Origin of the sequence: Ketobacter sp. GenoA1, assembly GCF_003671475.1 — a bacterium.
Lineage (GTDB): Bacteria > Pseudomonadota > Gammaproteobacteria > Pseudomonadales > Ketobacteraceae > Ketobacter.
The window spans coordinates 288,192-403,083 of the sequence record NZ_RCHM01000009.1 but is presented as its reverse complement, the minus strand read 5'-3'; the positions used below and the strand labels follow the sequence as shown (position 1 = coordinate 403,083).

General features: G+C 54.9%; 117 protein-coding genes, 2 tRNA genes and 1 other RNA gene (2 of these 120 only partly in view). 59 read left to right on the top strand and 61 right to left on the bottom strand.

Going from position 1 to position 114,892, the window contains the following annotated elements; translation table 11 throughout:
• The 5 genes from ftsL to rsmI all read right to left on the bottom strand — a co-directional run.
• Positions 1–198, bottom strand: partial view of a cell division protein FtsL gene (ftsL, locus tag D9N13_RS03255; RefSeq protein WP_290585764.1) — the 5' portion only. Its footprint begins 93 nt before the window's first position; the window shows 198 of its 291 coding nt (coding positions 1–198); its start codon is at positions 196–198; the stop codon falls past the left edge of the window.
• Complete coding sequence (gene rsmH, locus D9N13_RS03250) at positions 195–1,130, bottom strand: 16S rRNA (cytosine(1402)-N(4))-methyltransferase RsmH (protein WP_290585762.1); 936 nt, start codon at positions 1,128–1,130, stop codon at positions 195–197. The genes ftsL and rsmH overlap by 4 nt, the downstream gene beginning before the upstream one ends.
• 2 nt (positions 1,131–1,132) lie before the next feature.
• Positions 1,133–1,591, bottom strand: a complete 459-nt coding sequence (gene mraZ, locus D9N13_RS03245; RefSeq protein WP_290585759.1) for a division/cell wall cluster transcriptional repressor MraZ — start codon at positions 1,589–1,591, stop codon at positions 1,133–1,135.
• A 394-nt stretch (positions 1,592–1,985) separates the two neighbouring features.
• Positions 1,986–2,353, bottom strand: an RNA gene (gene rnpB, locus D9N13_RS03240) — RNase P RNA component class A.
• Between the two features lie 33 nt (positions 2,354–2,386).
• A complete protein-coding gene (gene rsmI, locus D9N13_RS03235) occupies positions 2,387–3,229 on the bottom strand; it encodes a 16S rRNA (cytidine(1402)-2'-O)-methyltransferase (protein ID WP_290585757.1) in 843 nt (280 codons plus the stop codon).
• A gap of 24 nt (positions 3,230–3,253) precedes the next feature.
• Here rsmI and D9N13_RS03230 point away from each other — a divergent pair, with 24 nt between their 5' ends.
• From D9N13_RS03230 to D9N13_RS03220, 3 genes are all read left to right on the top strand, one after another.
• Positions 3,254–5,215 carry a penicillin-binding protein activator gene (locus tag D9N13_RS03230; protein ID WP_290585755.1) on the top strand — a complete coding sequence of 654 codons (1,962 nt, stop codon included), beginning with the start codon at positions 3,254–3,256 and terminating at the stop codon, positions 5,213–5,215.
• Positions 5,151–5,543 carry a YraN family protein gene (locus tag D9N13_RS03225; protein WP_290585753.1) on the top strand — a complete coding sequence of 131 codons (393 nt, stop codon included), beginning with the start codon at positions 5,151–5,153 and terminating at the stop codon, positions 5,541–5,543. Before D9N13_RS03230 ends, D9N13_RS03225 begins: the two co-directional genes overlap by 65 nt.
• A gap of 73 nt (positions 5,544–5,616) precedes the next feature.
• Positions 5,617–6,204 carry a phosphoheptose isomerase gene (locus D9N13_RS03220; protein ID WP_411268126.1) on the top strand — a complete coding sequence of 196 codons (588 nt, stop codon included), beginning with the start codon at positions 5,617–5,619 and terminating at the stop codon, positions 6,202–6,204.
• A 3-nt stretch (positions 6,205–6,207) separates the two neighbouring features.
• Here D9N13_RS03220 and D9N13_RS03215 read toward each other — a convergent pair whose 3' ends face one another.
• The 9 genes from D9N13_RS03215 to D9N13_RS03175 form a co-directional block, all read right to left on the bottom strand.
• The gene (locus D9N13_RS03215; protein ID WP_290585749.1) at positions 6,208–6,600 is read right to left on the bottom strand and encodes a ClpXP protease specificity-enhancing factor; all 393 of its coding nucleotides are present in this window, start codon (positions 6,598–6,600) and stop codon (positions 6,208–6,210) included.
• 53 nt (positions 6,601–6,653) lie between these two features.
• The gene (locus D9N13_RS03210) at positions 6,654–7,286 is read right to left on the bottom strand and encodes a glutathione S-transferase N-terminal domain-containing protein (protein WP_290585747.1); all 633 of its coding nucleotides are present in this window, start codon (positions 7,284–7,286) and stop codon (positions 6,654–6,656) included.
• A gap of 111 nt (positions 7,287–7,397) precedes the next feature.
• Positions 7,398–8,057, bottom strand: a complete 660-nt coding sequence (locus D9N13_RS03205; RefSeq protein WP_290585745.1) for a cytochrome c1 — start codon at positions 8,055–8,057, stop codon at positions 7,398–7,400.
• Entirely contained in the window at positions 8,057–9,307 is a 1,251-nt protein-coding gene (locus tag D9N13_RS03200; RefSeq protein WP_290586624.1) for a cytochrome b, read from the bottom strand. Before D9N13_RS03200 ends, D9N13_RS03205 begins: the two co-directional genes overlap by 1 nt.
• Before the next feature lie 5 nt (positions 9,308–9,312).
• Positions 9,313–9,912, bottom strand: a complete 600-nt coding sequence (gene petA / locus D9N13_RS03195) for a ubiquinol-cytochrome c reductase iron-sulfur subunit (RefSeq protein WP_290585743.1) — start codon at positions 9,910–9,912, stop codon at positions 9,313–9,315.
• A gap of 211 nt (positions 9,913–10,123) precedes the next feature.
• Positions 10,124–10,510: a 30S ribosomal protein S9 gene (gene rpsI, locus D9N13_RS03190; RefSeq protein ID WP_290594764.1), complete on the bottom strand. Its 387-nt coding sequence runs from the start codon at positions 10,508–10,510 to the stop codon at positions 10,124–10,126.
• Positions 10,511–10,522: 12 nt separating this feature from the next.
• On the bottom strand, positions 10,523–10,951 hold the full coding sequence (rplM, locus tag D9N13_RS03185) for a 50S ribosomal protein L13 (protein ID WP_290585739.1): 429 nt from the start codon (positions 10,949–10,951) through the stop codon (positions 10,523–10,525).
• A 439-nt stretch (positions 10,952–11,390) separates the two neighbouring features.
• Complete coding sequence (gene zapE / locus D9N13_RS03180; RefSeq protein WP_290585737.1) at positions 11,391–12,491, bottom strand: cell division protein ZapE; 1,101 nt, start codon at positions 12,489–12,491, stop codon at positions 11,391–11,393.
• Between the two features lie 90 nt (positions 12,492–12,581).
• Entirely contained in the window at positions 12,582–13,085 is a 504-nt protein-coding gene (locus D9N13_RS03175; RefSeq protein ID WP_290585735.1) for an alpha/beta hydrolase, read from the bottom strand.
• A 289-nt stretch (positions 13,086–13,374) separates the two neighbouring features.
• Between D9N13_RS03175 and D9N13_RS03170 the strand changes: the two genes are divergently transcribed.
• On the top strand, positions 13,375–13,854 hold the full coding sequence (locus D9N13_RS03170) for a YhcB family protein (RefSeq protein ID WP_290585734.1): 480 nt from the start codon (positions 13,375–13,377) through the stop codon (positions 13,852–13,854).
• Positions 13,855–14,040: 186 nt separating this feature from the next.
• Complete coding sequence (locus D9N13_RS03165; protein ID WP_290585731.1) at positions 14,041–14,445, top strand: Hsp20/alpha crystallin family protein; 405 nt, start codon at positions 14,041–14,043, stop codon at positions 14,443–14,445.
• A gap of 70 nt (positions 14,446–14,515) precedes the next feature.
• On the opposite strand, the gene sat is transcribed toward D9N13_RS03165, so the two are convergent.
• Positions 14,516–15,733 carry a sulfate adenylyltransferase gene (gene sat, locus D9N13_RS03160; RefSeq protein ID WP_290585729.1) on the bottom strand — a complete coding sequence of 406 codons (1,218 nt, stop codon included), beginning with the start codon at positions 15,731–15,733 and terminating at the stop codon, positions 14,516–14,518.
• 72 nt (positions 15,734–15,805) lie between these two features.
• Positions 15,806–16,564 carry a Nif3-like dinuclear metal center hexameric protein gene (locus D9N13_RS03155; RefSeq protein ID WP_290585727.1) on the bottom strand — a complete coding sequence of 253 codons (759 nt, stop codon included), beginning with the start codon at positions 16,562–16,564 and terminating at the stop codon, positions 15,806–15,808.
• A 120-nt stretch (positions 16,565–16,684) separates the two neighbouring features.
• Here D9N13_RS03155 and D9N13_RS03150 point away from each other — a divergent pair, with 120 nt between their 5' ends.
• Entirely contained in the window at positions 16,685–17,845 is a 1,161-nt protein-coding gene (locus tag D9N13_RS03150; protein WP_290585725.1) for a trypsin-like peptidase domain-containing protein, read from the top strand.
• 41 nt (positions 17,846–17,886) lie between these two features.
• Positions 17,887–18,324, top strand: coding sequence for a TerB family tellurite resistance protein (locus D9N13_RS03145; RefSeq protein ID WP_290585723.1), 438 nt, complete (start codon positions 17,887–17,889; stop codon positions 18,322–18,324).
• A gap of 1 nt (position 18,325) precedes the next feature.
• Here the strand turns inward: D9N13_RS03145 and hisC are convergent, their stop codons facing one another.
• The 9 genes from hisC to D9N13_RS03100 all read right to left on the bottom strand — a co-directional run bounded on the left by hisC (position 18,326) and on the right by D9N13_RS03100 (position 25,436).
• The gene (gene hisC / locus D9N13_RS03140; RefSeq protein WP_290585720.1) at positions 18,326–19,414 is read right to left on the bottom strand and encodes a histidinol-phosphate transaminase; all 1,089 of its coding nucleotides are present in this window, start codon (positions 19,412–19,414) and stop codon (positions 18,326–18,328) included.
• A gap of 14 nt (positions 19,415–19,428) precedes the next feature.
• On the bottom strand, positions 19,429–20,733 hold the full coding sequence (gene hisD, locus D9N13_RS03135) for a histidinol dehydrogenase (RefSeq protein WP_290585717.1): 1,305 nt from the start codon (positions 20,731–20,733) through the stop codon (positions 19,429–19,431).
• A gap of 26 nt (positions 20,734–20,759) precedes the next feature.
• Complete coding sequence (hisG, locus tag D9N13_RS03130; RefSeq protein ID WP_290585714.1) at positions 20,760–21,398, bottom strand: ATP phosphoribosyltransferase; 639 nt, start codon at positions 21,396–21,398, stop codon at positions 20,760–20,762.
• 27 nt (positions 21,399–21,425) lie between these two features.
• Positions 21,426–22,688 carry a UDP-N-acetylglucosamine 1-carboxyvinyltransferase gene (murA, locus tag D9N13_RS03125; RefSeq protein ID WP_290585712.1) on the bottom strand — a complete coding sequence of 421 codons (1,263 nt, stop codon included), beginning with the start codon at positions 22,686–22,688 and terminating at the stop codon, positions 21,426–21,428.
• 18 nt (positions 22,689–22,706) lie between these two features.
• Positions 22,707–22,970, bottom strand: coding sequence for a BolA family protein (locus D9N13_RS03120; protein ID WP_290585710.1), 264 nt, complete (start codon positions 22,968–22,970; stop codon positions 22,707–22,709).
• Positions 22,971–23,032: 62 nt separating this feature from the next.
• A complete protein-coding gene (locus tag D9N13_RS03115; RefSeq protein ID WP_290585708.1) occupies positions 23,033–23,371 on the bottom strand; it encodes a lipid asymmetry maintenance protein MlaB in 339 nt (112 codons plus the stop codon).
• On the bottom strand, positions 23,361–23,825 hold the full coding sequence (gene mlaD, locus D9N13_RS03110; RefSeq protein WP_290585706.1) for an outer membrane lipid asymmetry maintenance protein MlaD: 465 nt from the start codon (positions 23,823–23,825) through the stop codon (positions 23,361–23,363). The genes D9N13_RS03115 and mlaD overlap by 11 nt, the downstream gene beginning before the upstream one ends.
• Before the next feature lies 1 nt (position 23,826).
• On the bottom strand, positions 23,827–24,609 hold the full coding sequence (mlaE, locus tag D9N13_RS03105) for a lipid asymmetry maintenance ABC transporter permease subunit MlaE (protein WP_290585704.1): 783 nt from the start codon (positions 24,607–24,609) through the stop codon (positions 23,827–23,829).
• A complete protein-coding gene (locus tag D9N13_RS03100) occupies positions 24,606–25,436 on the bottom strand; it encodes an ATP-binding cassette domain-containing protein (protein ID WP_290585702.1) in 831 nt (276 codons plus the stop codon). The genes mlaE and D9N13_RS03100 overlap by 4 nt, the downstream gene beginning before the upstream one ends.
• A gap of 196 nt (positions 25,437–25,632) precedes the next feature.
• Between D9N13_RS03100 and D9N13_RS03095 the strand changes: the two genes are divergently transcribed.
• From D9N13_RS03095 to D9N13_RS03025, 15 genes are all read left to right on the top strand, one after another.
• Positions 25,633–26,598, top strand: a complete 966-nt coding sequence (locus tag D9N13_RS03095) for a calcium/sodium antiporter (RefSeq protein WP_290585699.1) — start codon at positions 25,633–25,635, stop codon at positions 26,596–26,598.
• Positions 26,599–26,682: 84 nt separating this feature from the next.
• Complete coding sequence (locus D9N13_RS03090) at positions 26,683–27,666, top strand: KpsF/GutQ family sugar-phosphate isomerase (protein WP_290585697.1); 984 nt, start codon at positions 26,683–26,685, stop codon at positions 27,664–27,666.
• A 6-nt stretch (positions 27,667–27,672) separates the two neighbouring features.
• On the top strand, positions 27,673–28,203 hold the full coding sequence (locus tag D9N13_RS03085) for a KdsC family phosphatase (RefSeq protein WP_290585695.1): 531 nt from the start codon (positions 27,673–27,675) through the stop codon (positions 28,201–28,203).
• Positions 28,200–28,772, top strand: a complete 573-nt coding sequence (gene lptC, locus D9N13_RS03080) for an LPS export ABC transporter periplasmic protein LptC (RefSeq protein ID WP_290585693.1) — start codon at positions 28,200–28,202, stop codon at positions 28,770–28,772. Before D9N13_RS03085 ends, lptC begins: the two co-directional genes overlap by 4 nt.
• Complete coding sequence (gene lptA / locus D9N13_RS03075; RefSeq protein ID WP_290585690.1) at positions 28,753–29,325, top strand: lipopolysaccharide transport periplasmic protein LptA; 573 nt, start codon at positions 28,753–28,755, stop codon at positions 29,323–29,325. Before lptC ends, lptA begins: the two co-directional genes overlap by 20 nt.
• The gene (lptB, locus tag D9N13_RS03070; protein WP_290585688.1) at positions 29,322–30,047 is read left to right on the top strand and encodes an LPS export ABC transporter ATP-binding protein; all 726 of its coding nucleotides are present in this window, start codon (positions 29,322–29,324) and stop codon (positions 30,045–30,047) included. The genes lptA and lptB overlap by 4 nt, the downstream gene beginning before the upstream one ends.
• 186 nt (positions 30,048–30,233) lie before the next feature.
• Positions 30,234–31,856, top strand: a complete 1,623-nt coding sequence (locus D9N13_RS03065; protein WP_290585686.1) for an RNA polymerase factor sigma-54 — start codon at positions 30,234–30,236, stop codon at positions 31,854–31,856.
• Positions 31,857–31,951: 95 nt separating this feature from the next.
• Positions 31,952–32,239 carry a ribosome hibernation-promoting factor, HPF/YfiA family gene (gene hpf, locus D9N13_RS03060; protein WP_290585684.1) on the top strand — a complete coding sequence of 96 codons (288 nt, stop codon included), beginning with the start codon at positions 31,952–31,954 and terminating at the stop codon, positions 32,237–32,239.
• Between the two features lie 20 nt (positions 32,240–32,259).
• Positions 32,260–32,712 carry a PTS IIA-like nitrogen regulatory protein PtsN gene (gene ptsN, locus D9N13_RS03055; protein ID WP_290585682.1) on the top strand — a complete coding sequence of 151 codons (453 nt, stop codon included), beginning with the start codon at positions 32,260–32,262 and terminating at the stop codon, positions 32,710–32,712.
• The gene (gene rapZ, locus D9N13_RS03050; RefSeq protein WP_290585679.1) at positions 32,709–33,560 is read left to right on the top strand and encodes an RNase adapter RapZ; all 852 of its coding nucleotides are present in this window, start codon (positions 32,709–32,711) and stop codon (positions 33,558–33,560) included. The genes ptsN and rapZ overlap by 4 nt, the downstream gene beginning before the upstream one ends.
• Before the next feature lie 39 nt (positions 33,561–33,599).
• A complete protein-coding gene (locus tag D9N13_RS03045) occupies positions 33,600–33,872 on the top strand; it encodes an HPr family phosphocarrier protein (RefSeq protein ID WP_290585677.1) in 273 nt (90 codons plus the stop codon).
• Between the two features lie 97 nt (positions 33,873–33,969).
• Positions 33,970–35,325, top strand: a complete 1,356-nt coding sequence (gene mgtE, locus D9N13_RS03040; protein WP_290585675.1) for a magnesium transporter — start codon at positions 33,970–33,972, stop codon at positions 35,323–35,325.
• A gap of 172 nt (positions 35,326–35,497) precedes the next feature.
• Complete coding sequence (gene sodB, locus D9N13_RS03035; protein WP_290585673.1) at positions 35,498–36,082, top strand: superoxide dismutase [Fe]; 585 nt, start codon at positions 35,498–35,500, stop codon at positions 36,080–36,082.
• A 132-nt stretch (positions 36,083–36,214) separates the two neighbouring features.
• On the top strand, positions 36,215–37,432 hold the full coding sequence (locus D9N13_RS03030; RefSeq protein WP_290585670.1) for a porin: 1,218 nt from the start codon (positions 36,215–36,217) through the stop codon (positions 37,430–37,432).
• A gap of 15 nt (positions 37,433–37,447) precedes the next feature.
• The gene (locus tag D9N13_RS03025; RefSeq protein ID WP_290585668.1) at positions 37,448–37,882 is read left to right on the top strand and encodes a phosphate ABC transporter substrate-binding protein; all 435 of its coding nucleotides are present in this window, start codon (positions 37,448–37,450) and stop codon (positions 37,880–37,882) included.
• Positions 37,883–37,992: 110 nt separating this feature from the next.
• Here D9N13_RS03025 and pmbA read toward each other — a convergent pair whose 3' ends face one another.
• Positions 37,993–39,327, bottom strand: a complete 1,335-nt coding sequence (gene pmbA / locus D9N13_RS03020; protein WP_290585666.1) for a metalloprotease PmbA — start codon at positions 39,325–39,327, stop codon at positions 37,993–37,995.
• Positions 39,328–39,411: 84 nt separating this feature from the next.
• Here pmbA and yjgA point away from each other — a divergent pair, with 84 nt between their 5' ends.
• Positions 39,412–39,948 (top strand): ribosome biogenesis factor YjgA, encoded by a 537-nt coding sequence (gene yjgA / locus D9N13_RS03015; protein WP_290585664.1) that lies wholly within the window; start codon positions 39,412–39,414, stop codon positions 39,946–39,948.
• A 3-nt stretch (positions 39,949–39,951) separates the two neighbouring features.
• Here yjgA and tldD read toward each other — a convergent pair whose 3' ends face one another.
• The 8 genes from tldD to D9N13_RS02975 all read right to left on the bottom strand — a co-directional run bounded on the left by tldD (position 39,952) and on the right by D9N13_RS02975 (position 50,975).
• Positions 39,952–41,391, bottom strand: a complete 1,440-nt coding sequence (tldD, locus tag D9N13_RS03010; RefSeq protein WP_290585661.1) for a metalloprotease TldD — start codon at positions 41,389–41,391, stop codon at positions 39,952–39,954.
• Positions 41,388–42,236, bottom strand: a complete 849-nt coding sequence (locus tag D9N13_RS03005; RefSeq protein WP_290585659.1) for a carbon-nitrogen hydrolase family protein — start codon at positions 42,234–42,236, stop codon at positions 41,388–41,390. Before D9N13_RS03005 ends, tldD begins: the two co-directional genes overlap by 4 nt.
• Entirely contained in the window at positions 42,233–46,282 is a 4,050-nt protein-coding gene (locus D9N13_RS03000) for a YhdP family protein (protein WP_290585657.1), read from the bottom strand. Before D9N13_RS03000 ends, D9N13_RS03005 begins: the two co-directional genes overlap by 4 nt.
• A gap of 12 nt (positions 46,283–46,294) precedes the next feature.
• On the bottom strand, positions 46,295–47,767 hold the full coding sequence (rng, locus tag D9N13_RS02995; protein ID WP_290585655.1) for a ribonuclease G: 1,473 nt from the start codon (positions 47,765–47,767) through the stop codon (positions 46,295–46,297).
• Positions 47,767–48,378, bottom strand: a complete 612-nt coding sequence (locus D9N13_RS02990) for a Maf family protein (protein WP_290585651.1) — start codon at positions 48,376–48,378, stop codon at positions 47,767–47,769. Before D9N13_RS02990 ends, rng begins: the two co-directional genes overlap by 1 nt.
• The gene (gene mreD / locus D9N13_RS02985) at positions 48,368–48,856 is read right to left on the bottom strand and encodes a rod shape-determining protein MreD (RefSeq protein ID WP_290585649.1); all 489 of its coding nucleotides are present in this window, start codon (positions 48,854–48,856) and stop codon (positions 48,368–48,370) included. The genes D9N13_RS02990 and mreD overlap by 11 nt, the downstream gene beginning before the upstream one ends.
• Positions 48,846–49,802, bottom strand: coding sequence for a rod shape-determining protein MreC (gene mreC / locus D9N13_RS02980; protein WP_290586619.1), 957 nt, complete (start codon positions 49,800–49,802; stop codon positions 48,846–48,848). The genes mreD and mreC overlap by 11 nt, the downstream gene beginning before the upstream one ends.
• Positions 49,803–49,937: 135 nt before the next feature.
• Entirely contained in the window at positions 49,938–50,975 is a 1,038-nt protein-coding gene (locus tag D9N13_RS02975; RefSeq protein ID WP_290585647.1) for a rod shape-determining protein, read from the bottom strand.
• Positions 50,976–51,222: 247 nt separating this feature from the next.
• Between D9N13_RS02975 and gatC the strand changes: the two genes are divergently transcribed.
• From gatC to D9N13_RS02955, 4 genes are all read left to right on the top strand, one after another.
• Positions 51,223–51,510, top strand: a complete 288-nt coding sequence (gatC, locus tag D9N13_RS02970) for an Asp-tRNA(Asn)/Glu-tRNA(Gln) amidotransferase subunit GatC (RefSeq protein ID WP_290585644.1) — start codon at positions 51,223–51,225, stop codon at positions 51,508–51,510.
• A gap of 30 nt (positions 51,511–51,540) precedes the next feature.
• Positions 51,541–52,995, top strand: coding sequence for an Asp-tRNA(Asn)/Glu-tRNA(Gln) amidotransferase subunit GatA (gatA, locus tag D9N13_RS02965; RefSeq protein WP_290585642.1), 1,455 nt, complete (start codon positions 51,541–51,543; stop codon positions 52,993–52,995).
• Positions 52,996–53,006: 11 nt separating this feature from the next.
• The gene (gatB, locus tag D9N13_RS02960; RefSeq protein WP_290585640.1) at positions 53,007–54,452 is read left to right on the top strand and encodes an Asp-tRNA(Asn)/Glu-tRNA(Gln) amidotransferase subunit GatB; all 1,446 of its coding nucleotides are present in this window, start codon (positions 53,007–53,009) and stop codon (positions 54,450–54,452) included.
• Positions 54,453–54,675: 223 nt separating this feature from the next.
• Entirely contained in the window at positions 54,676–56,535 is a 1,860-nt protein-coding gene (locus tag D9N13_RS02955) for a M48 family metallopeptidase (RefSeq protein WP_290585638.1), read from the top strand.
• A 17-nt stretch (positions 56,536–56,552) separates the two neighbouring features.
• Here the strand turns inward: D9N13_RS02955 and fghA are convergent, their stop codons facing one another.
• From fghA to hemA, 6 genes are all read right to left on the bottom strand, one after another.
• Complete coding sequence (gene fghA, locus D9N13_RS02950; protein WP_290585634.1) at positions 56,553–57,389, bottom strand: S-formylglutathione hydrolase; 837 nt, start codon at positions 57,387–57,389, stop codon at positions 56,553–56,555.
• Between the two features lie 12 nt (positions 57,390–57,401).
• Complete coding sequence (locus D9N13_RS02945) at positions 57,402–58,514, bottom strand: S-(hydroxymethyl)glutathione dehydrogenase/class III alcohol dehydrogenase (RefSeq protein ID WP_317622455.1); 1,113 nt, start codon at positions 58,512–58,514, stop codon at positions 57,402–57,404.
• 138 nt (positions 58,515–58,652) lie between these two features.
• Positions 58,653–59,396 (bottom strand): HesA/MoeB/ThiF family protein, encoded by a 744-nt coding sequence (locus tag D9N13_RS02940; RefSeq protein ID WP_290585628.1) that lies wholly within the window; start codon positions 59,394–59,396, stop codon positions 58,653–58,655.
• On the bottom strand, positions 59,383–60,270 hold the full coding sequence (gene prmC / locus D9N13_RS02935; RefSeq protein WP_290585626.1) for a peptide chain release factor N(5)-glutamine methyltransferase: 888 nt from the start codon (positions 60,268–60,270) through the stop codon (positions 59,383–59,385). Before prmC ends, D9N13_RS02940 begins: the two co-directional genes overlap by 14 nt.
• Positions 60,270–61,352 (bottom strand): peptide chain release factor 1, encoded by a 1,083-nt coding sequence (gene prfA, locus D9N13_RS02930; RefSeq protein WP_290585623.1) that lies wholly within the window; start codon positions 61,350–61,352, stop codon positions 60,270–60,272. Before prfA ends, prmC begins: the two co-directional genes overlap by 1 nt.
• A 74-nt stretch (positions 61,353–61,426) precedes the next feature.
• Entirely contained in the window at positions 61,427–62,695 is a 1,269-nt protein-coding gene (gene hemA, locus D9N13_RS02925; protein ID WP_290585621.1) for a glutamyl-tRNA reductase, read from the bottom strand.
• Positions 62,696–62,989: 294 nt separating this feature from the next.
• On the opposite strand from hemA, the gene D9N13_RS02920 reads away from it, so the two are divergent.
• The 9 genes from D9N13_RS02920 (at position 62,990) to D9N13_RS02880 (ending at position 69,960) form a co-directional block, all read left to right on the top strand.
• Positions 62,990–64,675, top strand: a complete 1,686-nt coding sequence (locus D9N13_RS02920; protein ID WP_290585618.1) for a tetratricopeptide repeat protein — start codon at positions 62,990–62,992, stop codon at positions 64,673–64,675.
• Positions 64,676–64,693: 18 nt separating this feature from the next.
• On the top strand, positions 64,694–65,353 hold the full coding sequence (lolB, locus tag D9N13_RS02915; RefSeq protein ID WP_290585615.1) for a lipoprotein insertase outer membrane protein LolB: 660 nt from the start codon (positions 64,694–64,696) through the stop codon (positions 65,351–65,353).
• Positions 65,350–66,225 carry a 4-(cytidine 5'-diphospho)-2-C-methyl-D-erythritol kinase gene (gene ispE, locus D9N13_RS02910; protein WP_290585612.1) on the top strand — a complete coding sequence of 292 codons (876 nt, stop codon included), beginning with the start codon at positions 65,350–65,352 and terminating at the stop codon, positions 66,223–66,225. Before lolB ends, ispE begins: the two co-directional genes overlap by 4 nt.
• A gap of 84 nt (positions 66,226–66,309) precedes the next feature.
• Positions 66,310–66,384 (top strand) — tRNA-Gln (locus D9N13_RS02905).
• Between the two features lie 56 nt (positions 66,385–66,440).
• Positions 66,441–67,385 (top strand): ribose-phosphate pyrophosphokinase, encoded by a 945-nt coding sequence (locus D9N13_RS02900; RefSeq protein WP_411268125.1) that lies wholly within the window; start codon positions 66,441–66,443, stop codon positions 67,383–67,385.
• 79 nt (positions 67,386–67,464) lie between these two features.
• Positions 67,465–68,097, top strand: coding sequence for a 50S ribosomal protein L25/general stress protein Ctc (locus D9N13_RS02895; RefSeq protein ID WP_290585607.1), 633 nt, complete (start codon positions 67,465–67,467; stop codon positions 68,095–68,097).
• 17 nt (positions 68,098–68,114) lie between these two features.
• Positions 68,115–68,708 (top strand): aminoacyl-tRNA hydrolase, encoded by a 594-nt coding sequence (gene pth, locus D9N13_RS02890; protein ID WP_290585605.1) that lies wholly within the window; start codon positions 68,115–68,117, stop codon positions 68,706–68,708.
• A 24-nt stretch (positions 68,709–68,732) separates the two neighbouring features.
• Positions 68,733–69,824 (top strand): redox-regulated ATPase YchF, encoded by a 1,092-nt coding sequence (gene ychF, locus D9N13_RS02885; RefSeq protein ID WP_290585603.1) that lies wholly within the window; start codon positions 68,733–68,735, stop codon positions 69,822–69,824.
• Positions 69,825–69,883: 59 nt separating this feature from the next.
• Positions 69,884–69,960, top strand: a tRNA-Met gene (locus D9N13_RS02880).
• A 64-nt stretch (positions 69,961–70,024) separates the two neighbouring features.
• Here the strand turns inward: D9N13_RS02880 and D9N13_RS02875 are convergent.
• Together D9N13_RS02875 and D9N13_RS02870 are read right to left on the bottom strand one after the other, a co-directional pair.
• Entirely contained in the window at positions 70,025–70,252 is a 228-nt protein-coding gene (locus D9N13_RS02875; protein ID WP_290585602.1) for a hypothetical protein, read from the bottom strand.
• Between the two features lie 184 nt (positions 70,253–70,436).
• Positions 70,437–70,778: a DUF1820 family protein gene (locus D9N13_RS02870; protein ID WP_290585599.1), complete on the bottom strand. Its 342-nt coding sequence runs from the start codon at positions 70,776–70,778 to the stop codon at positions 70,437–70,439.
• A 593-nt stretch (positions 70,779–71,371) separates the two neighbouring features.
• On the opposite strand from D9N13_RS02870, the gene coxB reads away from it, so the two are divergent.
• From coxB to D9N13_RS02850, 4 genes are read left to right on the top strand one after another with little or no spacing between them, the layout of a single operon-like run.
• On the top strand, positions 71,372–72,592 hold the full coding sequence (coxB, locus tag D9N13_RS02865) for a cytochrome c oxidase subunit II (RefSeq protein ID WP_290585597.1): 1,221 nt from the start codon (positions 71,372–71,374) through the stop codon (positions 72,590–72,592).
• A gap of 17 nt (positions 72,593–72,609) precedes the next feature.
• Complete coding sequence (gene ctaD / locus D9N13_RS02860; RefSeq protein WP_290585594.1) at positions 72,610–74,184, top strand: cytochrome c oxidase subunit I; 1,575 nt, start codon at positions 72,610–72,612, stop codon at positions 74,182–74,184.
• A gap of 31 nt (positions 74,185–74,215) precedes the next feature.
• Entirely contained in the window at positions 74,216–74,788 is a 573-nt protein-coding gene (locus D9N13_RS02855; RefSeq protein WP_290585592.1) for a cytochrome c oxidase assembly protein, read from the top strand.
• A 30-nt stretch (positions 74,789–74,818) separates the two neighbouring features.
• Positions 74,819–75,712, top strand: a complete 894-nt coding sequence (locus D9N13_RS02850; protein ID WP_290585590.1) for a cytochrome c oxidase subunit 3 — start codon at positions 74,819–74,821, stop codon at positions 75,710–75,712.
• A gap of 27 nt (positions 75,713–75,739) precedes the next feature.
• On the opposite strand, the gene D9N13_RS02845 is transcribed toward D9N13_RS02850, so the two are convergent.
• A complete protein-coding gene (locus tag D9N13_RS02845) occupies positions 75,740–75,952 on the bottom strand; it encodes a twin transmembrane helix small protein (RefSeq protein ID WP_290585588.1) in 213 nt (70 codons plus the stop codon).
• A gap of 78 nt (positions 75,953–76,030) precedes the next feature.
• On the opposite strand from D9N13_RS02845, the gene D9N13_RS02840 reads away from it, so the two are divergent.
• From D9N13_RS02840 to D9N13_RS02815, 6 genes are all read left to right on the top strand, one after another.
• Positions 76,031–76,759, top strand: coding sequence for an SURF1 family protein (locus D9N13_RS02840; RefSeq protein WP_290585586.1), 729 nt, complete (start codon positions 76,031–76,033; stop codon positions 76,757–76,759).
• Positions 76,760–76,776: 17 nt separating this feature from the next.
• A complete protein-coding gene (locus D9N13_RS02835; protein ID WP_290585583.1) occupies positions 76,777–77,415 on the top strand; it encodes an SCO family protein in 639 nt (212 codons plus the stop codon).
• An 8-nt stretch (positions 77,416–77,423) separates the two neighbouring features.
• On the top strand, positions 77,424–78,464 hold the full coding sequence (locus D9N13_RS02830) for a COX15/CtaA family protein (protein ID WP_290585581.1): 1,041 nt from the start codon (positions 77,424–77,426) through the stop codon (positions 78,462–78,464).
• Positions 78,461–79,369, top strand: coding sequence for a heme o synthase (gene cyoE, locus D9N13_RS02825; protein ID WP_290585578.1), 909 nt, complete (start codon positions 78,461–78,463; stop codon positions 79,367–79,369). The genes D9N13_RS02830 and cyoE overlap by 4 nt, the downstream gene beginning before the upstream one ends.
• A 140-nt stretch (positions 79,370–79,509) precedes the next feature.
• Complete coding sequence (locus tag D9N13_RS02820) at positions 79,510–80,718, top strand: autotransporter outer membrane beta-barrel domain-containing protein (RefSeq protein ID WP_290585576.1); 1,209 nt, start codon at positions 79,510–79,512, stop codon at positions 80,716–80,718.
• 136 nt (positions 80,719–80,854) lie between these two features.
• On the top strand, positions 80,855–81,175 hold the full coding sequence (locus D9N13_RS02815; protein ID WP_290585574.1) for a hypothetical protein: 321 nt from the start codon (positions 80,855–80,857) through the stop codon (positions 81,173–81,175).
• Between the two features lie 63 nt (positions 81,176–81,238).
• On the opposite strand, the gene D9N13_RS02810 is transcribed toward D9N13_RS02815, so the two are convergent.
• The 4 genes from D9N13_RS02810 to D9N13_RS02795 all read right to left on the bottom strand — a co-directional run bounded on the left by D9N13_RS02810 (position 81,239) and on the right by D9N13_RS02795 (position 85,021).
• A complete protein-coding gene (locus tag D9N13_RS02810) occupies positions 81,239–82,360 on the bottom strand; it encodes an acyl-CoA dehydrogenase family protein (RefSeq protein WP_290585572.1) in 1,122 nt (373 codons plus the stop codon).
• 23 nt (positions 82,361–82,383) lie between these two features.
• A complete protein-coding gene (locus D9N13_RS02805; protein WP_290585569.1) occupies positions 82,384–83,589 on the bottom strand; it encodes an acyl-CoA dehydrogenase family protein in 1,206 nt (401 codons plus the stop codon).
• A 128-nt stretch (positions 83,590–83,717) separates the two neighbouring features.
• A complete protein-coding gene (locus tag D9N13_RS02800; protein ID WP_290585566.1) occupies positions 83,718–84,566 on the bottom strand; it encodes a hypothetical protein in 849 nt (282 codons plus the stop codon).
• A gap of 95 nt (positions 84,567–84,661) precedes the next feature.
• Positions 84,662–85,021, bottom strand: coding sequence for a PilZ domain-containing protein (locus D9N13_RS02795; RefSeq protein ID WP_290585563.1), 360 nt, complete (start codon positions 85,019–85,021; stop codon positions 84,662–84,664).
• A gap of 268 nt (positions 85,022–85,289) precedes the next feature.
• On the opposite strand from D9N13_RS02795, the gene D9N13_RS02790 reads away from it, so the two are divergent.
• On the top strand, positions 85,290–87,413 hold the full coding sequence (locus D9N13_RS02790) for a transglycosylase SLT domain-containing protein (protein ID WP_290585561.1): 2,124 nt from the start codon (positions 85,290–85,292) through the stop codon (positions 87,411–87,413).
• A 158-nt stretch (positions 87,414–87,571) separates the two neighbouring features.
• The gene (locus D9N13_RS02785; RefSeq protein WP_290585558.1) at positions 87,572–88,567 is read left to right on the top strand and encodes a leucine-rich repeat domain-containing protein; all 996 of its coding nucleotides are present in this window, start codon (positions 87,572–87,574) and stop codon (positions 88,565–88,567) included.
• On the opposite strand, the gene D9N13_RS02780 is transcribed toward D9N13_RS02785, so the two are convergent.
• Both D9N13_RS02780 and D9N13_RS02775 read right to left on the bottom strand, forming a co-directional pair.
• Positions 88,568–89,464, bottom strand: coding sequence for a haloalkane dehalogenase (locus D9N13_RS02780; RefSeq protein WP_290585556.1), 897 nt, complete (start codon positions 89,462–89,464; stop codon positions 88,568–88,570).
• Positions 89,465–89,507: 43 nt separating this feature from the next.
• The gene (locus tag D9N13_RS02775) at positions 89,508–90,773 is read right to left on the bottom strand and encodes a serine hydrolase domain-containing protein (RefSeq protein ID WP_290585553.1); all 1,266 of its coding nucleotides are present in this window, start codon (positions 90,771–90,773) and stop codon (positions 89,508–89,510) included.
• A gap of 304 nt (positions 90,774–91,077) precedes the next feature.
• On the opposite strand from D9N13_RS02775, the gene D9N13_RS02770 reads away from it, so the two are divergent.
• A complete protein-coding gene (locus tag D9N13_RS02770) occupies positions 91,078–92,403 on the top strand; it encodes an ABC1 kinase family protein (RefSeq protein ID WP_290585551.1) in 1,326 nt (441 codons plus the stop codon).
• Positions 92,404–92,482: 79 nt separating this feature from the next.
• Here the strand turns inward: D9N13_RS02770 and D9N13_RS02765 are convergent, their stop codons facing one another.
• Complete coding sequence (locus D9N13_RS02765) at positions 92,483–93,436, bottom strand: SDR family oxidoreductase (RefSeq protein WP_290585548.1); 954 nt, start codon at positions 93,434–93,436, stop codon at positions 92,483–92,485.
• The gene (locus D9N13_RS02760) at positions 93,433–94,251 is read right to left on the bottom strand and encodes a lysophospholipid acyltransferase family protein (RefSeq protein ID WP_290585545.1); all 819 of its coding nucleotides are present in this window, start codon (positions 94,249–94,251) and stop codon (positions 93,433–93,435) included. The genes D9N13_RS02765 and D9N13_RS02760 overlap by 4 nt, the downstream gene beginning before the upstream one ends.
• A gap of 460 nt (positions 94,252–94,711) precedes the next feature.
• On the opposite strand from D9N13_RS02760, the gene D9N13_RS02755 reads away from it, so the two are divergent.
• Complete coding sequence (locus D9N13_RS02755) at positions 94,712–96,052, top strand: ABC1 kinase family protein (protein WP_290585543.1); 1,341 nt, start codon at positions 94,712–94,714, stop codon at positions 96,050–96,052.
• 19 nt (positions 96,053–96,071) lie between these two features.
• Here the strand turns inward: D9N13_RS02755 and D9N13_RS02750 are convergent, their stop codons facing one another.
• The 3 genes from D9N13_RS02750 to D9N13_RS02740 form a co-directional block, all read right to left on the bottom strand.
• A complete protein-coding gene (locus D9N13_RS02750; RefSeq protein WP_290585540.1) occupies positions 96,072–96,509 on the bottom strand; it encodes a hypothetical protein in 438 nt (145 codons plus the stop codon).
• A gap of 41 nt (positions 96,510–96,550) precedes the next feature.
• Positions 96,551–97,816 carry a transglycosylase SLT domain-containing protein gene (locus D9N13_RS02745; protein WP_290585538.1) on the bottom strand — a complete coding sequence of 422 codons (1,266 nt, stop codon included), beginning with the start codon at positions 97,814–97,816 and terminating at the stop codon, positions 96,551–96,553.
• Between the two features lie 290 nt (positions 97,817–98,106).
• Positions 98,107–98,364: a hypothetical protein gene (locus tag D9N13_RS02740; protein WP_290585536.1), complete on the bottom strand. Its 258-nt coding sequence runs from the start codon at positions 98,362–98,364 to the stop codon at positions 98,107–98,109.
• A 223-nt stretch (positions 98,365–98,587) separates the two neighbouring features.
• Here D9N13_RS02740 and D9N13_RS02735 point away from each other — a divergent pair, with 223 nt between their 5' ends.
• Positions 98,588–100,144, top strand: coding sequence for a DUF6252 family protein (locus D9N13_RS02735; protein ID WP_290585533.1), 1,557 nt, complete (start codon positions 98,588–98,590; stop codon positions 100,142–100,144).
• A gap of 75 nt (positions 100,145–100,219) precedes the next feature.
• On the opposite strand, the gene D9N13_RS02730 is transcribed toward D9N13_RS02735, so the two are convergent.
• Positions 100,220–102,211, bottom strand: a complete 1,992-nt coding sequence (locus D9N13_RS02730) for an SDR family oxidoreductase (RefSeq protein WP_290585532.1) — start codon at positions 102,209–102,211, stop codon at positions 100,220–100,222.
• A gap of 93 nt (positions 102,212–102,304) precedes the next feature.
• Positions 102,305–103,675, bottom strand: coding sequence for a wax ester/triacylglycerol synthase family O-acyltransferase (locus tag D9N13_RS02725; protein ID WP_290585530.1), 1,371 nt, complete (start codon positions 103,673–103,675; stop codon positions 102,305–102,307).
• 338 nt (positions 103,676–104,013) lie between these two features.
• Here D9N13_RS02725 and fabR point away from each other — a divergent pair, with 338 nt between their 5' ends.
• The gene (gene fabR, locus D9N13_RS02720; protein WP_290585528.1) at positions 104,014–104,664 is read left to right on the top strand and encodes an HTH-type transcriptional repressor FabR; all 651 of its coding nucleotides are present in this window, start codon (positions 104,014–104,016) and stop codon (positions 104,662–104,664) included.
• On the opposite strand, the gene D9N13_RS02715 is transcribed toward fabR, so the two are convergent.
• Together D9N13_RS02715 and D9N13_RS02710 are read right to left on the bottom strand one after the other, a co-directional pair.
• Positions 104,665–105,279 carry a class I SAM-dependent methyltransferase gene (locus tag D9N13_RS02715; RefSeq protein WP_290585525.1) on the bottom strand — a complete coding sequence of 205 codons (615 nt, stop codon included), beginning with the start codon at positions 105,277–105,279 and terminating at the stop codon, positions 104,665–104,667.
• A gap of 91 nt (positions 105,280–105,370) precedes the next feature.
• Positions 105,371–106,270 (bottom strand): DMT family transporter, encoded by a 900-nt coding sequence (locus D9N13_RS02710; RefSeq protein ID WP_290585522.1) that lies wholly within the window; start codon positions 106,268–106,270, stop codon positions 105,371–105,373.
• A gap of 377 nt (positions 106,271–106,647) precedes the next feature.
• On the opposite strand from D9N13_RS02710, the gene D9N13_RS02705 reads away from it, so the two are divergent.
• Positions 106,648–107,949 (top strand): multifunctional CCA addition/repair protein, encoded by a 1,302-nt coding sequence (locus D9N13_RS02705; protein WP_290585521.1) that lies wholly within the window; start codon positions 106,648–106,650, stop codon positions 107,947–107,949.
• Between the two features lie 68 nt (positions 107,950–108,017).
• Entirely contained in the window at positions 108,018–108,779 is a 762-nt protein-coding gene (locus tag D9N13_RS02700; RefSeq protein ID WP_290585519.1) for a pteridine reductase, read from the top strand.
• On the opposite strand, the gene folK is transcribed toward D9N13_RS02700, so the two are convergent.
• Both folK and folB read right to left on the bottom strand, forming a co-directional pair.
• Positions 108,756–109,241 carry a 2-amino-4-hydroxy-6-hydroxymethyldihydropteridine diphosphokinase gene (gene folK / locus D9N13_RS02695; protein ID WP_290585517.1) on the bottom strand — a complete coding sequence of 162 codons (486 nt, stop codon included), beginning with the start codon at positions 109,239–109,241 and terminating at the stop codon, positions 108,756–108,758. The two genes, D9N13_RS02700 and folK, sit on opposite strands and share 24 nt — an antisense overlap.
• Positions 109,241–109,597, bottom strand: coding sequence for a dihydroneopterin aldolase (gene folB / locus D9N13_RS02690; protein WP_290585515.1), 357 nt, complete (start codon positions 109,595–109,597; stop codon positions 109,241–109,243). The genes folK and folB overlap by 1 nt, the downstream gene beginning before the upstream one ends.
• Before the next feature lie 97 nt (positions 109,598–109,694).
• Between folB and plsY the strand changes: the two genes are divergently transcribed.
• A complete protein-coding gene (gene plsY / locus D9N13_RS02685; RefSeq protein ID WP_317622454.1) occupies positions 109,695–110,315 on the top strand; it encodes a glycerol-3-phosphate 1-O-acyltransferase PlsY in 621 nt (206 codons plus the stop codon).
• On the opposite strand, the gene tsaD is transcribed toward plsY, so the two are convergent.
• Positions 110,312–111,337: a tRNA (adenosine(37)-N6)-threonylcarbamoyltransferase complex transferase subunit TsaD gene (tsaD, locus tag D9N13_RS02680; RefSeq protein ID WP_290585511.1), complete on the bottom strand. Its 1,026-nt coding sequence runs from the start codon at positions 111,335–111,337 to the stop codon at positions 110,312–110,314. The two genes, plsY and tsaD, sit on opposite strands and share 4 nt — an antisense overlap.
• 180 nt (positions 111,338–111,517) lie before the next feature.
• On the opposite strand from tsaD, the gene rpsU reads away from it, so the two are divergent.
• The 4 genes from rpsU to rpoD form a co-directional block, all read left to right on the top strand.
• On the top strand, positions 111,518–111,733 hold the full coding sequence (gene rpsU, locus D9N13_RS02675) for a 30S ribosomal protein S21 (protein ID WP_290582128.1): 216 nt from the start codon (positions 111,518–111,520) through the stop codon (positions 111,731–111,733).
• Between the two features lie 105 nt (positions 111,734–111,838).
• Complete coding sequence (locus D9N13_RS02670) at positions 111,839–112,285, top strand: GatB/YqeY domain-containing protein (protein WP_290585508.1); 447 nt, start codon at positions 111,839–111,841, stop codon at positions 112,283–112,285.
• 11 nt (positions 112,286–112,296) lie between these two features.
• Positions 112,297–114,165: a DNA primase gene (gene dnaG, locus D9N13_RS02665; RefSeq protein ID WP_290585506.1), complete on the top strand. Its 1,869-nt coding sequence runs from the start codon at positions 112,297–112,299 to the stop codon at positions 114,163–114,165.
• A gap of 144 nt (positions 114,166–114,309) precedes the next feature.
• A protein-coding gene (gene rpoD, locus D9N13_RS02660) for an RNA polymerase sigma factor RpoD (RefSeq protein ID WP_290585504.1) crosses the window boundary here: on the top strand, positions 114,310–114,892 show its start. The gene runs 1,307 nt beyond the window's last position; the window shows 583 of its 1,890 coding nt (coding positions 1–583); its start codon is at positions 114,310–114,312; its stop codon lies beyond the right edge, outside the window.

The window sequence follows — 114,892 nt, the reverse complement described above, 5'->3', positions numbered from 1 at the left end:
GGTACTTTGCTCCAACAGCAACTGCCCCCACTCGACCTGCATTGCATTGTTTTCCTGCTGCAGACGCTGATGGGAAGCGACCAGGCGGCGCGTTTCATAACTGGAATACACAACCGCCACGCTAGAGACCATCACCAACACCAACGCCACCAACACAAACAGCCAGGAACGCAGTACAGGGCTCGGAGAAAGCGTCATACCAGCTTCTCCGCAACTCGCATAATGGCGCTACGGGCACGCACGTTACGCTCCACTTCCTCTGCTGATGCCTTCACAGCCTTGCCAATTGTTTTCATCTCACGTTTGAGCATGTCATCGCGTATCGGCAAATGACGCGGAACCGGTTCACCCTTCTCCTTACGCTGAATAAACTGCTTAACCATACGGTCTTCCAACGAGTGGAAGCTGATTACTACCAGGCGCCCACCAGGTTTCAATACCTTCAGGCTCTGGGCCAGCACATCGGCCAGGTCGTCAAGCTCACGATTAATGAAGATTCGAATCGCCTGGAAAGACCGGGTTGCAGGATGCTTGCCTTTCTCTTTGGAAGGGTTGGCCCTGGCGATGACAGCAGCCAATTCAGAGGTAGTCGAAAATGGATGTTCTTCTCTTGCGGAAACGATCGCACGGGCAATACGCCTGGCAAAACGCTCTTCACCGTATTCTTTCAGCACGACAGCGATGTCATCCGCCGCTGCGGCATTCAACCATTGGGCTGCGGTTTGCCCGGCCAGGTTGTTCATGCGCATATCCAGCGGACCATCTGCCATAAAGCTGAATCCACGACTGGCATCATCAAGTTGTGGTGATGATACGCCCAAGTCCAAGAGCACACCGTCAACCTGACCAACCAAACCCCGGGCAGAGACATGGCTCTCCAGGGCGGCAAAGGAATCATGTATCACGCTAAACCGGGAATCGGCTCTGGCCAACGCCGCCCCTACTTCAAGTGCAGCCGGATCTTTATCGAAAGCAAGCAAGGTTCCCGCGGGCGAAAGGCGCTCCAGAATCAAGCGGCTATGGCCTGCCCGACCCAAGGTTCCATCTATATAGACACCCGCTTCGTTCGTCACCAGTGCATCCACCGCTTCGTTTAGTAATACGGTTTCGTGTTTTAACTCCGGTGTCATGATCAAAACACCAGATTTTGTACAGCTTCGGGAAGCTCGTCTGCCTTAACCGGGCCTTCATCCACCCACTGCTGAAAACTGTCTGACCAGGCATCTTCCGGCCAGATTTCCAGCTTCTTACCCATGCCCACCAACATGATCTTCTTTTCCAACTTCACTTTTTCTCTTAACAATGCGGGCAAACTGACACGGCCGTTGCTGTCCATTTCCACTTCACTGGCATAGCCCAGCAACATGCGTTGCAGGCGGCGTGTTTGAGGGTTAAGAGTGGGCATGGCCAGTAATTTTTGCTCTATGGCTTGCCAGTCGGGCAGGGGATGCATGGTCAAACAGTGTCCTTCGAAATCCACGGTTACGATCATCTTGCCATCGCAACTGGCAGACAGCGCATCACGAAAACGGCTGGGCATTACCATCCGTCCTTTCGCATCGAGACTGAGCGCGCTGGGTCCTCTGAACACTTGATTACCTATTGTGAAAGCCGGTTGACACTGGTTGGCGCACCGCCGGCTTCATTTACCCATCAAACTGTGGCCTAATGACTCGACCACCTATCCCACTTTTTCCCACTTGAAACCACAATAAACCACTTCGTGACACCTATGGCACACTATAGGGAGCGCCCTGCTCTATTGTCAAGCTGAAAACCCAGGCAAAAATGTGAATTTGATACGGAAAAACAAAGACTTACGTGACCCAGCTCACGTCTTGACGGGGAATTGACGCTTAAAAACACAATACAAAACAGGAGGATAGAAATGGCTCTTAAAGCCACTTCTAGGGTTAGATAATATTTCGCGATATAAACAGATTGTTTTTAGAACAATACTCAGAACAACGAGTATTGGGAAGGAAATGTAAAGTCAGCCGATAAGCCGGGTTCTGTCGTGGACAGTCATTCCTCTGGGACGCATGTCACCACACGCCTCTAGCAACCTACCCGGATCCAGCGCGGGTCACGCCAATGGATCCCTATTTGGTCTTGCTCCAGGTGGGGTTTTCCATCGCCACGAGCTGTTACCAGTCGCGCGGTGCGCTCTTACCGCACCATTTCACCCTTACCGGCCAGTGAACTGGCTTAGGCGGTTTACTTTCTGCTGCACTTTCCGTCGGCTCGCGCCGCCCAGGTGTTACCTGGCACCTTACCCTGTGGAGCCCGGACTTTCCTCCCAATTTGCAGCTGGAAAAACCAACTGAAAAAGAGCGACTGTCTGGCTGACTTCAGGGTGCAAAATTACCCCTAAAAGCCTAAGGAATCAACCTTTGTTTTGCGCCAGAGACGCCTCATAGAGTGCGTTCTTGGGTAAGCCGGTCAATTCAGAAACCAGGGCACAGGCTTTTTTCAGTGGCATATATTCACTGGCCAGCCCCAACGCCCGCAGGGTGGAGGCATCAATCACCGCGCCACTGTGGGCTGGCGCACCCTGCACCAATAAAACAAATTCACCCCGTCGATGGCGCTCATCTTCGGCCAGCCAGGCAAGCGCCTCCTGCACCGATCCCGTCTTCACTGTTTCAAATGCCTTGGTAATCTCCTTAACTACCGACACCACTCGCACCTCACCCAGCACCAAAGCCACATCTTCCAACGCGGACACGATCCGCTTTGGCGACTCATAAAACACCAGGGTGCCCTGCTCAGCAGAGAGCGCCTCCAGCGCCACCTGGCGGGCTTTCTGTTTGGCCGGCAAAAAACCGACAAACAGAAACCGGTCAGTGGGAAGCCCGGCGATGGACAGGGCCGCGATGGCAGCACAGGGGCCGGGAATCGCCACCACCTCTATGCCCGCCTGCTGCATGGCGCGTACCACACGAAACCCCGGATCACTGATCAAGGGGGTGCCGGCGTCAGAAATCAACGCAACCGACGCACCGCCCTGCAATACCCCCAACAGTGACTGAATACGATCATTTTCGTTGTGATCGTGTACCGCCATCAATCGCGTATCAATGCCATAATGCTCCAATAGCTTTTTACTGTGGCGAGTATCCTCTGCGGCAATCACATCGACCTGCTTCAACACTTCGATGGCACGCAGTGTAATATCATTGAGATTACCGATGGGTGTTGCCACAATATAGAGAATTCCAGTTGTCATAAAAACCGCAGGCCACATTCCAGAATGAAGTTACTTCAACGCCAACAGCTTATCACAGTTGCCGCCCTACTCTTGACTCTCGCGCTTGGCGCCTGCGAGCAACCGGGCGATCCGGGCACCCGTTCGCCGCAGGCGGACTTGTCACAAGCCGCTGCCATCAGCAATCTGATCGAGCAGGCCCAACACGCCAGCAGCCCTCAATCAGAGCAGCTGCTGATTAAAGCAGCCAACCTGCTGCTGGAGCAGGATAAACCGGCAGATGCCCAACGTCTGCTGGACACGGTAAACCCCACCAGCCTGGACAGTGACACCCTGGCCGCGCTGGTATTGACCCTCTCCAACGTTAACCTGGCACTGGACAAACCACAGCAGGCAGAAGAATTACTCACCACCGACCGCATGGGGCTGCTGACTGCATCCAATCAGCTGAGCGCGGACCGGCTCAATGAAATAAGCCTGCAGCGGGCACGAATCTGGGAATTGAACAATAACTATTTGGCTGCGGCCAGGGAACGGATCTTTGTTGCCCCAATGCTGGAGAGCGAATCGGCAGACAGCAATCAGCAGATGATCTGGAACGACCTGATCGCCATACCCAACGACACCCTGGAACAGCTTTCAAACACCATTGCGGTACCGGAGATCCAGGGCTGGCTGGAATTGGCCTGGATCTATAAAGGTTACCAGGACAACCTGGACCAACAGTTAAAACAACTGGACCAGTGGCAGACCCGCTACCCAGGTCACCCGGCGGCCCTGAAGCTACCGGAAGCCCTGCGCCTGGTGAGGGAGCTCAGCACCAACCAGCCCCAACAGATTGCCCTGCTGTTACCCACCCAGGGCAAGTACCGGCCGGCCGCACAGGCCATCCTGAACGGTTTCATGGGGGCTTATTACGCCGCCAATGGCAACCAAGACCAAAGCGGAACATCCATTCGGGTCTATGACACCAGTGATGTAACGAGATTTCAGACCACATACGACCTGGCAGTTGCCGAAGGCGCCGAAGTCATCATAGGCCCGCTGCAGAAAGAAAACCTGCGCAAGTTGCTCACCACCACCGACAATCTACCGGTGACCACCATCGCGCTGAACCAGGAGCAGGGCCAGTATGAATCTCCTGCCAATCTGTACCAGTTCGGACTGTCACCGGAGGATGACGCCACCGAAGTTGCCAAACATGCCATGCACAAACAATATGAGCGCGCCGCTGTCTTGTTCCAGAACAACCCTTGGTGGGAGCGAGCCTATCTGGCGTTCGCACAGGATTGGCAGGCCGACAAACGCCAGGTAACCGGCATTGCCAGTTATGACGACCAGAACAAGATGGCCAATGCCATCAAGGACATGCTGCTGGTGCAGCATAGCGAGTTTCGGGCCAGGCAATTACGCAATATTCTCGGCAAACCTGTGGAGTTCCAGCCCAGAAGACGTCAGGACATCGACTTTATCTATCTGATCTCCACGCCGGAGCAGGCACGCCAGATACGGCCATTGCTGGACTTTTACTACGCCGAAGACATCCCCGTAATTGCGGGCTCACAGATATACAGCGGCAAAGCCAGCCCCAAGAACGATCGCGACCTGAACGGTATCGAGTTCTGCGATATCCCCTGGCTGCTGGAAAAACCGGACACCATTCAACAGGCAATGCGCAAAGCCTGGCCCAAGGCGGATCACCGTTACTTCCGCCTCAACGCCATGGGCGTAGATGCCTATCGCCTGCAATCCCGCCTGCAACTGTTAACACAAATCCCCGACGCCGGCCTGTTTGGCGCCACAGGAAATCTCAGCATTGGCATCGACAACCAGGTTCACCGGGAACTCAGCTGGGCTGTAATGAAAAACGGCCAGCCACAACTGCTGCCGAAAATCACCGAGACTGAAATCAAGGAAGACGCACTCTCTCCGCTGCAAACCAATGAACACACCAACCAAACCATACAAACCACTGACCGCCAACAAGCAGACCGGCAACCAGGCTGAAGCGCTGGCGAGGGACTTTCTCAGCGCCAAAGGCTTAAGCTACTGCGATAGCAACTTTCAGTGCAAGACCGGCGAAATTGATCTGATCATGAAGGATCAGGATATGCTGGTGTTTGTGGAGGTACGATATCGTGCCGATTCAGACCATGGCTCTCCCCTGGCGACCGTCACTCATGCCAAGCAACGAAAACTGATTCGAACCGCCAGCTTTTTTCTGCAGCAGCAGTTCGGGGACCGCTGGCCAGCCTGCCGGTTTGATGTGGTGGGCATCAGCGGCGATCTGCAGCAGAGCCCGACAATCCAGTGGATTCCGGCTGCTTTTTACTGACTTCGGAAAACCGCGCCATTTGCCGTATACTATGTAACCTTTAGCGCCGAATCAAAGGAAGGGATACATGACATTGCATGACCGAGTCACCGAAATTTTTGACGACCACCTGGTGACGCTCCATCGATGTCAGGAGGAGCTTCCCAGTTTGATATGTGCTGCCAGCGAAAAGATGGTGCAGTGCCTGCTGACTGACAGAAAAGTGCTTGCCTGCGGCAACGGTGGTTCCGCCAATCTAGCCCAACAGCTATCCAGCAAGATGCTCAACCGTTTTGAACGGGAGCGCCCTTCGCTGCCGGCCATCGCCCTCTCTACCGACTCCTCCACCATCACCTCAATCTCCAACGATTACAGCTACAACGAAATCTTCTCCAAACAGATACGGGCGATCGGCCATGAAGGCGACATACTGCTGGTGATCTCCAGCAGCGGGAACTCGGCCAGTATCCTGCAGGCCGTACAGGCCGCCCACGACAGAGACATGCAGGTGATCGCGCTGACAGGAAAAGATGGTGGGGATTGCGCAAGACTCATGCAGAGTGAAGACGTTGAAATTCGGGTGCCTTCAACGTCCACTCCCCGGGTACAGGAGAGTCATTTGGCCATCATCCACATATTGTGCGATCTGATTGACCGCCAAATTTTCGGAGTGGAGGTTTGAGGGTTACTTCACGACCTTGAGCGAGGGTTTTCCGGACGGCTTCGGTGGAGAATCATCACTGCCGCCGCCGTCTTCGGGGGGTGGCATTTCATCCTCGTCAAAGAACATGCCTTTGCCATTCTCCTTGGCATAGATGGCCAGTATCGCACCCACAGGCACATGCAGATTGCGCGGCTTACCACCAAAGCGGGCAGAGAACTCCACCTCATCGTTTCCCATATGCAGATTGCGTATGGCCGACGGAGCCAGGTTCAAAATAATTTTGCCTTCGCTGACAAACTCATTGGGCACCTGCACCATAGGATAAGATGCTTTCACCAGCAAGTAGGGCGTAAGCTGGTTATCCAGTATCCACTCATAAACGGCTCGAATGAAATAAGGTCGGCTTGGGGTCATCAACACTCTCGCAGGAGCTGCCCCGAAGCGCAGGGCAGCAATTCAATAATGTGTTAGAGCCGCAGCTCACGCTCAGCGTCTGACAAACTGGCCTGGAATGATTCACGGGCAAACAGTCGGTCTGCGTAAGCCAGCAAATTTCCCGATTTGGATTTCTGCAACTCAATTCCCATCGCCGGGAGCCGCCATAAAATGGGAGCCACCACGCAGTCAACCAAAGTGAAATCGTCACTCATAAAAAAGGGTTTTTCCGAGAAGATCGGGTCGATCGCCACCAGGTTCTCGGTGAAATCCTTACGGTGCTTGTTCAACACCGCGTCTTTCTCGGTGCCGGCCATCAGGGCATCAACAGCATCACACCAGTCACGGTGAATACGGTGCATCAACAGTCGGCTGCGGGCGCGCTCAACCGGGTACACCGGGAGCAATGGAGGGTGCGGAAACCGCTCATCCAAATACTCCATCATGATATTGGGCTCATAGAGTGTCAGTTCACGATCCACCAAAGTCGGCAACTCGTTGTAGGGATTCAACGTTGCTAAATCTTCAGGCTTTTCGGCCGGATCCACATCCAGCACATCAACCGCCACCCCCTTTTCCGCAAGCACGATGCGGACCCGATGGCTGTAATGATCATTACCATCGGAAAAAAAAGTCATCGAAGAACGTTTAGCAATGACACCCATGAAAGTTCACTCCAGAGCAATTTTCAAAATAACGTTGCAAACAGCGGCAACACAAACGGCGAAGGGGCGGAGGCCAACAGCCCACCGCCCCACGCCGGGTTTTATTCCTGATTAATGAATATCTTTCCAGTACTCCCGATTGAGGAAGTAAACCGGGATAAAGAGTATCGCCAGGAATATCAACACATATACGCCAATTCGCTCCCGTTCAGCGCGGATCGGCTCAGCCATGTAGACCATGTAGTTGGTCAAATCAGCCATCGCCGTCTCGAACTTATCCTCGCCCAGCTCCTGCTCCATATTCGAAAGCACGTGCGGCATACCAACATCGGGGAAGATATGATTGTTCACACCCCAGGGGCGGGAGTCGTCTTCATAGAAGTTGGTCAGATAGGAATACACCCAGTCTGCGCCTCTAATACGTGCCACCAGAGTAAGATCCGGCGGTACGGTGCCAAACCATTTCTTGGCCAGATCACGGGGAATGGCTGATTGAATGGTTTCACCGATCTTGTCGGTGGTGAACATCAGGTTCTCTTTCATGATTTCAGGCGGGATCTCCAGATCCGTGGCTGCACGCTCATAACGCATGTATTGCGCAGAGTGACAGCCGATGCAATTGTTCATAAACAACTGCATACCGCGCTGCAGAGAGACCTTGTCATCCATATTAATGGGAGCAGGCACAAGATACTCATTGTGACCGCCGCCTGCGGCCTGGGCAAACACCGGCAGGCACAGCAATACTAGTACAGAGATAAACTTATTCATCAGTGTGCCATCCTTACTCGCTCAGGAACGGGTTTGCAGGTTTCTTTTGACGTCCAGAACGGCATCAGTATGAAATAGGCAAAATAGAATGCCGTACCAATCTGCCCCAGCGCCCGGTAGGTCAACTCAAAGGGCAGGAACTCCACGTGCACGTCTGGAGATTTAACACCACAAACACCCAGAATGATGAAGAACACCACAAACAGCGCCAACATGATTTTGCTGATCCAGCCTTTGTAGCGGATTGACTTCACAGGGCTGCGATCCAGCCATGGCAGGACAAAGAGCACCGCAATGGACGCTCCCATTGCTACCACACCCAGCAACTTATCGGGAATTGCCCGCAGGATTGCGTAGAAGGGGGTGAAATACCACACCGGTGCAATGTGATCCGGAGTTTTCAACGGGTTGGCCGGTTCAAAATTTGGTTTCTCGAGGAAGTATCCACCCCCATCAGGGAAGAAGAACACCACGGTCAGGAACACAAACAGGAACACAACCACACCCACCAGGTCATGCACGCTGTAATAAGGGTGGAAAGGAATACCATCCAGGGGCACACCATTTTCATCCTTCAGTTTCTTGATCTCGATACCATCGGGATTATTGGAGCCCACTTCGTGCAGAGCAATGATATGCAGAACCACCAGTGCCAGAATCACAATGGGCAATGCCACCACATGCAGGGCGAAGAATCGATTGAGGGTAATACCGGAAATCAGGTAGTCACCACGAATCCATTCGGTCAGCGCATCACCTACCACCGGTATTGCACCAAACAACGAAATGATCACCTGCGCCCCCCAGTAGGACATTTGCCCCCAGGGCAACAGGTAACCCATGAAACCTTCCGCCATCAACGCCAGATAGATGGTCATACCGAAGATCCACACCAATTCACGGGGTGCACGATAAGACCCATACATCATACCCCGGAACATATGCAGATAAACCACCACAAAGAATGCCGAGGCGCCGGTGGAGTGGAGATACCGCAGAAGCCAGCCGTATTCCACGTCACGCATCATGTTCAGTTCTACCGACATGAAAGCCCCTTCACCGGAAGGGTTGTAGAGCATGGTCAACCAGATACCCGTCAGCAACTGGTTAACCAGCACCAACATGGCAAGCGAACCAAAGAAATACCACACATTGAAGTTCTTAGGAGCATAATATTTGCTCATGTGTTCTTCGAACATCTTGGTGGCAGGGAAGCGGGCATCAACCCAGCCCATCAGGTTTTGGAACATACTCATCAGGCAGCCTCCCCGTCTTCACCAATCTTGATAAGCGTGTCGCTCATGTAATAGTAGGGCGGCACTTCCAGGTTCAAGGGAGCAGGCACCGATTTGAACACACGCCCGGAGAAATCAAACTTGGAGCCATGGCACGGGCAGAAAAAGCCACCCATCCAGTCTGCGCCCAGGTCAGCAGGGGCCACTTCCGGCCGATACAGGGGAGAACACCCCAAATGGGTACATAAACCTATTAAAACCACAATTTCCTCATGCCCATCGCGGGCACGGGCATCACCCGCCACATAGTCCGGCTGTTTGGCTTCAGAGGAATCCGGATCACGCAGGTTATCTTCGACGGCGTCGAGGCTGGCCATGGCCTCATTTGAGCGACGCAGAATCCAGACTGGCTTGCCGCGCCATTCAACGGTCATTCTCTGGCCCACTTCCAGCTTGCTGATGTCCGCCACCACAGGTGCACCGGCGGTTTTCGCCTTGGCGCTGGGGTTCCAGGACTTCACAAACGGCACAGCGGCACCAACCACTCCCACTGCCCCGACTGCTGAAGTGGCTCCAATCAGGAAGCGTCGCCGCCCCTCATTTACGCCTTCAGTACTCATTCAGTTTCTCTCCCCGATAACGTTAAGAAGTCGAGCGGCCTTGCTCAAGGCACACTAACCCCTACCCATAATTTTAAACGCGCAAATAGTAATGAAATTGCAGTGGAGTTACAAGGAAAGCTTTAGGAAGAACGAATACTTAGAACGGGAAGACGCAAAAGCGCCCGGGCAGCAACCCAGGCGCTCTTGAACCACAAAACGCAATAAGAAATCAGCGTTTTGAGAATTGAGGACGCTTACGCGCTTTACGCAGACCCACTTTCTTACGCTCGACTTCACGAGCATCACGGGTCACGAAGCCGGCTTTACGCAGCGCGGATCGCAGAGTTTCATCGTATTCCATCAAGGCGCGGGTAATGCCGTGACGAATTGCGCCGGCCTGACCGCTGCCGCCGCCGCCCTTGACAGTGACGTAAACATCAAACTTTTCAGCAGCTTCCACCAGCTCTAATGGCTGACGAACCACCATGCGAGCGGTTTCGCGACCGAAGTACTGGTCCAAAGCGCGACCATTGATGGAGATATTGCCTGAACCAGGCTTTATAAATACACGTGCTGCTGCAGTTTTGCGGCGGCCTGTACCGTAATTAGTGTCCACTATTCCGCCCCCTTACAGTGCCAATTCTTTCGGTTGCTGTGCCGCATGAGGATGCTCAGCGCCAGCATAAACCTTGAGTTTGCCCAACATGGCGCGGCCCAGAGGGTTACGCGGCATCATGCCCTTAACGGCTTTTTCTATCGCCTGCTCCGGCTTGCGGTCCATCAACTTGTCAAAGCTGATTTCCTTAATACCACCGGGGTATTCAGTGTGACGATAATACATCTTATCTGTACGCTTGTTACCGGTAACACGCACTTTTTCTGCATTGATTACAACGATGTAATCGCCGGTATCAACGTGAGGGGTATACACTGGCTTGTGTTTGCCACGCAGGCGTCGCGCGATTTCAGTCGCCAGACGACCCAAAGTCTTGTCGGTTGCATCCACAACGTACCAGTCACGCTCTACCGATTCTGGTTTTGCACTAAACGTTTTCATTGAATCTGCCCTAGAACACTCTAATCCGAGGTCTGCCCGTCAATTTAAAGAGCGCGAATACTACCCAAGCCGTCTCCGCTTTACAAGCATTTTTAGAGACAGTTTCGATAACGCCCTGATTTAACGAGCTATCATTTGTTTTCAGCAGTGCGGCCAATGTTGCTGTGAGGAACAATTCACTGGCTTTGTTGCTACGACAGTAACGGGGTGAAGAACTATAACAGAATTTTAAAAGGACACCAGAGTTTGGCGGCGCTTTCTTGCACCGGGAAGCGAGTCTGGTTGCAAGACATGGCGCCACATTGCGCCAACCTGGTCATAAATCGCTCCATTTTAAGCGCCAACTCTGAGCTAAGCGCCAACTCTGAGCGCCGCGAACATAGGAACTAAGCACAAAACAAATTAGGTTAATCCGCCGCAGGCAGGTCCGGGCAGGACATCAGGGTTTATGGGGCCGGGCGAGATACTCGTGACTCTGCATCTCCAGCAAGCGGCTTCGAGTACGCTGGAACTCAAAATCCAGCCGCCCCCCGGTATAGAGCTCATCAATGGGCGCCTGGCCGGACATGATCAATTTAACATTACGATCGTAGAACTCATCCACCATATTAATGAAACGGCGGACCATATCGTCTTGGGCGGCCCCCATCACCGGCACATTGGATACCAGCACCGCATGGTAAATTCGCGCCAGTTCTATATAGTCATTCTGGCTCCGCGGCCCATCGCACAACGCCTTGAAATCACACCACAGAACATCATCGGCCACGCTCAGGGTTTTGATTTCACGGCCATTGATCTCAATGGATTCCCTGGCATGCCCCGGCTCAGGGGAGAGGGAGGCAAAACTGCGGCTCAGGCTGGAGTGCGCCGACTCATCCAGTGGTGAATGATACAACTCAGCCTGTTCCAGGGTGCGCAGGCGATAATCAACGCCGCTATCGACATTGATTATGTCGGTGTACTTGTTAATAAGCTCGATGGCGGGTAGAAATCGGGCCCGTTGCAGGCCATCCTTGTACAGCTCATCCGGCACAACATTGGACGTGGCCACCAGCGTTACACCGCGCTCGAACAGTTTCTCCATCAAGCCCCCAAGGATCATGGCATCGGTAATATCGGTGACAAAGAACTCATCAAAGCACAGAATCCGGGCTTCATTGGCCAGCTGTTCGGCTACGATATCCAACGGGTTTTTCTCACCCTGCAGCGCTTTCAGATCATTATGAACGCGCTGCATAAAGCGGTGAAAGTGGATACGCATCTTCGACTGAAACGGCACACACTCAAAAAAGGTATCCACGAGATAGGTTTTACCGCGCCCCACCCCACCCCAGAAGTACAATCCTTTGCAGGGCTCTTTCTGCTTGGCGCGGGCACTGGGTGCGATGCGTGCCCACAGGGTTCGGGGCCTGTTCTCATAACGATCCACCAGATCGTGATACAGCCGATCCAGCTGTTCCACGGCAACTTGCTGCGCCGGATCGTGACTGAAGTCGGCTCTTTGCAGATCCTGTTGATACTTTTCCAGTGGAGTCATAGTGATACTGTCTACATAGGGTTTCGGTTAGCAAAGCGGCGCTCACTCTAGCGCAGGCGCTTGGGGCTGTCCATGCTCCCATGCACGGCGTCATGCCAGTTGGTCTTGTATAATGTCTTTCACCTCAGTCAACCGGCCATGGAAAAAATGACCTGCTCCCGGCAGGCAAAACACCTGCTTCAGGGTGCTGATCCGGTCTGACCAGCGTTGAATCTCAGTGGCGTCCACCACTTCATCCTCATCGCCGTAAAGTATCGCCAGCGGGCAGTCGAAAGCGGTCAGCGAATCAAACTCATAATTCACCACGGCAGGCGCGATCAACAGCAGATGCGTTACGGGATACCCCCTCTCCAGTGCCCGGCCACAGGCACTGGCAGCCACGAATGAGCCAAACGAGAAACCCGCCAACCACAGGCGGTCATCCGGCCGCGTCGCGCGCACCCAATCTATAACCGCCAGCAGATCCTCCTGCTCCCCTATTCCATGGTCATACTGACCCTCGCTTTTTTCAACACCCCGAAAATTAAAGCGCACAACCCGATGGCCAAGATCCCGTCGCGCCCGTGCCACTGTGTGCACCACCTTGTTGTTCATGGTGCCCCCCATCAATGAGTGTGGATGGCAGACGATCGTGACATTTCCCGGCCCATCATCAACATTTTTAGGGCAGGTGGTGATTGCCTGCAAAGCCCCCGCTGGACCATTGATTACAAGTGACGACTCACCGGCAGGAAAAGAATTCATTTGAGGACTCCAGCGCTGGATAATTTTCTTACATTTTAACTGCAGGATTCCAACATGGAAGCCCACCTGCACTCTGTCCAGCAAGGTCAGAACCTTGTAGTATCCCAGTATCGGATAAGGAAAACTCTGGAGAGAGTCTATGTATACTGCAACCTTAATAGCATTTCTGGTAGGCCTGACGGCCGGTGCCCTGGGGTGCTTCTTGCTGATGTCCCGATCGCGGGCCCAATCCAACATTGAACAACAACTACGGGAACTGCAGGAAGAATTTACCGCTTATCGGGAAAACGTGAATACCCACTTCAATAAAACCGCGCAAATGGTGAATACACTCACGGAAAATTACCTGGCGGTCCAAAAGCATCTGGAGACCGCTGCAGATTCCTTTGCCGAACCCCCGAAAAGCTTTCAACTTGATACCACCCAAAAGCTGCCCAACAAAAAAACCAAGTTTATCTCCCTGGAAGCCACCGGCGGCGAAGCACAACAGCAGGAAGAGGATGCCGCCTTTGGCGACACCAACACCATGGAACCACCCCGAGACTACGCCCCCAAGAAGGACGTCAAGGACCAGGGCACGCTGTCCGAGGAATTCGGGCTGCACGATTCCAGGGTTTAATATTCCAGGGTTTAATTGAGTTATATGGGGGCTCACCGCCCCCACTTCAAGGGCCTGCCCGGGCCAGAAAAAATTTCGTATTTTCCCTCTTGAAAGCCTTTCCTTGCTGCCCCACTTACTACCCCGACAGAGAATCATTTCAGCAACGCATGCGGCGTTGAGCGTTTCCAACTGGGAGATAAACACATGAGCATTGCAACCCTAAACCCGTGGCAGGTTCTGGATCAACTGAACAATGACAAGCTACGTCGCTACAACAGCCGACGCTGGCAGCCGGTGGTGGATATCACTGAATCCAAGACCGGGTACGAAATTCACCTGGAACTACCGGGGATTCTACCGGAGCAGGTGCAGGTGGAGCTGGACGACACACTACTGAAGATCAGTGGCGAGAAAGTGCGAAAGCAGGAAGACGGTGTTGAATACCGTTATCGGGAACGAGCAGTGGGTGAATTCAGCCGCTCATTCACCCTACCGGAAGACGCAGATCGCAACGCCATCAGCGCGGCGTTCGATCACGGCCTGTTACTGATCAGCATCGGCAAGAAGGAGCAGGCACAACCCAGGAAAATCGAAATTCAGGTCAGCTAAGCCACCCACCTCGCCACTAACCAAAGCCCGCCAGTATCTCTGGCGGGCTTTTACTCGGCAGCTGCCGACCTTATTTGGCAGAATGTCCGGTTAACTTCACTTCCACTTTTTCATGATCGGCCAGGCCGGCGTAATAGGCACGCAAAATTTCCAGCACTTCCGGACGACTGAAGTTATCCGGCACGTCTCCACCTTCAGACAAGGCTTTTCGCAGTTTGGTACCCGAAACCAAAACCCGGTCCTCGGCATCATGGGGGCAGGTACGCATGGAAGCCATGGTGCCGCACTTGTTGCACCAAAATGTCCAATCGATCTTTAATGGCTTGGTGATCAGGGCATCTTCGGCAATCTCATCAAAAATATGCTGCGCATCAAATGGGCCGTAATAATCGCCCACTCCGGCGTGATCACGGCCCACGATCAGGTGCGAACAACCATAGTTCTGACGGAACAACGCATGCAACAATGCTTCACGGGGGCCTGCATAGCGCATATCCAGCGGATACCCAGACTGGACCACGGTATCATCCACAAAATACTGGTCAATCAAAGTACCAATGGCGTTCTGACGCACTTCCGCCGGAATATCGCCGGGCTTCAACTTGCCCAGCAATGAATGAATCAGCACACCATCACAGATCTCTACCGCGATCTTGGCCAGGTGTTCGTGGGAGCGGTGCATGGGGTTACGGGTCTGGAAGGCGGCAACTGTGTTCCAGCCTTTGGCCTCAAACAGGGCCCGGGTTTCCGCCGGGGTCATGTAGATTCCCTGGTATTTTTCTGGGAACTCACCCTGGGAGAATACCTTAACCGGGCCGGCCAGGTTCACTTCGCCCTGCTCCATCACCATTTTGACACCGGGGTGCTCCAGATCGGTGGTACCGAACACAGTCCGGCACTCGTGCTCCTTGTCGATGCGGTACTTCTCAGCCACGGTCATGGAGCCCATCAGCTCACCACTTTCAGCATCCACCAGGGCGATTTCACTGCCCACTTCAATGCCGTCCGCGGTTGCCTGGTCTACGGACTTGGTAATCGGTATGGGCCAAAAAAGGCCGTTATCCAACGTCATTCTATCGCAGACAGACTGCCAGTCCGCTTTACCCATGAAGCCGTCCAGAGGAGTGAAACCACCTATACCCAGCATGATCAAATCGCCGGTTTCGCGGGAACTGAGCTGCACCTGTGGCAGACTTTCGGCACTGGACTTGGCCGCTGCGAGGGCATCCCCCTCCAGCAACAGGGGCTTAAGCTGATCGCTTCCATGAGGCTTCACTAGGTTGGACATCTTGATACTCATCTGTGATTGAACGTTGAAAGGTTAGAACGGCGCGCATTATACCGGTTCTGACAACAAAATTCAGGCGGGGTTATCGATATCCACAAACTCATGATTTAGCTTGAATTTCGCTGCCAGATGCTCACCCACCGCCTGGGCACCATAGCGCTCGGTGGCATGATGGCCGGCGGCATAGTAATGGATGCCGCATTCCCGTGCTATGTGCGTGGTGGGCTCGGATATCTCGCCGCTGATAAACGCGTCCACCCCCATGGCCACCGCTTTCTCGATATACCCCTGCGCCCCGCCGGTGCACCAGGCCACCCGCAACACCGGGTGATCCCCCCCTTTCACCAGCAATGGGGGGCGACCCAGGGCCGACTCAATGGTGGCGGCAAACGCCTCGGCACTGCGGGGCTGCCGCAGGCACCCCCAATTGCCGATGGGGCGCTTCTCCAGCGGGTCCAGCCCACCTTCCACCAACAAGCCCAGCCGCTGCGCCAACTGGGCGTTGTTACCCAATTCAGTGTGGGCATCCAGTGGCAGATGGTAAGCAAAGAGGTTGATCTGATGCTCCAGAAGGCACTTAATACGGTTGTACTTCATGCCCACGATGGACGGATCCTCACCGCGCCAGAAATAGCCATGATGCACAAACAGGGCATCCGCATCGAGCTCCACCGCACGCTCAATCAAGGCCTGGGTGGCCGTCACCCCGGTCACCAATGTCTTTATCTGCACCTTGCCCTGCACCTGCAGCCCGTTGGGGGCGTAGTCCTTAAAGTATTCCGGCTCCAACAGTGAGTTCAGGTATTGCAGCAAGGCCTGGCGTTCAATCATGTTCAACTCCGATAAAGGGGAGGACATCACCCCGGGGTGGTGGAGAGCAAGGTTACATGGTAACTTGCTCCGCTTGTGCGTGATTATTTCAAAAACTGTCGTGGATTTTCCAGTCATCCTATGAAATCAGCTCTTCGTCCTCTGATTGGCCCGGTGCTTTACGGCTTGATCATCGCCCTTGGCTACATATTCATCATCGAACGCACCTCTGAACCGGTCCAGCACGAAGTGGTTCTGATCGAAAAACAGTTCACCGAGCCGGCACAACAAAGCACGTACAGTGTCAGTGATCCGATTTCCTACGCGGACGCAGTGAGCAAGGCACAGCCCGCCGTGGTGAACATTGCCACCAGCAAACTGGTGACCGAACGGGTTCACCCTCTGTATGAAGACCCCATCTTTCGCCGCTTTTTCGGGCTCAACCAGGCCCCCCGCCGGCAAAGAATGCAGCAAAGCCTGGGGTCCGGTGTAATCATCAGCCCCTCTGGCTATATTTTAACCAACAATCACGTCATCGCTGAAGCAGACCAGATTAAGGTAGGCCTGGCGGACGGCCGTGAAGTGGAGGCCCTGGTGGTGGGCACCGACCCTGAAACCGACCTGGCCCTGATCTACATCGACATACCGGATCTGCCCTCCATTACCCTGGCCAACACCGACAACATCCGCATTGGGGATGTTGTCCTGGCCATCGGCAATCCATTCGGTGTGGGGCAGACGGTGACCAAAGGCATCGTCAGCGCGTTGGGGCGACACCAGTCGGATCTCAGCTCCTTTGTGGATTTCATCCAGACCGACGCCGCCATTAACCCGGGCAACTCAGGTGGCGCCCTGATCAATGCCTATGGCGACCTGATCGGCATCAACACCGCCATCTACTCCAATTCCGGGGGCTCTCATGGAATCGGCTTTGCCATTCCCATCGGCACCGCCACCAAAGTGGTAAAACAACTGGTCCAATACGGACAGGTGATTCGCGGTTGGGTGGGAATCGAGCCCCAGGTGCTGAACCCCGCGTTGGCCAATGCTCTGAACTTACCTGATATTCAGGGTCTATTAGTGGTCGCCATAGCGAAAAACGGCCCTGCCCACCAGGCAGGCATCCGGCCCGGGGATATCATTACCCATATGAATGGCAATATGATTGAGGATCCCAGGGCCGCCATGGAAATGATTTCCAATATGAAGCCCGGTGCCAAAGTCACTATCCGTGTCAACCGGCAGAATCAACCCCTGGACATTCTGGTGGTGGTCAGCGCACGCCCAACACCACACAGCTGAACGTGCTTTGCCACGCCCCATGCTACGTTGAAGAGGTGAACATGCTCAAACGCATTCTGGATTTGTTCAACCAGCCTGAAACCGATAACCAGGCTCCCATCAGTCCGGACCTGGCCGCTGCCGCCTTGTTGGTGGAAGTGATGGCCGCGGACGATGCCTGGCAACGCACTGAGGAAGACGCCATTCGCAAGGCGATTCTGGGTTCGTTGGATGTGTCAGAAACCGACTGCGATGATCTGTTGGCAGCGGCCAAATCCCAGCACCAGGATGCACACGATTACTACGGGTTAACCCGCCAGATCAACGATCATTTTAGCCCGGAGAAAAAATACGAGCTGATTCTGGACATGTGGAAAGTGGCCTGGGCAGACGGGGAACTGGACCGCTACGAAGACAATACGATTCGCAAGGTAGCGGAGCTGATCTACGTTCCCCATGACTTGTTCATCAAGGCCAAACTGGAAGCCAAACCGGCGTAACCTAATCCGCCAATGCGCTGTGCAATCCTTGGAGCAAGAGGCGGTTCTCATCGGCGGTGCCCACGGTAAAGCGCAGGCAATCCTGCAACTGTGGGTGCGCCCCATCCAGGCACTTGATCAGCACACCGGCTTCTTTCAGTTTTTCAAACACGCCCCGGGCCTCGCCGGCCTGGGTCCGGGCCAGAATAAAATTGGCTTCACTGGGCCAAACACGGGCCAGGGGCAGCGTCTGCAGGGCGGCAAACAATTCAGCACGGTTTTCCCGCAACTCATCGGTTTGCGCTTTCATCACATCGAAATGGGTGAGTGCAAATTTGGCCGACACTTCTGTCAGCACATTGATGTTGTAGGGAAGCCGCACCTTCTCAAATTCACCTAACCATTCCGGCGCACCAAACAGCATTCCCAGACGCAGGCCCGCCAGCCCCATTTTGGACAGGGTACGCATCACTACAACGTTATCGAACTCATCCATCAGCGCCAGATGGTGACGATCAGTGAAGGCCATATAGGCTTCATCCAGCACCACCAGGCCCGGCGTTGCCGCACACACTTTTTTCACGGCTTCCAGGTCGAACAGATTGCCGGTGGGATTGTTAGGCTGGGCCAGAAACACCAGGGCAGCCTGTGTTTCTTCAATGGCCTGCAGCATGGCGTCCAGATCCAGTTCAAAATCATCCGCCAACGGCACGCCACGGTATTGCATGCCGCAGAAGGTGGCGATCATACGGTACATGACAAAGCCCGGCTCCGGTGCCAGCACGGTGCGGCCCGGTTGCGCCAAGGTCATGGCCATAATCTGAATAAGCTCGTCAGAGCCGTTGCCCAGCATGACCTGATACTGAGGATCCACCCCCATCAACAGCTTGAGATCTTCTTTCAGCTCTGCCGAGACCGGATCCGGATAGCGGTTTACCTGAACTTCACGCAACAAATTCAGCCACTCATCCACCATCGACTGCGGCCAATGATAGGGGTTTTCCATCGCATCCAGCTTCACCATGCCGGAGGCCGGCGGCACATGGTAAGCAGCCAGCGCCTGTATCTCAGGACGTACCCACTGCTGCACCCGTTGCTTCACATCACTCATAAGTCACTGCCTGATTAGTCCTTAATTCGATATTCCGCAGAGCGGGCGTGGGCGGTAAGACTTTCGCCACGGGATAACACGGAAGCCACCTTGCCCAGCTCCGATGCCTTCTCCGCTGTGCACATGATCAGAGAACTGCGCTTTTGGAAGTCGTAGACTCCCAAAGGTGAGGAATAGCGCGCAGTGCCTGAGGTGGGCAACACATGATTGGGGCCGGCGCAATAATCGCCCAGCGCTTCCGCCGTGTAGCGCCCCATAAAAATGGCACCCGCATGACGCACCCGCCGGGCCATGGCCTGGGGATCGTCAATGGATAACTCAAGGTGTTCAGGGGCGATACGGTTAATCAAGGTCACCGCCTGATCCAGATCCCGTACCTTGATCAACGCGCCACGATTTTGCAACGAAACCCGGGCAATGCTCTCCCGCTCCAGGGTGGGCAACAATGCTGTCAGTGAGCGGGCGACCTGGTCGATAAAGGCCGCATCCGGGGACACCAGAATGGACTGGGCATCCTGATCATGCTCCGCCTGTGAGAACAGGTCCATGGCCACCCAATCGGGATCGGTCTTGCCATCGCATACCACCAGGATTTCTGATGGCCCGGCAATCATATCAATGCCCACCTGACCGAACACCATGCGCTTGGCCGTTGCCACGTATATATTCCCGGGGCCAACGATCTTGTCCACCTGGGGTACGGTTTCCGTACCGTAGGCCAGTGCGGCCACTGCCTGGGCGCCACCGATGGTAATGACCTTGTCCACCCCGGCTATTTTTGCCGCCGCGAACACCATCTCATTGACCTCTCCATCCGGGGTGGGAACCACCATAATCACTTCCGGTACCCCGGCCACCTTGGCCGGAATGGCATTCATCAGTACTGAAGAGGGGTAGGTGGCCTTGCCTCCGGGCACATACAGCCCCGCCCGGTCAAGGGGGGTCACTTGCTGTCCCAGCAAGGTGCCGTCTTCCTCGGTATAACTCCAGGATTCCTGCTTCTGATGCTGGTGATAGGCCCGCACCCGGTCCGCCGCCACCTGTAACGCCACCCGCTGCTCTGCGGGAATGGTATCCAATGCCTCCTGCAGACGGCTGTCCGGCACCACCAGCTCATCCAGGGAAGCAATACTCAACCGGTCAAAGCGGTTGGTGTATTCCACCACTGCCGCGTCACCGCGCTGGCGCACACTCTCGACGATCTCATGAACCGCCGTCTGCACCCCATGATCGGACACGCTTTCCCAGGCCAGCAGGTTATCAAGGCGCTGCTCAAAATCGGCTTGATCGGCATCCAGTCGGGTGATTTCCAGAGTCATGGGATTATCCTCGGGGCAGATGAGAACTAACGATTATTGTCCACGGCCAGAGCCAACTGATCAATCAGCCGCTGCAACACGCCGTGTTTCATTTTCATGGAGGCTTTGTTCACAATCAGACGGGAGCTGATGGTGGCAATCAGCTCCGTAGGCTCCAGGCCATTGGCGCGCAGGGTATTGCCGGTATCAACGATGTCGACGATTTTGTCCGCCAGACCAACCAACGGCGCCAGTTCCATGGAGCCATAGAGTTTGATGATTTCCACCTGCTCGCCCTTTTCGGCGTAATACTGCTTGGTGATATTGACGAACTTGGTGGCCACCCGCAGCCGACCGTCGGCTTCCGGCGCAGCCTTTTTCGCCGCCACCATCAGCTTGCAGCGGGAAATATTCAGATCCAGCGGTTCATACACACCGCGTGCCCCATGCTCCATCAACACATCCTTGCCGGCCACCCCCACATCCGCCGCACCATGTTCAACAAAGGTGGGCACGTCGGTGGCACGGATGATCACGATATCCACGTTGGGGTTACTGGTGGGAAAAATCAGCTTGCGGCTTTTGGAGGGTTCCTCCAGCAGCTCAATGCCTGCCGACTTCAGCAGCGGCAGGGTTTCGTCCAGTATCCGGCCCTTGGACAGGGCAATGCGTAATCTTGCAGTCATGACCAGCTCTTTGTTTCGATACTTACCTTATGAGGGTATGCGCTGAATGGTGGCACCCAGCAATTGCAGTTTCTCTTCAATACATTCATAGCCGCGATCGATGTGGTAAATGCGATCCACCAACGTATCCCCTTCCGCCACCAGCCCCGCCAGCACCAAACCGGCTGAGGCCCTTAAATCGGTGGCCATCACCGGTGCACCGTTAAGACGCTCCACACCTTTAATGATCGCAGTGTTGCCTTCCAGGCTGATCTCGGCCCCCATCCGGTTCAGTTCCGAGACGTGCATAAAGCGGTTTTCAAACACGGTTTCGATGATGGTGCCTGTGCCTTCGGCCACCGCATTCAGCGCGGTGAACTGGGCCTGCATGTCGGTTGGAAAGGCAGGATAAGGTGCCGTGCGCAGATTAATGGCTTTGGGCCGATTGCCTTTCATATCCAGCTCAATCCAGTCATCACCGGTGGAGATGTGGGCGCCGGCTTCCTCGAGTTTCACCAGAACCGCGTCCAGAATATCCGCCCGGGTCTGTTTGACCTTCACTTTGCCGCGACTGATGGCGCCGGCCACCAGATAGGTGCCGGTTTCGATGCGGTCCGGAATCACCGTGTATTCACAGGAATGCAAGCGCTCGACACCGTTGATGATAATGGTATCGGTTCCCGCACCTTTGATATCGGCCCCCATGGCCAGCAGGCAGTTGGCCAGATCCACCACCTCCGGTTCCCGGGCGGCGTTCTCCAGCACCGTCTGACCATCGGCCAGGGCGGCCGCCATCATCAGGTTTTCCGTTCCCGTCACGGTCACCGTTTCCAGCACAATCCGCGCTCCTTTCAGGCGGCCTTTGCTGAAGGCATGGATGTAACCGCCTTCCACCGTAATGTCGGCCCCCATGAGCTCGAGGCCATGGATATGCAGATCCACCGGCCGGCTGCCGATAGCACAGCCCCCCGGCAGGGAGACATGGGCCTCGCCGAAATGGGCCAGCATGGGCCCCAGCACCAGGATCGAGGCCCGCATGGTTTTCACCAATGCGTAAGGTGCGTCCAACTGCTTGATGGTGTTGGCTTCCACCTCCACATTGAGCTTGTCGTCGATGATCAGCTCAACCCCCATCTGCCCCAACAGCTCGATCATGGTGGTGATATCCTGCAGGTGAGGCAGATTGCATACCTTCATGGTTTCGTCACACAGCAGCGTGGCGGCCAATACCGGCAATGCCGAGTTTTTGGAACCTGAAATGCGCACTTCACCGTTGAGACTGCCGCCTCCGGTGATTACCAATTTATCCATGTTGAGGCCTCGCGCAGATCAGAATCCGGGAATACCCAGTTTTTTCTGGGATTCCCACTCGGAAGGGGTGTAAGTAAGCATGCTGACGGCGTGCAGATCGCCGCTGGCAATAAGTTCGTTCAGGCAGGCGTAAACCATTTGTTGCTTTTTCACGGAACGTTGGCCTTCAAAGGCCGCCGAGGCCACCGCCACCAGGCATTTGTTGCCGTCCAGGCGCACCATAACGTCGGCGCCTTCGATGCCGCTTGTTATGCGCTGCTTTATGTCTTCAACTGTGATCATTTAACACTACCGGGGATAGTTAGGTTCGAAAGGCGCCATTGTAAACAAATTCGACGCCAAAATCAGGAAGAAAAGGGAATCACCGAATCCAGGCTACTGACCCGGCTTACATCCAGCATATCGTCTGGCGCATTGACAAAGACCAGCGTTTTACCCAGCACCTGGGCCATTCTCAGCCAGCACATCAGCACCGAAATACCCACACTGCCAACACGGCCAACCTGCGACAGATCCACCGTCACCCGCTCTGCCATACCGGGCAGCAGCTTTTCGCCCTCTGCCCGCAGTCGGGTGGCAGAGGCAAACAACATATCACCACTGATGGCCAACTGTGAGTCACTGACCCGAACCAGGCTCACACCCAGCCGGGACAACCCGTTACCGTTACCGTTACGGCTCATCAGACACCCTGCCCACCAGGAACTTGGCAATCAGGTCTTCCAGCACCAGCGCCGATTGGGTGTTGTAGATCTCACTGCCATCCACCAGATTGTCCAGCTCGGCCCCCTGAATGAGGCCAATGTATTTTTCCCCCAACACCCCGGCGGTGAGGATGGCCGCGCTGGTATCACTGGACAGGTTATCGAACTGTTGGTAGATATCCATCTCCACCACACCGACGAAATCCTCTTGATCCAGGTAGATATTGGACACCCGACCAATGGTGACACCGGCCATGGTGACCTTGGCCCGCACGGTCAAACCACCAATGTTTTCGAATTTGGCCACCACCCGGTAGGTTTCCTCCGATGCATTCATGGACAGCCCGCTCACTCTGAGCGCCAGGAAAATGATCGCCAACAGACCAATCAGCATGAATCCGCCAACCGCCAACTCCAAGGTACGAACACGCATTTTACAGTTCTCCAAACATGACTGCGGTTAAGATAAAGTCCAGCCCCAACACCGCCAGGGACGCGTAAACAACAGTTCGGGTGGTGGCTCGACTGATGCCTTCAGAAGTAGGAACGGTGTCATAGCCCTGAAAAACCGCGATCCAGGTCACCACAACACCAAACACCACACTTTTGATGACCCCATTGAGCACATCATCGCCCCACTCCACACTGTTCTGCATGTTGGACCAGAATGAACCGCCATCCACTCCCAACCACAACACACCCACGGCATAGGCCCCCAACACACCCACGCTGGAAAAGATCAATGCCAGCGTCGGCATACAAATGGCGCCGGCCCAAAACCGGGGTGAGACAATACGCCGCAACGGATCCACACCAATCATTTCCATACTGGCCAGTTGTTCCGTCGTCTTCATCAGGCCGATCTCCGCCGTCAGGGCCGACCCGGCCCGGCCGGCAAACAACAACGCGGTCACCACCGGGCCCAGCTCCCGCAGCAGGGTCAACGCCACCATCTGGCCCAGCGCCTGCTCGCTGCCGTATCGGTTCAGAATATTGTAGCCCTGCAGGGCCAGCACCATGCCGATAAACAGGCCCGACACCACAATGATCACCATGGACAGGACGCCCACCGCGTAGATCTGTTTCACCAACAGGGGAAAGGTTGTGCGCAGATTAGGCCATGCCCACAAAGCATGGAACAACACCATGCCGGAGCGCCCCAGCGCTTCCAGCAATTCCAGCCCGGAACGGCCGAGCGCGGCTATACGATCGATCACAACGAACGGCCTCTGAGAAAATCGTCTTCAAGACTGGGAGCGGGAAAATGGAAGGGAACCGGACCATCCGGCAGGCCCTGCATGAACTGCCTCACCCGGGGTAATTCGGAGTTCAGCACCTCATCGGCCTTGCCCTGCCCGATGACCTCACCGCCGGAAATCACGTAGATATAGTCAGCAATGCTGGCGGTTTCCTGCACATCATGGGAGACCACGATACTGGTGTGGCCCAGCGCATCGTTGAGTAACCGGATCAGTTGCACCACCACCCCCATCGCCATGGGGTCCTGACCCGCGAACGGCTCATCGTACATCACCAGTTCCGGGTCCAGGGCAATGGCCCTGGCCAGCGCTGCCCGCCGTGCCATGCCGCCAGACAACTCGCTGGGCATCAGATGATTGGCACCCCGCAGCCCAACTGCCTGCAGCTTCATCAACACAATATCACGGATCATGTCTTCCGGCAGATCCGTGTGCACCCGCAGCGGGAAGGCAACGTTTTCATACACGGACAGATCCGTGAACAAGGCACCACTCTGAAACAGCATGCCCATTTTGCTGCGCACCTCGAACAATTCTGTCCGCCCCAGGTCGGGTACATTGTGACCATCCACCACGATCCGGCCCTGGTCCGGCTTCAACTGCCCACCAATCAAGCGCAGCAGAGTGGTCTTACCGGTTCCGCTGGGCCCCATAATAGCGGTGACTTTGCCTTTGGGAATGGCAATATTGACGTCTTTATAAATGACGCGATCACCACGCATGAACGTCAAATCGCTGATCTCGACGTAATTAGCCGCGCCGGATGGGTGCTGAGTTGTTGTCATTGAAGCCATGCAGACCTGTTTGAGTTCCTTCCCTTCAGAATAAGGGCCCGATAACGGATTGTTGCCACTGATGCTGGCCATTTAAGGTGGAGAACTATATCACTATGTCAATAAAAGGAAAAACGACTGTTCACCCTTGCATGGTGTCCGCTTTCTCATTACATTGCATGCCGTCTCAAGCCGAGGAATATCAGTCATGCTGCTTGCCTTTCTTGCCATCGTTGCCGGCCTGGTTTTACTGGTCTGGAGTTCCGACAAATTCGTCGACGGTGCCGTAGGCCTGGCGGAAGGGCTGGGCATGTCGAAGGCCATGATCGGGCTCACTATTGTGGCCCTGGGCACTTCGGCACCGGAAATTGTGGTCTCCATCATGGCCGCACTGGCCGAATCCCCCGAACTGGCGCTGGGTAACGCCGTTGGCTCCAACATTGCCAATATCGGCCTGGTACTGGGCGTAACGGCCTTGATTGCCGCCCTGCCGGTCACCCCCGGGCTGCTGAAACAGGATTTACCCGCTCTGCTGGCCGTCACTGCCGCCGTGGGGTTTCTGTGCAGTGATTACCTGCTGTCGCAACAGGACGGCTGGGCCATGATGGCCATGCTGGTTCTGCTGATGTATCTGATGTTCCGCTACAAGAAAGAACACACTGATGAGCTGATCACGCCGGAAAGCGAAGCGGACATCCCCGATCTGGGTATGAAGGAATCCATATTCTGGTTCATTCTGGGCACCACCGTTCTAGTTGGATCCTCCCGCCTGCTGGTATGGGGCGCCATCGAGGTGGCCACCGCCCTGCAGATCAGTGAGGTCATTATCGGCCTGACCATCGTCGCCATCGGCACCAGCTTGCCGGAGCTGGCGGCGTCAGTGGCCAGTGCTCTGCGCAAACACCATGACATCGCCCTGGGCAATATCATCGGCTCCAACATCCTTAATCTGCTGGCGGTGCTGTCGGCAGGTGCCGTAATCTACCCCATTGAAGTCAGCAAACAGAACTTTATGCGTGATTATGGCGCCATGTCCGCCATCACCTTATTGTTGGCTCTGTTTATTTTCTGGCCGAGAAAACAACGACAGCTGTCCAAGGTGGAAGGGGCGATCCTGCTGTCAGGGTATGCGGCCTACCTGGGTTACCTCTATCAGCAGACCGTTACTGCCTGAGGAACATTTGGTTTACACTGTGGCCATACTGGCAACCCCGCCCCACCGGGGCCGACATCTGAATACTGGAAACTTGGCAGGACAATGAACGCAAACCAGACGACTTTCGACTTTATCCAATCCGGCCAGCGGGTTATCGAAATTGAAGCCAATGCCACCCAGGCACTGAAGGCGCGCATTGACGGCAACTTCAAAAAAGCCTGCGAACTGGTGCTGCAGTGCAAAGGGCGGGTCATTGTCACCGGTATGGGTAAATCAGGGCACATCGGCAATAAGATCGCCGCCACCCTGGCCAGCACCGGCACCCCCTCCTTCTTTGTTCATCCCGGTGAAGCCAGCCACGGCGACCTGGGCATGATCACCGGCGATGACGTGGTCATCGCTATTTCCAACTCGGGGAAAACCGAGGAGATCGTCAATATCGTCCCCCTGATCAAGCGCAAAGGGGCACCTCTGATTAGCATGGCAGGCGACCCCCATTCCCCCCTGGCTACTCAGGCCGATGTGCATCTGGACATCAGCGTCGCGGAAGAGGCCTGCCCGCTGGGCCTGGCTCCCACCGCCAGCACCACCGCCACCCTGGTGATGGGAGATGCTTTGGCGGTGGCACTGCTGGAAGCCCGCGGCTTCACCGCCGACGACTTTGCACTCTCCCACCCCGGCGGCAGCCTGGGCCGGCGCTTGCTGCTGCTGGTGGAAAACATCATGCATGTGGGCGACAAAATTCCGCTGATCACCCAGGGCATCACCATCAGTCGAGCCCTGCTGGAGATGAGCAGCAAAGGCCTCGGTATGACCGGCATTCTCAATCAGGATGGCGAGCTGGTGGGTATCTTTACCGATGGGGACCTGCGTCGCATGCTGGACCAGGGGATGGATATCCAAACCACGATGATTGAAGATGTGATGTCGAAAAATCCGAAAACCATTCATCCCCACATTCTGGCGGTGGAAGCCCTGAACATTATGGAAAAAAGCAAGATCACGGCATTGATGGTGGTGGACGACCATAAAAAACCAGTCGGCGCGCTCAACATGCACGACCTGCTGCGCGCCGGGGTGATGTAATTGAAGATGACTGAAGCACTGCACAGCAAAGCACGGGCAATCAAACTGGTGGCCTTTGATATCGACGGTATCATGACCGACGGCAGACTCTACTTCACCAGTCTGGGTGATGAAATCAAGGCATTCAACGTCAAGGATGGCCTGGGTCTGAAACTGCTGCGGGATTCCGGGGTGGAAGTGGCCATCATCACCGGACGCACCTCAGAACTGGTAAACCGCCGTGCCCGGGATCTAAAAATCGACAAACTGATCCAGGGCCGGGAAGATAAAAAAGCGGCCTTGCAGGAATTAATGGCGCAGGAGAACCTCAGCGCGGAACAAGTGGCTTACATGGGCGACGACCTGCCGGATCTGGGCGCCATCCGGGCCGCCGGCCTGGGTGTCACCGTGGCCGACGCCATGCCCGTTATCAAGCAATACGCTGACATTATCACCGCGGCCAAGGGTGGAGACGGCGCCGTCAGGGAATTCTGTGATTGGTTGATGCAGACCCAAGGCACACTGCAGGGGGTTCTGGAGCCCTATTTACAGTCATGAAGCAACAATCGCAGCTGATCCTCACCAGTTTCCTGCTGGCACTACTTGCGCTGGGGGCTTTTGCGTACACCAAATGGGATCAGTGGTTTCAACCCGACACCAAAGTCAACAATGAATACGAACAACCGGATATGGTGGCCATTTCACTGGAGCAGCAAAGCTTTGATGAACTGGGTAAGCGGGAATTTGTGTTGCATGCCGAATCCATGCTGCAGTACATCGCCAGCAATCGAAATATTATGGTCAAACCCATCATCACTTTTTTTGGGGAACAGGAAGCGTCATGGCAAACCAGTGCCGCCAGCGCCACCTCAGATAACGAAGCCAATAAGCTGCATTTATCGGGCAACGTCACCATTGTGCAGCAAGGGGTAAGGGAAGCCGCTGTGCTGGAAACCGAAACCCTGGAACTTTACCCGAGGCGATCCTATGCCTCCACGGACGACAAGGTCATCATTCGGCAAACCGGGGTCTACATTGAAGCGGTCGGCTTGAACGCCGATCTGAACGAGAATCGAATCACTCTACGGCAAAACGTCACCAGCATTTATGAACCTGCTAAGTCTTAAAGCGTTACTCTGCATAATAACGTTCGCCTTCGCATCCAGCGCTGCCCGGGCGCTGGACAGTGATCGGCTGCAACCCTTGAAAATTGTGGCGGACACTGCCCTGATCGACGAAAAAGACGGCACTGCCACCTATACAGGCAACGTTGTACTGACCCAGGGCACCCTGCGCATTGCAGCGGAATCACTCAAGATCAAAACGGAGTTGGGTAAAGTGGACGTGGTCATGGCAGTGGGCGAGCCGGCGCTGTTTTCTCAGGTTCCGGAGCCCAACCAGGCAGAGGTCATCGCCAAAGCCAAAAAGATCGATTACCTGGTAAGGGATCAGAAACTGCTGCTGAAAATCAAAGCATCTATTGTGCAGGGCGAGAACATCTTCCGCGGTGAAGAAATCGTTTATGAAATCCAGAGCCAGCGCCTGCAGGCGGTGGGACAAACCGGAGAGGTCAAGCCCGGCAGTATCAAAGGCCGGGTGGAGATGATATTGCCCGCCGCGACAGATCCTGCCCCGAATGCGCCCAGCCCTGACGAGACGGAGGCAGCGCCGTCACAATGAGCCGTCTTACCGCCTCCAATCTCGCTAAAAGTTACAAAGGCCGTGCCGTGGTGGAAGACGTTTCCATTACCATTGAAAGCGGACAAATCGTGGGGTTGCTCGGCCCCAATGGGGCCGGTAAAACCACCTGTTTCTACATGATCATTGGCATCGTGCCCCAGGACAAGGGGCGCATCGTTATCGACGATACTGAAATCACCCATCTGCCCATGCACGGACGGGCCGCCAAAGGCATCGGCTACCTGCCCCAGGAAGCCTCCATTTTTCGCCGCTTGAAAGTCCGGGAAAACATCATGGCGATACTTGAGACCCGCAAGGACCTGACCCGCAAACAGCGGCAAAGCAAACTGGAAGAGCTGCTGGCTGAGTTTCACATCGGACACATCGCCGATTCACTGGGCATGGCCCTGTCCGGTGGTGAGCGCCGCCGCGTCGAGATTGCCCGCGCTCTGGCCACTGACCCGGCCTTCATTCTGCTGGATGAACCCTTCGCCGGGGTCGACCCCATTTCCGTGGCAGACATCAAGCAAATCATCAGCCACCTGCGTGATCGTGGGCTGGGCGTACTCATCACGGACCACAATGTGCGGGACACTCTGGACATTTGCGAGAAGGCTTTTATCGTCAGCGAAGGGCACATCATTGCTGAAGGTGAGCCCTCACTTATCCTGCAAAACCAGAAAGTCCGCGATGTTTATCTGGGTAACCAGTTCCATATGTAAAAGTTCTAAGCAATTTCAGGCATGTAAATTGCTTTGCAGCGTCACTGCTCTTACAATTAAACCCAAGCGGTTCTATTTCGGCACCAATAAACTGTTGAAATTAGGTCACTATTTGACTGCCTGGAATACAGCAATCCGATGCTGTACAGATGTCTCCGGTCGTTGCAGAAGTTGAATTAGGTATCAATGAAACCAACCTTACAGCTCAAAATTGGTCAACACCTCACCATGACGCCGCAGCTGCAGCAGGCAATTCGCCTATTGCAGCTCTCCACTCTGGATCTTCAAACCGAAATCCAGGAAGCGCTGGAATCCAACCCCCTCCTGGATGTGGATGAATCTTCCCCGGACAACGACAGCAACGATTCCGGTAACGGACAGAGTGACAGCACCAGCAAAACCGACAACGACCAGAATCTCGATTTTTCAAAATCCCAAGATACCCAGGACACCCAATCCAGCAACAACAACGCCGATGACTCGTCGGTGGATCTGGAAGGCAAGGAGATGCCCAACGAACTGCCCGTGGACAGTGACTGGGATACCATGTTCGATGGTGCCGCAGGCCCCTCGTCCAGTGGCGGCAGCTTTGACGATGACGATTTTGACTACGACAGCCGCAACACGGCGCCCGAATCCATTTACGACAACCTTATGTGGCAACTGAATCTGACCCCCATGTCAGACATGGACCGGATGATTGCCATGGCCATCATTGAAGGCATCAACCCCAAGGGCTATCTCACCCAGTCCGTGGAGGAAATCCGCGATGGTGTGCTGGCGCAACAGGACGTGGTGGCCGACCTGGTCAGATTACAGCAGGAAGAACTGCAGGCCATGGACATCCAGTTACAGCCGGATGACGATGATGATGGCCTACCCGTATCCCTGGAAGAGGTGCTGGCTGTATTGCACCGGGTTCAGCAGTTCGACCCCCCCGGAGTGGCCGCCCGTGACCTGCGGGAATGCCTGCTGATTCAGCTCAAACAACTGCCCCGGGATGAACCCCACCGGGATGATGCCATCATGGTGGTGGAGATGTTTCTGGATGCGCTGGGTGCCCGCGATTTCGCCACCATCATGCGCAAGGGCAAACTGTCCGAGGCCCGACTGAAAAGCGCCATTGCGTTGATCCAGACCCTGAACCCTTATCCGGGCAGCAGCGTCGAAACCGATGATACCCAGTATGTCATCCCGGATGTCATTGTGAGTAAGGACAAAGGCCGCTGGAAAGTGGAGTTGAACCCGGAAGCCACCCCGCGCCTCAGGGTCAACAGCAGCTACGCATCCATGATCCAGCGTGCGGACAACAGCAGCGACAACACCTTCCTGAAAAACAATCTGCAGGAAGCCCGTTGGTTTATCAAAAGCTTACAAAGCCGCAACGAAACCCTGCTTAAAGTAGCCACCAAAATAGTGGAATATCAGATAGGGTTTCTCGAACAGGGGGAGGAAGCCATGAAACCACTGGTGCTGCACGATATTGCAGAAGCGGTCGGCATGCATGAATCCACCATTTCCCGGGTCACCACGCAGAAGTTCATGCACACCCCAAGGGGTATATTTGAGCTCAAGTACTTCTTCTCCAGTCATGTCAGCACCGGTTCCGGCGGCGAATGCTCCTCCACCGCCATTCGCGCCATCATCAAAAAGCTGATCGCGGCAGAAAATCCCAAAAAACCATTGAGCGACAGTAAAATTGCCAACATACTGGAAGAACAGGATATCAAGGTTGCCCGGCGCACCATTGCGAAATATCGCGAAGCCATGATGATCCCGCCGTCCAACGAAAGGAAACGATTGGTTTAACTGTTGGTCACAGTTATATAAGCGTAAACACCAGACCACTGCCAACATCAGGCTTTGGTCGCAGTAACATCTAAACCACGATTAAGGAGTGGCCTATGCAAATCAATATCAGCGGACATCACGTAGAAGTTACCGACTCCATGAAGGACTACGTTGCCGATAAGATGCAGAAACTGGAACGCCATACCGACGACATCACCAGCATCCAGGCGATTCTCAGTGTAGAGAAAAACCGCCAGAAAGCAGAAGCCAAAATCCACGTAAAAGGCGCTGATTTATTTGCCAACGCCGAATCCGAAGACATGTACGCCGCCATTGATATGATGACCGACAAGCTGGACCGACAGGTGCTGAAGCACAAGGAAAAAATGAAAAGCTGGTAACTGAAGGTTATTGATAACGTATGGAACTTGCTGAAATCATCAGTCCGCAACGGGTCTTTGAAGACGTTCCCGGCGGCAGCAAAAAGAAAGTTCTGGAAACCGCTGCTGGGCTGATCGCCCAGCAGTGCCCGGAGCTTGACCCCAATGAACTTTTTGACAACCTTATCTCGCGGGAGAAGCTGGGCAGTACCGGTTTAGGTAAAGGCATCGCTATCCCCCACTGCCGGGCCAATCACTGCAGTAACGCCATTGGCGCGTTTATCAAATTGGAGAGCGGCGTGGACTTCGATTCCATCGACCATGAGCCGGTGGACATGCTGTTTGTTTTACTGGTGCCGCAGGATGCTCACGAGGAGCACCTGAACATCCTTTCCAAAATCGCCACCCTATTCAATGATGACAACCGTCGCAAAACATTGCGTGCGGCCCACTCCACCGACAGTATTTATGACGCACTGGTGACACCGGTATGAAATTAGTGGTAATCAGCGGTCGCTCCGGATCAGGAAAAACCACTGCATTACACGTTCTGGAAGACATCGGCTACTACTGCGTTGACAACCTTCCCGTTACCCTGCTGCGGGATCTGATGAGTGAACTGGCAACACGGTCTTCGCCCAAAATTGAAGAAGTCGCCATCGGCATCGATGCGCGCAACAGCGTGACCCAACTTGAGAAGCTACCCAACGTGCTGCGGGAATTGACCGCAGATGGTGTCGAAAGCCAGGTTATCTATCTGGACGCAGGCGATGAAACACTGGTCAAACGCTTCAGCGAAACCCGCCGCAAACACCCTATCAGCAACGACACCAACACCCTGAAAGAAGCCATCGACCGGGAACGGGAAATGCTGAATCCGGTGGCTGCCAGCGCCAGCCTGATTATTGATACCAGCAATCTCACCCTGCACGAACTGCGCGACCAAATCAAAATCCGGGTAACCCACTCGCAGGAAGGCATGGCGATATTGTTCCAGTCCTTTGGCTTTAAGAATGGAATACCCAGTGATGCCGACCTGGTGTTTGATGTGCGCTGTCTCCCCAATCCGCACTGGATAACCCAGTTGCGCAGTCAAACCGGATTGGACGAAGGTGTCCAGAACTTCCTGCGGGGCCATCCTCCCGTACAGGAGATGGTGGACGATCTGACCGCTTATCTGGAAAAATGGTTACCCCGCTTTGCCGCCAATAACCGCAGCTATATGACCGTGTCCATTGGCTGCACCGGTGGCCAGCATCGTTCGGTGTACATTACCGAACAACTCAGTGAGTATTTCAAATCCCGCTTTAGCAATGTCCAGGCTAGACATCGAGACTTATAAGCTGGTTTAATCAAACCTGCAGTATTGGTGTGAGTCACTATGAAACTGGAAAAATCCATAACCATAATCAATAAGCTGGGATTGCACGCACGTGCTGCCTCCAAACTGGTGGGAACCGCATCCCGCTATGAAAGCCAGATTCTGCTGAATCGAAACGGCCAGCAGGCCGATGCCAAAAGCATCATGTCCATTTTGATGCTGGCGGCCAGTCAGGGCACTGAATTGCAGGTAACGGTGAACGGAGCCGATGCCGAAGAGGCCTGGCACAATATCGAAACATTGATCAATAACCGCTTTGACGAAGCCGAATAGATAGCAACTGGCCATCTTCAGCGCATCTCGTTAGAATGCTGCACCGCTATCGCGGTGGCATTCATCCCCCTGTCCAAGTCAAGCTGAGAGGTGATCTGTGGCAAAATCCCAAACCAGCCATGAAACGCAAGATCAGCTGCATACTTTTCTACACGCACTGGACAGCGGTGCCTTTGATGAAATCCGCCGAATGCTGCGGGGCATGTCACCGGCGGAGATCGCCAAGCTTATCGAATCCTCCCCCCTGCGCGCCCGCAACCTGCTTTGGCAGCTGATCGACAAGGAAGATGAAGGCGAAGTTCTGCAGTACGTCAATGAAGAACTGGCCGCCTATTTTCTGCGCCACCGTAATACGGAAGACATCCTGAGTCTGGTGGAAGGCTTTGACGCCGACGACTTCGCTGACTTGTTACAGGAACTGCCCCACGCGGTGATGCGCCAGGTGCTGGATTCGCTGGACGATCAGAACCGTTACCGCATCGAAACCATTCTGGCCTACCCGGAAGACACTGCCGGCGGCCTGATGGATACGGACATCATCACCATCCGCCCGGATATTTCCCTGGACGTGGTACTGCGGTACCTGCGGCGGCACGAATCTCTGCCCGACACCACCGACAACCTGCATGTGGTGAACCGCACGGGGCAGTTTGTGGGCATTCTGCCCCTGACAAAATTGCTGATCAAGGACCCGGGCATGAGCGTGCGCGAGGCCATGAATTCCGCCAAGGCCATCCCCGCCACCACGTCAGCCCGTGATGTGGCGCAAATGTTCGAGCGCGAGGATTTGGTCACCGCCCCGGTGGTGGATGATAACGGTGTGCTGCTGGGCCGCATCACCATCGATGATGTGGTGGACGTGATTCTGGAAGGGGCCGATCACTCCCTAATGAGCATGGCGGGGATGGATGAGGATGAAGACACCTTTGCACCGGTCTGGAAAACCACCCGCCGCCGGGCCGTCTGGTTGGGCATCAACCTGCTGACCGCCTTTCTTGCCTCCTATATGATCGGCCTGTTTGAAGGCACTCTGGAAAAAGTGGTGGCCCTGGCGGTATTGATGCCCATCGTCGCCAGCATGGGAGGCATTGCTGGCAACCAGACCCTGACCCTGGTGATTCGGGGCATGGCTTTGGGTCACGTGGGCACCGCCAACGCCCGCTGGCTGTTAACCAAGGAAATCTCCGTGGGTTTTCTCAATGGCATCCTCTGGTCGGCAGTGGTCGGCGCCATCGCCGCCACTTGGTTCAACGATTTGTTGCTGGGCGGCGTGCTGGCGGCCGCCATGATCATCAACCTCTTGGTCGCCGCTCTGGCGGGCGCTTCCCTGCCGATGTTACTGGACAAAGCAGGCATCGACCCCGCGCTGTCCGGCGGCGTTATACTGACCACGGTCACCGATGTGGTTGGTTTCTGTTCGTTTTTGGGCTTGGCCACGCTCTATTACGCCTGAACCCGGCAGGCCCAGAACCATGGCTCAACATCATTGATAGAAGCTATTGATTCGATAGAAAAAACAACTCACAAGCCCGCGCGGACCTCTGACAAATTCCGACATAATCTGATACAGTGTGGCCTCTAAACCTAGAGATGAGACCACCATTAACCAACGAGGGGACATACACATGGCCTTCACTTTGCCTGAATTGCCTTACGCCAAAACTGCATTGGCACCGCACATTTCTGAAGAAACCCTGGAATACCATTACGGCAAGCACCACCAGACTTACGTTGATAAACTCAACGGCCTGGTTCCCGGCACCGAGTACGAAGGAAAGAGCCTGGAAGAGATCATCAAGACTTCCTCCGGCGGTGTCTTCAACAATGCGGCTCAAATCTGGAACCACACTTTTTACTGGCACAGCCTGAGCCCCAATGGCGGTGGTGAACCCACCGGTGCCGTGGCCGATGCCATCAACGCTGCTTTTGGTTCGTTCGCGGACTTCAAAGCCAAATTCAATGACTCTGCCGTCAACAACTTCGGCTCCAGCTGGACCTGGCTGGTCAAAAAAGCCGATGGTTCACTGGACATCGTCAATACCAGCAACGCCGGCACCCCCATCACCGACGATGGTGTCACCCCATTGATTACGGTTGATCTGTGGGAACACGCCTACTACATCGATTACCGCAACGCCCGTCCAAAATACCTGGAAGGCTTCTGGAATCTGGTCAACTGGGATTTTGCGAACGAAAATTTCGCCAAATAATAAACACCCCAGCCAACAAAAAAAGCTTGCACCACTTTAGGGCGCAAGCTTTTTTTTTGTGCAATATTTCACAAATCAGCTACTACTTATAAAGGTGTTTGCACATTTGCACGTAAATAAGGAGAGCAAAGGATGAAAAAATGCACCATTCAGGTCAGTCTGCTGGCATCTGCCATCGGGCTCGCAACCCCGGCCCTGGCAACCGATATCAGGATTGATGGCTTTGCCAATATCGTTGCCGGTCAAATGATCAGTGATACTGACGATGGTAGCTTGTATGGTTATGACGAAGACCTGAGCTTTTCCCCCGAATCAAATTACGGCATTCAGTTCCGCGGAGACCTGCAAGAAGGGTTATCTGTAACAGCCCAAATTGTGGGCCGGGGAAGCGAGGAATTCGACGCAACTGTAACCTGGGCCTACTTAACCTACGAGATAAATGACGAATTATCTTTGAAAGCAGGGCGATCAAGGGTGCCCTATTTTATATATTCCGATTTCCTTGACATTGGTTACGCATACCACTGGATTCGCCCCCCCCAAGCTGTTTATGGGCTGGGTTTTGAAAATCAGGACGGTTTAACGCTGGAGCATCTGAAAGACATCGGGGACTGGACATCCCGCATCACTGTGATGGCAGGAAGACTGGATACCAACACCGATCTAAATGGCACAGACGTTACCCTCAAAATCTTAAATCAAGTGGGTGCAGCATGGAGTATGAGCTATGACTGGTTTACCGCACGCGTTGCCTACTTTACTTCTCGGGTTGAAATACCCGTCGATGATCTCACGACCCTGAGTCAAGGAATAATAGATTACGATGCGGGATTGGCACTTGCCGTTCCTGGTTATCAAGAAGGCACTCTGGACTCACTCGCTGATAAAGTGGTATTTGATCAGGACAAAGCAGAATTCACTGGAATCGGTTTTGTTGCAGACAAAGGCAATCTTTTCGCAGTAACTGAATACACGCAAGTCAGAATCGACGACTCCTCGCTGGAGGATAGAGATTCCTGGTATGCGTCTGCGGGCTACAGAATGAACCAGTTCACCCTCTTTGGCACATACGAAAAATACAACTTCAACGCAAAGACCGAAGAGATAGATAAGTTTGCCAATGCAGCACCGATAACGGGTGTACCTGCGCTGGATGGTGCCAGAGCGGGCATTTTAGCAGCCTTGCCAGATATATTCGCCGGTGAACAAGATGCTGAGGGGATGGGCTTCGGTGTGCGCTACAACTTCCACCCATCTGCGGCCATTAAGATCGAGTACAACCAGTTGGATAACCGGACAACTGACACCAAACCACAATCCATCGCCATTGCGACCAATATCGTATTCTAACGGGAGGAGAACACCATGAAACTAAGTAGCCTCACCCCGCTAATGGCGGCGTTGATATTGCTAACAACGTTACTGAACGCAAGAATCGCATTGGCTGAAGTGGCAGTCATCGTCAACCCAGCCAACGATTCCAACATCACCTCTGACGACATTTCGAAACTCTACCTGGGAAAAACCAAGAAGTTTCCAAATGGAAAAAACGCAGTGGCCCTTGACCGCAAGGAAGGGTCATCAGAGCGGATACAGTTCCTTGAAGCCACCACAGGCAAGGATGAATCCCAAATGAAATCCTATTGGTCGCGGTTAATCTTCACCGGTAAAGGGGTACCGCCGCAGGTGGTAGAAACGGATGCCGAGGTGAAAGAATTGGTTTCCCGCAACCCGGATATTATCGGATACATCGATGCCGCAGCCGTGGATGATTCGGTTAAGGTGATCGCGACTTTCTAGATCGCTACTTTCTAAATCACCACCGACTAGATCGCCACGTACTAAGCTGGCAATAAACTACAGAGCCCCTCTCAGTGAGGGGCTTTTTCTATGTCTCATTTTTGTATGCCTCAACTGCCTGTTGATTTCCCGGCCACGGTCATGGAGTCAATCAGAATAGAGCCCACCTGCACGTTGCCACGGGCATCGATGTCATCGCCGACACCGCGCACATTTAAAAACATATCTTGCAGATTGGCCGCCACAGTGATTTCCGACACCGGGAATTGAATCTGCCCCTGCTCCACCCAAAAACCGGCGGCGCCACGGGAGTAATGTCCGGTAACGATGTTGACCCCCTGCCCCATAACATCGGTCACCAACAGGCCTGTGCCCATCATTTTCAGTAGTTCATGCTGAGTGTGGGTGGAGCTACAACGCAGATTGCGAACACCGCCGGCATTGGCCGAACTGACCAGCCCCAGGCGCCTGGCCGAATAGGTACCCAGCACATAGCTTTTCAATGTACCCTGCTCCACAAAATGCTTGTTGCAGGTGGGCAGGCCATCCCCATCCACCGGTGCGCTGGCCGGCCCCTGCGGTAAATGAGGTTGCTCATAAATGTTCATCCACTGCGGAAACAACCTCTGCCCCAGGCTATTCTCAAGAAACGAGGAATGCCGGTAGAGGTTGCCCCCGGATATGGCGCCAATAAAATGCCCCAACAACCCACCGGCAATTTCCGGCGCGTACAGAACCGGAAAATCCCCGGTGGGAACCGGGCGGCTACCCAGCTTGCGGGCTGCCCGCTCCGCTGCCTTGCGGCCCACCGCTTCACCGGCCTGCAATTGCCCGGGAACCCGATGGGAATAAGACCAGCCGCCGCGTTCCATGGTGTCGCCCTGGGCCGCGATCAACGCACAGCTGATGCCGTGCCGGCTTTGGGGGTAGGCCACCACCAGGCCGTGACTGTTGCCATAGGCACGCACTGAGTCAGAGCTGCCAACATGGGCGCCATCGCTGTTTTTGATTGAGGCAACGGACAATCCACTGGCTTCACATTCCTGCGCCAGCGCAATCGCTCGCTCCGGTGTCAGTGGCCAGTGATGATAGAGATCCAGATCCGGAACCGACGTGGCCATCAAATCCACCTCCGCCAATCCAGCACAGTCATCCGGTGCAGTGTATTTGGCAATATTCAGGGCGGCCAACACCGCACGCTCAATGGCGGCATCCGACAAATCGGAGGTGGACGCGCTGCCCTTACGCTGGCCCTTATAAACCGTGATGCCAAAGCCGTGATTACGGGTGAATTCCACTTTATCCACATCACCATTGCGCACGCTGACCGAGAGCCCCTGATCCTGCACCGCGCCCACTTCTGCTGTTGCCTGGTGCTGCTGCGCCAGCTTTAATGCCAGGCGGATTCGGTCTTCCAACGTCTGCAGTTCTCGTTCGATATCCATCAACATCCTCGGTAGTTGAGCTTCGCTATGGTATTATGGGGGCAATCATCAGTATAACCGCAACAACACCTGCTATGACCCCCTATGGCCAAATTCGACGATATAGATCCTTTTGACGAAAAAGAACTCCCCCCCAGCAAATCATCCGTAAAGCGTGAAGCAGAGCGCCTGAAGAAAATTGGTGAAAAACTACTGGCGCTGAGCGATGCACAACTGGCAGCGTTTAAACTGGAAGAACGGCTGAGTCTGGCCATTGCAGAAGGCAAGCGCATCAAGAGCCGCGAAGGTCTGCGTCGCCACAAGCAATACATCGGCAAAGTATTGCGCGACATGGACACCGATGGCATCGAATCCAGACTGAATGCCATCGAGAACGCCCATACGCTGAATACCCGCGCTTTCCACGAATTGGAAACGTTACGAGATCAACTGATTAATGGCGACAATAAAGACGTTGGCGCCGTGATTGAGCGTTTCCCCAATGTAGACACGCAAAAACTGCGACAACTGGTACGCAACGCCAGGCAAGAACAGCAAGCCAATCAACAGGCGCAGGACAAACCGGCCTCGGCTCACGCCCGCAAGTTATTCCGTTTTTTGCGGGAAACCAGTGGCCATTGATGTTTAACGGGTGCCGCCCACCACCAGCTCATCCACCTTCAGGGTGGGCTGCCCTACACCAACCGGTACTGACTGCCCTTCTTTGCCACAGGTGCCCACACCGTTATCAAGGGCCAGATCGTTGCCCAGCATGGACACCTTGGACATCGCTTGCGGGCCATTGCCGATCAGGGTTGCCCCTTTCACCGGGGCGGTAATTTTACCATCCTCGATCAGATAGGCTTCACTGGCAGCGAACACGAACTTGCCGGATGTGATATCCACCTGCCCTCCACCAAAGTTGACGGCGTACAAGCCTTTCTTCACCGAACGGATAATATCGTCGGGCTCGTCTTCCCCCGGCAGTAAATAGGTATTCGTCATACGTGGCATGGGCAGGTGGGAATAGGATTCACGGCGCCCGTTTCCGGTCAATGCCTGCCCCATCAGGCGGGCATTATGCTTGTCCTGCATATAACCTTTCAGAATGCCTTTCTCCACCAACGTTGTGTGTTGGGTCGGTGTCCCTTCATCATCAATGCTAAGGGAGCCCCGCCGGTTCAACAGGGTACCGTCATCAACAATGGTACAAAGGGGAGATGCCACACTGCTGCCAATGCGCCCGGAATAATTGGAAGTACCTTTGCGGTTGAAATCACCTTCCAGCCCATGGCCAACCGCCTCATGCAACAGCACACCGGGCCAGCCGGAACCCAGTACCACCGGCATGGTGCCGGCAGGTGCGTCAATGGCATCCAGGTTTACCTGCGCCATTTTCACTGCGTCTTCCACGTATCTTGCCACCGTGCCGGCATCAAACTGCTCGTAGCCAACACGGCCACCTCCTCCACTATTCCCTCGTTCTTTGCGGCCATTTTTTTGCAACACAACGCTGACGCTGAAACGAACCAAAGGCCGTACATCCGCAGCCAAGGTGCCATCGCTGGCCAACACCAACACCGTCTTCCAGGATCCCGCCAGGCTGACACTGACATCCACCACACCCGGATCCAGACGGCGGGCTAACTGATCGGCACTTTGCAATAAAGCAATCTTGTCGTCCGGCCCCATGGTATCCAGCGGATTCAGCGCATTGTAAAGCGCTGCAGGGTGCTGCCTGTTGACCGCCTGGCAGCGGCCTCCCTTGCCATTGGCTACCGTAGCCGCTGCACTGGCGGCGCGCTGAATCGAGGCCAGATCAGCCTGATCGGAATAGGAAAATCCGGTTTTTTCCCCACACAATGCCCGCACACCGACACCACCACCCACGTTGAAACTGCCATCTTTGACGATGCCGTCTTCCAGGCTCCAGGATTCAGACAGGGTTTTCTCGAAATACAGATCAGCAAAATCCGCACCTTTGGCCAACATGCTGTCCATAACGCGAACCAAGCCCGGCTCATCCAACGCCCCCGGGAGCCAAAGTGTCGATTGGGCCTGCTGCAATAGCTGTTCTGAACTCATATCAGCTCCGCTTTATCAAATCGTTTGTGTTGTTGGATGGGCATGGCTTGCCTGATTTCCTGCTGCCAATCCAGATCAAGGTCCGCCAGCACGAGGCCGGGCCCGCTCTCCCGGCACGACAATACGCTGCCCCAGGGGTCCACGATCATACTGTGCCCCCAGGTGCTGCGTTTTTCAGAGTGTTGGCCACCCTGGTTGGGCGCGATAACAAAAGCCTGATTTTCAATGGCCCGCGCCCGCAGCAGCGGCTCCCAATGGGCTTCTCCGGTACGATAAGTGAATGCCGAAGGCACACTGAACAACGTGGCACCCGCTCCGCTCAGACGCTGGTAAAGCTCGGGAAAACGTAAGTCGTAACAGACCGACAAGCCCAGTGTGCCCGCCGCAGAAACACTGGTCTGCCACTGGGTGCCCGGCTCAATTATACGAGACTCCAGGTATTGCCCCTGCTGATCCTCTACCGACACATCGAACAGGTGAATCTTGTCATAGCGAGCCAGCACGCGGCCGTCCGCAGCAAAATGCAAAGAAGCGGCCCTGACCCGGTTTTCAGACACCGGGCTGCCGTCCCGGCGTTGCCGCAGCGGAATGGTACCACCGACAATCTCCATACCAAGACGCTGCGCCTGTGCCGATAAAAACCCACTGAACACGCCGGATGCTCGTTCTTCTTCTCCCCAACGCATCAGATTGTCACTGTCCAGTACCGCAAAATTTTCCGGCAGTACCGCCAGTAATGCGCCTTGTTCGGATGCCTGCTGCAAAAGGGCCTCAGCAACACGAAGGTTTGCGTCCACATCATAGTTGCTCACCATCTGCAGAGCAGCGACTCGAATCAGACTCATGGGGTTGACTCCTGTTGGGCTTCCGGCATTGAATTTGGTGTTGGCTGCGGATTCGGTTGCCGGGCAGCATCCTTATCATTGCGCATTACCGCTTCACCCACCTGCTTGGGAATAATGCTGAAAGAATCCTTTACTGCCACTTGAGGCTGCTCAAATGTACCCTTGATCTGGTACTTGATGGTGGTCAGCTTATCAAACTGCTCGCCAAACATTTTTTCCACCACATAGGCGGTGGCCGCCGCCGGCACTCCGCCAATCACGGCCGCCGGCAGCACCAGATTGCGGGTGACCGGCAGCGTCACATCCAAACCCAGGTCCAAGGCATCATGCTCAATATCCACCTTACCCTCCGCGTACATTTTAATGGCGGGGGAGTTCAGTTTGATCTGTTTGAGATTCAGTATGCCTTTATCCAGATTGATATTACCACTCAACTCATCGTACACCATTTCCGATTCGCTCAGATCATCGAAATCCAACTGCAGGCGCCGCATCAGGGTTTCAAAGTTCAATGCCCCCCACAGCTTGCCTGCGGCGTTGGAGCTAACGTTGTAAAACACCCCGTCTTTGAGCTTCAGTGACAGATCTCCGGTTAAGCGGGGCACGGCAAATTCGAACGGTGCGCCAGGCCAGGTCACGTTTCCCTTGGCATTGGCGCTTTTACTGCTGATGGTGGGTGTGCCGCCCATTGCCGCAATGGCATCCGCGGCGTTTCCCGCAACCAGCTTGCCCTCAAAGCGGGTTTTACGCTCTTTATTTTGGTCTTCAGACCACATTGCACTGCCCGACAAGGTCACGCCGTCCACCTTGGCCAACAGCTCAGAGATCTGCAAACCACTTTGCACCGGACGGGCCATAAAACGCCACTGACCCAGCTGCGCCTCCCCCACCGAAAAATCATCAATCCGAACATCCAGCGGCGGAATCAGCAACGGGGAAACATCCGCAGGCTGCCAGACGGAGTAGGGCTCCACCGATGTTTCTGCCGATGTTTCTGCCGATGCTGTGGCAGGTGCCACCTGTAAGCGCTTGAGATCAACCACCAGTGGCTGCGTCTTTTGGTGATAGGCTGTCACAGGCCCAAGTATATAGTCTGGCAATTCCAGCCTGCCGGAAGCCGTCGCGTTATTCAGCCACAGCAGCCATTGCTGTTGACCCCGCGCCAGACGCAGATCGGTCTGGCCCAATGCATACCCCATCAACGTCAGCTCGCCGACCCGCAGTTCAGAATCATCCAGCCGGGAATACCATTTGCTATCGTTATGCTGATCACCAACGATGGCTTGATCCGTTGTTGCGGTGGTGGAGGGTGTAGGGAGTAACGCCAGCCATTCCCGGTCATTAAAATGCGACAGTTCACCGGACACCTTGAGAATGTCCTGAGCCGGCAATATTGCGTTGCCCGCCCCCAAATGCAATGCCCCCCGCACAATTCCTTCCTCACCCAGCACCAGTGACAGATTCCCCAGGTCAGCGTAGCGGACCGACAATGGCAATGGCTTTTGTCCAAGCTGCATGACCAGCGTAACCTGCCGGCCTTCTCCGGCACTTTTTCCAAACGGAGGTGGCAGGTTGATCACCGTATCCTTCAGTTGGCTGGTGATGGACAGCAGTGGTGTCCCGTCATCCTTGTTCAGGGGAATATCGACTGTGGTCTTGTACTGTAATGGCCCGGACATCACATCAAACACGAATAACGGCCGCCATTCATTGATGGCTTGCACAGTGCTGTTTCCGCTGAACGCAAGCTGAATGTCCGATCCGGTGGTAATGGCACCACTGACATCCCCGCCAAGGAACCGACCCTTGATTTTGTCCGCACTCAGTCCTTTTTTCAGGTCATATTGAACCAATGCTGCCACATCGGTTATTTCAATATCCTGTGCCGGCAAACCCACCACGCCGTTTTGCATCGCAACCTGGGTAGTAGACCGTGCCTGCGCGGCAAACTCGGACTGCAGTGGGATATCCAAAGCGAAATCCACCGCCATATCGCCCTGCAACGAAACATCATCGATAAAATCCCCGATCTTCTGCCGCAATGGTGATGATGTCAGTATTGCCAACCCCTGATCCGCGGCACCATGGGTAGCGGCTTTCACACTTAGCACATGAGGTTCGCCGGCCTGGTACTTGGGCAACATCACACTGGCGTGTTCAACCGCCTGACCATAATAGTGCCCGGCGATGATATGGGCATCGACCACGCCCCGGTCGACCACGACATCCGCCACGGCATCACGCACCGGCTCTTTCCAGTCCGGCAGAAACTGCAGGACACCCTGCTCGGCGGTAAAGCCAAGCAACACGCCCAGAGGTTCGTCGCGCTCTTTGCGCACGGGCCCATGCACGAGAATATCACCGCGCACCAGATGGCCATCAATGATGGCGTCATCCAACCATTTCAGAAGAGCGTCAGGTATGACGCCGGCAGGCAAATACAGTGACTTGTGCTTGCCGTCGGCATTACGCAAAGTCGCCTGTAACTGTAGAAACGGTGGCTGTGCTTTGTCCTTCGGTATTGACAGCGACATCTGTGTCGCCGATTGCGCGTGCCGGGAGTTCACGTGCATAGGGCCCGATTGCAGTTGCCACTCATCATCCAAATCACGCAAAACCAAACTGGCGTCAGCGTGATTAATGGTAATAACGTCACGAAACAATTGTGGGTAATTCAGCTCCAAATAGCTTTCCTGCACCTCAAACAGCGTTAACCCTTTCTTGCCCCAGGCGCGAATATCAAGATCGTACAGGCCCGGAAATTTTTTCCAGGGGCGGTTCTGAAAGGCGTTTAAGGTCAGGGCGAAGCGATAGTCTTTCACCTGCTGCTCAGCCACCATCAACTCCACCGCCACATCCTGCAACTGGCCGGCAGGCCGCAGTTTTTTCAGGGTTTTATGGAGCTCTGAATCACGGGACTGGATACCCAGGTAATAATTGACCCAGGGTTCGATATCCATATCGTCCACCCTGACCCGGTAACGGGTCACGCCGTTTTCCCCGGGTTTGGACTCCAGATTCATGTAGTTGGGCATCCACAAAAATCGCGATGTTTGCATGCGGATATCCTGCAGGTCCAGACGCCAGTCATCGGCCGTTTGCCCGAGCCAGCGGGCCTTACCCTGCAGATTCAGAATATGCGGTGGTTTAATCTCGTTGCTGGTCTCTAACTCGATATTGCTGAACTGAACATCGGACAGGATTTCCTTGATCTCGCCTTTACTGAAATTAAGCCAAAAGCGGCCCCCTCCATTTAAATTGGCCAGTGATGCACTGGCGATACCACGCTTAGCCGCAGGCACCCAGGGCAACCAATCGGCGTTATCCACTTGCGCGTACAACCCGCCGCTGAGACTGCCCTGCTGGAACACCGAGCCACTCACCTTGCCTTTCAATTCAAAGCGGATTTTACTGGGTCCGTCGGCGGTGAACTCCCCCAACAAGTAACGACGGCGCTTGCCGGCTTCCGTGCGGAAGCGGTGGACACCCAGCAACACCGGTTCCGGGTACAAGCCTTCGATCCTGATGGCACTGTCACTGAACTCAATACGCGGTTGCGCGAGTATCAAGTCCAGCAAGGTTTGATCGCTCTCACCCTGTTCAGTGGAGTCCGCTTCACTGGCATCACTCTGAGTTAACCCATCGAACCCGGACAGCACCAGGTGATTATCCTGATACCAGGCGTGGCCATTGGCGCCAGCCACGCGCAAACGCAGGCGTGGCTCCAGATTCACCAATGAACGCAGCAACAGAATTTCAAGATCAAGCTTGTCGATGTGCAGGGGGGGTGTTTCAGATTGCGCCAGGCGCAGGGCAACGCCACGCAGTGAGAAACGAGGGGCCAGACCGCTCCAGCTTCCGGTGATGGATTCCAGTTCCAGCGCGAAATCGGTACGCTCGTTGATAAACCCAACCAGCTCAGCCTGAAAGTCATCCACCTGATAGACCAGCTCACGGGCCACCCCAACAAAAACTGCCGCGCATACCAGTAGCGCCACCGACAGGCTCAGCAGTCCGCGCACCACACCGGATGCCACTCGCTTCATGGGGTGCTCCGACTACATGAGCACCACATCAAACTCCTCCTGGGAGTAGAGTGTTTCCACCTGAAAGCGAATGGTCTTTTTTATAAAAATCTCCAGATCTGCCACATTGGCAGACTCTTCATCCAGCAATCGGTCCACCACTGCCTGGGAGGCAATGACAAGAAAAGACTCCACTTCGTAAGCTCTGAACTGACGCAGTATTTCGCGGAAAATCTCATAGCACACGGTTTCCGGCGTTTTGACAATGCCGCGGCCACTGCAGGTGGGGCAGTCTTCACACATCACCCGCGCCAGGCTCTCCCGGGTCCGCTTGCGCGTCATCTCCACCAACCCCAGCTCGGAAACCTGGGTTATTTTGGTTTTGGCGTGATCACGTTCCAGGGCTTTTTCGAACATCCGCAGCACCTGACGCCGATGCTCGGGATCTTCCATATCAATAAAATCAATGATGATGATGCCACCCAGATTACGCAGGCGCAGCTGGCGGGCGATGGCCTGGGTGGCTTCCAGGTTGGTTTTGAATATGGTTTCTTCCAGATTGCGGTGGCCCACAAACGCCCCGGTGTTGACGTCGATTGTGGACATGGCTTCGGTCTGGTCAACAATCAGGTGTCCACCGGATTTCAGGGGTACTTGCCGAGCCAGGGCCTTCTGGATCTCCTGCTCCACACTGTATAAATCAAAGATAGGTCGCTCACCGGGATAGTGCTCTACCAACGACTCCACGTCCGGGATGTACTCACGCACAAACTGGATCACATTGCCGTAGGTTTCCCGGGAATCGATCCGCACTTTCTCCACCCCGGGGCGCACTTCATCACGCAGGGTGCGCATTGCCAATGCCAGATCGCGATGAATCAATGTTACCGGATTGCTGCGGGCAATCTTGTCACTGATGGAACGCCACAGGCGCCGCAGGAAATCCACATCCCGCCGCAGGGCACCTTCCTCCGCACCTTCGGCCGCCGTTCGCAGGATAAACCCTTTCTTGGGAATGTCATCACGCTCCGCCAGGATGGTGTCCATAAGGCAGCGCAGGCGTTCCCGCTCCTGCTCATCCTCGATGCGCTGGGACACACCGATGTGGTCGGTGTACGGCATGTACACCAGAAACCGGGAAGGTACCGAAAGGTGCGTGGTCAAACGGGCTCCTTTGGTGCCGATCATATCCTTGGTGATCTGCACAACGATGGGTTGCCCCTCCGCCACCAGGTCCGAAATACTCGGTGTGCTGTCACCATTGTCCTCAGGTTTATCGGCCTGCCAGATATCCTTGGCATGCAAAAACGCCGCCCGCTCCAGACCGATATCCACGAACGCTGCCTGCATGCCCGGTAACACGCGGGCCACCTTGCCTTTGTAGATGCTGCCCACCAGGCCACGCTTGGCTGTGCGCTCCACAAACAATTCCTGTACCACCCCGTTTTCCACCACCGCTACTCGGGTTTCCATAGGGGTCACGTTGACCAGTAATTCTTCGCTCATCAGGAATCAGTCTCTGGCATCTGCCACAGGCGCACCCGGGCGTGCTTTAGTAAATTGGCGGTTTCATATAAGGGTAGCCCCACAACACCACTGTAACTACCCTGCAGGCTCTCAACAAACACCGCGCCGAACCCCTGGATACCGTAACCACCGGCCTTATCGGCGGGCTCTCCGGTGTTCCAATAGGCACGTGCTTCACTTTCCACAATGCTGCGGAAACGAACCTCAGTACTGGAGTATACCAGTTGGGAATTCAGCTCATCGACCAAAGCAACTGCCGTAATGACCTGATGGGTTTGGCCTGACAACTCCATCAGCATTGCCACAGCCGCAGCCTCATCTGCGGGTTTACCCAGTATGTTGTCCCCCAGCACCACGCTGGTATCAGCCCCCAGTACCGGCCGCTGAGGTTGCCCTTCTATTTGTATCCGGCTAAATACTGCATCAGCCTTGCTTTGGGCCAGGCGACACACATAATCAAGGGCGGCTTCGCCCGGCTGCACTGTCTCATCCACCGCCGCGCTCATCACGGTGAAACGTACGCCGATTTGTTGCAACAGCTCACGGCGACGGGGTGAAGCCGACGCCAGATAAATCCAATCAACCGACACGGTTACCTCGCAAATACCCCATAACCAGGCTTACCAAGGGCCAGACCAGGGCTGAGACCGCCACCGACGCCCAATACCAGAATGTCCAAGGTGTAATTTGGACAGCGCGCATCACCAGAATACTCACCAGTTCGTAGGTTCCCACCAGAACCAATATGGACAGGCACTGCTGCCAGATTGGAAACACCCGTATGCGCATGTGCAATACATAAGCAATGTACGCCACCAGGCTCAATGCCAAGGCGTTCTGCCCCAGTACTGCCCCGGTTAAGGCATCCAGAAACAATCCCACTACCCATCCGGTTACCACGCCAATGCGATGGGGCATGGCAATCACCCAATAGATCAATACCAGCGGCACCCAGGCCGGACGCACAGCATTGGCCCACTCCGGCAGTGGCACCACCGCCAGCACACCGGCCAGCAATAAGCTGAAGATCACCACCCCCAGGCCGTCCGCGGCCACTCTACTCTCCATCGGCAGCCTCCTGGTTCGCGGCCGGTGTCTCATCACTGCCTTCTGTTTCTGCTGCGTCCGGGTCCGCGGGTGCGGACTGCGCCGGGTCTTGCTGCGCTGCCTCAACACCGGACAATAACGGGATCAGCTTGCGGCTTTCCTCCGAGAAGACCAGTAAAACATGGCGTGATCGATCCAGGTTGGCCATGGGCTTGGCGTCCACCAGGGCAAACGGCTGCCCGGGATCGTGCTCTACCATGGTGACCACGCCCACCGGGTAGCCTTTGGGGAAGCGGCCACCCAACCCCGAACTCACCAATAGATCCCCCCGCACTATATCTGCCGTATCCGGAACGTGGATCAGCTTCAACTGATCCAGCTTGCCTGAACCCACCGCAATCGCACGGACGCCGTTACGATTCACATGCACGGGAATGCCGTGGGAAATGTCCGATATCAACAATACCCGGCTGGAAAAGGGCCCCACTTCAATCACTTGCCCCATCAGACCCTCGGCATCCAACACCGCCTGTCCCACAAAGACCGCATCCCCCGCTCCCTTGTTGACGATGGCCTCATGGCGATAGGGGTCCGGGTCGACACCAATGATCTCCCCGATCAACACCTCATCATCCACCAGATCGGAAGCGTTCATCAGTTCCTTCAAGCGCGTGTTCTCGGCCACTGTGGATGCCAGTTTCTGTACCCGGCGCTTCAACACCAGTACCTCGGACTGCAGGCGGGCGTTTTCTTCTTCCAGTTCGCTGCGGGATCGCACGCTGCTGTGTGACCAGGACGCCACCTGAGCAGGAATATTGGCTACATACTGAACAGGAGCGGTGACAACGGACAGGGTAAAGCGCACCGGATCCATGAAATCAAAGCGATGGTCCAGGAAAATCAGGGCAAACGAAATTACGGAAAACAGCACCAAGCGGTAGCGATTTGCTGTGTTCTGGCCGAATATAGGCTTTATGGCGCAACCCTCCCACCATAGAAAACGTTATCCATCACGATATCGGAACCTATCCCCTGCAGAAACAGAAAAGCCGGCCCAGACATTCCGGCCGGCTTGTGTGCACAATGCCATAACCTGGACCGATCAGTCCACGGAGAACATGTCGAAACCGCTTTTGTCCATCATTTCCATGGCTTTGCCGCCGCCGCGGGCAACACAGGTGAGCGGATCTTCTGCCACGATCACCGGTAAACCGGTTTCTTCCGCCAGCAGTAACTCCAGATCCCGCAGCAACGCACCGCCACCGGTGAGAACCAGGCCACGCTCGGCAATATCAGAGGCCAATTCCGGTGGTGACTGTTCCAGGGCGCTCTTCACCGCCGATACGATCTGCGACAGCGGCTCCTGCAGGGCTTCAAGAATCTCACTGCTGTTCAGGGTAAAGGAACGGGGCACACCTTCGGCCAGATTGCGCCCCCGAACATCAATTTCCAACAACTCTTTACCGGGAAAAGCACAACCGATCTCCTGTTTGATGCGTTCCGCCGTGGCTTCACCGATCAGGCTGCCATAGTTACGCCGCACATAGGTGACAATGGCCTCATCGAATTTATCGCCACCGACCCGCACAGAATCGGAATACACCACCCCGTTGAGGGAAATAATCGCAATCTCAGTGGTGCCACCACCGATATCCACCACCATGGAGCCGCTGGCTTCTTCAACCGGCAAACCGGCACCAATGGCCGCGGCCATGGCCTCTTCAATCAGATACACCTCGCGGGCGCCGGCACCGAGGGCTGATTCCTTGATGGCTTTGCGCTCCACCTGAGTGGATTTACACGGAACACACACCAGCACACGGGGGCTTGGGGTGATAAAACTGTTTTCGTGAACCTTGTGAATAAAGTGCTGCAGCATCTTTTCGGTAACATGAAAATCGGCAATGACACCGTCTTTCAGGGGGCGAATCGCAGTGATATTGCCGGGGGTTCGCCCCAGCATACGTTTGGCGTCCATCCCCACCGCAGCAACGCTTTTTGCGCCATTTTGCTGGCGAATCGCCACAACAGACGGTTCATCCAGGACGATACCGCGATCTTTTACATAAATAAGGGTATTGGCGGTTCCCAGGTCGATCGACAGATCGGTGGAGAACATGCCACGAAGACGTTTAAACATAGAAGGATAGACAACCCATCGAGCGGTTAAGTGGTTCTGGAAATTCTTGTAGTTACATTAGTTACACTATTGCGGGAACAATAGCAGCGCGTAGCCTGTTCGGCAAGCGAACCAAGCCAACTTTTGCCACATCTTTTATGGACTTAGCCAATTGCCGCACACAAGCCCCCCAGCCCGCGCCGGGATCGACCCACCGCAAAATTCTGGTACCATACGCCCTTTGCCGAATTCACTGCCGGAGACCCCCATGGCATTGGACAAAGAAGACGTAGTCAAAATCGCTCACCTGGCCCGATTGCAGGTAGCCGACAGCGAGATCGACGCCACCACAGAACGGCTTTCCTCCATTCTGGGCATGATTGAGCAATTGCAGGCGGCTCCCACCGACGGTATCGAACCCATGGCGCACCCCACCGATGCGGTACAACGCCTGCGGGAAGACGTGGTGACGGAGAGCAACCACCGCGACCAGTACCAGAGCATTGCCCCAGCCACTGAAGACGGGCTCTATCTTGTGCCCCAAGTGATTGAATAAAAGCCAATTGAATGATCAGGTAACCAATTCATGCATAGCCAAACCCTGAAAGCCCTGTCCGATGCATTGGCGGCAGGTGACGTGTCCAGCCAGGAGCTGACGCAGCATTTTCTGGATCGCATCAAGCAGCACGACCCTGCGGTAAACAGTTTCATCACGGTTACCGAAGAGCAGGCTCTGGCCCAGGCCAAAGCCGCCGACCAGCGGCGCGCGGCAGGTAATGCCGCCCCCCTGACCGGCGTGCCCATTGCCCATAAAGACATCTTTTGCACCCAGGGCATCAAAACCTCCTGTGCATCAAAAATGCTGGATAATTTTATCGCGCCCTATAATGCCACGGTGGTGGAGAAAATGGCCGATGCCGGCATGGTCACCCTGGGCAAAACCAACATGGACGAGTTCGCCATGGGCTCCTCCAACGAAACCAGTTATTACGGGCCGGTGAAAAATCCCTGGCAGACGGAGCATGTTTCCGGTGGTTCTTCCGGCGGCTCCGCCGCGGCGGTAGCCGCCCGCCTGACACCGGCGGCCACCGGCACCGACACCGGCGGCTCCATCCGTCAACCCGCCAGCCTGTGTGGCATTACCGGCTTGAAACCCACCTACGGCCGGGTATCCCGCTGGGGCATGATCGCCTTTGCCTCCTCACTGGATCAGGGCGGCCCCATGACGCAAACCGCCGAAGATGCCGCCCTGCTGATGAATGCCATGGCCGGTTTCGACCCCAAGGATTCCACCAGCACCGACATCGAAGTGCCGGATTACACGGCGAGCCTGACCCAGCCTTTGGATGGTCTGCGCATCGGCCTGCCCAGACAGTTTTTCGAACAGGGGCTGGATGCCGATGTGGGTAAAGTAGTGCAGGAAGCCATCGCACTTTACGAAAAGCTCGGTGCCACCCTGGTGGACATTGAGCTGCCCAACACGCATCTGTCCATTCCTGCGTACTACGTTGTGGCCCCGGCCGAAGCTTCCTCCAACCTTTCGCGCTTTGATGGAGTGCGTTTCGGTTATCGCTGCAAAGACCCAGCTGACCTGGAAGACCTCTACAAACGCAGCCGCGGCGAAGGCTTTGGGGAAGAAGTCAAACGCCGCATTATGATCGGCACCTATGCGCTGTCTGCCGGGTATTATGATGCCTATTACCTGAAGGCACAGAAGGTGCGCCGCCTGATCAAGAATGATTTTGATGAAGCCTTCAATAACGTGGATGTAATCATGGGCCCCACCGCACCCAATGCCGGTTTCAAGCTGGGTGAGAAGGCCGCAGATCCGGTCTCCATGTATCTGTCAGACATCTACACCATTTCGGTTAATATGGCCGGATTGCCCGGCATCTCCATTCCCGCCGGCATGAGCAACGGCCTGCCCGTGGGTCTGCAGATCATTGGCAATTACTTCGACGAGTCCCGTTTGCTGAACGTGGCCCACCGCTATCAACAAGAAACCGGCTGGCATGCGCAATTGCCAGCGGCATTTGCATAAGGAGGCCCGCCATGTCCTGGGAAGTGGTCATCGGGTTGGAAGTGCATGTGCAGCTTGCCACCCAGTCAAAAATTTTTTCCGGTTCCGCCACCACCTTCGGTGCTGAACCCAACACCCAAGCCGCGCTCATCGATTTGGGCATGCCCGGTGTACTGCCGGTACTGAACGCCGATGCCGTTACCAAAGCCATCAAGTTCGGCCTGGGTATTGATGCGGAAATTACGCCGCGGTCTGTTTTCGCCCGCAAAAATTATTTCTATCCGGATCTGCCCAAAGGCTACCAGATATCCCAGTTCGAACTGCCCATCGTCGGCAAAGGGCACGTGGATATCACGCTGGAAGACGGCAGCACCAAACGCATTGGTGTTACCCGCGCCCATCTGGAAGAGGACGCCGGCAAATCCCTGCACGAAGACTTTCAGGGCATGACCGGCATCGACCTGAACCGGGCCGGCACCCCCCTGCTGGAAATTGTGTCCGAGCCGGATATGCGCTCCGCCAAGGAAGCGGTGGCCTACGCCAAAGCCATCCATTCCCTGATCCGGTATCTGAACATCTCCGACGGCAATATGTCCCAGGGTTCCATGCGCTGCGACTGCAACGTGTCCCTGCGTCAAAAAGGGGAAACCGAATTCGGTACCCGCCGCGAGATCAAGAACGTCAACTCATTCCGCTTCGTGGAAAAAGCCATCAACGCCGAGATTGAATGGCAGATGGATGAGCTGGAATCCGGCCGCAAGATCCAGCAGGCGACCGTACTGTACGATCCGGTGAAGGACAAGACCTTTGCCATGCGCAGCAAAGAAGAAGCCAATGACTATCGCTATTTCCCCGACCCGGATCTGCTGCCGCTGGAAGTCACCGAACAGATGCTGAATCGGGTGCGTGCCGATTTGCCGGAATTACCAGGCCAGAAAATTGAACGCTTTATGACGGAGCTGGAATTGTCTGAATACGATGCCCGGGTGCTGGCTGCCGACCGGGTACTGGCGGACTACTTTGAAACGGTGGTGTCCGTTTCCGGCGCCAAACCCAAGTTGTGTGCCAACTGGGTCAGCGTGGAATTACTGGGTGCCCTCAACAAGAATGACCAGGAGATCGACGCCAGCCCGGTGAACGCAGCACAGCTGGGCGGATTGCTGAAACGAATTGCCGACAACACCATTTCCGGCAAAATCGCCAAGCAGATCTTTGAGGAACTGTGGAACAATGGTGGCACGGCCGACGACATCATCGAATCCAAGGGCCTGAAGCAGGAAACCGACACCGGCGCCATCGAGGCCATCGTGGATCAGGTGATCGCCGACAGCCCGGATCAGGTGGCACAGTTCCTGGCAGCGGATGACAACAAACGCAAGAAGCTGATCGGTTACTTTGTCGGGCAAACCATGAAAGCCTCCAAGGGCAAAGCCAACCCACAGATGGTCAATCAGATTCTGGCGAAAAAACTGGTGTGATCCAGCTCACAAAAATGCCGAACAATCCCAGCGGATGTTCGGCATTTTTTTAAATCAATACAACACTTAAATACGACACTGACCAAACCTAAGTTTGCTACTGAGTACTTGAGTTCGCTACTGACCAGAAGGTGGCTGGCCCACCGGGCAGAGCCGCGATCACCACATTGATCGAATGCAGATTCACTGTTCTCTTCCTCAAATAACCACTGGACCCCCATCAATGGCCGAATTGAATGAGCAGCAATTTATTGAGCTGGTAAAACAATCCGAAGCGGAAGCTGAACAAGATATCAATCGCTACAAGATCAAGCTGGCCCTGTTTGCCGCCCTGGGTTATGGAGTAATATTTGCCGTGCTCATCACACTTGTTTTGCTGGTAGGTGGTACGGTGGTCACCGCGCTGGTCAGCAGCAGCCTGTTTTTGTTGCTGGTGAAGAAAAAATTCATCTTTCTGATTCTAATCGCCATCTGGACCTTTCTGCGTGCCCTGTGGGTCAAATTCGATCCCCCCAGCGGTTACCTGCTGGAACGGGATAAATACCCAGAGCTGTTCCAGGAAATAGACCACCTCACCCATACCCTGGACGCACTTACCATTCACCAGGTTATACTCGATGACCGGCTGAATGCGGCGGTTGTGCAGCACCCGCGATTCGGGCTTTTCGGTGGCCAGCAAAATACGCTGTTTCTGGGTTTGCAACTGCTGCTGGCCCTCTCGCCACAGGAGATGAAGTCGGTACTGGCCCACGAGTTCGGCCACCTATCAGGCAATCACAGCCGCTTTTCCGGCTGGATCTACCGCGTGCGCATTACCTGGTTTCGGGTCATGGAAGCCTTTGACCAAAGCAATTCGTTCGGGGCCGGATTAATGCGACGCTTCTTCGACTGGTATGCCCCTAAATTCTCCGCCTACTCATTTGCACTGGCCCGCAACAACGAGTACGAAGCAGACCGTGTTGCCGCAGAACTCACCTCGCCGGCCACGGCAGCGAAAGCGCTGATCAACGTATACACCAAAGCCCCCTACATCGAGCAGGAATACTGGGATCATTATTTTCAACAGGCCGACACAGCCCCCACACCACCGACCGCGCCCTATGCAGGTTTGGCGACATTCCTCAAACAATCCCCCATCAGCCGCGAGCAGGTGCTGGCACTAATCCGGCAGGAAATGCAGGTGGAAACACACTACGCCGACACCCACCCGGCGTTAAAAGATCGGGTCACCAGCCTGACCGATCAGGCGGTGGTGCCGGACACCTTCACCACCAACGCCGCAGAAGCCTGGCTGGGTTCCCGGTATGAGAAGTTGCTGCACCACTTCGATCAGCAGTGGATGAAAAACAACAATGAGAAATGGAAGAACCGCTACGAATACGTCCAACACTCGAAACAGCTACTGGCTGAGTCAAAAGACCTGGATCCACAGACGTTGACCGACGACAAACTCTGGGAATTGGCCCATGCGGCTTTTGAGTTCGAGAACGATGAAACCGCTTTACCCCTGTTCCTTGCGTTTCATCAGCGTCATCCACACAGTGTTGGCGCCGGCTACTATGTGGGCCTGATTCTGGCGCGCAAGCAGGATGAATCGGCGCTGGACTATCTGAGAATTGCATTTGAAAGCCCCAACACCATCGGCGATGCCGCACGCTGGGGATACGACCTCTTGATGAACCTGAAAAAAGAACGTGAAGCAGAACAATGGTGGCAACAAGCACGCACCGCAGCGGATAAACATCAGGCCATTGCCGAAGCACAGTCCCACATTGCGGACAGCGATCACTTTACCGCCCCCCGCATCGATGCAGACTTACAGGGCCAGTTGCTGCAAACCCTTGCCGCGCATAAAAATGTGGGGGCTACCTGGCTGGCGCAGAAAACCCTGCCCTACAACGACGCCGACCCGGTCTATATCCTGGCGTTCCGACCGAAAGGCCTTTACCTCAGCTTCGAAGCCATCATCAAGTCAGTGGAGGAGGCGCTGAATATCGACGCCAACGTGTTCGTGGTTTGCCTGTGGGGAGACGACAAAAGCATTGCGAAAAAAGTGAAAAAGGCCGGCACCAAAATCCAATAGCTGCCGGCCTGCAACCGCTACTGCAGAAACTGCCCGTGATAGCGCAAGTGATCCTCGATAAAGCTGGCAATAAAATAGTAGCTGTGATCATACCCGTCGCGGCGGTTCAAGGTTAACGGCACCCCCGCCTGCAGGCAGGCCTGCATCAGCAGTTCGGGTTTTAATTGATTCTCCAAAAAACCATCAGCCGCCCCCTGATCCACCAGGATTGGTTTATCGAAACCTCTCTCCAATAACAGCGCGACCGCGTCGTGGTTGGCCCAGGCGCTGCGGTCAGGCCCCAGGTAACCCGCCAGTGCCTTTTCGCCCCAGGCACACTGCGTGGGTGCGCAGATAGGGGCAAACGCAGACACTGATTGGTACTGTTGCGGGTGATTCAAGGCCAGAGTCAACGCACCATGGCCCCCCATGGAATGCCCCATGATACTCTGGCGCGCCATATCCAGCGGGAACGCCTCGGCGATGATGGCGGGCAGTTCCTGCTGCACGTAATCATACATGTGATAATGCCGGTCATAGGGTGACTCGGTGGCATTCACATAAAAACCAGCCCCCAAGCCAAAATCCCAGGCAGCCTCCGGATCATCCGCTACCCCATCCCCTCTGGGGCTGGTGTCCGGAGCGACAATGGCCAGGCCCAACGCACTTGCCATCCGCTGGGCACCGGCTTTGGTCACAAAATTCTGATCATTGCAGGTCAGACCGGACAACCACCATATCAGCGGCACCGGCCCCTGCTCCACCTGTGGTGGCAAAAACAGGGAGAACACCATGTCACATTGGCAGCATGCCGAACGATGCTTGAGGCGGAGCTGGCGCCCGTCAAAGCATTTCACCTCTTCCAGCAATTCCATCTTCCACTCCTGTCAGTAAATCACAACCGAGCGAATGGCCTTTCCGTCGTGCATCAGATCAAACGCGCGATTGATTTCGTCCAGAGGCATGGTGTACGTCACCATTTCATCAATCTTGATTTCGCCATTCATATAACGCTCTACATAATCCGGCAACTGAGTGCGGCCTTTTACCCCCCCGAACGCACTGCCCCGCCATACGCGCCCGGTCACCAGCTGAAATGGTCGGGTGGAGATCTCCTGTCCGGCACCGGCCACACCGATGATCACCGATTCACCCCAGCCCTTGTGGCAACACTCCAGTGCCGAGCGCATCACATTGACATTGCCGATGCACTCGAAGGAATAATCGACACCGCCGTCAGTCAATTCCACAATCACTTCCTGAATAGGTGCATCATAGTTTTTTGGATTCACAAAATCGGTGGCACCCAACATCCTGGCCATCTCAAACTTGTCTTCATTCAGGTCAACGGCAATGATACGTTCCGCCTTGGCCATCACCGCGCCCTGGATGACAGAGAGCCCGATCCCACCCAATCCAAACACCGCCACGGTGGCACCGGGTTCAACCTTGGCGGTATTCAGCACCGCACCAATCCCGGTGGTGATACCGCAACCCAGTAAACACACCTTATCCAGCGGCGCGGCCTGGTTGATTTTTGCCACCGCGATTTCCGGCAACACCGTATACTCGGAAAAAGTGGAGGTTCCCATATAATGGTGAATCATTTTGCCGTTCTGACTAAAGCGGGAGGAGCCATCCGGCATCAGCCCCTGCCCTTGGGTGGCCCGAATCGCCTGACACAAATTGGTTTTACCGGAGAGACAGAACTTGCACTTGCCGCACTCAGGGGTATACAGCGGAATCACATGATCACCCACGGCCACACTGTTTACCCCCGGGCCAACCTCCACCACCACACCCGCACCCTCGTGCCCCAGAATGGAAGGAAATATGCCTTCGGGATCCGCTCCACTCAGAGTATAGGCATCCGTATGGCAGACGCCGGTGGCCACCAACTGCACCATGACTTCCCCTTGTTTGGGGCCCTGCAGATCCACTTCTTCAATACAGAGGGGTTTGCCTGCTTCCCAGGCGACGGCGGCGCGGGTTTTCATAATCGAGGTTTCCTTGTGGTTAGAATGGGCTATACCGAGAACACAGATTAACGCCCCCACTTTGCAATGCCAAGCCTGCAGCAGCCAAGTCACGGTTTCCGGGCTCTGGCAGCGTTACGTGGGCGCCATTGTAAGATTGGATTATCCGCACACCGGACAAGTGGCATCTTGTTTCAGGCGGATGCTGCGGAATTCCATGGTGAGAAAATCCACCAGGACCAAATGCCCCACCAGACTGTCACCGATGCCGGCGATCAGCTTGACGGTTTCCGTCGCCTGCAGTGCGCCGATGACCCCCACCACGGGAGCCAGCACACCGTTGCTGGTACAGCGTTGATCCTCTGCACCGGTTTCCTGATAGAGGCAACGATAGCAGGGGCTGTCCGGCTGCCTTGGGTCATAGACGCTGACCTGCCCCTCCATCCGAATGGCCGCTCCGGACACCAGAGGAAGCTGATGTTTAACGCTCAACCGGTTCAACAGAAAACGCACCTGGAAATTGTCGCTGCAATCCACAATGACCTGGCAATCACCCACTAACGTTTCCCCGTTTTCATGACCGAGCTGAGCGGTGATGGTCTGCACCTGGCACTCCGGATTCAGCTGGGCAATGGCAATTTGGGCAGAGCGCACTTTGTCACAGCCAATTCGATCCGTTGTGTGAATAATCTGCCGCTGCAAATTGCTCAGATCCACCTGATCGTGATCCACCAACACCAGTTTACCGACACCTGCTGCCGCCAGATACATCGCCACCGGTGAGCCCAGCCCCCCCAGCCCAACCACCAGTACAGTGGCTTCACGCAGTTTTTCCTGGCCGGCAATATCCACTTCCGGCAACATGATCTGGCGGCTGTAACGCAACAATTCATCATCGGTCAGCATGACCGTTATCCTCCCTGTCTGTTTGCCGAACCGGCCATTGCCCCAGCGTCACACGCTCATTGGACGCCAGATCCCGCACGGTTTTGATGCCAACAAAGCCCTGCGCCTGCATCAGATCACGCACGGCCGCCCCCTGGTTGTAGCCATGTTCCAGCACTAACCAACCCTGCGCACGCAGGTGTTGCGGGGCAGCGGCCACAATGCAGCGGATGTCATCCAGGCCGTCGCGGCCGGATGCCAGGGCCCGCCTTGGTTCGAAACGCACGCCCAGTCCCTGCAGGTGCCCATCCAGCTCTTCGATGTAAGGGGGATTGGAGACAATGATATGGAAACGCTCATGCTCCAGGTTATCAAACCAGGCACTTTGCACACAGCGAACCGGTAGTGACAGCGTTTCACTGTTGTACCGTGCAACCTCTAAGGTCGGCGCGTACACATCGGTTGCGGTCACCTTCCAGCGAGGCCGTTCACTGGCCAACGCCAGGGCAATGGCGCCCGTCCCGGTACCAAGATCCACTACATCCAGCGGCCCGTCTTCCGCCAGCGCCAGCACCTGTTCCACCAGCAGCTCTGTATCCGGGCGCGGCACCAGAGTATCTTCCGTTACCGCAAGATCAAACGTCCAGAAGCCCTGTTGGCCAATCAGATACGCCACCGGTTCCCCGGCGCAACGTCGCTCAATCAAATGCTGGTACTGTTGCCACTGATCCGCTGTTAACCCATGCTCCGGCCAGGCCCGCAGCCAGGCACTGTTGCGCTGCACAACATGTGCAAGCAACCATTGGCTGTCCACCTTGCAATACTCCAGCAACTCCGGAGCAGCCTCCGCCAATCTGAGTTCCGCCCACCGCAGAGCGCTGGCGACCGTGGCCATCAGGCTTCTTCAGACAACGCGGCTAACTGATCCGCTTGATATTCACTGATCAGCGGCTGAATAACGTCACCCAGTTCACCTTCCATCACCTCCGACAGTTTGTACAAGGTCAAATTAATGCGGTGATCCGTGACCCGGCCCTGCGGGTAGTTATAAGTACGAATTCGCTCCGAGCGATCGCCGCTGCCCACCAGATTACGGCGGGCATCGCTGGTTTCCTTGTGTTGCTGATCCTGCGCATGCTGCAGCAAACGCGACTTCAGCAACGACATGGCCTTGGCCTTGTTTTTATGCTGCGAGCGTTCATCCTGACATTCCACCACAACACCGGATGGCAAATGGGTAATACGCACCGCGGAATCCGTGGTATTGACGTGTTGGCCTCCGGCACCGGAAGAACGATAGGTATCAATGCGCAAATCCTCACTGCGCACATCAATGTCGGTCACCTCATCGGCCTCCGGTAAAATGGCAACCGTACAGGCAGAGGTATGAATGCGGCCCTGGGATTCGGTGGCAGGAACCCGCTGCACCCGATGGGCACCGGATTCAAACTTCAGGTGGGAATAGACGTTATCACCGATAACACGGCAGATAATTTCCTTGTAGCCTCCGTGCTCCCCTTCATTCTGACTGACAATCTCAATGCGCCAGCCCCGGTTTTCCGCATAACGGGAATACATGCGATACAGGTCACCGGCAAAAATGGCAGCCTCATCCCCCCCGGTACCGGCACGTATTTCCAAAAATACATTACTGCCGTCGAAGGGGTCCCGGGGCAACATCAGGCGCTGCAGATCCTGCTCCAGCTGCTCACGCTTTTCTTCATTGACGGACAACTCTTCTTCACCCATTTCTTTCAGATCGGGATCACTGAGCCAGCTTTTTGCCTCATCAATATTTTTCAGCACCTGATCATACTCGCGGTAGCACTGTACCACCGGTTCTATTTCAGCGTATTCCTGGGACAGCTTGCGAAATTTATTTTGATCCGAAATCACATCCGGCTGGCTCAGCAGCATGCCCACTTCTTCATAGCGTTCGCTGCGGCTGGCCAATTTCATTCTCAAAGAATCTTTCATGTAACGATATCCTGTTCCGACGGGGCCCGTCTGGTGCAAAGGGTATTAAAAAGGAAGGTAAAAGGACAGCCCAGCTAATCCGGCTTGGTGGGTTCGGTAATACCCAGTAGTTTCTGTGCCCATTCGATCTGATCATTGCGACCGTTTTCCGCTGCCTGGCGCAGCTGGGTTGTGGGCGCATGCATGACTTTATTAATCAGCGAGCGGCTCATTCGCTGCAACACCTGCTCAGGGTCACCACCGGTGCGGATCTGGGCCAACGCTTTTTCCAGCTCCATTTGACGCAGGGCTTCCAGCTTGTGGCGATAATCGCGAATGGCATCCACAGCATCCAGGCTCTTGAGGGAGTCCATGAACTGCGCCATGCAGCTGTCCACCAGGCGCTCCGCTTTGCTGGCCGCCTCCTGGCGCTGGCGGCGGTTTTCATCCACCACCTGCTGCAGATCGTCCACCGTATACAGATACACGTCCGCCAGCTCCGCCACTTCCTCTTCGATGTCCCGCGGTACAGCGATATCCATCATGAACATGGGCTTGTGCTTGCGCAGTTTGAGCGCATGCTCCACCGCCCCTTTACCCAGAATCGGCAACGGGCTGGCGGTGGAGGAAATGACAATATCGGCCCGGGGCAGGGCCAGCGGAATATCGCTGAGGGTAATTGCGTGACCATTGAATTCTTCGGCAATGGCATTGGCGCGGGACAGGGTCCGGTTGGCAACCGTAATGTGCTTCACCCCTTGCTCCACCAAATGACGGGCTACCAGCTCCACAGTCTCGCCTGCTCCGATTAACAACACGGAGGTTTTGCTCAAGTCGGAAAAAATCCGCTTGGCCAGTTTAACCGAGGCAAATGCCACCGATACCGGATTGGTGCCGATCCCGGTCTGGGTTCGAACCTGTTTGGCGGCCGAGAACGAGTGCTGGAACAGGCGGCCCAGCTCGGGGCCCACGGTACGGGCCTCCTGTGCCACCGAATACGCAGATTTCAGTTGCCCCAGGATCTGGGGTTCCCCCAACACCATAGAATCCAGGCCACTGGCCACCCGCATCAGGTGACGTACTGCTGCTTCATTCCAGAATTCATACACACAACGGGAGATCTGGTCCATGGGTAATCCATGATAATGCCCCAACCAGGCCAGTAAAGGGCCGGAATCTTCAACCTCCGCACAACAGTACAGCTCGGTGCGGTTACAGGTCGAGAGGATGGCCACCTCACGCAGGCGCGCCTGATCCCGCACCTCGTTCAGTGCGCTGATAACGGTGTCCGGCGAGAATGCCAGCTTTTCCCGCATATCGACGGATGCGGTACGATGATTGATGCCGTATGCGAGTAATGCCATGGTACGGTTTAAGCCCGATCGGGGTCTTTATTCACCACCCTCTCTAAAAAGTCGCCGGATTATAACACAAGCCTTGATTTCGGCTGAGTTTGTTAACAGATACACAAAGACAGGCCCTGAAGGGGAACATACCGGCCCCCGGAGCATCTATAGTTAGAGAGGCTGTCTGTGGATAATTTCCTTGCATGGTCACCACATTCCTGCTTTTATTGAAGTTAACATAACGACAGGCCCGCCTGCATACGCATGATTTATAAACGAATTTTAGTAGTTGTTCTCGCCACAGTCATTTTAATGTTAAATGGGTGCTCATCCCTTGGCAGTGGCAAAACCGATCAACCGGAGGCAGCGGTCAAGCCCCCCGAAGCCACCGCCGAAGACCGTCCCACCCGCCCCTTCGAGCATGACACCCTGTTCGAACTGTTACTGGCCGAATTTGCCGGCAAGCGCAACCGGGCCGATGTGGCGCTGGGCAAATACCTGAAACAGGCCCATGAAACCCGCGATCCACAGGTCGTGGAACGGGCCACGTTCATCGCCCGCTACCTGGGTGCCCACCAGGCCACCCTGGATGCTTCCATGCTCTGGTCGGAAATCGAACCGCACAATCCGGTGCCCCGGGAGCTGGCCGCCATTGAACTCATTCGTTTTGGCAAACTGGAAGAGGCCATGGCGCAGGTGGACCTGCTGATGGCCAGCGGCGGCACCATGAACTTTGAGTATTTGCTGCAAGCATCCCGCACCTCCAACCAGGATACCCGGCAAACCATTCTGGCGAAGCTGACCGAATACACGGAAACCATCGAGGACGACAAGCTCTGGTACGCCAAAGGCGCGCTGGAAGCCATGAACGGTCAGCACAAGCAAGCCATCCACGATTACGATGAAGCCCTGGATATCACCCCCAGCTACGGCAACGCGATCCTGGCGCGGGCGCAATCCATGATCGCACTCAACCAGCACGACAAGGCCATGGAGTATCTGGCCAAGCAAACCAGCCTCTGGCCCGAAAACAAGCGACTGGGCGTCGCCTACGCCCGCTACCTGATGCAACAGAACCAGCTGGCAGCGGCCCAGCAGCAATTCTATCGCCTGTCCCGCAACTTCCCCCTGGACGGCGACCTGGTGCTGTCACTGGCGCTATTAAGCTGGGAGAACAAACAGATTGACGAGGCCAGGCTCTACTTCAACAAACTGCTGGACATGAAACACCGCGCCGATGAAGCCAACATCTACCTGGCCCGCATCGCAGCCAGCGAAAAAGACTTTGATCTCGCCAGCGTCCACTTTCAGCAGGTTCGGGTCGGGCCTCAATACCCGCTGGCACAGATCCAGATGGCACTGATGCTGGAGGACCAGAACAAAGTTGACCAGGCTCTGGCGGTACTTGACCAGGCGGCCGACGCCATGCCCGCAGAGAAAGCCAAATTCACCATGGCCAAGAGTGAAGTCCTGTCTGCATCGGGCCAAATGGCAAAAGCGATCACCGTGCTGGACCAAGGGCTGGAGCAACTCCCTGACGACACCAACATGCTCTATACCCGGGCCATGCTGAAAGAACAGCTGGATGATTTTGCCGGGATGGAAGCAGACCTGCGCAGAGTACTGGAGCTGCAACCCAACAACAGCGCCGCGCTGAACGCACTGGGCTACACCTTTGCCAACCGCAATCAACGCCTAAACGAAGCCTGGGAGTTGATCGAGCGTGCCTACAATCTCAACCCCAGCGATCCTGCCATTATTGATAGCATGGGATGGATCAAATACCGCCTGGGCGAGACCCAGGTGGCACTGGATTTCCTGCGCAAAGCTTATGAGGCGTTCGATGACCAGGAAATCGCCGCCCATCTGGGGGAAGTACTTTGGGTTTCCGGTCAACGGGAAGAAGCTGCTATTATCTGGCGCAATGCTCTGGAGAAGAACCCCGAGAGCGATGTATTGAAAGAAGTCATGGGACGCTTCCTACCCACAACGCCATAACCTGTATTGAAGAAACTCGTGCCAAACTACCGAACACTGAGATCAACCCTCGCCCTTTTTGTGGCGGGCATCCTGTTGGGCGGGTGCCAACTGTGGCAATCCAGCCATGACATGCCCGCGCCACCGCCGGACCAGCCAAAACTCGATTGGGTTGACCACGTCCGTACTCTGACCCTGATGCAGGAGTGGCAAATCAAAGGCAAGATCGGCGTCCGCACCGCCGACGACGGTGGCAGTGCCTATATGGACTGGAGCCAGTCATTTGACAGCTTCTATATTCTGCTGTCCGGCCCCCTGGGACAAGGCTCCACCATCATCAGCGGCAATCCCTATGGTGCGCGCCTGGAAAACAACGATGGCACCTACATCTCGGATTCTCCGGAACAACTGGTGGAACAGCACACCGGCTGGGTCATCCCCATTCACCAGCTCCTGTACTGGGTGAAGGGAATCCCCGCGCCCCATGGCAAAAGCAGCAAAACCCACAACGAATTCGGCACCCTGGAAACCCTCACCCAAAATGGCTGGACTCTGCAATACGATCGCTACGGCACCGCACTCAACACCCTGTTGCCACAAAAGATCAAAATCAGCAAAGGTGATCTGAAAGTCACATTGATTATCAAAGAGTGGCTGCCCCTGCCCGCCCACGAAGACACACCCCCATCACCAATATGACGTTAACGGTTAGATCCCCCGCCAAGCTCAACCTGTTCCTGCACATTACCGGACGGCGGGCCGATGGTTACCACAATCTGCAAACCCTGTTTCAATTCGTGGATCTGTGTGACACCCTCAGTTTTGAAACCCTGAGCACAGGGGAATGCCTGATCACCCCCCCTATTCCAGGCGTGCCCAATGAAGCCAACCTTATCTACCAGGCTGCCCGATGCCTGCAACAGGCAACCGGCACCCATCAGGGAGCGCACATCAGGGTTGAAAAACAGCTGCCGATGGGCGGCGGACTCGGCGGCGGCTCTTCCAATGCGGCCAGTACTCTGGTGGCCCTCAACCACCTCTGGAACACAGGGCTCACAAGGCAACAATTACAGCAGTTGGGGCTGGCCATTGGCGCGGATGTGCCCATCTTCATACACGGCCATGCGGCACTGGCTGAGGGTGTGGGAGAACGCTTCCAAGACGTTGATATTGCTGAGCCCTGGTACCTGATTGCGGCACCGGATTGCCATGCCAATACAGCGGAACTTTTCCAAGAAAAACAATTGACAAGAAATTCAAAGGTCATCAAAATACGCGACTTCTTGAACGGGGGTGGTCATAACGACTTCGAACCGGTCTTGAAAAAACGCTTTCCACTGATTCAACGATGCCTTGCATTGATGGAAACTGCAGGAAAAGCTAAAGTGACTGGAAGTGGCGCCTGCCTCTTCATCCAATGCAGCGATGAAGCGGATGCCCGGGCAAAACAGCAGACGCTGACTCTGGGAATGCCTGAATTTGGCATTACACATCAAGAAGTTACCTGGATGATCGCGAAAGGCTGCAACCACTCTCCATTGTTTTCCGGGCCCTTGGCCGATCAGTGCTAAATTCCGGAAAAAATGTCTAAAACATTTGGTGATTTTCTGGTAAGATTCGCCGCCCAGACTGATCACCGGATCTGTCAAAGCTGTAGGGCCGTCGCCAAGCGGTAAGGCAACGGGTTTTGATCCCGTCATTCCCAGGTTCGAATCCTGGCGGCCCTGCCATATTTCCCAAGATTCTCACAGTAGGCTGATATAACAAGGTGACTGGCGTGTCCAATCTGATCCTTTTTACTGGAAACGCAACCCCTGAACTTGCCGCCAGAATGGCGAAGCATCTGCACGTCCCCATGGGGGATGCTGAAGTAAGCAAGTTCAGCGATGGCGAGATCTCGGTCGAGATCAACGAGAACGTGCGCGGCAGCGACGTGTTCATCGTTCAGTCCACCTGCGCCCCAACCAATGACAGCATAATGGAACTACTGGTCATGGCCGACGCCCTGCGCCGCGCCTCAGCTGGCCGCATCACGGCGGTTGTTCCCTATTTCGGCTACGCCCGCCAGGATCGCCGGGTGCGATCTGCCCGCGTCCCCATTACCGCCAAAGTGGTGGCCGACATGCTGACAACCGTGGGCATTGATCGCCTGCTGACAGTAGACCTCCACGCAGACCAGATCCAGGGTTTTTTCGACATCCCGGTGGACAACGTCTATGGCACCCCGATACTGCTGGAAGACATTAAAAAGCAAAATTACGATGACCTGATGGTGGTCTCGCCGGACGTGGGCGGCGTTGTTCGTGCCCGCGCTGTTGCCAAGCAGCTGAACGATTGCGATCTGGCCATCATCGACAAACGACGCCCCAAAGCCAACACCTCACAGGTAATGCACATCATTGGTGAAGTGGAAGGCCGCACCTGCATCCTGGTGGACGACATGGTGGACACCGCCGGCACCTTATGCAAAGCAGCAGAAGCGCTCAAGGATCATGGTGCCAGCAAAGTGGTGGCCTACGCCACTCATGCGGTACTCTCCGGCCCGGCCATTGACAACCTGAACGCATCAAAAATGGATGAGCTGGTTATCACGGACACCATCCCCCTGTCTGCCACCGGCAAAACCTGCAAACGAATTCGCCAACTGAGCTTGGCTCCGATGCTGGCTGAATGCATCCGTCGCATCAATAACGAAGAATCCCTAAGCGCCATGTTTGCCCCCAAGGACTAACCCGGGGCAACAGGGCATTAACCACGCCTTCTGGTGTTTGGTCGCGAAACCCAAAAGGCTTTATACAGGAGAAACACCCATGTCAGGTGATTTTACCATTAGCGCAACATCTCGAGCTGACTCGGGGAAAGGTGCGAGCCGCCGCCTGCGTCGTCTCGAAAATAAAATCCCGGGTATCGTATACGGTGCCAACAAGCCTGCCCAGCAGATCGCCATTGAATTCAAGGTGCTGGTAAAAGCCCTGGAAAACGAAGCGTTCTATTCCCACGTTCTGACCCTGGACGTGGACGGCAGCGCCGAGCAGGTAGTGTTGAAAGACCTGCAACGTCACCCCTCGAAGTCACACCCGGTTCACGCCGACTTCCAACGGGTCGACACCACCCACAAACTGCACATGAACGTCCCACTGCACTTCATCAATGAAGAAAAGTGTGCAGGCGTCAAGCAGCACGGTGGCACCATCGCTCACCAAATGTCGGAAGTGGAAGTGGTCTGTCTGGCGAAAGACCTGCCTGAATTCATTGAAGTGGACCTGGCCGCTGCCGAAATCGGCACCATTATCCACTTAAGTGATCTGAAACTGCCTGCTGGCGTGGAGCTCAAGGAACTGCAGTTGGGCGCAGACCATGACCAACCGGTGGTATCGGTTAACGCGCCTCGCGGCGGTGCTGCCGATGAGGAAGAAGAAGGCGCGGCTGACGACGCCGAGTAAGCTCTGGAGCCCGGCATTTGAAAAACGGTATCGAACTCATTGTCGGACTGGGTAACCCCGGCCGCCAATATGAAGACACCCGACACAATGCCGGCGCCTGGTTCGTGGAGAGGTTGGCGCGTCAAACCAACGCCAGCCTAACCAACGACTCCAGGTACAACGCCCTGACCGGGCGGGCCACCCTCAACGGCCATGACGTCCGGCTTCTGATACCCACCACATTCATGAACATCAGCGGCCAGGCCGTTGCCCCTTTCGCTCATTTTTTTAAAATCCCTGTCGACCGAATTCTGGTGGCCCATGATGAATTGGACCTGCCTCCCGGTGTTGCCAAACTGAAACAGGGTGGCGGACACGGCGGCCACAACGGCTTGCGTGATATCATCAGCAAACTGGGTAACGACAAGAATTTTGCCCGCTTACGCATCGGCATCGGCCACCCGGGCAGTGCCGAGAAAGTGAGTGGATTTGTGCTCAGCAAGGCACCGGCCAAAGAACAGCAACTCATTGATGACGCCATCGACGAAGCCCTGCGCTCTCTTCCGGACCTGCTCGGCGGCGATGCCAACAAGGCGATGAACCGCCTGCACAGCTTCACCGCGTCGTCCTAACCAACCAAAGAGTGGAATCATCCTATGGGAATCAAGTGCGGTATTGTCGGTCTGCCAAATGTGGGCAAATCAACCCTCTTCAACGCGCTCACCAAAGCGGGCATTGAAGCCCAGAACTTTCCGTTTTGCACCATCGAGCCCAACACCGGTGTGGTTCCCGTACCCGACCCGCGCCAGGATAAACTGGCAGCAATCGTAAAGCCCGAACGCACGGTCCCCACCACCATGGAATTCGTCGATATTGCGGGCCTGGTGGAAGGCGCCTCCAAGGGAGAAGGCCTGGGCAATCAATTCCTCGCCAACATCCGCGAAACCGACGCCATTGCCCATGTGGTACGCTGCTTTGAAGATGGCAATATCGTGCACGTGGCCGGTAAAATTGACCCACTGTCGGACATTGAAATCATCAACACTGAACTGGCACTGGCGGATCTCGACAGCGTTGAAAAAGCCATTACCCGGGCGGCAAAGCTGGCTAAGGGCGGCGACAAAGAGGCTATTGCCCGGCAAAAGGTGCTGGAAAAGGTGTTGCCGTTGCTCAATGAAGGCAAGCCCGCCCGCGCTGCTGACCTGGATGCCGACGAACTGAAGCAGATACGCTCCCTGAACCTGCTCACCATCAAGCCCACCATGTATATCGCCAACGTGTCAGAAGAAGGCTTTGACGACAACCCCCTGCTACAAAAAGTGGTGGAACTGGCCGCAACGGAAAACGCACAGGTTGTCCCCATCTGCGCCAAGATTGAAGAGGAAATCATCGAGCTGGACGACGCCGACAAGGCGGAATTCATGGCCGATCTGGGCATGGACGAGCCCGGCCTGGACCGAGTGATCCGCGCCGGTTACCAGCTGCTGGGGCTGCAAACCTATTTCACCGCCGGGGTTAAGGAAGTGCGAGCCTGGACCGTTAAGGTGGGCGCAACCGCACCTCAGGCCGCCGGTGTCATCCATACGGATTTTGAGAAGGGGTTTATCCGCGCCGAAGTGGTGAGCTACGACGATTATGTTGCCAATAACGGCGAACAGGGGGCCAAGGAAGCGGGCAAATGGCGCCTGGAGGGAAAGGATTATATCGTCAAGGACGGTGACGTCATTCACTTCCGATTCAACGTCTAATTTGAGCACTTCTGCTTGACTTCGCAATAACGGTTTGCGAGAATTTGCGCCCTCGAAAAGGCTATGTAGCTCAGCTGGTTAGAGCACATCACTCATAATGATGGGGTCCCCTGTTCAAATCAGGGCATAGCCACCATATTCCAGACATAAAAAAACCGCCGGTTGGCGGTTTTTTTATGTCTTTCACAACGCTTCAAGACTCAGATAGCTTCCCCAAGAAATTCACTAGACTGCTCTTTAATCTGAGTCAGTAATTTCTTTCGGTCAGCGATCATGTCCCGATAGGTTCGCGCCGTGGACAGGCGAGTGTGACTGGAATCCCCCTCGACTCGAGCCAATTGCTCTTCCAGTCGGGCAATGTCCCGCAGGACCATGCTCTCCAGCTTATCCAAACTGTAGCGCGAGCTGATCGGGCTACTTCGCTTCACTTTTTTCATAGACATCCTTTCCAAATTAGGTTCGCTCACACCATCCCCAATGTAAGCCAACTTGGACACATATAGCCTATTAACGGATTATTTCCACTCATAGACAACCCACTTCCCAGTAAGCGTGCCCATTTTAACGACGAACGGCGGTTACTCTGTAGCCAATTACTGTATTGATTATGTTTCAACCAGTTTTGTTACCACCCCCGCCCGGCCCATAGGGAAAGCCTGGAAACTGGGTAACATTGCCACCTTTCACCTCAGTGATCTTGCCCACACCCTGCTTTTCCACCTCATCCACCCGGATCACAGAGTGCATGGGAATATAGGTTCGGCTGACATCCTGAAACTGCGCTTTCAAGCGCTCCTCCGATGGATCCACCACCATCTGCCGGCGCTCACCAAACAGGAACCCCTCAATTTCCAGAAAGCCATACAGGTCACTTTGGTATACGTTCTTTACGTATATTTCGTAGATTTCATTTTGATTGAGAAATACCACTCGATAGATCGGTTCTGCGCTCATGCTTCGTCTCTTCAACACCCCTCACAAATTGATTCAGGGTGTATACACCTAATTGCAGTTAAAGTCAGGCAAAGTATACCTTTTTTTCATCCTTGACTGGACATCCGAAGGGAGAGAACTTAGAGTTTACGTGGGCAAAACAGAGGGGCGCAGAAGGACCTCTACACCGGGGGAATCGTTCTGAGTCAGCCTACCAATTACTGACGGCGATGATAGCTTACAAATAAAACACTGAATTTATTATCGCTCGTCACTAGGCATAGCATTATAGTGACGCCCGCAGGTCTTTTAATGACCAAAATCAACTTTCGCATAGATGTCGCCAAATTTCTTGTTTTGGCAGGTGTGAGACTGATGCAACAGTAATGGCATTGGCTGAACGCAACTTTGGACATGTCCTCCCTGGATGATTGTGGGTGGCGATTCCTGTCGACTTTAATTCTCGTACTCCCAGCATTCGATTACTCCAGAAACGTTGATACCAGCGAGCTGATCGTCTGGTGTTGTCGTGGTTTACAAAACCAGGCAGTTCGCTCACCGACGAAAACCCATCACCGGTGAGCCGGCTAAAAATAAGAATCAGGGAGTAAATAATGCAGTCATTAGCAAAGCGATGTTCAGCTATCGGTCTTGCGCTAGCCACTGTTACCAGCAGCTCGGTGTTCGCGGAATGGCAACTGGATATGACCCCAGGCGTCACTGACATCAGCCAGCAGGTTTTTGATATGCACCGCACCATGCTGTGGTGGTGTGTTGCCATTGGGATCGTGGTGTTCGGCGCCATGTTCTATTCCATGATAAAGCACCGGCATTCCAAGGGGCACAAGGCGGCGCAGTTCCACGAGAGCACCACCGTGGAAATCATCTGGACCATCGTCCCCTTTCTCATCCTCATCCTGATGGCCATTCCCGCCACCAAAGTTCTGATCGCCATGAGTGACACCAGCGAATCGGCTCTGACGGTGAAAATCACCGGTTCCCAGTGGAAATGGCACTACGAATATCTGGATTGGGAAGGTGAAGGCGGGATAGGCGTTGACTACTACAGTGTGCTCTCCACACCGTCGGAAGAAGTCATTCGGCCGGCACTGGCCTCCGGCCTGTTCCCCAAAAACACCGCCAAAGACAGCTATCGTGCCGACGGCAACTACCCCGAACAAAGCGAACTGTACAAGCGTGATGTGGACAAGCCGCTGGTGATTCCCACCGGGCGCAAGGTTCGCTTCCTGATCACCTCCGACGATGTTATTCATTCCTGGTGGGTACCGGATTTCGCGATCAAGAAGGACGCCATACCCGGTTTTATCAACGAACTGTGGACCGAGGTGCCCGACGACAAACCCGGCCTGTACCGTGGCCAGTGTGCGGAGCTGTGCGGCAAGGATCACGCCTTTATGCCGGTGGTGGTGGATGCGCGCCCGGTAGCGGAATTTGAGCAATGGCTGGCCGATGCCAAGGAAGCGCAGAAAGCAGCGGATCTGGCTGCCGCCAGCAGCCTGGACAAGACCTTCAGCAAAGAGGAATTAATGGCAGAGGGTGAAAAGCACTACCTGGCGCGCTGTTCAGCCTGCCACCAGGCCAACGGGCAGGGTTTACCTCCCACATTCCCCGCACTGGCCGGAAGTGCCATCGCCGTTGGCCCTGTGGCTGACCACATTGACATTGTAAACAACGGTAAAAATGCGATGCCGGCGTTCAGCAGCATGCTGAGCCCCAAAGAAATCGCCGCCATTGTTACCTACGAACGCAACGCCTGGGGCAACACCCCATCGGATGGTGTTGATGTTGTACAACCACGCGACGTTGCGAAATAAGATAGGGGGAATTCAAGATGGGTGAACATCACGGCCCAATGAAGGGCATTAAACGCTGGCTATACGCAACCAACCATAAAGATATCGGCGCGATGTATCTGTGGTTCAGCTTCATCATGTTTCTGACCGGTGGCGCCCTGGCCATGGTCATACGTGCTGAGCTGATGTATCCCGGCCTGCAACTGGTAGATCCGAACTTTTTCAATCAAATGACCACCACCCACGGCCTGATTATGGTGTTTGGTGCGGTCATGCCCGGCTTCGTCGGCCTGGCAAACTACATGGTGCCCTTAATGATCGGCGCACCGGATATGGCATTACCGCGACTCAACAACTGGAGTTTCTGGATTCTGCCCTTTGCCTTCTCACTGCTGATCTTTTCCATCATTCAGTCGTTCCTGGGCATAGCGGATGCACCTAATTTCGGCTGGACATTCTATGCTCCCCTGTCCACCAAATACGGGCCCGCCTCCACTGACTTCTTTATCTTCTCGGTCCATATGATGGGTATCTCATCCATTATGGGTGCCGTAAATGTGATTGTGACCATCTTCAACCTGCGTGCACCCGGCATGACCCTGATGAAAATGCCGTTGTTCGTCTGGACCTGGTTGATCACCGCATTTCTGCTGATTGCGGTTATGCCGGTACTGGCAGGCGCCGTCACCATGATGCTGACCGACCGACATTTCGGCACCAGTTTCTTTGATGCCGCAGGCGGTGGTGATCCGGTGCTGTTCCAGCATGTATTCTGGTTCTTCGGCCACCCGGAAGTGTACATCATGATTCTGCCGGCCTTTGGTATCGTGTCGGCGATCATTCCCACCTTCGCCCGCAAACCGCTGTTTGGTTACGCCTCCATGGTGTACGCCACCGCGTCCATCGCCTTCCTGTCGTTTGTAGTATGGGCACACCACATGTTCACCGTTGGTCTGCCGCTGGCCGGCAACCTGTTCTATATGTACATGACCATGTTGATTGCAGTACCCACCGGGGTGAAGGTGTTTAACTGGGTGGCCACCATGTGGCGCGGCTCCATGAGCTTTGAAGTCCCTATGCTGTTCGCCATTGCCTTTGTCATCCTATTTACCATCGGTGGCTTCTCCGGCCTGATGCTGGCCATCACTCCGGTGGATCAGCAATACCATGACACCTACTTTGTGGTGGCCCACTTCCACTATGTGCTGGTCTCCGGTGCGGTGTTCTCCATTATCGCCGGGGTCTATTACTGGCTGCCGAAGTGGACCGGGCGCATGTACAACATCGGATTGGCCAAGCTGCACTTCTGGTGCTCATTGATCTTCGTCAACCTGTTATTCTTCCCCATGCACTTTGTGGGGCTGGCGGGCATGCCGCGGCGTTACTCCGATTACTCACTGCAGTTTGCCGATTTCAACTGGTGGATCAGTATTGGTGGCTTTGGTTTCGGCCTCAGCCAGCTGATTCTGTTGTGGATTCTGATTGACGTTTGCTTCCGCAAAAAAGGCGAAGCAGTCAGCGATCAGGTATGGGACGGCGCCGATGGCCTGGAGTGGACACTGCCCTCCCCTGCGCCGTACCACAGCTTCTCCACTCCACCGGTTGTGAAATAATCACGGGCAACAAGCAAGGGAGCCTGGCGCCATGACAGAGCAACACACAGCACAGCAAGCCAACAGCAAACTGGTGAAGAAACTTTTGCTGATTGTCGTTGGTATGTTTGTTTTTGCAGTGGGTGTGTTGCCTCCAATGTATGACGCGATCTGCGATATCACCGGCCTCAACGGCAAAACCTCCAATGAAGCCGCCGATACCAGCAACGCAGTGGTGGATGAGGAGAGGAGCGTTACCATTCAGTTCCTGGCGAACACGGATCCGGCCATGGTCTGGGATTTCAAACCCAACACCTTCAGCATGAAGGTGCATCCGGGGGAAATTCACAAGGTCGATTTCCATGTTCGCAACCCAACCTCCCGCTTCATCGTTGGCCAGGCTATCCCCTCGGTGGCACCGGCGCAGGCCACGCCCTATTTTAAAAAGACAGAATGCTTTTGTTTTAACAGTCAGGAATTAAAAGGCGGCTCCGAAATGGACATGCCGTTGATTTTTTATGTTGATCCTGAGCTACCGAAGAACGTGCGTACCATCACGCTTTCATACCAGCTCTACGATATTACGGAATCGACGGACAAGGCCCCATCACTGGCCGCCAATTAACAGGATTTTGATCGCTTGAGGAGATCAACAATGGCAGAAAAAAATACACAATACTATGTGCCGGAACAAAGCCCCTGGCCCTTCATCACCGCCGTCGCACTTTTTTTGGTGGCGCTGGGTGCGGCTACCTTCATACAGCAAAATTCCGGCAGTGGCATCGTCACCAATGAGGGTTCCTCGGGATCGATCATACTTCCGCTGGGGCTGACGCTGATCGTCATCATGATGTTTGTCTGGTTTCGTGACACCATCAAGGAAAGCCTGGCCAATATGAACAGCCCGCAGATGGATCGTTCCTATCGCATGGGGATGTTGTGGTTCATCTTCTCTGAAGTCATGTTCTTCGGGGCGTTCTTCGGGGCGCTTTTTTACGTGCGCATATTGGCGGTACCCTGGTTAGGCGGTGCCGGTGAAGAGGCTATGACCCATGAACTGCTGTGGCCCAACTTTCAGGCCATGTGGCCACTGACACAGACCCCGGGCGGCGGCACGACAGAAGCCATGCCGGCGTGGGGTTTGCCTTTCCTGAACACCGTGTTGCTGGTGAGCAGCAGTATTACCCTGACCATTGCCCACCATGCACTGGTGGCCGGACAACGTAACAAACTGCTGCTTAATCTGTTTATTACTCTGGTATTGGGCTTCGCTTTCCTGTTTTTCCAGATTGAGGAGTACATTCACGCCTACACCGAATTAGGGCTCACCCTGGACGCCGGCATCTATGGTTCCACGTTCTTTATGCTCACCGGTTTCCACGGCATGCACGTCACCATTGGAGCCACCATGCTGACCATCATGTTCCTGCGGGCATTGAAGGGCAACCTGACACCGGATAATCACTTTGCTTTTGAAGCATCCGCCTGGTACTGGCACTTTGTGGATGTGGTGTGGCTGTTTCTCTTTGTATGCGTCTATTGGTTGTAAACCGAAACAAGGCTGGGCTCGCGCGGCTCAGCCTTTTAAACCATGGGGTTGAATCCAGCCCATGGCAAAAGCAGCTGCCAACAGCACCAGCAAGAACGCAGAAAAGCCCACACGATAAGCCAGCATTTTGACCGTGCGCTGCTTATCCCCTTCCTGATTTCGCACCAAAGATCTGAGAGCACCAAACAGACTGAATGCAATCACGAACAACACGGCAACGACCGCAATCTTTATCAACATAATGGTTTCCATTGGAAATGAAGTAGCAGCAGTATAACAATGAGCAAATCAGTAGCACATAGCCGGAGAGGATTTGTCTTGGCCGGGTTTCATTTTACCCCAGGCATCATACCATCCATCGTTACGTTACTGGCGTTGGCGCTGCTGGTTAACCTCGGCCTGTGGCAATTACGCCGGGCAGAAGCCAAACAATCCATGGTGGATCGCATGCAGGCCCGCAGCCAGCAACCCAGCCAAAGCCTGGCCGAATTACTGACCACGCCATTACCCAAGGACATGACAGACTATCCCCTGCACGCCACCGGCCACTACCTAAACGAGTTCAATCTGTTACTGGATAACCGCACCCATCGCGGTGAACCCGGCTACCAGATCCTGACCGCCTTTCTTGTCAACGATGCCACCCACAATCGCATCTTGCTGGTCAATCGAGGGTGGCTGCCTCAGGGGCCGGACCGCTCAATACCGCCCAAGATACCGGCGGAATCCGGCGAGATCACCATTCACGGCAGCGCGCACACCCCCAACCCCGATTTTTTCGTGTTAAAAGAAGATAACTATCAACAGGTGAGCTGGCCATTTTTGATTCAGAAAATAGACCTTGAAAAATCATCGCAGCTGTTTGATTATCCGCTAATACCTTTTGTGTTGCGCTTGGCTCCGGACGAGTCCTCACAATTTGTACGCGAATGGCACAGCCATTTCATGGGGCCGGAAAAGCATTACGGTTACGCAGTTCAGTGGTTTTCTCTGGCTGCTGCTTTACTGGTAATATACGTCGTGGTCAACACGAAACGAAAACAATAATAAAGCAGTTATTCCGCATGGACACCAACTCCCAATCAACCAGACAACGAAATCGCAAAACGCTTTTGATTGCCCTGGCCGTTTTTCTGATCCCTTTCCTTGCTGCGTTGGCTTTGCACAAAACCGGACTTTACAAATCCGTTGGCACCAGTAATCGCGGCGCATTGATTACACCACCGGTGGCCTTCGAAAGCATTCCCCTGCTGGATGAGCAATCCCAACAACTGGACCCAGGCAGCTTCCGCAAGCGATGGTGGATGGTCTATGTCATGCCGGAAGAGTGTGATCAATCCTGCGAAAACAGCCTGTACCAGATGCGCCAGATTCATGCCGCACTGGGTCCGGAACAAAGCCGTGTAGCCACCATGCTGATCAGTGCCCATGAACTAAAGCCTCGATATCAAACCTTGATTGCGAACGAGTTTCCCGAGCTCACTGTTGCCTACACCAAACCATCCGGTTTAAGGGATTGGTTTAATGACACAGATAACGATGCCCTCAAATCCAGCCAGGTGGGCTATATCTATCTGGTGGATACCATGGGCGCAGTGTTTATGTATTACCCTACTTACGCAGACGAGCAGGAGTCCATATTGAAAGGCCGGGATATGCTGAAGGATCTGCAAAAAGTACTTAAACTCTCAAAAATTGGGTGACCGTCTCTATGTGGCTTAAGCGTCTCTCAATCTTTGCGGTATTTCTTGCCTGCGGCGTGGTGGCCCTGGGTGCGTACACCCGCCTGCAGGACGCCGGGCTGGGCTGCCCTGACTGGCCGGGTTGCTACGGACATCTGGTGGTTCCAAAGTCCAGCGAAGCCATTTCAAACGCCAACGCCGCTTTCCCCGAGCGACCGCTGGAATCCCACAAGGCCTGGCCGGAAATGATTCATCGCTATTTCGCCTCTACCCTTGGCCTGGTGATCCTAGCAATACTGGCCCTCTGTATTCGAGCCCGCAAAAACAATCCTCAGGTGCCATTGAAGCTACCGCTGTTTCTGGCGGCATTGGTGATATTCCAGGGGCTTTTGGGAATGTGGACGGTGACCCTCGGGCTGTTTCCCACCATCGTCATGGCGCACTTGTTAGGTGGTTTCACCACCCTGTGCCTGTTGTTCTTGCTGGCCGTGCGACTGCACAACGGCCTCCCCGTTGCCGCCAGTGGTAACAAAGACAGTGAACACGCCTTCCAGAAAAAGAATGCAGTGCTGCGTTTTGGTATCATCGGTATCGTCATCCTGGGGTTGCAGATTGCACTGGGCGGCTGGACTGCTGCCAACTATGCTGCCACCGTATGCAGTGAACTGCCGATCTGTCAGAGTGGATGGCAACAGCATGTGAATATTTCCGATGCCTTTCAATTCTGGGGGCATGGTGTAGAAGATTACGAATTTGCCACCCATCTGGGGGCAGATGCCAAAATCACGATTCATGTGGCACACCGCGTTGGCGCCATCATTACCACACTGTACCTGGGCAGCCTTTTTGTCTGGCTGCTGGTGCGCAGCAACCAGACACCGGTTACACGCAAGGCGGCCAGCATCGCCCTGCTATTACTTTTGGCACAAGTAGGCTTAGGCATCAGCAATGTTGTGCTGGATCTGCCGCTGCTGATTGCGGTTGCCCATAATGGTGTGGCCGCCATTCTGATGATGGCGCTGATATTTCTCAATCTAAGCTTGTATAGATCAGGGAGAACAATACGATGAGCAGAGCAATTAGCAATGCACTGACCAGCTCCGTCAGCTGGCGCGACTACCTGGAGCTAACCAAACCCCGTGTTGTCATGCTGTTGATGTTAACCGCCATCGTGGGTATGTTCATGTCCACCCCCGGGATGGTGCCGCTGGATGTTCTGATTTTGGGGTCCATGGGTATGGCCTTCGCCATGGCCGCCGCGGCGGCGGTTAATCACGTGGTAGACCAGCGTATCGACAGCATCATGGCGCGCACGGAAAACCGGCCTGTGGCCAAAGGCAAAATCAGCTCACAAAAAGCCATTGCCTTTGCTGCCGGCCTGTCGGTGGCGTCCATGTTCATCCTGTCATTTTTCATTAATCCATTAACCGCCTTCCTGACGCTATTCGGCATAGTTGGTTACGCATTTGTCTATACCATGTACCTGAAACGCGCCACGCCCCAGAATATTGTTATCGGTGGCCTGGCCGGCGCGATCCCTCCACTTTTGGGTTGGACCGCCGTCACCAACAGCGTGGATCCACATGCACTGTTGCTGGTGTTGATTGTCTTTGTCTGGACCCCACCACACTTCTGGGCATTGGCAATTCATCGCCGCGATGATTACGCAAAAGCGGGAATTCCCATGTTGCCCGTCACCCACGGCATTGAATACACCAAATCCGCTGTACTGCATTACACGATTTTAATGGCGTTGTGCACTCTGCTGCCCTACCTGACTGGAATGAGTGGGCTGATTTACCTGACTTCCGCCATCATCCTGAATGCCATATTTATTTACTACGCAGTGCGCCTCAAATTTGCTCCGGTAACGGGTATCGCCATGAAAACCTTTGGCTATTCCATCGTATACCTGATGTGTTTGTTTATCGTTTTGTTGGTTGATCACTACTTCATGATCACCCTGGTTACCTAACAGCGCCCCCCTGAAAGTGAAATCCCTGGCCGCCAGACCCGGCGGCCTGCTTTAACGGTTCCCCGCTTTCGACCTTGTGCAAAAACCGCTAGAATTCACTCTTTATCTCAATCCCCCTGAATTGTGCGGAGCTTCCCATAATGATGATACGTCACCGCAGTGCGACAGCACTTGCGCTGGTAGCGGCGGCCTGTACCTGGCCGACACCACTTTACGCCAACCAGAACCAGACTAATTTCGAGCAGGAAATTGATGCCGTCTGTGAAGAGATCTTCCAGAATGAGGATGAGGTGTGCTTCACCCGAAGCGAGCCGGCATCCACCAGCACAGAACAAATCACCCCGGACGAACAACCGGCGCTGTACACCTCATTGGTGCAAATAAGCCACAATCAGATCAACAGCATCAAGCACCATGTTACCGGCCAGCGGCGTCAGTCTTTGGGGGAAGGGCTGGCAGTGCATGATCCAAAGCTCACGGGATACATCGGGGGTGCAGCCGGCGCCGAATGGATCCCGGGAACACGGATCAGTGCTTTCTTCAGCGGGTCAAAGGTGGACGGCGACCAGGACAGCACCGGCTTTGAAACCGGCTATGACCTGGCAACGGATCATTATACTTTCGGAATAGACCTGCAGGTTAACGCTGAGTGGCTGGTGGGAATAGCCTACGGCGCTACCGAAACAGAGCTTGAGTACAGCAGCGACTATCAGGATCGTTCCGACAATGATTCCGATCACTATCTGATATACAGCAGTTGGTACCGCAAGAATTTCGCGCTGGATATGACACTGGGCTACTCCAGCGGCGAGTTTGAAACCCGGCGCCAGCTCCCCGACGCGGTGGCCACCGGCACAACAGATAACAGTATGATCTACCTCAGCGTGGGCGGCGCGTACGATTTCAGCCAGGGTGGCTGGACCTATGGACCACTGGCCACGCTGGACTATCTGGATGGAGAGATTGACGCCTTTGCGGAACAGGGCGAGAGCAACTGGAACGCGCAATATGATCAACAGGAGGTTAAATCACTGATTTATACCCTGGGGGCTCAAACATCTTATGCCCACAGCCTGAGCTGGGGAGTGATACTGCCCTACGCCAAAGCGGTGTGGCGCTATGAATTCGAAGACGAGCGGGACCTGATCGTTGGGCGCTTCGCAATTAACCCCAGCGAGGAGTTCACCATCATTGCGGATCAACCTGACGTTTCCTGGTATGAGGTCAGTGCAGGCTTATCCGCCGTTTTCCCCCACGGCTTCGCTGCTTTTATCCATTACGAAGAAGTGCTCCGTTACAACGACACCAAACTTGCCACCCTTTCAGCCGGAGCCCGACTGGAGTTTTAACCAGGTTTTGATCACCGCTGGTAGTAACAGCGGTGATCAAAAGAACCTTCCCATCTAAGCCGCTCCACCCACTTGCCAATTCCCCCAGACACAGCTAACAAGAATAATTACCTAATCAAAAAACTTGAGGCTAGCCATGTGGGATTCGGACTCCGACCCAGTGCGGGAATACCATTACTACAACCAGGACGGAGTGTTCATCGGTAAGAGTGAGGGCGCTTCACCTCAGAAAGACCTGTTCGATCAGGCCCATTACGTTTTTGATGATCGCAGTGATATTGTAAAAAATCTGGATTTACTGGCCATCGCCAAACGAAAGCTGGCTAACCTGAGGAAAGAGCTGCTGGGTGTGCCTTTGAAAGACATTACCCGCATCATCGAACTGAACCAGTCCATTGTCGAGCTGGAAGCCGGCATTGAAGCCCTGGCCAAATCCTTAAATCAGAATACCGCCTGAAAAACGACAGGCCCGAATACTGTACCAGGCCTGTCCTTAATGATGGAAAACAACAAGCTACCTTCAGGCAACCCGACCATAGCGATTCAAATGAAAATCGGTGTTTCCCAAGAGTGCATCCATCGCAGTGAGACGTTTGAAGTAGAATCCTACGTTCAGCTCATCGGTCATGCCCATACCACCGTGTAACTGGACCGCCTGCTGCCCGATAAAGCGACCTGCTTTGCCCACCTGTACCTTAAACGCCGAAGCGGCTTTCTTGGCCACCTCACCGCCTTCCAGGTTACGCAGGCCTGCCATATACATGCTGGATTGGGTCAGCTCATGGGCCATGAACATGTCCACCATTCGATGCTGTAACACCTGGAATTTTCCAATGGGCAGCCCGAATTGCTTACGGGTTTTACAATAGTCCACAGTGTTTTTATAGAGCACTTCCATGGCACCCACGGCTTCCGCACCCAGTGCAATCACCGCCTCATCCAGCACCGTTTCGATGGCCGGTAAAGCCTGACCGGCATCTCCCAGCAGCTCGGCCGGTGCGTTGTTGAAGCTGATATTGGCCGCTCGGCCACCTTCCATAGTCGGATAGGGGGTCACTGTCACACCCTCTGCAGCGGCCTCCACAACAAACACGCTGATGCCGTCCACATCAGTCAAGGAACCACGGGTACGGGCCGTTACCAGCAATTTATCCGCCGCGTGACCATTCAGCACCATCACTTTATCTCCGCTCAGGGTGTAGCCGTCCCCAACCGCTGTAGCGCGCGTTCCGACGCAGGCAGGATTGCCCCTGGACACGGGCTCATCATAGGCCAGCGCCAACTGCAGCTCACCCTGAATTACCGGTGCCAGCAGCGCCGCCTTCTGATCGGGATTACCCAATGTTTCCACCAGGCGGCCGCCCATGATCACAGTGGGGATAAAGGGCTCGGTGACCAGCGCCCTGCCGAACGCCTCCATCATCAACATGACGTCAACCGCCGTGCCGCCAAAGCCACCGTTGCCTTCAGCGAACGGCACACTCAACCAACCCAGCTCTGCAAACATCTTCCAGTGGTCGGCGCTGTACCCCAGCTCGCTGGCCGCCAGGCGACGGCGGGTTTCAAAATCATAATCGTTCTGAATAAATTTGTTGATGCTGTCCACCAGCATGTGCTGTTCTTCGGATAATTCGAAATTCATAATGCTCTCCTGTCAGCCCGCAATCACAAGCCCAAAACCATTTTTGCGATGATGCCCCGTTGAATCTCATTGGAGCCACCATAGATGCTGGTGGCCCGCGTATTGAGGTAACGGGGCATGGCGGTCAGTGCGTATTCCGGCCCGATGGGTGCCACACCGGAGCCGGGCTCAAGCGCTTCCAGCTGCAACGGCAGCCCGGCCACACCCACGGCCTCAATGGCAAGCTCGGTGAGCTTCTGACTCAGTTCGGTGCCGACAATTTTAGTCATGGATGCCACCGCCCCCGGGCTCTGTCCGCTGCCCAGTGCGGCTTTAATCCGGTTTTCGGTGAACTCAAGGGCACTGATTTCGATTTCGGCTTCATACAACCGGCGCATAAAGTGCGAATCATCCAGCAGACAGCCACCATAACCATCCGCTTCCTGCTCTGCCATGGCCTTGATCTGCTTCAGATAGTGGTGCAGCCCCGGTGCATACTCCTGACCACCACGCTCGAAGGTCAGCAGGAATTTTGCCACAGTCCAGCCCTGGTTTTCCTCGCCGATGCGATTGGCTTTCGGCACCCGCACGTTATCGAAAAACACCGTGTTCTGCTCGCGCACACCATCCAGGCCGATGATGGGCTCAACACTCACCCCGGGGGCATCCATATCCATCAACAAGAAGGTGATGCCTTCCTGTGGCTTGCAGTCTTTGTTGGTGCGTACCAGACAGAAAATCTTGTTGGCGTAATGGGCGTAGGTGGTCCAGATTTTGGTGCCGTTCACGATGTAATCGTCACCATCGGATACCGCTGTGGTTTGCAACGCGGCCAGGTCCGATCCGGCACCCGGTTCTGAGTAACCCTGACACCAGAAATCCTCTCCCGACAATATGCGGGGCAGGTAATACTCTTTCTGAGCATCGGTACCACAACCGATAATGCAGGGGCCACACATATGCAACCCCATGGGAATCAGCTGCGGTGCATCGGCCTTTAAACATTCTTCGGCAAAAATGGAACGCTGCACCACATCCCAACCGGTGCCGCCGTATTGCTTGGGCCAATGGGGCGCAACCCAGCCTTTGGCGTGCAGAATTTTCTGCCAGGCCATGGCCCGCTCTTTATCATGGAACACACTGGTACCCAGGCGACCCGCTGCACGAATATCATCGCTCAGGGAGTCATTGAGGAAATCACGCACTTCTTCGCGAAACTGCCGGTACTCCGGCTTCACAGACAGATCCATATTCACCTCTGGAAAAACAACAAAATGGCTGCTTCGTCAGGCCAAACGCCCGCCGCTTCTGCGAGCTCAGGCGAGCAGTAATTTTGCGATATTTTCCAATGACGTGAACGATCAGTCGATGGCCAAAACTATCTTTGTAATGCTTTGATCAGGCGAGTGAGGGCTTGGGACAGCTCCTTGGCGGCAGATTCATCCCGGGCGATAACGATCCAGTCGGCGCCGGTGACGGGGTGTTTGATAACACACTGATCGCTGGCTTTACTGCAGCGATAACTGACATAGGGATTGACCCCAAACGCATCCAGGCTGGTGGATGAAATGGCGGATTGGCCGCCGTTTGCCGGGTTTACCTGCTTACGCACCACCGACAATTGGGATGGCTTCTGCACCGACACCTGAAATTCCAGCCGGGGGGAGGTATTGCGGTTCTTGATGCGACCTTCCAGGTACTCATAGGCATTCAGCAGGCTGTTGATATGAAGCACCAGGGAATCCTGCAGGGTAGGGGCTATATAGAGTTTACTCACCTTATCGTCATAGGCTTGTCCGGCACGATCATCGCGCTCAATTCCGCCACTGGCCTGGATTAACTGGTCGCGGGATTGCGACACCGCGTCCCGGGAATCCCGTTGCAGTTCTATCTGAGTAATCTTGCGCAGGGCATCCTCATAGAATTCCGCCTCACGCCCCGCCTCTTCCACATACCGTGAAAGCTGCTCATTGGCCTTCACCAATTCGCCGTAGTGAAACGCTATCTGCCCGGCCAGGTAGTAAAATTTCGGCGCCGGGCTGACTTTCAGGGCATCGATACGATCGAGATAACCCCGCGCGGCATCGTAATTCTGCTCTGCCAGTTTTTCTTCTGCGGCCAGAATCAATCGATCCGCTTCCATGTCGGCGGGTAAGGCCCAGACAGACGAGCCGGTGGCAAACACCAGAATGGTGGCTAAAATGCGGCAAACAAAGGCTATATTCATAAATCTATCAGTGAGTTATCGATCACCAGATGATTGTGACAGCATCACTGCCGAGGAGCAACCAGGGCCACGGCACCAGGCCCCTGAGATGTGATTCAATCGAGCTTAAAACTGAAATAACTGCTGAGACCTTCGATCAGGGACATCAGTTCTTTGGGTGGATCGATCAGCTTGAAACCGGTATCGAAACAATCCGGGCTGACATCGGGGCGGCACCAGCAACTGAGGGCATCAAAATCGATGTTGCGGGCACCTTCAATTTCACGGGGCAGCTTGATCCGGAACTGAAACACGCTGTGGGTAAGCAACGGAATGTGGCTGACCAGGCGCAGGCCCTCGGTGGAGATATTGACGATATAACCAATCGGCTTTCCGGTTTTGCGGTTATACACGCTGAGATAGTACTTTAAGTGGTGCCTCTGGATGACACGCTTTTCTCTGATTCGCTTTTCCATAGTCCCCGGTTTTACGCTCAACAGGCCACTGAGTTACTGCGGCATTATTCAGTTCTGGTGATTATTAAGTTTAGCTGTCATTGACGCGACCTCAATAGCCGGCAGTGATTAATTGAAGAATCCCGATAGATCAAAAACTTACCAGACTGCCTTATTTTTGACCAGCCGCGAAAAAGATTTAGGCGAAACAGGTTAAGCACCTGAAAATTATCACCTTATCTGCTATTGATTATAGAATACAGAGATCAGAATTTCGCGGTAACCGGGTGTGATAAATATAATTCGACTAATGTTGGTGGTGGGCACGTGCCTGTATACGGCAAGCAGCCTGGCCAACTACTCTCTCGCCTTGCAAGCTAATCAGGAGGCGCAGTGGGAAGCCATGCGGCAACAGTACAGGGCCACGTTGGATCTTATCATAAAGGGTCAAAGGAGCCGCTTTCAGGAACAGGCAGAAACCCTGCGTGACTATCCGCTTTACCCGTACCTGAAATACCGGGAGTACAGCCGCTACATCAGCACAGTGAGCAAAGAAGAGCTGGATGAATTCATCGCTGAGTTTTCCGATTCTCCGCTGGCCGGCTGGCTGCGCCGTAAATGGATCAACAACCTTGCCTCCCAGAAAAAATGGGAAACCTATTTGCAGGAGTATCGCCCGGGGCAGTATTCCAACAAGTATGATTGTTTCTATTACTGGGCCCATTACAAAGTGGGTGAACGGGAAACCGCTTTTGCCGGTGCCCGCCAACTGTGGCTGGTGGGGGCCTCCCAGGATCACGCCTGCGACCCGTTGTTCGAGGTTTGGAAAACCACAGGGGAAATGCACGGATCCCTGGCCTGGGAGCGCACGGCGCTGGCCATGGCGAACCGCAAGCTGCAACTGGCGCGTTATCTGGAGAATCACCTGCCCAAGGAACTGCGACCACTGTCCCGCGAATGGCGGGATCTGTATCGGGACCCGCGTCGCCTGAAGTACATCAAGCGCTACACAAAATGGGGCGACAGCGCCCGCCCGCTATTGATTACGGCGTTTTCCCGCCTGATTCGCAAAGATGAATCCCTGGCGCAGTCACTCTGGCCACAGTATTTGGCGGCCTTCAATTTCAGCGCGGCGGAGCGGGCCAAGATCGCCAATGAGTTTGCCTTTGTGCTGGCGGTGCGCAAACAGGATAACGCGGAATACTGGCTCAGCCAGGCTGCACAGTACGGTTACGACGACGACCTGATCCCCATCGGCATTCGCCACGCTTTGTATGAGCAGGACTGGCCGCGGCTCAGAGTCTGGCTCAGCCTGCTCAACCCACAGCAGAACGAAGAAGAAAGCTGGCAGTACTGGTTATCCCGCGCCGAACAAAAACTGGGGCCGCTGGATATGGAGCAACAGCCCCGTATCCGTATCGACCAGTACCACGTCGACCTGGTGACCTTTCAACAGCGTTTTTCCCAGGCGCTCTACAGTAAAGACCGGTTTACTGACTTACTGCCGGACTCCGTGGTACAGAACAAGTTTGCCATGTACAACCCCGAAGCCCGCTTGCAGAAACTGTCCGGGAAACGCAATTACTATGGATTTCTCGCCAGCGAACGCCTCAATCGCCCCCTCGACCTGAACATTGAGCCGACACAGGTGCGCGAAGAAGCCTTGAATGCCATGATTGCCCAGCCTGCCGTGCAACGAACCCGGGAGCTGCACCTGATCGGTGAAATTCCTGAAGCACGTTCTGAGTGGGAACACCTCGTCCGGCGCAGCAACGAGCAGGAGCGCAGCATACTGGCCCATCTGGCCTATATGTGGGGTTGGCATCACCCCGCCATTCGTGCTGCCTATCAGTCAGACGCCTACAACAATCTGGAGATCCGCTTTCCCACGGCCTACAAGTCGGTGGTAGACAAATACGCAACCCGCACCGGTCTGGAGGAGGATTGGGTGTTTTCGTTAATCCGCCAGGAAAGCGCCTTCATGCCGCAGGCCCGCAGTGCAGTGGGCGCCATGGGAATGATGCAAATCATGCCCCGCACCGCCAAACAACTCTCCCGTGAGCTGGGCATTCCCACCCCCACCACCCGGGAGATGCTGACGCCGGAAACCAATGTACAACTGGGCACCCATTACATGCAGCAACTGCAGAAGCGCTTCAACGGTAATATTATCCTCGCCACCGCCGCCTACAATGCAGGCCCCCATCGTGCCAATGCCTGGCAACCGGAATATCTGCCGGTGAGCGGTGACATCTGGGTGGAGACCATTCCGTTCAGTGAAACCCGCGACTACGTGAAAAACATATTGACCTATCAGGCTATCTACCGGCATCACCTGGGTAAGGAGGTAAAACTCTCCAACGCCCTGAAACTGATTCCCGCCAAAAAGATGCACGCCACGGTAATGCGATAGATCCATGTGACGTTCGTCGCAAACCCGCTCGCATCGCTTTCCCATTGCCCTGCAGCCTTTTACTATAGGCCAGTGCATCTGATGGCGTGTTTCGATTCGGCAGTGCGAATCACCCCACAACGTTCCTGCGTCCCAATAAAACAACAAGGAATACCGCCATGGCTCGTGCTCACCCGACCCGCCTGTTACCGTGCCTGCTATTCGCACTGTGCTCACTGCTGACGGCCTGCGGCCCCACCAGCGAATTTTCCGCGCAATCACAACTGGACAACAACCAACAGGAATACGGCGTACTCAGTTGGCGTGCCGACACTGAGAAAGTGGACGGTTTTACCATCGAACGCATCAGTATTTCACCGGGGATCGGTGAGGTCGGTTTTTCCGGAGAGACAACCGTGTACCCCACCGCCACCACCACCTATACCCTGCAGGTGGAAACCCGCAATGACAACGGCCTGGTCTACAATTACACCCGCACAGCAACCGTTTACATCGGTCCGCGGGCGAATTACACAAAGATTCAGGATGCGGCGCTGCGCGGTTGCCTGGAAGACACCGGCAATACACACCTGGAGCAGTTCGATGTGATTTATTGCCTGGATCGCGGCATTGTCCAACTGGATGGCATTGAGCAGTTTCAACTGACCCGTTCGGTATCGCTGGATAACAATGAGATTGCGGATCTGTCACCCCTGACGGCGTTACCACAATTAACCGCGGTCAGCGTTTCCGGTAACGATCTGACCACGCTGGATGCCCTGACCCAATCCACCAGTCTGCGCAACATCGCCGCGCACAACAACCGAATCTTCGACCTCGGAGCGCTGGCCATGATGCCCCAGATCACCAGCCTGAGCCTTGATAATAACCAGATCACGGATACCTCACCGCTACAGAATCTGACGCAACTGCAGGGGCTGTCCATCACTTACAATCAGATTGAAGACATAAGCCCGCTGGCAGCCAACACAGAGCTGCTGGCCCTGGACATTTCCAACAATCCCATCAATACCGGCATTCTGGATTTAAACACCCTGACCCGGGCTTCGGTGATTCGCAGTGAGAATAACGGTGATGTGCTGTGCCTGACCTACGCGCAGTTACTGCTCGCCCTTGGCCCGGTGGTGTTGTTTGATCAATGCCGGCTGTTCTGATCAGCCGATGGTGGCCAGCAAATCATTTATGGCCCGGGCAAAGGGCACCGGGGAATCCTCCTGCAGAAAATGGCCGCCCACCAACGTCTGATGTGGCAGGCCCTGTGCACCGGGGATCCGCTCCTGCATAAACCTGTCGCCGCCGCGGGTAATGGGATCGCCGTTACTGAAGGTAGTCAGAAACGGCTTACTCCATTTTTCCAACACCTGCCAGGCTGCCCGGTTGGCTGCAGTAGCCGGATCGTCAGGCGTCACCGGTACCAACCGCGGAAAAGCACGGGCACCGGCTTTGTATTTGGAAGAAGGAAACGGCGCATCGTAGGCTTTGCGTTCCTCCGGCCCCAGTGTTTTAAAGGTTGCGGAATTAATGATGCGTGCAATGGGAAACCAGGGGCTGTACAGGGCGAAGTTTTTCCACAGCTTAAAAGCCGCTGGAACCTTATTGTCGCCGGTGGGCAACATCCCGTTCCCCACCACAATCGCCTTGAAGCGCGGCTCCTGTTCCGCCGCCAGACGCAGGCCGATCAACGATCCCCAATCCTGGCAAACCAAGGTGATGTTGTTGAGGTCCAGCTTCTCCACAAACGCCAGCATCCAGTCCATGTGTGACTGATAGGAATAATCCGCCAGCGCAGTGGGCTTATCCGACTTACCGAATCCAATCAGGTCCGGAGCAATCACCCGGTGCCCGGCGGCAGCCACGATGGGAATCATATGCCGGTACAGATAACTCCAGCTGGGTTCACCGTGCAGCATCAGAACAGGATCAGCGGAGGCAGGGCCCTCATCCAGATAATGCATTCGCATGCCATTGGAGCCGATCTCACAATAGTGAGCTGTGAACGGATAATCCGCCAGACGCTCAAAACAGTTTTCCGGGGTACGCACAAATTCCATATCAATCTCCGCTCCAAGGGGCCCGACCGTGAAAAGTCAAAGCCTAGGCTTGAAAGATTTTTTTGCAGCGCCGGGATATGGTGGTCAACAACATCACCAGACGTGGTACATGACTGCCAATAACCGGATTGCCCGAAGTCAGTAATGAAACCGAAATCATGCGCTCAGGATCAGCCCAGCAGAAGTTATTGGTCAGGCCAATGTGGCCATAGGCTTTCGGCGCCGCCGGCCCAAACAAACCAATGGGATAGTTGCCCAACATCATACCCGCGCTGTAACGCATGGGAAACAACAAGGTTCGATCCAATTCGGTGGCGTTCACTTCCCGCACCGCCCGTTCAATGGTGACCGGCTGAAAAATACGGGTGCCTTCATGATCCCCGCCGCTCAGCAGGCATTGGAAAAAACGGGAACACTCTTCGGCAGTGGCGGTAATGTTTCCGGCCGGAATAATCTGCTGATAAAAACGCGGATCGTTGGACAGCTCAATGGCGGTGGCCAGGTCTGCCCCAAGAATGCGTTTGATAAACTGCTTTACCGGAAACATCACCGGAAAGCCGGTCAGGTAATTGGTGGCCACCTCTGGAAAGCGCTCATCCGGGCAACCGTAATTAAAATTGCGCATGCCCATGGGCTCCTGCACATTTTTGCGAATATACTCGGCGATATTCTCGCCGGTAATACGCTGCACCAATTCACCCAGCACGTAGCCGCCGGTAAGGGCATGGTAGGCCAGTTCGCGCCCATGCACGTTGGTGGGTTCGGCGTTGTAGATCAGGTTCATAATGGCATCATGATCAAACAACACTGTCGGATCGATGTTCTTGAACGATGCGATACCGGCCCGGTGCGACAGTATCTGCTGTACCGTAATGCGCTTTTTACCGTGAGCGGCGAACTCCGGTATGTAAAAGCTGACCGGATTCATCAGGTTAATTTGGTTGCGCTCCTCCAGCAAATGGATGAGCATGGCGGTAATCGCCTTGGAAGCGGAAAACAAACAGAACGGTGTGTCCGGCGTGGCCACGATTTTTTCGCCGCTTTCACCAGGCCCGTTGCCTTTGGCGTGGCCGATGGAGCGATTCAGCAGGATCTCACCATGCCGGCGAATACAAATGGACAACGCCGGATAGGCTCCGGTCCGATACAAATCCTTTACCGCCTTCCAGATCACATGACGATCGTGGTCGGTGAGCCCCAGCAGCTCCGGGTCCATTTCGTTGTCGGCAATGCGGGTAATCCCGCGCAAAGATTTGGGTACCTGAATATTGTTTTCGATCATCCCCAATGGGTTCGGTAATGCCATCATCTCGACTACTGCTTCCGCCGCGGCGGCCCCTCTGTTGTTCTGTCTGCACAACCTGACTACGGGGAAACCCCCAGCAAATCAGCACCTTTCGGATAAATAAGGCCATAAGCCTACGAAAAATTATACACCCTGTCGACCAATTCATCTCGCTTGACTGATTGACCACTTAACAGCATACCTTCAGGGCCATAAAGCGTGTAAAATGACTGCGCATTTCCCGATTTCATTTAGGCCCAGACCAAGGAATGTGCTTGGGAATGCCGACATTCACGGAAGACTCTTCGACTTTTCAAGGTGTTACCTCATGGCAACAGACAGACCCGGAATCAACAGGCTCAGCGCCACCATTAAGGGCGCATTTCGAATCGGCCAGACCGTGCGCATTCTGGCACAAACCGGCATGGAGTGGATCATGGGTGACCGGCCACCAGCCCCTAAGCTGCTGCGTCAGACCTTCGAGCGACTGGGTACCACCTACATCAAATTGGGGCAGTTCATCGCCAGCTCACCGTCTGTTTTCCCGGACGATTATGTGGAAGAGTTCCAACTGTGCCTGGACAAGACCACCCCGGTACCGTTTTACATCATGAAACGGGTGCTGGAAAAAGAACTGGGAAAATCCCTGGAAACCGTGTTTGCGGAATTTGATCCGGTGCCCCTGGCCTCGGCTTCCATTGCCCAGGTCTATGCCGCCAAACTGGTCACCGGCGAAGACGTGGTGGTGAAAGTACAGAAACCCGGCGTGGAAAACATCCTGCTCACCGACCTCAATTTCCTCTATGTGGGCGCCAGAGTACTGGAATATTTTGTGCCCAACCTGGCCATGGCCTCCCTCTCCGACATCGTCGATGAAATACAGAAAGGCATGCTGGCAGAATGTGACTTTTATCAGGAAGCCAGTAACATCGGCGACTTTCACCAGTTTCTGGAAGAGACCGGCAACACCCAGGCCACCGCCCCCCGGGTTTATGAGCAAGCCTCTACCATGCGGGTACTGACCATGGAGCGCTTCTATGGCGTGCCGTTTACTGATCTGGAGAGCATTCAACATATCGTTCCCGATCCGGAATCCTCCCTCATCACCGCCATGAACACCTGGTTCTCCAGCCTGTTGTTCTGCGAATCCTTCCATGCCGATGTGCATGCCGGCAACCTGCTGGTATTGAAAGACGGCCGCATCGGCTTCATCGATTTTGGAATTGTGGGCCGCATCAAACCCAGCACCTGGGAATCCGTATCCAAATTCATCTGGGCCATCGGCCAGGAGAATTATCGGGAAATGGCGGAATCCATGCTGGGTATCGGCATGACCGACACCGAGGTGAACACCGAACGCCTGGCACAGGATATTGAAGCCCTTTACTCCAGCATGGATCGAGTGCTGCCGGACATGGATCTACACGCCGGTGACATGGCCTCCATCAGCGAGCACGAGGTCAATAAGGTGATGATGGATCTGGTGGGCATCGGCAAACGCCACGGCATTCACTTTCCCCGCGAATTTGCCCTGTTGCTGAAACAATTGCTGTACTTCGACCGCTATGTTCGCCTGTTGGCCATGGAGTCCAACATCTACATGGATGAGCGCTTGAACATCACACCGGATATGGACTGGAATATGATCCACTGATCCCGGTCAGGCACTGTAAAAATAGGCGATTGGGTGACAAACGCTCACCCAATCGCACTCACTTCCCCGTGAAACCTGATCAGAGAATACCCATCTCTTTTTTCTCCCGGTAGTAGGAAAAAATATCATCCAGGCTACGTCGCGGCTTGAAGCCGAAAGTCTTGTTGAAAAGACTACCATCGATGATCACCGGATACTTGTAGTAGTTCACAAGATAGGGCGGCCAGCCTTTCCAGTTCATACGCTTGCTGATCAGTTTCGGCAGCCCTTCCGGAATCGAAGGAATGGGCATGCGCCGACAGCCGCATTGGGTAACGGCCTCCTGATAACTGACCCAATCGTCGGTGGACACATTATAAATACCCGGCTTGTTCTGTTTGAACGCCAGGGTAACCGCGTGGGCCATGTCTTCTACATGAATAAACTGCATCATGGGGGAGAAGCCCATCAACACCGGCGCCATTTTACTGGATAACAACAGGCTCAGAGAGTTTAACACCCCCGGCCCGGAAATGTTGCAGGGCCGCAAAATGGTAATGTTCAACTCCGGATACTTCCACAGGTAAATATTGGCGAGATTCTCCAGTTCCACGGAATCCACCAGATCCATGGTCAGCTCGGACGCCTTCAGGGGTGCCTCTTCGGTCAGCAACGCCGGATTGTAGGGGCTGGCACCGTACACATAATAGGTGGACAGCACCACCACCTTGCGCACATCGTACTTATGGCACAGATCCAGTAGCCTCTGAGTACCCAGAACATTATGGTTGTAACGGTTGCGATGGGTGGACTCGTACAAGCCCATGCGCCCCAAGTGAATCACCGCCTCCAACTTGTGTTTGCGGAAGATATCCTCGAATCCACGCTTATTGTATTCGACCCGGTAACTGGACATCCCTTCGTCCAACTGCACCCGCCGGCGAAAATCCACCAGCACAACGTGGTAATCCTTTTTCAGTTCATTAATCACATACTGCGCCAGAGAACCACCGGCGCCGGTCACCAGAACTTCAGGTTTATGTTTGTGAATCATTCGAACCACCCACTCCTTTCCTGCAAACCACGCTGTATTAACGCGTTAATCTCATCCTTTACCCGTTCCACCTTCACAGCCACCTCATCCTCGCCGCCAATGGGGCCCGCAAACGTCATGGGTTTACCAAAATACAACCGCACCTTGGCCGGCAACGGTATGGGGGTGGTGACCGGAAAATAGGGCATTCCGAACAGGCGGGCCAGCCGTTTCAGATGAAACGGGGTGGGCATGGTTTCTTCACAACCCACAATCCCCACTGGAACGATGGGGGTGTTTTCGGTGATGGCCAGATGCATGAAACCCAGACCGAAGCGCTGCAGCTTGTAGCGTTTGTCCCAGGTTTTGCCGGACCCGCGCACCCCTTCCGGAAACACCACAATGGCCTCTTCGTTACGCAGCATCTTGGCGCAGTTTATGGGATCCCCCAACACCGCCCCCATCTCATTAAAGATGTTACCGACGAACGGAATCGTGGGAAACCAGCGTTCCACCATCACCCGCACAGCCCTAGGTGTATGGGGGTTGGTGGCCATGGCGTAGCCCACCAGGCTGCCATCAAAAGGTAACTGACCACTGTGATTGGCAATCACCAGCAAACGGCCGTTGGCGGGTATGTTTTCCAGCCCAAAGGCCTCCACCCGGAAGTAGTCTTCATAGATGGGCCGCATCACACTCAATGCGATTTTGACCGCGTCGGTGTTGTACCCCCATGGATCATAGCCAAAGGAACCCACCGGCTTTGGTATCTTATCCACCACGGCCTCCGTCGCCTCGGAGACCAGTAGGTTTTTCAACAAATTTCGGACACTCATGCACTCTCGCCTTTCATATTCCCGATCGGGCCCATATCCCTGCCCGTAGATTAAACACGCTCCCGCCGCAGGCCATTCCGGGCCGGCACTGACAGGTGTGAACTCTCTCCGATTTTTGATGCTCGCATGCATCGACGATGAAACAGGACGGAAGATGTTATTGTTTTAGGAAGGTACTGCCGCGGCATTGACGGGCAAATCGGTGCTCACCCTGCCGCTTTAAATTTTTTGAGCCGTCCAATAGAGCGCATTATAACAAACTTTTGATTCCTAACAGTAATCCTGGAGACAGCGAAATTGGGTGTACAGGCTATTTACACCAGCGGACGTCTGGCTTAGAGTCGCAAGGTTCGACTGGTTCCCATTAGCCGTAATTTTGAACAAAACCCACGCATATAAGTCAATAAAACAACTAAAATAAAATCATGCGGTCTTTAGCGACACAGAGGAAATCCAGATCGTGGCCAATGAAAAAGACGATAAACGCTTCAAGGCGACCACCCCCGGCAAGCGCTTTCTAAAGCTGGCGGGCATGTCTGCCAGCATCGCAAAAAACGTTGCAAGTCATAAGGTTAAGGGGCTGTTCAGAGATGACGCTGCCCACGCCCAAAGCCAGGAACAATTGTATTCCGATATCGGCAGGCAGATCGCCCAGACACTGGGGGAAATGAAAGGAGCGGTCATGAAAGTGGGGCAAATCGCCTCGCAAGTGAAAGACATGCTGCCCGATGAAGTGGCCAGTGCACTGGAGGTACTGCAGAAAGAATCCCCTCCCATGCCCTACCCCATGATCCGGCGTCAACTCATCAAAGCCCTGGGCGACACCCCGGAAAACCTGTTTGCCCATTTTGATGAAACCCCCTTTGCGGCCGCGTCCATCGGGCAGGTACACCGCGCGCTCACCAAAGAAGGCGAGGAATGCGTGGTGAAAATTCAGTACCCCGGGGTCAAGGAATCCTGCGATTCGGACCTGAAACACCTGAAACGGGCCCTGAAGCTGGCCGGTCTGGTGAAGGTAAGCCCGGAAGTGATCGACCAGACCTTTGAAGAAATCCGGCGCATGCTCTACGAGGAGCTGGATTACGTACATGAAGCGGAGAACATCAAGTTATTCCGCGACTATTACCAAAACCACCCCTACATCATCATGCCGGAGCTGATTGAATCCCTGTCCTCGGAAACCGTACTGACCCTGACCTATGTGGAAGGTGACCCGTTACAGAAAGTGAAGGAACCGGAATACAGCCAGGACACCATCAATCTCATCGGCTACCGTATTTTTGAAACCTTCGGCCGTCAGATATACGATTTGCGCGCCGTGCATTCCGATCCGCACCCCGGTAACTTTGCCTTTCGCCCGGATGGCCGCATTGTGCTTTACGACTTTGGTGCTGTAAAACGGATTCCCGAAGAGACCATTGATAAGCTGCGTAAACTGGTGAGCGATGCCATTGCCGGTAATGTGGATACTCTGGATGAACACCTGCTGGCCATTGGTGTACGCCAACTGGGGGGCAAGGAACCCGACCACGAGTTCTACAACGAATGGCTGGATATCTTTATGGCGCCGTTCAGGGATTACGAAGCGTTCGATTTCTCGGAATCCAACTTGCACAAGCGGATCATGGGCAAATTCAAACGGGACGGTTTGAAATACATCGGCTCCTTCCAGCCTTCGCCGGAAACCATGCATGTGGACCGCGTCATCAGTGGCCACTATTGGACCATGGTGGATCTGGGGGTAAAAGTCTCGTTCCGGCCCCTGGTGGATGAGATCGTGCTGCGAAAAGCCGCCGCATAGGCGGGGCGGCCTGTTCCCCCTACTGGTAGATCACCCGCTCAGGCTCTATGCGCTGGCTGCCATACCAGTTCATGGGGCGCAGGGTGACGATAATGTCTTCTGCCTTTAACCCGTGGACCGGCAGGGGCTGCATTAGCTCGATTTGGCTCTTTCCCTCAAAGACCGGAAAAACCTGGCGATTCATCGCCACAAACTTTTCCCCGGGCACCTCCACTTTCAGCAACATATCCACATAGAAGGTATAGGGCACATTGTCTCCCCGGGCCTCCAGCTGCGCCGAGCTTTTCAGGCGTGGTTGGAACATCTGCTCTTCTAGGGTGAGGGTCTGCCGGGAGATAACGAATTCAAGCTTGGGCACTTGCTCCAGTGCCTGCAGGCGCTGCTGCTGAACGGCCAGCTGTTCGCTCAGTTCATCCAGGCGTGCGGAGCCCTCCCCGCCACACCCGGTTACTGACATGGTGATTGCCAGCAGCCACCCTGCTCCCCGGCTCTGCCCTATCATAACGCCGCGTAATACGCTCTTCGCTTCAGCACTTTTTCCACGTACTGGCGGGTTTCCTTATGGGGCGCTTTCTTCACCAGGCGCTCCAGCACCTGTTCCGGGGTCATCCGGTTGATGGTATCGACGGCGTCGGTAAAACTGGCTTTGCCGATAAAGGCTCTGGCCACACTGGAAGCACCGGCATTGTAGGCCGCTATGGTGTAGTACAAGCGGCTTTCCGGGTTCTTGATGTCTTTCAGGTAATCGTAATACAGCACATTGAGATAGGCGGCCCCCACCTCGATATTCTTACGGGGGTTATACAGATACTGGGCACTGAGCAGGGAAGGCTTCTTGTACAGCTTACGGGTGGCATCCCGACCTGCAGTGGAGGGTACAATCTGCATCAACCCAAAGGCAGGAATATGGGATCGGGCCAACGGATTGAAATGGCTTTCCGTATGAATAATGGCCATCATTACATCGGAGCTCAACGCGAACCGCTGCGCATTTTTGCTGACCTCAGGGCGATACTCCACCACTTTTTTGCGAATACGGTTGTCCGGCAAGGGCACCACATAGGTGAGTTTCTTACCCGTGTTGACCGGAATCGCCGCCAGACTCAGGCTGGCGTTCAGCGCCTGGTAACGAATCGATGAATTACGCATCAAGGTTGCGGCTTTGTTGCGAACATCCTCCGCCGTGGGCCGGGGGGAATTGAACAACTCTTTCAGCACCAGCTCATTGCTTGCGTCAGAAGCCTTAATTTCCTTACCCAGGTTGGCATAGGTGGCATTAATGGCGCGCTGAATTGGATCCCCTTCCAGAGCAGCGGCGATGGAGGTACCTAAAGTGCGCTGCAACTGGCTGCCCGCCTTCTTGGACATGGCGGCAAAATCCAGGCGACCGCCCTGGTAAATACTGTCAACACTGATTTCAATCTGGTTGTGTTCGAAGTCCACTACCCGTTTGGATGAATAATCTCCGGAATAACTGACCCAACGGGTCTCACTGCTCACCTCCGGTGCGGACCAGTGAGTGCGAATACGCTCCTGCTCCTCTTTCAACGCAGCCCCGTAGGCGGTGGCCAGCGCCTGTTGCTCTTTCTGCTCGGGTGTCATGGCAATGGTTTTACGGTCTTTCAACAGCGGGCTGTCACCGCGATCATCACGCTCTATTACCCAGCCGCCATTGGCAATGCCGTTGCTGGCCGACAACACCATCACGGACACCAGCAAACACTTACGAACCATGCCGTTATTCAGATACGTTACTGCAGACACCTACAACCTCGTCAGCTAACTCTCTTTTTCATTCAAAGTTCATTCATTCAATGTTCAGTGTAGTTGCTCAGGCTTGCCTGAGAGCCGCCAAATGACGAGTGGGTCTCAACCCGGAACGGCAATGGTTAGCAACTATTCCACTTACCCGGAAATTATGACAAATTCCCCGCATTCAGGCGCAAACCGGTTAGAATTTATCCAGCCCTTCCCAGCGGACCTTATAACTGCAAGCCGGAACTCTTATGCACCTGAGTAAGCAAGCACTCACAACTTCTGTGACATTTTGTAACTCAACGGGAGCGGGATTCTGACTCATCCAGATACATAAAAGACAGAAACGTGGTAAACAGGGATACAAATACAATAAAGGGCAGCGCAGGCTCGATCAGCACGATCAACCCGGCTATGATCCAGAAGCTCTTCACCTGCTGGCGCCGCCGGCGATAGGCCTTGCACAGCCTGCGGTGTGAACCATGTTTCGGATCCGGGCGGGCGGATGATGTGCATTCGGTCTTCAGTACAGCCCACAACACTCGAAGCAACCACATACGTCTGTCCCCTTGTTTTTGTGGCCAATCGTTTGTAAGTATAGGCTGGGTTACAAGCCTCTCATTGAAACCCGCGCATAAATTTGGAATTATTTGGAAAAACGAGACTGGGCAGGGAAAGCACCAGCATAACTATTATCGACAGGATGTTCGCCTTGGGTCGAAAAACATGAAATCAATAGGATTAACTACAGGGGCTTGGGGGTTATTGTTGCTGTCCTGCATGAATATTCATGCAGAAGCCGTTGACCAGGAAAGCTATCTCGATATCACCGAATACCGCACGGAACACAAGACCCACGTCTGGCCTGATGGTGCCCGCTACGAGGGTGAGTGGTCCGGCAACCAACCCCACGGCTATGGCAGCCTCACCTACGCCAATGGCGCCCAATACTGGGGCCGCTTTGATCATGGACGCCGCCAGGGCCATGGCGTCATGAAATACACCAACGGGGACGAATACGAAGGTAACTGGCACAAGGATCAACCCCAGGGTAGCGGCGTGAAACGCTACGCGGCGGGCTCCATCTACGAAGGTGAGTTCAGGGATGGCCAGCCCAATGGGAAAGGCAAACAAACCTATATCGACAACACCTACTACCAGGGCAGTTGGCATCAGGGTAAACCCCACGGCTACGGCAAGCTGACCTTTATTTCCGGTGGCGAATATGAGGGCTCCTTTGATAACGGCAAGCCCCATGGCAAGGGCCACTACTACTATCCCAACGGTGATGTGTACTCCGGGCAGTGGCGTAACGGCAACCAGGATGGCAAGGGCCGTATCGACTACAGCACCGGCGGTTACTACGAAGGGGATTTTGTGGAAGGCATGCGGCACGGTGACGGCATCCTGGTATCGGCCCTGGGCAGTCAGTACCGCGGTTCGTTCAAGCACAATAATGCCCACGGCACCGGCACCTGCACCAATGCCGGCAAATCCAAACCCTGCCAGTACCGGAACAACAAACTGGTAAAAGCCACCTCGGTTGCCACAACCGCCACCCGCACCGCCACCGTTGCGCTGGCCGCGGTAGCCACGGAAACCGCGCTAGCCAAGGAAAAGGTGGCCGCCCCCACCACAGCGCAACCGGTGGCCCCCCGCCAAAAGCCAACACCAGCGCCAGCCACTGTTTCCCGGCCGGCCAAGCCTGAACACAAAGCGGCAGCCGAATCCCCTCCACCGGCCCCTGCACCCGTGGCCAAGCCTTTTGTGGCGGCCACGGCAGTGGCGGCCAACACTGCCCCGGCAGCGGCAAAGGCCAGCAGCAAACAGAAGTATGCTGCTGCCACCATGGCCATACCGAATTCAAAGCAGCAGTTCACACAAACCCTGAGCCAAGAAAAGCAAAAGCTGAAACACCTCACGGTGGCAGACCTGCGTCAGGATCGCAGCGATATTTATTTCAGTGACAACTGGGAGGCCAAAGACCTGATGGCCATACCGGAACAGGCTTGGTGGCAAAAACGGGCATCCCTGTTTTCAGATGCTGTGTACATCGTATCCCGGCATGGTGATACCGAACTCCGCATGGTCATTGCCGACTACAAGGGCCCGGGCACTTACACCATCAAGGAGGCGGTAGTCACCTCAGAATCCGCCGACGTCAATGCAACAACATTGGAATCCGGCACCATTGTGGTGGAGTCCGAGCAGGGCGACTGGATCAGTGGCTCATTTCAGTTTGAAGTAAAAGACGATGACAAGGGTCAGCAGTTGGCGTTTCACCATGGCGCCTTCCGGCTCAGCACCAAAGACAACCTGCCCGTTATCCGACGCTGAACACCACCGCCAACCAAAAAAGCCGCACTCATTACCAGTGCGGCTTTTTCTTGGCTACGCTCGAAACACGTCCTCTTACCAGTGAACGCCGCGCATCAGGTAGGCGAAGGCCATTTGCTCCGGTGACACCACCGGCGCCGGTGCCGACTCATCGCTGTTGCCTTTGGCCGCCGCCGAATCCGGGAACATACGGAATCCGGTATTAATGACGATTTCTGCAAACTTGGGTGCAACCGCATGCACCACCTGCCCAAACACACCCAGCTTGGTGGCAATACGTTTGCTGCGATAAATCACTGCCTCTGCCACCATATCGGCGGCTTCTTCCGGGCTGATGGTAGGAACATTATCGTAGATCTTTGTGGGGGCGATCATTGGGGTGCGCACCAATGGCATATTGATCGTCGTAAAATGAACGTTGCAGTCGGAATACTCCGATGCCGCACAGCGGGAGAACGCATCCAACGCAGACTTTGATGCCACATAGGCACTGAATCGTGCCGGCATGGTCAGGGTACCGATGGAAGAGATATTGATGATATGGCCACTGCGATTTTGCTCCATCACGGGGAGAAAATTCATAATCAAACGCAATGAGCCAAAATAGTTCAACTGCATGGTCCGTTCAAAATCATGGAAGCGATCATAGGACAGGTTAATAGAGCGGCGTATAGAGCGGCCAGCATTGTTCACCAGAATATCCACCCGCCCGAAATCCGCCAACACCTGCTGCGCAAAACGATCGCAATCTTCCATGCTGGCAATATCCACACTGTAGGAATACACCTTGCCGCCTTTCTCTTCAATCTCCTGCTTGGCTTTTTCCAGCTTGGTGGGTTTGCGGGCGGCCATAATGATCACCGCACCAGCCTCCGCCAGTTTAATCGCCGTGGCCTTGCCGATACCGGACGAGGCGCCGGTCACCACCACAATCTTGCCGGCAACACGCCCTTCCAGGGTGCGATCAATAAACAGGTCGGGATCCAGATTGCGCTCCCAAAAATCCCACAACCGCCAGGCATAGGATTCCAGTTTCGGGCATTTGATGTTTGAACCTTCCAGCGCGGCCTGCGCCTCACGATTATCAAACTTGGTGTAATAACGGGTAAATTTCAACACCGCACGGGGAATGCCCAAATCCTCCAACACCGTGTTGGTGATGCGTCTTACCGGTGGCAGGGTTCCCAATGTTTTACGCAAAAACGGCGGCATAAAACTGAACATGCGTGTGTCCACCCGCATATTCATTTGCGGCGCGTGGCCAGCGCGGGCAAAGATATTGATCACTTCGCCGATTTTGTAATGGGTCTCATCGGTGAGGTGGAAGCACTTACCGTCCAGCCCATCCTGGTGCGCCAGATGATCCAGGGCATCGGCCACATAATCCACCGGCACCAGATTGAATCGCCCCCCTTCTATACCCACCATGGGCATCCAGGGCGGCAGTAATTGACGCAGCTTTTTAATCAGGCTGAAGAAATAATAGGGGCCGTCGATCTTATCAATCTCACCGGTTTTGGAGTGGCCAACCACCATGGCGGGGCGATAGATTCGGTAAGGCACCTTGCACTGCTTGCGCACCAGGCCTTCCGCTTCATGCTTGGTGCGCAGATAGGGATCGTCCAGGTTTTCCGCTTCTTCAAACATATCCTCGCGGAATATACCGGGATACATGCCCGCCGCCGCAATGGAACTCGTATGATGAAAACAGCCGGCCTGCAAAGCCTTGGCTGCCCCCATGGCATTGCGGGTGCCTTCCACGTTGGCCATGATCTGCTCGGATTCTCCCGCTTCCAGATCATAAACTGCGGCCAGATGGAAAAAGTGATTCACCTGACCCCGCAGCTTGTCCTGGTCGGCGTCACTGATACCCAGCTCCGGTTGGGTTAAATCCCCCATCACCGGCACCACCCGACCATCAAGATCCCCTACTTTCTTGCGCAGGGTTTCCACCTTGCCCAGTGATGCTTCACGGCACAGTACGTAAATCGTACCTTCCCGTTGCAGCAGGTTTTCCACCAGATAACGGCCAATAAAGCCGGTTGCACCTGTTACAAAATACGCCATAACCAATACCTCATAATATTCCCTTAGCCAGCCTGACTAAGCATTTCCCACTTAAAACACATCAACAAAAGTCATACCAGAAACGATCGGCCATCAGGCCCTGGACAGCTCACCACTGAACGCAGGCGCTCCCAACACCTCCGCCTGTATGGATTTGAACTCATCCACAAAATCATCAATCATTGCCTGCGGCTCCGGCACCAGCGCCGCATCGGCAACAAAACCGAACTCGACCTTATTGTCGTAACTCAGAATACTCACACCAATACCAATACCACCGGATTGCGGCACCCAGAACATCGGCTTGGATAGCTTTTTTCCTTTCAGAATAACCGGCTCAGATGGGCCCGGAACATTGGTCATCACTGCGGACGCTTTGCTGGAGAAAAACCTCAACGCCCAACGTTCCACGGCGCTGGGGAAATAGCCCAGCATGCCCAGAATGTTATAGCTCATCTGTGCCTGCATGCCGTTCTTCAGTTTTTTCATATTGCACTGCACGGCTTTGATGCGCCCTTTAACGGAGTCCTCGCCCACCGGCAACGCCAGATACACAAGGCCAAAGCGATTACCCAGCTGCAACGCTTCTTCCAGGGGCCGCAGGTTCACCGGAATAGTAGCCCGCACACAGACCCCCGCAACCGGCTCTCCGATTCGTTGAAGGTAGCGGCGCAAGCTACCGGCAACGCAACCTAGGATGACATCATTGATGGTGCAGCCCATGGCTTTACCAACCTCTTTTACCTCATCCACCGGCAGTGACGGTGCCCACCCCACTTGTTTGTGAGGGGATAGATCACGCTTGTAAGCGGTCTTCGAATCCGGGCGACATAAGGACACCCGCAAAGCCTCGAACAACCAGGCAGCGCCAAAGGCCACACCATAGGCAGAATTGGATAACAAAAAAGCCAGCCGGTGCCACGGGGCACCGGATTTGGGCTTACGCTCCGGCATTTTAAAGCGAGCTGCCGGAGAACTGTGCAGCACCGAGTGATCTGCAATGGAATCCAGAACCGAGATCAGCGCAATGCCATCGGCGTAGCTGTGATGAACCCGCACCAGCACCGCGCTGCCTGATTTATAGTGAGATAGAAAATGAAACCGCCACAAAGGCTTGTCAGAAGCCAGGGGTTCAGGGATCAGCTTGCACACTGCTCCGCGCAACGCCGCCTCGCTATCACCCTGTTCGTCGATAGTAAGAGTGGTCAGGTGATAATCCATGTCTATGTGCGGCAACTCTTCCCAAAAGTAGTGACCGCCCTCGCATACCGGACGCTGACGAAAGCGCTTGTGCTGGGCCAGCAATCGCTCCTCCAACAACGCCTGAAATTCATCCTGGCCCATGGGCTCATCAAAAAACAACAAGCCATTTATCACCATCAGATTCTCGTTGGAATCCATGCGCAACCAAGCCGTATCGACGTTGGTCATTGGCTCCCGTGCCAATTGGTTGAAAGTCCTCATAATTCATTCCCTTAGCCCTGCTGGCTGCTGCAGGCAGCCATTGGGTACACAAAAAGCGATGCATATTTCAGCAAACAAGTGTTTGCCAATATACTCCATTTTTTATAAAACGCAAGAATCAAGTGGCGATTAACGCCAGAAAAGTGGCTAAATCAGCCGCTTTAAACCAACAATCAGACAAACCTGCTTCTGAAATTTGCTTTTTGAGCAAACACTTGTACACTTAACTCCACTATCCATAGCATCGCTGCCGGTCCCTGCCACCTCATTCCAATGGCCCAGTAAAGACCAGTATGGCGCAGACTGCGTGAAGTGCCTTAACAATAATACGGATCAACATGACAGAGCCCCTGACCAGAGCCGAACAAAAGCAGCAGACCCGCAACAACATCATGGCTGCTGCTTTGAAGAAGATGAATGAAGACAAGGGTTTTTCCAGCCTGGGATTGCGGGAAGTAACCAAAGAAGCCGGCATCGCCCCCGCTTCTTTTTATCGCCACTTCAAGAACATGGAAGAGCTGGGATTGGCTCTGGTGTCTGAGGCAGAAACGGCGTTGCAGGCTATATTGCAGGATGCCAAAGCGCAGGAGGAAAAAGGCGAGGACATTGTGGAAAGCAGCGTTGCGATCTGCATGCAACACTTTCACGACAACGGCGCCCTGTTCCGCGTTTTGGCGCGGGAAGCCACCGGCAACTCACCCTTGATTCGGCGCGCCATTCAACGCTGCCTGATGACGCTCAACCACCAACTGGCAGAGATCATCGAGCTGGAAATGCGGCGCCGGCATCGCAAAATCACCAATCCCCTGTTCATTGCCGAAGCCATTTCCACCCTGGTGTTCAATTTGGGGATTGCCAGTGCGGACTTACCCTACGCCAAGCAGAAAGAAGCGGAAAAACGCCTGGCCCATCATATCAGGGCCATATACTGGGGTGCGGAAGCCATGGCGAATTCGCAGCACATGTCGCGCAATATGATGCTGTCCTGATTATTTGACCGCAACACCGGCAATGATGGGAGCCATCAGCGGCGGCACCTTGGGATGATCAAAATCCTTGATGTGCTGATAGTGAAAGCCGGCGTTCTCAAACAGGCAACGGGTATCCCGGGTGATCTCGCATCCACAGGCCAGTTTGCGCCAAAGCGGATTGATTCGTTTCTGCCAGGCTCTGACACGGGGGCGGTTTGACGCCACATGCTCATAGAACACCAGTTTGCCACCGGGCTTTAATACACGGCGCATTTCTTCCACCGCCTGTTCCGGTTCGGGTATGGTGCAAAACACCAGGCAGGCAACCACACTGTCGAAGCTGTCATCCTCGAATGGCAAGGCCCTGGCGTCTCCCACCTGCAACTGCACAGGAAAGTCATGGCCGGTCTGCTGCACAACGCGCTGCGCTTTCTCAAGCATGGCCGCCACCGGTTCAATGCCTACCACCTCCATCACCGCCGCTGAGTAGAACCCCAGGTTGGCACCGGTACCCGCCCCGATCTCAAGCACTCTTCCCTCTGCCTGCGCAATCAGCTCGGCAATTTCCCGGCGAAAGGTTTTTGTGGCCTTTTCCATAAAATACGGAAATATTTTATCTTCATAAAAACTCATGCTTGAACTCTCATTGGTGCGGCAGGCTGGTGTGGTATGAATCAGCCACCATACAACACCAGCCTGCTGCAAAGTTCAATTGTTGAAAACGTCAAGCTTGCGGCCGCTTTGCCACAAACCCTATCTGACGCAACAGTTGGTCCCCCCAGTAAAACAACAACAGACAGGTGCAAATCATGCTGGCACCAATGGCCAGTGTCTCGGTTACCGTTTCACCATTCAAAAACACCCCCAGTGATATGGCCAGCACCGGCGTAATCATGGTGACCAGCGCCACCGAACTGGCCGCCAGATGCTTGAGAATGTAGAAATAGCAGAAAAACCCGATAAAGGAACCGAACAAAGTAAGGTACAGGATAGCGGCGATGGCCCTGGGGTGCGGCGAATCCACTTCCAACCCAATGAACAGGCCAGCCACCAGATACAGCGGCGCGGCCAGGGTGAGCGATCCCACGGTTTGTGCCAGCGGATGCATATCAATACTGTGACGCTTGATCAGCACACCACTGAGGGAAAAGCACAACATACCAATGCCCACCAACACGAAACCGGCATAACTGCTGTCGGTCAACGTCATATCCTGACTGAAGATCACCAACAACCCGCCCAGGCCCGTGGCCACCGCAAGCCATTTCGCCAACGAAAACGGCGGCTCATCCAACAGGAAACGCGCCAGGATGGCCGACGCCACCGGCGACAAGCCGAACAAAACCGAGATCATACCGCTGGTGATGTATTTCGCGCCGATGTACACGCACATCAAGCCAAAAAACAAACCGATATTGGATATGGCGTAGATTTTCAACGCCTGCCGATGCCAGGGCACCGTCACTTTTAACAATCGCGCCGCAATCCATCCGATAATCGCCGCTAAAAACATGCGGCTAAACGCACCGGCAAGGGGGGACAACCCCTCCGAACTCCATTGCACTCCCAAGGGCGTGGTGGCCCAAACCAATATTACTGCAAGATAAGCAGCTGGCACTGACATGACAGGTTCACTCCTATTTCCTCCTTCACGATGAACGCTTTGTTTCAGTAACCTGCCGCCTAAAACAGAAAAAGGCCGCAGGTTACTGGAACGCTGCGGCCTTTTTAAAACCGGGATCAGAATGTTTGCTTTATTCCCTCACCCTCCCGCAGCTCTTTCTGCCATGCGCCATACGCGGACGCGCGCCATCGCACAGCGTTTAAAGGCTGCGTTAATATGGCGAATGCTGAAAGCTGCGGTGTGAGTATTCATTGCTGTCTTTGAAAAAAACGTTAACTTGGTTTTGAATGAGATACACTATAGGGGCTGGGTTAAATGCAGGTCAACGCTTTTTTCTCGCTTTAAGAAATAATTCACACAACGAATTCAAAACAGGAATGGATCAGTCATTCATGAACGTGTACCTGGTGGGCGGCGCAGTACGGGACAAGTTATTGAATCTTCCGGTGAAAGATCGGGACTGGGTGGTGGTGGGTGCAACACCGGATGAACTGTTGCAACAAGGTTACCAGGCAGTGGGTAAAGATTTTCCGGTGTTTCTGCATCCTCAAACCCACGAGGAATATGCCCTGGCCCGCACCGAGCGTAAAACCAAAGCCGGATACACCGGATTTGAGTGCCACTTCGGCCAGGACGTTACCCTGGAGCAGGATCTGTCTCGCCGCGACCTGACTATCAACGCCATGGCCGAAGCCGGCGATGGCACTCTGGTTGACCCTTACGGCGGCCGGCAGGATCTGGAAAAACGAACCTTACGTCACGTGTCCCAGGCCTTTGTGGAAGACCCGTTACGGGTATTAAGGGTGGCCCGTTTTCTTGCCCGTTATCATCACCTGGGGTTCACCGTTGCCGCCGAAACCCAGAGCCTGATGCACACCATCGCAGTAAGCGGCGAACTGCAGCACCTGACCCCTGAGCGGATCTGGGTGGAAACCGAAAAAGCATTACTGGAACCCAGCCCCTGGCGCTACTTTGAAGTGTTGCGTGAATGCGGTGCCCTGGCCGAGATATTTCCGGAACTGGATGCGCTTTTTGGTGTGCCGCAACCAGAACAACATCACCCGGAAATCGACACCGGCCTGCATGTCATGATGACATTACAGTCGGCAACAGGATTGCTGTCACACAGTGGCTCGACATCAGAAACGGATTGCACACCGGCATTCAACGCCGAGCAACGGGTTGCCATTTTGTTTTCACTGCTGTGCCACGATCTGGGCAAAGGCTTAACCGCACCGGATCAGTTACCCAGCCACCCCGGCCACGAAGACATCAGCGAGCACCTCAGCAAAAAAGTCTGTGCACGTTGGCGGGCACCCAATCCGGTAAAGCGCCTGAGCAGCCTGGTGGCCCGTTACCACACCCACAGCCATCGCGCCTTTGAACTGAAACCCAGCACCGTTATGCGTTTGCTGGAAGCTCTGGATTACTTCCGCCGACCGGAAACCCTGAGTTTGTTTTTAACGGCCTGCGAGGCCGATGCCAAAGGCCGCACCGGATTGCAAGACCGACATTACCACCAGGCCGACTACCTGCGGGATTGCGCACAGGCCGCCAGCAATGTGCAGGCCCAAGCCCTGGTTAACCTTGGTTTCAAGGGGGAAACCCTGGGCATTGAATTACGCAAGCGGCGCATCGATGCCATACGCGACATGAAACACAGCTATGTCCGGCCTTGAGTAACACCACTTACAACACGGCAAGGCATCGCTGGGCAGATAAAAATGCAGAAAAGAAGGAAATCAACATGAGTGATGAGAAAGTCGCCCTGATCACGGGCTCGGCAAAGCGCATTGGAGCGTATACAGCGCAATACCTGCACGAACGGGGTTACGCTGTGATTCTGCATTACCGCAATAGCGCACAATCTGCCAAAGCCCTGCGCGATAAACTGAACCACAACCGCCCCCATTCCTGCATTGCCCTGCACGCCGACCTCTCATCGCCCGATGCCTGGCCACAACTGGCGGAGCAATCCGGCAGTTGGAAACACCGACTGGATCTACTGGTCAACAACGCTTCGGCGTTTTACCCAACAGCGCTGGGCCAAACCACCTTGGAACAGTGGCATGACCTGTTTGCCAGCAACGCCCAGGCGCCTTTTTTTCTCAGCCAGCATCTGGCCCCCTTGCTGAAAGCAAACCAGGGTTGCATCATCAACATTATTGATGCGCTGGCCGAACAGGCGAACCCGGATTTTATCCCGTACAGTATGGCCAAAACTGCATTGCGCACGCTGACCACCGCGCTGGCCAAGGCCCTGGCACCGGAGGTACGGGTCAACGGCATTTCACCCGGCGCCATGCTGTGGCCCGACGGGGAACACCAATTAACCGAACAACAAAAACAAAAAATTCTGCAGCAGATTCCCCTGCAGCGGGTGGGCACTGAATGGGATATTGCCCGCACACTTTATTTTCTGGTTGAAGAGGCCCCCTATATCACAGGGCAGGACATTGCGGTGGATGGCGGCAGAAGCCTGAACTCAGTTCAGCTCCACGCGCCATAGAGCCTGTTTTGACTTATCGTATTCGGCCCACAGCTCCCCATAGGAGCGCTGCAGTTGTGGGTGCAATTCAGTACCGGCCACATCCGCCAACGGCCACAGGACAAAGGCATTGTGCACGATTTCATCCCGTGGCAATGCCACTCCGTCAATGACACCCACGCAGTCATCGTAGGTGAGGATATCAATATCCAGGGTTCGCGAACTGAATTTGGGGCCACCCCGTACCCGGCCGTTTTCATCCTCGATGGCCTTGATCTTGCGCTGCAATTCCCCAACGCTGGACCCGGTATGAAGCCCCACCACCAGGTTATAGAAATTATCGCCGTCAAACCCCACCGCTTCACTTTCATAAACCGGCGACACCACCAGCTCACCAAATACCTGGCGCAGCGTGTCCAGTGCCACCCGTATATAATGGTGACGGTTGATGTTACTGCCCAGACTCAAATACACCCTTGCCATCAGGGCTTTTCTCCCCGTTCGATGATCACACCCACATCCCGCGCGGCTTTCACAGCCGCAGGCTTACTGACGCGCAGGCGCAGCCAGGGTACACCGAATTCCTGCAGCACCACCGACGCCACCTGTTCCGCCAATGTTTCCACCAGCTGGAACCGGCTGTCTTCCACAAACTGCACAACACGGGTGGACACCGCCGCATAATCCAGGGCATCGGCGATGTCATCGCTGGCTGCGCTCTTACTAATATCGCAGGCCATCTCCAGCTCCAGGCTGAGGGGTTGCCTGATGGCACGCTCCCAGTCCAGCACCCCGATCACGGCTTGAATCTTAAGGTCACGTATATAAACAATATCCATTCTCTGGCCACCTTGCGCGTAATTGCTGGCAATCTACCAAGATGCCCCCCATGTGACAACTTGAGCACACCCGGCTTAAATGAAACAATGAGCGCCCATCCACCCGGGAGACTGTGTTCTGGAAAGCCTGTTAGCCATTGTTCTATGGATTTTTTCCTACCTGCTGGGGTCCATATCGGCCGCCATTCTGGTGTGCCGGCTGTTCGGCTTTGCTGACCCCCGCTCCGAGGGCTCCCACAACCCCGGCGCCACCAACGTGTTGCGGGTGGGCAACACCTTTGCTGCCGCACTGACGCTGGTGGGGGATGTGGCCAAAGGCGTGGTGCCCGTGATCATTGCCCGCCGCCTGGGCATGCCGGAAAGCATGGCGGCACTCTGTGGCTTCTGCGCCTTTCTGGGCCATCTGTATCCGGTGTATTTCGACTTTCGCGGCGGCAAAGGTGTAGCCACTGCAATGGGAGTGCTGGCCATTCTGCATTGGCCTTCCATGCTGGTGGTGGGCGCTATCTGGCTACTGGTTTTTTTCAGCACCCGCTTCAGCTCTCTGGCCTCCATTGCTGCCTTTTTTCTGGCGCCCCTGATCATGCTGATCACCCACCCGGAGCTGTTTCACCCCATTTTGGTATTGAGCCTGATGCTGTTGTTCCGCCACCGGCACAACATTCTGCTGCTGATCAAGGGGCAGGAGCAGGGCTTCCGCCTGCCCCCAAAAGACTAGCCTGATAATTCAGACAGGGGCCAACGGGCCCGCACCTGCACATTGAGATTGGATTCCACGCCCGCCAGCAAACGCTGGTATCCCGCATAGGCGATCATGGCGCCGTTGTCGGTGCAATAACGCAACTGGGGGTAAAACACGTCGGCCTTTTCTTTGGCAACCATCTCGGCCAGCTTCTGTCGCAACAGCGTATTGGCACTGACACCACCGGCCACCACCAGCCGGCTGGCGCCGGTCTGACGCAGCGCACGGCGGCATTTCAGGGCCAGAGTATCCACCACCGCATCCTGAAACGCCCAGGCTATATCCGCCACATCCTGCTGCGTCAGACCACCCTCCTGCCCGGCACAATCATCCCGGGTGTTAAGGGTAAAGGTTTTCAAGCCACTGAAACTGAAATCCAGTCCAGGCCGGTCCACCATGGGGCGAGGGAACTGAAAACGGCCGCCGACACCCAGCTCGGCGGCCCGCGCAATGGCCGGCCCACCGGGATAACCCAGCCCCAGCATCTTGGCGGTTTTATCAAATGCTTCCCCGGCGGCATCATCCAGGGATTCCCCCAGGATTTCATAGCGGCCGATGGACTCCACATTAACCAACTGGGTATGGCCGCCACTCACCAGCAATGCAATAAAGGGAGCCTGGGGCGCGGGATCCTCCAGCAATGGCGCCAACAGATGGCCCTCCATATGATGCACGGGAATAGAAGGCATGCCCCAGGCAAAGGCCAGGCTCTTTGCCAGCGCGGCCCCCACCATAAGAGCCCCCACCAGGCCGGGCCCGGCGGTATAGGCAATGGCATCCAGATCCGATTGCGCACAACCGGCCCGCTGCATCACTTCATCAATAAGGGGGATCAATTTGCGCACATGATCACGGGAAGCCAGTTCCGGCACCACCCCCCCGTATTCCGCGTGCAACTCGATCTGGCTGTACAGGGCATCCGCCAGAATACCCTGCTCACTGTCGTAAATCGCAACACCTGTCTCATCACAGGACGTCTCAATGCCTAGAATTCGCACAAATTTCGCCTAATCCGTTTAATCAACAACCCCCGCAGGGAGAATTCCACGCAGTTTACCAAAAACCGGCTTTGCATTTAGCCATCAATGCCATTAAAATGCGGCACCCTTATGGCCACAGGCCTAGTAAGAACTGGTTTTTGTACCGTAAACAGAATTCATAAGTAAGGTGATTTGTTAATGCCTAATGTAAAGGTTAAAGAAAACGAGCCATTCGACGTAGCCCTGCGTCGCTTCAAGCGTTCCTGCGAAAAAGCGGGTGTGTTGGCGGAAGTTCGCCGTCGCGAGTTTTACGAGAAGCCCACCCAGGTTCGCAAGCGTAAGCAAGCCGCCGCCGTCAAGCGTCACGCCAAGAAAGTGGCTCGCGAACAGATCCGTCGCAAGCGCCTGTTCTAAGCCCCATTACGCTGCAAATACCTTACACAAACGCCGGCGGGCTTGCCCCGATCCGGCGTATTGTTGTTTTATTAGCTTTCTCTTTTGACCAGAACGGAAATCACCATGTCAGACATCAAAAGCAAACTGAACGATGCCGTTAAAGAAGCCATGCGCGCGAAAGACAAAGAGCGCCTGGCCACCCTGCGCCTGGCCACTTCGGCCCTGAAACAGGTGGAAGTAGACGAACGCATTGAGCTGGACGACACCCGCGTGCTGGCGATTCTGGATAAGATGGTGAAACAGCGCAAAGATTCCGTAGAACAGTTCACCCAGGGTGGGCGCGATGACCTGGCCCAGAAAGAACTGGCGGAAATTGAGGTGCTGAAAGGATTCCTGCCCGCCGCCATGAGCGAAGATGACGTTGCCGCCATCATTCAGTCTGCCATCGCGGAAACCGGGGCCGAAGGCATGAAAGACATGGGCAAAGTCATGGCCGTGGTGAAACCCCAGGTTCAGGGGCGTGCCGATATGGGCGCGGTCAGCAAGAAGGTTAAAGAGCTGCTGGGGTAATCCCCGCCCCCATGGCCGGCCGCATACCCGAAACCTTTATCGATGATGTTCTTGCCAGAACCGATCTGGTGGAACTCATCGACAGCTATGTGCACCTGAAACGCACCGGCAAAAACTACTCGGCCTGCTGCCCGTTCCATCAGGAGAAAACCCCTTCTTTTACCGTCAGCCCCGAAAAGCAGTTCTATTACTGCTTTGGCTGCGGTGCCAGTGGTAACGCCATCGGCTTTCTGATGGATTACACCCGCCTGGGGTTTGTGGAATCCATTGAAACCCTGGCCCGCAACCTGGGCCTGGACGTGCCCCGTGACGAGGATTTCAGCCAACCACGGGAGAATCACCAGCCGCTGTTTCACATTCTGGAAGCGGCCACCGCCTTTTACGAGCAACAGTTACGCAATCCCAAAACCCGCGAACGCCCGGTGAACTACCTGAAACAACGGGGCCTGTCCGGGCAAACCGCCAAACAGTTTCGCCTGGGCTACGCACCCCAGGGCTGGGACAACCTGATCAACGCACTGGGCAAAAGCGATACCGACCTCAACCACCTGATTAAAACCGGGCTATTGATCGAAAACGATCAGGGGCGGCGCTACGACCGCTTCCGCGACCGGGTGATGTTCCCCATCCGCGACAGCCGCGGCCGGGTCATTGCCTTTGGCGGCCGGGTGATGGGGGATGACAAACCCAAATACCTGAACTCACCGGAAACCCCGGTATTTCACAAAGGGCGCGAACTTTACGGCCTGTATGAAGCCCGGCAGGCCAGCAACAAGATCCGCCGCTTTGTGGTGGTGGAAGGCTACATGGATGTCATCGCCCTGGCCCAGTTCGGCATCCCCTACGCCGTGGCCACCCTGGGCACCGCCACCAGCCGCGACCATATCGAGACACTGTTTCGCCACAGCGAAGAGCTGATCTTCTGTTTTGATGGCGATGAAGCCGGCCGCCGGGCGGCCTGGCGCGCACTGGAAAACGCCCTGCCCACCGCCCGCGATGGACGCCAAATCAAATTTCTGCTGCTGCCGGAAGGGGAAGACCCCGACACCCTGGTGCGGCAAAACGGCAAAGACTACTTTGAAGGCCTGCTGGACGAGTGCGACACCCTGTCGGAGTACTTTTTCAAGCACCTTGCCGCCGAGGTGGATACTCGCACCATGGATGGCCGCGCCCGCCTGGCCAGCCTGGCCAAACCGCATCTGGAACAGCTGCCGGCCGGCGTGCTGCAACAGCTGATGCTGAAACGGCTGGGGGAGATCACCGAACTGGAAGACATCCAACTGGCAGCGCCGGTAGCCGCCAAGGCAGCGCCCCCCCGGCAAGCGGATGAATTTGCAGACTATTCAGAGTTTGAGGGGTTGCATTCTGATCAGCCACCCCCATATCACGACTACGATGGGGAATCTACAGGCTCCGGCCCGTCAAGATCGCCCCGCCCCAAGCCCGTCAGACGGCAGGCCCTGGATAAAAACAAGAAGCGGGACGAGATCTCCCTGGTGGATGCCACCATCCGCATGCTGCTCAATGCACCACGCCAGGCAACCGGCTTGACGCTGCCGGACGAACTGCAGCAATTGCAACTGCCGCGAATGGAAACTTTACTGGAACTGTTTGAATTTATTAAACAAAAGCCCGATGCATCCACCGCAGCCATCCTTGGCCACTGGCAGAACCGGGATGACAGCGACACCATTTTCAAACTGGCCGCCAAAGAGTTTCTGCTGCCCAACGACGAGCAGGGCCCCGAACTTGGCGACGCAATACGACGACTTTATTTACAGAAAGTGGAGCAGGATCTGGATCAAATCATCGCCGAAGGCGTCAAAGACAAGACGAGATTCAAAGAGCTACTACACTTACAGAAAGAATTGTCCAAATAATCACCATTTTACCCAGCCTGAGTGCGGCCACACCGCTGATCAGACACCACCAAGAGGCCTGAAATGTAATCAGATATCAATTATTACAAACTCCCGACAAACTCAGTGGGCTGCCAGTGGCAACGGCAACCCGTACCCTGTATAATGCCGCGTTCTTCGCGCACCAGACGGAATGGGCATTTCATGACCTCCAATACTGAACAGCAAAAGTCCCAGCTAAAACAACTGATTACCAAAGGAAAGGAGCAAGGCTTCCTGACCTATGCCGAGGTGAACGATCACCTACCGGCCGACATCACCGATCCCGATCAGATCGAAGATATCATTGGCATGATCAACGACATGGGCATTCCAGTGCACGAAGTGGCACCGGAAACCGATGAATTGTTGCTCAATGACAATGCCACCAGCCCAGATGAAGACGCTGCCGAAGAGGCCGCCGCTGCGCTGGCTTCCGTGGAAAGCGAACCTGGCCGCACCACCGATCCCGTGCGCATGTACATGCGTGAAATGGGTACCGTGGAGCTGCTCACCCGGGAAGGCGAAATCGTTATCGCCAAACGCATCGAGGAAGGCATCCGTGAAGTGATGCATGCCCTGGCCTACTGGCCCGGCTGCATCGACACCGTGCTGGGGGAATATCGCCGTGTTACCGAAAACGAAGAAGGCCGCATCTCTGATGTGATTGCCGGCTTTATTTCCGAGCATGACGAAATCGCCGCGCCCA

What these genes read in the sequence shown, in the direction of transcription:
- rsmH (WP_290585762.1), bottom strand. Translation starts at nt 1,130, where the DNA reads ATGACACCGGAGTTAAAACACGAAACCGTATTACTAAACGAAGCGGTG.
- rsmI (WP_290585757.1), bottom strand. Translation starts at nt 3,229, where the DNA reads ATGACAACTGGAATTCTCTATATTGTGGCAACACCCATCGGTAATCTC.
- D9N13_RS03230 (WP_290585755.1), top strand. Translation starts at nt 3,254, where the DNA reads ATGAAGTTACTTCAACGCCAACAGCTTATCACAGTTGCCGCCCTACTC.
- D9N13_RS03225 (WP_290585753.1), top strand. Translation starts at nt 5,151, where the DNA reads ATGAACACACCAACCAAACCATACAAACCACTGACCGCCAACAAGCAG.
- D9N13_RS03215 (WP_290585749.1), bottom strand. Translation starts at nt 6,600, where the DNA reads ATGACCCCAAGCCGACCTTATTTCATTCGAGCCGTTTATGAGTGGATA.
- D9N13_RS03210 (WP_290585747.1), bottom strand. Translation starts at nt 7,286, where the DNA reads ATGGGTGTCATTGCTAAACGTTCTTCGATGACTTTTTTTTCCGATGGT.
- D9N13_RS03205 (WP_290585745.1), bottom strand. Translation starts at nt 8,057, where the DNA reads ATGAATAAGTTTATCTCTGTACTAGTATTGCTGTGCCTGCCGGTGTTT.
- D9N13_RS03200 (WP_290586624.1), bottom strand. Translation starts at nt 9,307, where the DNA reads ATGTTCCAAAACCTGATGGGCTGGGTTGATGCCCGCTTCCCTGCCACC.
- petA (WP_290585743.1), bottom strand. Translation starts at nt 9,912, where the DNA reads ATGAGTACTGAAGGCGTAAATGAGGGGCGGCGACGCTTCCTGATTGGA.
- rplM (WP_290585739.1), bottom strand. Translation starts at nt 10,951, where the DNA reads ATGAAAACGTTTAGTGCAAAACCAGAATCGGTAGAGCGTGACTGGTAC.
- zapE (WP_290585737.1), bottom strand. Translation starts at nt 12,491, where the DNA reads ATGACTCCACTGGAAAAGTATCAACAGGATCTGCAAAGAGCCGACTTC.
- D9N13_RS03175 (WP_290585735.1), bottom strand. Translation starts at nt 13,085, where the DNA reads ATGAACAACAAGGTGGTGCACACAGTGGCACGGGCGCGACGGGATCTT.
- D9N13_RS03170 (WP_290585734.1), top strand. Translation starts at nt 13,375, where the DNA reads ATGTATACTGCAACCTTAATAGCATTTCTGGTAGGCCTGACGGCCGGT.
- D9N13_RS03165 (WP_290585731.1), top strand. Translation starts at nt 14,041, where the DNA reads ATGAGCATTGCAACCCTAAACCCGTGGCAGGTTCTGGATCAACTGAAC.
- sat (WP_290585729.1), bottom strand. Translation starts at nt 15,733, where the DNA reads ATGTCCAACCTAGTGAAGCCTCATGGAAGCGATCAGCTTAAGCCCCTG.
- D9N13_RS03155 (WP_290585727.1), bottom strand. Translation starts at nt 16,564, where the DNA reads ATGATTGAACGCCAGGCCTTGCTGCAATACCTGAACTCACTGTTGGAG.
- D9N13_RS03150 (WP_290585725.1), top strand. Translation starts at nt 16,685, where the DNA reads ATGAAATCAGCTCTTCGTCCTCTGATTGGCCCGGTGCTTTACGGCTTG.
- D9N13_RS03145 (WP_290585723.1), top strand. Translation starts at nt 17,887, where the DNA reads ATGCTCAAACGCATTCTGGATTTGTTCAACCAGCCTGAAACCGATAAC.
- hisC (WP_290585720.1), bottom strand. Translation starts at nt 19,414, where the DNA reads ATGAGTGATGTGAAGCAACGGGTGCAGCAGTGGGTACGTCCTGAGATA.
- hisD (WP_290585717.1), bottom strand. Translation starts at nt 20,733, where the DNA reads ATGACTCTGGAAATCACCCGACTGGATGCCGATCAAGCCGATTTTGAG.
- hisG (WP_290585714.1), bottom strand. Translation starts at nt 21,398, where the DNA reads ATGACTGCAAGATTACGCATTGCCCTGTCCAAGGGCCGGATACTGGAC.
- murA (WP_290585712.1), bottom strand. Translation starts at nt 22,688, where the DNA reads ATGGATAAATTGGTAATCACCGGAGGCGGCAGTCTCAACGGTGAAGTG.
- D9N13_RS03120 (WP_290585710.1), bottom strand. Translation starts at nt 22,970, where the DNA reads ATGATCACAGTTGAAGACATAAAGCAGCGCATAACAAGCGGCATCGAA.
- D9N13_RS03115 (WP_290585708.1), bottom strand. Translation starts at nt 23,371, where the DNA reads ATGAGCCGTAACGGTAACGGTAACGGGTTGTCCCGGCTGGGTGTGAGC.
- mlaD (WP_290585706.1), bottom strand. Translation starts at nt 23,825, where the DNA reads ATGCGTGTTCGTACCTTGGAGTTGGCGGTTGGCGGATTCATGCTGATT.
- D9N13_RS03100 (WP_290585702.1), bottom strand. Translation starts at nt 25,436, where the DNA reads ATGACAACAACTCAGCACCCATCCGGCGCGGCTAATTACGTCGAGATC.
- D9N13_RS03095 (WP_290585699.1), top strand. Translation starts at nt 25,633, where the DNA reads ATGCTGCTTGCCTTTCTTGCCATCGTTGCCGGCCTGGTTTTACTGGTC.
- D9N13_RS03090 (WP_290585697.1), top strand. Translation starts at nt 26,683, where the DNA reads ATGAACGCAAACCAGACGACTTTCGACTTTATCCAATCCGGCCAGCGG.
- D9N13_RS03085 (WP_290585695.1), top strand. Translation starts at nt 27,673, where the DNA reads ATGACTGAAGCACTGCACAGCAAAGCACGGGCAATCAAACTGGTGGCC.
- lptC (WP_290585693.1), top strand. Translation starts at nt 28,200, where the DNA reads ATGAAGCAACAATCGCAGCTGATCCTCACCAGTTTCCTGCTGGCACTA.
- lptA (WP_290585690.1), top strand. Translation starts at nt 28,753, where the DNA reads ATGAACCTGCTAAGTCTTAAAGCGTTACTCTGCATAATAACGTTCGCC.
- lptB (WP_290585688.1), top strand. Translation starts at nt 29,322, where the DNA reads ATGAGCCGTCTTACCGCCTCCAATCTCGCTAAAAGTTACAAAGGCCGT.
- D9N13_RS03065 (WP_290585686.1), top strand. Translation starts at nt 30,234, where the DNA reads ATGAAACCAACCTTACAGCTCAAAATTGGTCAACACCTCACCATGACG.
- hpf (WP_290585684.1), top strand. Translation starts at nt 31,952, where the DNA reads ATGCAAATCAATATCAGCGGACATCACGTAGAAGTTACCGACTCCATG.
- ptsN (WP_290585682.1), top strand. Translation starts at nt 32,260, where the DNA reads ATGGAACTTGCTGAAATCATCAGTCCGCAACGGGTCTTTGAAGACGTT.
- rapZ (WP_290585679.1), top strand. Translation starts at nt 32,709, where the DNA reads ATGAAATTAGTGGTAATCAGCGGTCGCTCCGGATCAGGAAAAACCACT.
- D9N13_RS03045 (WP_290585677.1), top strand. Translation starts at nt 33,600, where the DNA reads ATGAAACTGGAAAAATCCATAACCATAATCAATAAGCTGGGATTGCAC.
- sodB (WP_290585673.1), top strand. Translation starts at nt 35,498, where the DNA reads ATGGCCTTCACTTTGCCTGAATTGCCTTACGCCAAAACTGCATTGGCA.
- D9N13_RS03030 (WP_290585670.1), top strand. Translation starts at nt 36,215, where the DNA reads ATGAAAAAATGCACCATTCAGGTCAGTCTGCTGGCATCTGCCATCGGG.
- D9N13_RS03025 (WP_290585668.1), top strand. Translation starts at nt 37,448, where the DNA reads ATGAAACTAAGTAGCCTCACCCCGCTAATGGCGGCGTTGATATTGCTA.
- pmbA (WP_290585666.1), bottom strand. Translation starts at nt 39,327, where the DNA reads ATGGATATCGAACGAGAACTGCAGACGTTGGAAGACCGAATCCGCCTG.
- yjgA (WP_290585664.1), top strand. Translation starts at nt 39,412, where the DNA reads ATGGCCAAATTCGACGATATAGATCCTTTTGACGAAAAAGAACTCCCC.
- tldD (WP_290585661.1), bottom strand. Translation starts at nt 41,391, where the DNA reads ATGAGTTCAGAACAGCTATTGCAGCAGGCCCAATCGACACTTTGGCTC.
- D9N13_RS03005 (WP_290585659.1), bottom strand. Translation starts at nt 42,236, where the DNA reads ATGAGTCTGATTCGAGTCGCTGCTCTGCAGATGGTGAGCAACTATGAT.
- D9N13_RS03000 (WP_290585657.1), bottom strand. Translation starts at nt 46,282, where the DNA reads ATGAAGCGAGTGGCATCCGGTGTGGTGCGCGGACTGCTGAGCCTGTCG.
- rng (WP_290585655.1), bottom strand. Translation starts at nt 47,767, where the DNA reads ATGAGCGAAGAATTACTGGTCAACGTGACCCCTATGGAAACCCGAGTA.
- mreD (WP_290585649.1), bottom strand. Translation starts at nt 48,856, where the DNA reads ATGGAGAGTAGAGTGGCCGCGGACGGCCTGGGGGTGGTGATCTTCAGC.
- D9N13_RS02975 (WP_290585647.1), bottom strand. Translation starts at nt 50,975, where the DNA reads ATGTTTAAACGTCTTCGTGGCATGTTCTCCACCGATCTGTCGATCGAC.
- gatC (WP_290585644.1), top strand. Translation starts at nt 51,223, where the DNA reads ATGGCATTGGACAAAGAAGACGTAGTCAAAATCGCTCACCTGGCCCGA.
- gatA (WP_290585642.1), top strand. Translation starts at nt 51,541, where the DNA reads ATGCATAGCCAAACCCTGAAAGCCCTGTCCGATGCATTGGCGGCAGGT.
- gatB (WP_290585640.1), top strand. Translation starts at nt 53,007, where the DNA reads ATGTCCTGGGAAGTGGTCATCGGGTTGGAAGTGCATGTGCAGCTTGCC.
- D9N13_RS02955 (WP_290585638.1), top strand. Translation starts at nt 54,676, where the DNA reads ATGGCCGAATTGAATGAGCAGCAATTTATTGAGCTGGTAAAACAATCC.
- fghA (WP_290585634.1), bottom strand. Translation starts at nt 57,389, where the DNA reads ATGGAATTGCTGGAAGAGGTGAAATGCTTTGACGGGCGCCAGCTCCGC.
- D9N13_RS02940 (WP_290585628.1), bottom strand. Translation starts at nt 59,396, where the DNA reads ATGCTGACCGATGATGAATTGTTGCGTTACAGCCGCCAGATCATGTTG.
- prmC (WP_290585626.1), bottom strand. Translation starts at nt 60,270, where the DNA reads ATGGCCACGGTCGCCAGCGCTCTGCGGTGGGCGGAACTCAGATTGGCG.
- prfA (WP_290585623.1), bottom strand. Translation starts at nt 61,352, where the DNA reads ATGAAAGATTCTTTGAGAATGAAATTGGCCAGCCGCAGCGAACGCTAT.
- hemA (WP_290585621.1), bottom strand. Translation starts at nt 62,695, where the DNA reads ATGGCATTACTCGCATACGGCATCAATCATCGTACCGCATCCGTCGAT.
- D9N13_RS02920 (WP_290585618.1), top strand. Translation starts at nt 62,990, where the DNA reads ATGTTAAATGGGTGCTCATCCCTTGGCAGTGGCAAAACCGATCAACCG.
- ispE (WP_290585612.1), top strand. Translation starts at nt 65,350, where the DNA reads ATGACGTTAACGGTTAGATCCCCCGCCAAGCTCAACCTGTTCCTGCAC.
- D9N13_RS02895 (WP_290585607.1), top strand. Translation starts at nt 67,465, where the DNA reads ATGTCAGGTGATTTTACCATTAGCGCAACATCTCGAGCTGACTCGGGG.
- ychF (WP_290585603.1), top strand. Translation starts at nt 68,733, where the DNA reads ATGGGAATCAAGTGCGGTATTGTCGGTCTGCCAAATGTGGGCAAATCA.
- D9N13_RS02870 (WP_290585599.1), bottom strand. Translation starts at nt 70,778, where the DNA reads ATGAGCGCAGAACCGATCTATCGAGTGGTATTTCTCAATCAAAATGAA.
- coxB (WP_290585597.1), top strand. Translation starts at nt 71,372, where the DNA reads ATGCAGTCATTAGCAAAGCGATGTTCAGCTATCGGTCTTGCGCTAGCC.
- ctaD (WP_290585594.1), top strand. Translation starts at nt 72,610, where the DNA reads ATGGGTGAACATCACGGCCCAATGAAGGGCATTAAACGCTGGCTATAC.
- D9N13_RS02855 (WP_290585592.1), top strand. Translation starts at nt 74,216, where the DNA reads ATGACAGAGCAACACACAGCACAGCAAGCCAACAGCAAACTGGTGAAG.
- D9N13_RS02850 (WP_290585590.1), top strand. Translation starts at nt 74,819, where the DNA reads ATGGCAGAAAAAAATACACAATACTATGTGCCGGAACAAAGCCCCTGG.
- D9N13_RS02845 (WP_290585588.1), bottom strand. Translation starts at nt 75,952, where the DNA reads ATGTTGATAAAGATTGCGGTCGTTGCCGTGTTGTTCGTGATTGCATTC.
- D9N13_RS02835 (WP_290585583.1), top strand. Translation starts at nt 76,777, where the DNA reads ATGGACACCAACTCCCAATCAACCAGACAACGAAATCGCAAAACGCTT.
- D9N13_RS02830 (WP_290585581.1), top strand. Translation starts at nt 77,424, where the DNA reads ATGTGGCTTAAGCGTCTCTCAATCTTTGCGGTATTTCTTGCCTGCGGC.
- cyoE (WP_290585578.1), top strand. Translation starts at nt 78,461, where the DNA reads ATGAGCAGAGCAATTAGCAATGCACTGACCAGCTCCGTCAGCTGGCGC.
- D9N13_RS02820 (WP_290585576.1), top strand. Translation starts at nt 79,510, where the DNA reads ATGATGATACGTCACCGCAGTGCGACAGCACTTGCGCTGGTAGCGGCG.
- D9N13_RS02815 (WP_290585574.1), top strand. Translation starts at nt 80,855, where the DNA reads ATGTGGGATTCGGACTCCGACCCAGTGCGGGAATACCATTACTACAAC.
- D9N13_RS02810 (WP_290585572.1), bottom strand. Translation starts at nt 82,360, where the DNA reads ATGAATTTCGAATTATCCGAAGAACAGCACATGCTGGTGGACAGCATC.
- D9N13_RS02805 (WP_290585569.1), bottom strand. Translation starts at nt 83,589, where the DNA reads ATGGATCTGTCTGTGAAGCCGGAGTACCGGCAGTTTCGCGAAGAAGTG.
- D9N13_RS02800 (WP_290585566.1), bottom strand. Translation starts at nt 84,566, where the DNA reads ATGAATATAGCCTTTGTTTGCCGCATTTTAGCCACCATTCTGGTGTTT.
- D9N13_RS02795 (WP_290585563.1), bottom strand. Translation starts at nt 85,021, where the DNA reads ATGGAAAAGCGAATCAGAGAAAAGCGTGTCATCCAGAGGCACCACTTA.
- D9N13_RS02785 (WP_290585558.1), top strand. Translation starts at nt 87,572, where the DNA reads ATGGCTCGTGCTCACCCGACCCGCCTGTTACCGTGCCTGCTATTCGCA.
- D9N13_RS02780 (WP_290585556.1), bottom strand. Translation starts at nt 89,464, where the DNA reads ATGGAATTTGTGCGTACCCCGGAAAACTGTTTTGAGCGTCTGGCGGAT.
- D9N13_RS02775 (WP_290585553.1), bottom strand. Translation starts at nt 90,773, where the DNA reads ATGATGGCATTACCGAACCCATTGGGGATGATCGAAAACAATATTCAG.
- D9N13_RS02770 (WP_290585551.1), top strand. Translation starts at nt 91,078, where the DNA reads ATGGCAACAGACAGACCCGGAATCAACAGGCTCAGCGCCACCATTAAG.
- D9N13_RS02765 (WP_290585548.1), bottom strand. Translation starts at nt 93,436, where the DNA reads ATGATTCACAAACATAAACCTGAAGTTCTGGTGACCGGCGCCGGTGGT.
- D9N13_RS02760 (WP_290585545.1), bottom strand. Translation starts at nt 94,251, where the DNA reads ATGAGTGTCCGAAATTTGTTGAAAAACCTACTGGTCTCCGAGGCGACG.
- D9N13_RS02750 (WP_290585540.1), bottom strand. Translation starts at nt 96,509, where the DNA reads ATGTCAGTAACCGGGTGTGGCGGGGAGGGCTCCGCACGCCTGGATGAA.
- D9N13_RS02740 (WP_290585536.1), bottom strand. Translation starts at nt 98,364, where the DNA reads ATGTGGTTGCTTCGAGTGTTGTGGGCTGTACTGAAGACCGAATGCACA.
- D9N13_RS02735 (WP_290585533.1), top strand. Translation starts at nt 98,588, where the DNA reads ATGAATATTCATGCAGAAGCCGTTGACCAGGAAAGCTATCTCGATATC.
- D9N13_RS02730 (WP_290585532.1), bottom strand. Translation starts at nt 102,211, where the DNA reads ATGGCGTATTTTGTAACAGGTGCAACCGGCTTTATTGGCCGTTATCTG.
- D9N13_RS02725 (WP_290585530.1), bottom strand. Translation starts at nt 103,675, where the DNA reads ATGAGGACTTTCAACCAATTGGCACGGGAGCCAATGACCAACGTCGAT.
- fabR (WP_290585528.1), top strand. Translation starts at nt 104,014, where the DNA reads ATGACAGAGCCCCTGACCAGAGCCGAACAAAAGCAGCAGACCCGCAAC.
- D9N13_RS02715 (WP_290585525.1), bottom strand. Translation starts at nt 105,279, where the DNA reads ATGAGTTTTTATGAAGATAAAATATTTCCGTATTTTATGGAAAAGGCC.
- D9N13_RS02710 (WP_290585522.1), bottom strand. Translation starts at nt 106,270, where the DNA reads ATGTCAGTGCCAGCTGCTTATCTTGCAGTAATATTGGTTTGGGCCACC.
- D9N13_RS02705 (WP_290585521.1), top strand. Translation starts at nt 106,648, where the DNA reads ATGGATCAGTCATTCATGAACGTGTACCTGGTGGGCGGCGCAGTACGG.
- D9N13_RS02700 (WP_290585519.1), top strand. Translation starts at nt 108,018, where the DNA reads ATGAGTGATGAGAAAGTCGCCCTGATCACGGGCTCGGCAAAGCGCATT.
- folK (WP_290585517.1), bottom strand. Translation starts at nt 109,241, where the DNA reads ATGGCAAGGGTGTATTTGAGTCTGGGCAGTAACATCAACCGTCACCAT.
- folB (WP_290585515.1), bottom strand. Translation starts at nt 109,597, where the DNA reads ATGGATATTGTTTATATACGTGACCTTAAGATTCAAGCCGTGATCGGG.
- rpsU (WP_290582128.1), top strand. Translation starts at nt 111,518, where the DNA reads ATGCCTAATGTAAAGGTTAAAGAAAACGAGCCATTCGACGTAGCCCTG.
- D9N13_RS02670 (WP_290585508.1), top strand. Translation starts at nt 111,839, where the DNA reads ATGTCAGACATCAAAAGCAAACTGAACGATGCCGTTAAAGAAGCCATG.
- dnaG (WP_290585506.1), top strand. Translation starts at nt 112,297, where the DNA reads ATGGCCGGCCGCATACCCGAAACCTTTATCGATGATGTTCTTGCCAGA.